The 115,343-nt window shown below is 66.6% G+C and carries 96 protein-coding genes, 6 tRNA genes and 2 pseudogenes; 69 read left to right on the plus strand and 35 right to left on the minus strand.

Translation table 11 applies throughout. The features are described from left to right. Positions 1–76: 76 nt before the first annotated feature. Positions 77–1,027: a DUF4380 domain-containing protein gene (locus tag H9L16_RS10750; protein ID WP_229796597.1), complete on the plus strand. Its 951-nt coding sequence runs from the start codon at positions 77–79 to the stop codon at positions 1,025–1,027. 60 nt (positions 1,028–1,087) lie between these two features. Here H9L16_RS10750 and H9L16_RS10755 read toward each other — a convergent pair whose 3' ends face one another. Further along, complete coding sequence (locus H9L16_RS10755) at positions 1,088–3,163, minus strand: 3-hydroxyacyl-CoA dehydrogenase NAD-binding domain-containing protein (protein ID WP_187551695.1); 2,076 nt, start codon at positions 3,161–3,163, stop codon at positions 1,088–1,090. 166 nt (positions 3,164–3,329) lie between these two features. Here H9L16_RS10755 and rpoE point away from each other — a divergent pair, with 166 nt between their 5' ends. The 9 genes from rpoE to recO all read left to right on the plus strand — a co-directional run bounded on the left by rpoE (position 3,330) and on the right by recO (position 12,064). Next, positions 3,330–3,944, plus strand: a complete 615-nt coding sequence (gene rpoE, locus H9L16_RS10760; protein WP_187551696.1) for an RNA polymerase sigma factor RpoE — start codon at positions 3,330–3,332, stop codon at positions 3,942–3,944. A gap of 10 nt (positions 3,945–3,954) precedes the next feature. After that, entirely contained in the window at positions 3,955–4,815 is an 861-nt protein-coding gene (locus H9L16_RS10765; RefSeq protein ID WP_187551697.1) for a sigma-E factor negative regulatory protein, read from the plus strand. A gap of 64 nt (positions 4,816–4,879) precedes the next feature. Continuing rightward, a complete protein-coding gene (locus tag H9L16_RS10770; protein WP_187551698.1) occupies positions 4,880–6,418 on the plus strand; it encodes a DegQ family serine endoprotease in 1,539 nt (512 codons plus the stop codon). A 134-nt stretch (positions 6,419–6,552) separates the two neighbouring features. Then, positions 6,553–8,346 (plus strand): translation elongation factor 4, encoded by a 1,794-nt coding sequence (gene lepA, locus H9L16_RS10775; RefSeq protein ID WP_187551699.1) that lies wholly within the window; start codon positions 6,553–6,555, stop codon positions 8,344–8,346. A 73-nt stretch (positions 8,347–8,419) separates the two neighbouring features. Beyond that, on the plus strand, positions 8,420–9,223 hold the full coding sequence (lepB, locus tag H9L16_RS10780; RefSeq protein ID WP_187554152.1) for a signal peptidase I: 804 nt from the start codon (positions 8,420–8,422) through the stop codon (positions 9,221–9,223). Positions 9,224–9,252: 29 nt separating this feature from the next. Continuing rightward, complete coding sequence (locus tag H9L16_RS10785) at positions 9,253–9,633, plus strand: DUF4845 domain-containing protein (protein ID WP_187551700.1); 381 nt, start codon at positions 9,253–9,255, stop codon at positions 9,631–9,633. Then, a complete protein-coding gene (gene rnc, locus H9L16_RS10790) occupies positions 9,593–10,297 on the plus strand; it encodes a ribonuclease III (RefSeq protein ID WP_187551701.1) in 705 nt (234 codons plus the stop codon). Before H9L16_RS10785 ends, rnc begins: the two co-directional genes overlap by 41 nt. Then, positions 10,294–11,214: a GTPase Era gene (gene era / locus H9L16_RS10795; protein ID WP_187551702.1), complete on the plus strand. Its 921-nt coding sequence runs from the start codon at positions 10,294–10,296 to the stop codon at positions 11,212–11,214. Before rnc ends, era begins: the two co-directional genes overlap by 4 nt. A gap of 118 nt (positions 11,215–11,332) precedes the next feature. Further along, positions 11,333–12,064: a DNA repair protein RecO gene (recO, locus tag H9L16_RS10800; RefSeq protein WP_187551703.1), complete on the plus strand. Its 732-nt coding sequence runs from the start codon at positions 11,333–11,335 to the stop codon at positions 12,062–12,064. On the opposite strand, the gene H9L16_RS10805 is transcribed toward recO, so the two are convergent. Continuing rightward, positions 12,061–12,756, minus strand: a complete 696-nt coding sequence (locus tag H9L16_RS10805) for a response regulator (RefSeq protein ID WP_187551704.1) — start codon at positions 12,754–12,756, stop codon at positions 12,061–12,063. The two genes, recO and H9L16_RS10805, sit on opposite strands and share 4 nt — an antisense overlap. Before the next feature lie 33 nt (positions 12,757–12,789). Between H9L16_RS10805 and H9L16_RS10810 the strand changes: the two genes are divergently transcribed. The 8 genes from H9L16_RS10810 to H9L16_RS10845 all read left to right on the plus strand — a co-directional run bounded on the left by H9L16_RS10810 (position 12,790) and on the right by H9L16_RS10845 (position 21,277). Further along, entirely contained in the window at positions 12,790–14,820 is a 2,031-nt protein-coding gene (locus H9L16_RS10810; RefSeq protein ID WP_187551705.1) for a hypothetical protein, read from the plus strand. 34 nt (positions 14,821–14,854) lie between these two features. Then, positions 14,855–15,475, plus strand: a complete 621-nt coding sequence (locus H9L16_RS10815) for a YdbL family probable chaperone protein (RefSeq protein WP_187551706.1) — start codon at positions 14,855–14,857, stop codon at positions 15,473–15,475. A 214-nt stretch (positions 15,476–15,689) separates the two neighbouring features. Next, a complete protein-coding gene (rlmD, locus tag H9L16_RS10820; RefSeq protein ID WP_187551707.1) occupies positions 15,690–17,033 on the plus strand; it encodes a 23S rRNA (uracil(1939)-C(5))-methyltransferase RlmD in 1,344 nt (447 codons plus the stop codon). Positions 17,034–17,046: 13 nt separating this feature from the next. After that, positions 17,047–17,574 (plus strand): CYTH domain-containing protein, encoded by a 528-nt coding sequence (locus H9L16_RS10825; RefSeq protein WP_187551708.1) that lies wholly within the window; start codon positions 17,047–17,049, stop codon positions 17,572–17,574. After that, positions 17,575–18,627 (plus strand): beta-N-acetylhexosaminidase, encoded by a 1,053-nt coding sequence (nagZ, locus tag H9L16_RS10830; RefSeq protein ID WP_187551709.1) that lies wholly within the window; start codon positions 17,575–17,577, stop codon positions 18,625–18,627. It begins immediately after the preceding gene. After that, positions 18,624–19,181, plus strand: coding sequence for a hypoxanthine-guanine phosphoribosyltransferase (locus H9L16_RS10835; RefSeq protein WP_187551710.1), 558 nt, complete (start codon positions 18,624–18,626; stop codon positions 19,179–19,181). The genes nagZ and H9L16_RS10835 overlap by 4 nt, the downstream gene beginning before the upstream one ends. Positions 19,182–19,262: 81 nt before the next feature. Beyond that, a complete protein-coding gene (locus H9L16_RS10840; RefSeq protein WP_187551711.1) occupies positions 19,263–20,012 on the plus strand; it encodes an S-methyl-5'-thioinosine phosphorylase in 750 nt (249 codons plus the stop codon). Positions 20,013–20,020: 8 nt separating this feature from the next. Continuing rightward, the gene (locus H9L16_RS10845; protein WP_187551712.1) at positions 20,021–21,277 is read left to right on the plus strand and encodes an FAD-dependent oxidoreductase; all 1,257 of its coding nucleotides are present in this window, start codon (positions 20,021–20,023) and stop codon (positions 21,275–21,277) included. Positions 21,278–21,287: 10 nt separating this feature from the next. Here the strand turns inward: H9L16_RS10845 and H9L16_RS10850 are convergent, their stop codons facing one another. Genes H9L16_RS10850 through H9L16_RS10860 form a run of 3 tightly spaced genes read right to left on the minus strand, consistent with a single transcriptional unit; the run spans position 21,288 to position 24,535 of the window. Then, positions 21,288–23,045, minus strand: coding sequence for an ABC transporter transmembrane domain-containing protein (locus tag H9L16_RS10850; protein WP_187551713.1), 1,758 nt, complete (start codon positions 23,043–23,045; stop codon positions 21,288–21,290). A gap of 36 nt (positions 23,046–23,081) precedes the next feature. Continuing rightward, on the minus strand, positions 23,082–24,020 hold the full coding sequence (locus tag H9L16_RS10855; protein ID WP_187551714.1) for a flagellar biosynthesis protein FlhF: 939 nt from the start codon (positions 24,018–24,020) through the stop codon (positions 23,082–23,084). After that, the gene (locus tag H9L16_RS10860) at positions 24,017–24,535 is read right to left on the minus strand and encodes an RNA polymerase sigma factor (RefSeq protein WP_425507267.1); all 519 of its coding nucleotides are present in this window, start codon (positions 24,533–24,535) and stop codon (positions 24,017–24,019) included. Before H9L16_RS10860 ends, H9L16_RS10855 begins: the two co-directional genes overlap by 4 nt. Before the next feature lie 191 nt (positions 24,536–24,726). On the opposite strand from H9L16_RS10860, the gene H9L16_RS10865 reads away from it, so the two are divergent. Then, complete coding sequence (locus H9L16_RS10865) at positions 24,727–27,375, plus strand: EAL domain-containing protein (protein WP_187551716.1); 2,649 nt, start codon at positions 24,727–24,729, stop codon at positions 27,373–27,375. 10 nt (positions 27,376–27,385) lie between these two features. On the opposite strand, the gene H9L16_RS10870 is transcribed toward H9L16_RS10865, so the two are convergent. Next, a complete protein-coding gene (locus H9L16_RS10870; RefSeq protein ID WP_187551717.1) occupies positions 27,386–28,810 on the minus strand; it encodes an aldehyde dehydrogenase family protein in 1,425 nt (474 codons plus the stop codon). Then, a complete protein-coding gene (gene xseA / locus H9L16_RS10875; RefSeq protein WP_187551718.1) occupies positions 28,807–30,147 on the minus strand; it encodes an exodeoxyribonuclease VII large subunit in 1,341 nt (446 codons plus the stop codon). Before xseA ends, H9L16_RS10870 begins: the two co-directional genes overlap by 4 nt. A gap of 176 nt (positions 30,148–30,323) precedes the next feature. On the opposite strand from xseA, the gene ispG reads away from it, so the two are divergent. The 3 genes from ispG to H9L16_RS10890 are packed head-to-tail and all read left to right on the plus strand — an operon-like array spanning position 30,324 to position 34,408. Continuing rightward, a complete protein-coding gene (gene ispG / locus H9L16_RS10880; RefSeq protein ID WP_187551719.1) occupies positions 30,324–31,577 on the plus strand; it encodes a flavodoxin-dependent (E)-4-hydroxy-3-methylbut-2-enyl-diphosphate synthase in 1,254 nt (417 codons plus the stop codon). Positions 31,578–31,637: 60 nt separating this feature from the next. Next, entirely contained in the window at positions 31,638–33,683 is a 2,046-nt protein-coding gene (locus H9L16_RS10885; RefSeq protein ID WP_187551720.1) for an HD domain-containing phosphohydrolase, read from the plus strand. Beyond that, a complete protein-coding gene (locus H9L16_RS10890; protein ID WP_187551721.1) occupies positions 33,680–34,408 on the plus strand; it encodes a phosphatase PAP2 family protein in 729 nt (242 codons plus the stop codon). Before H9L16_RS10885 ends, H9L16_RS10890 begins: the two co-directional genes overlap by 4 nt. A gap of 3 nt (positions 34,409–34,411) precedes the next feature. Here the strand turns inward: H9L16_RS10890 and H9L16_RS10895 are convergent, their stop codons facing one another. Beyond that, positions 34,412–35,311, minus strand: a complete 900-nt coding sequence (locus H9L16_RS10895) for a GGDEF domain-containing protein (protein WP_187551722.1) — start codon at positions 35,309–35,311, stop codon at positions 34,412–34,414. A 92-nt stretch (positions 35,312–35,403) separates the two neighbouring features. Here H9L16_RS10895 and H9L16_RS10900 point away from each other — a divergent pair, with 92 nt between their 5' ends. Further along, positions 35,404–38,142, plus strand: coding sequence for a serine/threonine-protein kinase (locus H9L16_RS10900; RefSeq protein WP_187551723.1), 2,739 nt, complete (start codon positions 35,404–35,406; stop codon positions 38,140–38,142). Between the two features lie 3 nt (positions 38,143–38,145). Here the strand turns inward: H9L16_RS10900 and H9L16_RS10905 are convergent, their stop codons facing one another. From H9L16_RS10905 to H9L16_RS10970, 14 genes and pseudogenes are all read right to left on the minus strand, one after another. Next, complete coding sequence (locus H9L16_RS10905) at positions 38,146–39,045, minus strand: DMT family transporter (RefSeq protein WP_187554153.1); 900 nt, start codon at positions 39,043–39,045, stop codon at positions 38,146–38,148. A gap of 41 nt (positions 39,046–39,086) precedes the next feature. Continuing rightward, positions 39,087–40,130: a UDP-N-acetylmuramate dehydrogenase gene (gene murB, locus H9L16_RS10910; protein ID WP_187551724.1), complete on the minus strand. Its 1,044-nt coding sequence runs from the start codon at positions 40,128–40,130 to the stop codon at positions 39,087–39,089. Further along, positions 40,127–41,182 (minus strand): quinone-dependent dihydroorotate dehydrogenase, encoded by a 1,056-nt coding sequence (locus tag H9L16_RS10915; RefSeq protein WP_187551725.1) that lies wholly within the window; start codon positions 41,180–41,182, stop codon positions 40,127–40,129. Before H9L16_RS10915 ends, murB begins: the two co-directional genes overlap by 4 nt. A 4-nt stretch (positions 41,183–41,186) precedes the next feature. Then, positions 41,187–41,480, minus strand: a complete 294-nt coding sequence (locus H9L16_RS10920) for a DUF4190 domain-containing protein (protein ID WP_187551726.1) — start codon at positions 41,478–41,480, stop codon at positions 41,187–41,189. Positions 41,481–41,489: 9 nt separating this feature from the next. Beyond that, the gene (gene amaB / locus H9L16_RS10925; protein WP_187551727.1) at positions 41,490–43,022 is read right to left on the minus strand and encodes an L-piperidine-6-carboxylate dehydrogenase; all 1,533 of its coding nucleotides are present in this window, start codon (positions 43,020–43,022) and stop codon (positions 41,490–41,492) included. Positions 43,023–43,083: 61 nt separating this feature from the next. Continuing rightward, positions 43,084–43,160 (minus strand) — tRNA-Arg (locus H9L16_RS10930). Positions 43,161–43,258: 98 nt separating this feature from the next. After that, a complete protein-coding gene (gene thrC, locus H9L16_RS10935; protein WP_187551728.1) occupies positions 43,259–44,554 on the minus strand; it encodes a threonine synthase in 1,296 nt (431 codons plus the stop codon). After that, positions 44,551–45,480 (minus strand): homoserine kinase, encoded by a 930-nt coding sequence (locus H9L16_RS10940; RefSeq protein ID WP_187551729.1) that lies wholly within the window; start codon positions 45,478–45,480, stop codon positions 44,551–44,553. Before H9L16_RS10940 ends, thrC begins: the two co-directional genes overlap by 4 nt. Continuing rightward, positions 45,477–47,959 (minus strand): annotated as a pseudogene (gene thrA / locus H9L16_RS10945) (bifunctional aspartate kinase/homoserine dehydrogenase I). Before thrA ends, H9L16_RS10940 begins: the two are co-directional and overlap by 4 nt. Before the next feature lie 195 nt (positions 47,960–48,154). Beyond that, the gene (locus tag H9L16_RS10950; protein WP_187551730.1) at positions 48,155–49,411 is read right to left on the minus strand and encodes a dicarboxylate/amino acid:cation symporter; all 1,257 of its coding nucleotides are present in this window, start codon (positions 49,409–49,411) and stop codon (positions 48,155–48,157) included. Further along, positions 49,408–50,175: a L,D-transpeptidase family protein gene (locus H9L16_RS10955; protein WP_229796596.1), complete on the minus strand. Its 768-nt coding sequence runs from the start codon at positions 50,173–50,175 to the stop codon at positions 49,408–49,410. Before H9L16_RS10955 ends, H9L16_RS10950 begins: the two co-directional genes overlap by 4 nt. Positions 50,176–50,248: 73 nt before the next feature. Further along, positions 50,249–51,097 (minus strand): MurR/RpiR family transcriptional regulator, encoded by an 849-nt coding sequence (locus tag H9L16_RS10960; RefSeq protein ID WP_187551731.1) that lies wholly within the window; start codon positions 51,095–51,097, stop codon positions 50,249–50,251. 10 nt (positions 51,098–51,107) lie between these two features. Next, positions 51,108–52,214, minus strand: coding sequence for a dipeptide epimerase (locus H9L16_RS10965; RefSeq protein WP_187551732.1), 1,107 nt, complete (start codon positions 52,212–52,214; stop codon positions 51,108–51,110). Continuing rightward, positions 52,211–53,650 (minus strand): SH3 domain-containing protein, encoded by a 1,440-nt coding sequence (locus H9L16_RS10970; RefSeq protein WP_229796595.1) that lies wholly within the window; start codon positions 53,648–53,650, stop codon positions 52,211–52,213. Before H9L16_RS10970 ends, H9L16_RS10965 begins: the two co-directional genes overlap by 4 nt. A 306-nt stretch (positions 53,651–53,956) precedes the next feature. On the opposite strand from H9L16_RS10970, the gene H9L16_RS10975 reads away from it, so the two are divergent. The 4 genes and pseudogenes from H9L16_RS10975 (at position 53,957) to H9L16_RS10985 (ending at position 60,438) form a co-directional block, all read left to right on the plus strand. Next, a complete protein-coding gene (locus tag H9L16_RS10975) occupies positions 53,957–56,941 on the plus strand; it encodes a TonB-dependent receptor (protein ID WP_187551733.1) in 2,985 nt (994 codons plus the stop codon). A 130-nt stretch (positions 56,942–57,071) separates the two neighbouring features. Further along, entirely contained in the window at positions 57,072–58,727 is a 1,656-nt protein-coding gene (locus tag H9L16_RS10980) for a serine hydrolase (RefSeq protein WP_233449386.1), read from the plus strand. Positions 58,728–58,746: 19 nt separating this feature from the next. After that, positions 58,747–59,430: pseudogene (locus H9L16_RS16225) on the plus strand (M15 family metallopeptidase); the annotation flags it as partial. Positions 59,431–59,448: 18 nt separating this feature from the next. Continuing rightward, on the plus strand, positions 59,449–60,438 hold the full coding sequence (locus H9L16_RS10985; RefSeq protein ID WP_229796651.1) for a serine hydrolase domain-containing protein: 990 nt from the start codon (positions 59,449–59,451) through the stop codon (positions 60,436–60,438). A 245-nt stretch (positions 60,439–60,683) separates the two neighbouring features. Here the strand turns inward: H9L16_RS10985 and H9L16_RS10990 are convergent, their stop codons facing one another. The 4 genes from H9L16_RS10990 to rnd form a co-directional block, all read right to left on the minus strand. Then, complete coding sequence (locus H9L16_RS10990; RefSeq protein ID WP_223158137.1) at positions 60,684–61,931, minus strand: EAL domain-containing response regulator; 1,248 nt, start codon at positions 61,929–61,931, stop codon at positions 60,684–60,686. Then, complete coding sequence (locus H9L16_RS10995; protein ID WP_187551734.1) at positions 61,900–64,437, minus strand: PAS domain-containing sensor histidine kinase; 2,538 nt, start codon at positions 64,435–64,437, stop codon at positions 61,900–61,902. The genes H9L16_RS10990 and H9L16_RS10995 overlap by 32 nt, the downstream gene beginning before the upstream one ends. A 272-nt stretch (positions 64,438–64,709) precedes the next feature. Next, positions 64,710–64,785, minus strand: a tRNA-Ala gene (locus H9L16_RS11000). A gap of 19 nt (positions 64,786–64,804) precedes the next feature. Further along, complete coding sequence (gene rnd, locus H9L16_RS11005) at positions 64,805–65,926, minus strand: ribonuclease D (RefSeq protein WP_187551735.1); 1,122 nt, start codon at positions 65,924–65,926, stop codon at positions 64,805–64,807. 92 nt (positions 65,927–66,018) lie between these two features. Between rnd and H9L16_RS11010 the strand changes: the two genes are divergently transcribed. Further along, complete coding sequence (locus tag H9L16_RS11010; protein ID WP_229796593.1) at positions 66,019–67,851, plus strand: formylglycine-generating enzyme family protein; 1,833 nt, start codon at positions 66,019–66,021, stop codon at positions 67,849–67,851. Between the two features lie 52 nt (positions 67,852–67,903). Further along, entirely contained in the window at positions 67,904–68,803 is a 900-nt protein-coding gene (locus tag H9L16_RS11015) for a M48 family metallopeptidase (protein ID WP_187551736.1), read from the plus strand. Positions 68,804–68,881: 78 nt separating this feature from the next. Here H9L16_RS11015 and phaR read toward each other — a convergent pair whose 3' ends face one another. Further along, positions 68,882–69,376, minus strand: coding sequence for a polyhydroxyalkanoate synthesis repressor PhaR (gene phaR, locus H9L16_RS11020; protein WP_187551737.1), 495 nt, complete (start codon positions 69,374–69,376; stop codon positions 68,882–68,884). A gap of 153 nt (positions 69,377–69,529) precedes the next feature. Between phaR and H9L16_RS11025 the strand changes: the two genes are divergently transcribed. Next, positions 69,530–70,324, plus strand: coding sequence for a tRNA threonylcarbamoyladenosine dehydratase (locus tag H9L16_RS11025; RefSeq protein WP_187551738.1), 795 nt, complete (start codon positions 69,530–69,532; stop codon positions 70,322–70,324). 132 nt (positions 70,325–70,456) lie between these two features. Here H9L16_RS11025 and H9L16_RS11030 read toward each other — a convergent pair whose 3' ends face one another. Beyond that, positions 70,457–71,224, minus strand: coding sequence for a TatD family hydrolase (locus H9L16_RS11030; RefSeq protein ID WP_187551739.1), 768 nt, complete (start codon positions 71,222–71,224; stop codon positions 70,457–70,459). Positions 71,225–71,228: 4 nt separating this feature from the next. Further along, positions 71,229–71,471 carry a DUF6116 family protein gene (locus H9L16_RS11035; protein WP_187551740.1) on the minus strand — a complete coding sequence of 81 codons (243 nt, stop codon included), beginning with the start codon at positions 71,469–71,471 and terminating at the stop codon, positions 71,229–71,231. A gap of 153 nt (positions 71,472–71,624) precedes the next feature. Here H9L16_RS11035 and H9L16_RS11040 point away from each other — a divergent pair, with 153 nt between their 5' ends. The 6 genes from H9L16_RS11040 (at position 71,625) to H9L16_RS11065 (ending at position 78,110) form a co-directional block, all read left to right on the plus strand. Beyond that, the gene (locus H9L16_RS11040; RefSeq protein ID WP_187554160.1) at positions 71,625–72,401 is read left to right on the plus strand and encodes a glycine zipper 2TM domain-containing protein; all 777 of its coding nucleotides are present in this window, start codon (positions 71,625–71,627) and stop codon (positions 72,399–72,401) included. A gap of 213 nt (positions 72,402–72,614) precedes the next feature. After that, positions 72,615–73,778 (plus strand): acyl-CoA dehydrogenase family protein, encoded by a 1,164-nt coding sequence (locus H9L16_RS11045; protein WP_187551741.1) that lies wholly within the window; start codon positions 72,615–72,617, stop codon positions 73,776–73,778. A 19-nt stretch (positions 73,779–73,797) separates the two neighbouring features. Further along, positions 73,798–74,556 carry a hypothetical protein gene (locus tag H9L16_RS11050; protein ID WP_187551742.1) on the plus strand — a complete coding sequence of 253 codons (759 nt, stop codon included), beginning with the start codon at positions 73,798–73,800 and terminating at the stop codon, positions 74,554–74,556. 33 nt (positions 74,557–74,589) lie between these two features. Beyond that, on the plus strand, positions 74,590–75,144 hold the full coding sequence (locus H9L16_RS11055) for a GNAT family N-acetyltransferase (RefSeq protein ID WP_187551743.1): 555 nt from the start codon (positions 74,590–74,592) through the stop codon (positions 75,142–75,144). Further along, positions 75,144–75,782, plus strand: coding sequence for a glutathione S-transferase family protein (locus H9L16_RS11060; RefSeq protein ID WP_187554161.1), 639 nt, complete (start codon positions 75,144–75,146; stop codon positions 75,780–75,782). The genes H9L16_RS11055 and H9L16_RS11060 overlap by 1 nt, the downstream gene beginning before the upstream one ends. Before the next feature lie 51 nt (positions 75,783–75,833). After that, entirely contained in the window at positions 75,834–78,110 is a 2,277-nt protein-coding gene (locus H9L16_RS11065; protein ID WP_187551744.1) for a thiamine pyrophosphate-dependent enzyme, read from the plus strand. Between the two features lie 7 nt (positions 78,111–78,117). On the opposite strand, the gene H9L16_RS11070 is transcribed toward H9L16_RS11065, so the two are convergent. From H9L16_RS11070 to ygfZ, 3 genes are read right to left on the minus strand one after another with little or no spacing between them, the layout of a single operon-like run. Beyond that, complete coding sequence (locus H9L16_RS11070; protein WP_187551745.1) at positions 78,118–80,502, minus strand: FdhF/YdeP family oxidoreductase; 2,385 nt, start codon at positions 80,500–80,502, stop codon at positions 78,118–78,120. Next, a complete protein-coding gene (gene fdhD / locus H9L16_RS11075; RefSeq protein ID WP_187551746.1) occupies positions 80,499–81,329 on the minus strand; it encodes a formate dehydrogenase accessory sulfurtransferase FdhD in 831 nt (276 codons plus the stop codon). Before fdhD ends, H9L16_RS11070 begins: the two co-directional genes overlap by 4 nt. Before the next feature lie 40 nt (positions 81,330–81,369). Further along, positions 81,370–82,248, minus strand: coding sequence for a CAF17-like 4Fe-4S cluster assembly/insertion protein YgfZ (gene ygfZ / locus H9L16_RS11080; protein WP_187551747.1), 879 nt, complete (start codon positions 82,246–82,248; stop codon positions 81,370–81,372). A gap of 27 nt (positions 82,249–82,275) precedes the next feature. On the opposite strand from ygfZ, the gene H9L16_RS11085 reads away from it, so the two are divergent. The 24 genes from H9L16_RS11085 (at position 82,276) to cysN (ending at position 103,826) form a co-directional block, all read left to right on the plus strand. Beyond that, positions 82,276–82,476, plus strand: a complete 201-nt coding sequence (locus H9L16_RS11085; protein WP_229796592.1) for a DUF1674 domain-containing protein — start codon at positions 82,276–82,278, stop codon at positions 82,474–82,476. A gap of 47 nt (positions 82,477–82,523) precedes the next feature. Continuing rightward, complete coding sequence (gene sdhC / locus H9L16_RS11090) at positions 82,524–82,934, plus strand: succinate dehydrogenase, cytochrome b556 subunit (protein ID WP_187551748.1); 411 nt, start codon at positions 82,524–82,526, stop codon at positions 82,932–82,934. Then, entirely contained in the window at positions 82,931–83,329 is a 399-nt protein-coding gene (gene sdhD / locus H9L16_RS11095) for a succinate dehydrogenase, hydrophobic membrane anchor protein (protein ID WP_187551749.1), read from the plus strand. The genes sdhC and sdhD overlap by 4 nt, the downstream gene beginning before the upstream one ends. A 3-nt stretch (positions 83,330–83,332) precedes the next feature. After that, on the plus strand, positions 83,333–85,120 hold the full coding sequence (gene sdhA, locus H9L16_RS11100; RefSeq protein WP_187551750.1) for a succinate dehydrogenase flavoprotein subunit: 1,788 nt from the start codon (positions 83,333–83,335) through the stop codon (positions 85,118–85,120). Between the two features lie 15 nt (positions 85,121–85,135). Then, the gene (locus H9L16_RS11105) at positions 85,136–85,927 is read left to right on the plus strand and encodes a succinate dehydrogenase iron-sulfur subunit (RefSeq protein WP_187551751.1); all 792 of its coding nucleotides are present in this window, start codon (positions 85,136–85,138) and stop codon (positions 85,925–85,927) included. Positions 85,928–85,958: 31 nt separating this feature from the next. Further along, positions 85,959–86,216, plus strand: a complete 258-nt coding sequence (locus H9L16_RS11110; protein WP_187551752.1) for an FAD assembly factor SdhE — start codon at positions 85,959–85,961, stop codon at positions 86,214–86,216. Positions 86,217–86,244: 28 nt separating this feature from the next. Beyond that, positions 86,245–86,619 carry a hypothetical protein gene (locus H9L16_RS11115; protein ID WP_229796591.1) on the plus strand — a complete coding sequence of 125 codons (375 nt, stop codon included), beginning with the start codon at positions 86,245–86,247 and terminating at the stop codon, positions 86,617–86,619. 22 nt (positions 86,620–86,641) lie between these two features. Further along, positions 86,642–87,886, plus strand: a complete 1,245-nt coding sequence (locus H9L16_RS11120) for a lipoprotein-releasing ABC transporter permease subunit (RefSeq protein ID WP_187551754.1) — start codon at positions 86,642–86,644, stop codon at positions 87,884–87,886. A 4-nt stretch (positions 87,887–87,890) separates the two neighbouring features. Beyond that, complete coding sequence (gene lolD / locus H9L16_RS11125) at positions 87,891–88,586, plus strand: lipoprotein-releasing ABC transporter ATP-binding protein LolD (RefSeq protein WP_425507195.1); 696 nt, start codon at positions 87,891–87,893, stop codon at positions 88,584–88,586. A 159-nt stretch (positions 88,587–88,745) separates the two neighbouring features. Beyond that, positions 88,746–91,115, plus strand: a complete 2,370-nt coding sequence (locus H9L16_RS11130) for a DNA internalization-related competence protein ComEC/Rec2 (RefSeq protein ID WP_425507196.1) — start codon at positions 88,746–88,748, stop codon at positions 91,113–91,115. An 18-nt stretch (positions 91,116–91,133) separates the two neighbouring features. Beyond that, on the plus strand, positions 91,134–91,796 hold the full coding sequence (locus H9L16_RS11135) for a MotA/TolQ/ExbB proton channel family protein (RefSeq protein WP_187551757.1): 663 nt from the start codon (positions 91,134–91,136) through the stop codon (positions 91,794–91,796). 9 nt (positions 91,797–91,805) lie between these two features. Then, entirely contained in the window at positions 91,806–92,252 is a 447-nt protein-coding gene (locus tag H9L16_RS11140) for an ExbD/TolR family protein (protein ID WP_187551758.1), read from the plus strand. Between the two features lie 62 nt (positions 92,253–92,314). After that, complete coding sequence (msbA, locus tag H9L16_RS11145) at positions 92,315–93,991, plus strand: lipid A export permease/ATP-binding protein MsbA (RefSeq protein WP_187554163.1); 1,677 nt, start codon at positions 92,315–92,317, stop codon at positions 93,989–93,991. Continuing rightward, entirely contained in the window at positions 93,988–95,007 is a 1,020-nt protein-coding gene (gene lpxK, locus H9L16_RS11150) for a tetraacyldisaccharide 4'-kinase (protein ID WP_187551759.1), read from the plus strand. The genes msbA and lpxK overlap by 4 nt, the downstream gene beginning before the upstream one ends. 157 nt (positions 95,008–95,164) lie before the next feature. After that, positions 95,165–95,953 (plus strand): 3-deoxy-manno-octulosonate cytidylyltransferase, encoded by a 789-nt coding sequence (kdsB, locus tag H9L16_RS11155; protein ID WP_189375898.1) that lies wholly within the window; start codon positions 95,165–95,167, stop codon positions 95,951–95,953. Between the two features lie 4 nt (positions 95,954–95,957). After that, positions 95,958–96,425 (plus strand): low molecular weight protein-tyrosine-phosphatase, encoded by a 468-nt coding sequence (locus H9L16_RS11160; protein WP_187554164.1) that lies wholly within the window; start codon positions 95,958–95,960, stop codon positions 96,423–96,425. 10 nt (positions 96,426–96,435) lie between these two features. Next, complete coding sequence (gene uvrC / locus H9L16_RS11165) at positions 96,436–98,304, plus strand: excinuclease ABC subunit UvrC (protein WP_187551761.1); 1,869 nt, start codon at positions 96,436–96,438, stop codon at positions 98,302–98,304. Between the two features lie 35 nt (positions 98,305–98,339). Next, complete coding sequence (gene pgsA / locus H9L16_RS11170) at positions 98,340–98,924, plus strand: CDP-diacylglycerol--glycerol-3-phosphate 3-phosphatidyltransferase (RefSeq protein WP_187551762.1); 585 nt, start codon at positions 98,340–98,342, stop codon at positions 98,922–98,924. A 23-nt stretch (positions 98,925–98,947) separates the two neighbouring features. Beyond that, positions 98,948–99,023: transfer RNA gene (locus H9L16_RS11175), tRNA-Gly, on the plus strand. Between the two features lie 88 nt (positions 99,024–99,111). Continuing rightward, positions 99,112–99,185, plus strand: a tRNA-Cys gene (locus H9L16_RS11180). Between the two features lie 66 nt (positions 99,186–99,251). Continuing rightward, positions 99,252–99,338: transfer RNA gene (locus H9L16_RS11185), tRNA-Leu, on the plus strand. A 35-nt stretch (positions 99,339–99,373) separates the two neighbouring features. Next, a complete protein-coding gene (locus H9L16_RS11190) occupies positions 99,374–100,999 on the plus strand; it encodes an FMN-binding glutamate synthase family protein (protein WP_425507197.1) in 1,626 nt (541 codons plus the stop codon). Between the two features lie 35 nt (positions 101,000–101,034). Beyond that, complete coding sequence (gene cysD, locus H9L16_RS11195) at positions 101,035–101,940, plus strand: sulfate adenylyltransferase subunit CysD (protein ID WP_229796590.1); 906 nt, start codon at positions 101,035–101,037, stop codon at positions 101,938–101,940. Then, positions 101,940–103,826 (plus strand): sulfate adenylyltransferase subunit CysN, encoded by a 1,887-nt coding sequence (gene cysN, locus H9L16_RS11200; RefSeq protein WP_187551763.1) that lies wholly within the window; start codon positions 101,940–101,942, stop codon positions 103,824–103,826. The genes cysD and cysN overlap by 1 nt, the downstream gene beginning before the upstream one ends. Before the next feature lie 35 nt (positions 103,827–103,861). Here cysN and H9L16_RS11205 read toward each other — a convergent pair whose 3' ends face one another. The 3 genes from H9L16_RS11205 to H9L16_RS11215 form a co-directional block, all read right to left on the minus strand. Then, positions 103,862–104,125, minus strand: coding sequence for a hypothetical protein (locus tag H9L16_RS11205; RefSeq protein WP_229796589.1), 264 nt, complete (start codon positions 104,123–104,125; stop codon positions 103,862–103,864). A gap of 11 nt (positions 104,126–104,136) precedes the next feature. Next, complete coding sequence (locus H9L16_RS11210; RefSeq protein ID WP_187551764.1) at positions 104,137–104,499, minus strand: YkgJ family cysteine cluster protein; 363 nt, start codon at positions 104,497–104,499, stop codon at positions 104,137–104,139. A 217-nt stretch (positions 104,500–104,716) separates the two neighbouring features. Then, positions 104,717–104,791, minus strand: a tRNA-Val gene (locus tag H9L16_RS11215). 134 nt (positions 104,792–104,925) lie between these two features. Between H9L16_RS11215 and H9L16_RS11220 the strand changes: the two genes are divergently transcribed. The 9 genes from H9L16_RS11220 (at position 104,926) to H9L16_RS11260 (ending at position 115,334) form a co-directional block, all read left to right on the plus strand. Next, positions 104,926–105,633 carry a polysaccharide biosynthesis/export family protein gene (locus H9L16_RS11220; RefSeq protein ID WP_187551765.1) on the plus strand — a complete coding sequence of 236 codons (708 nt, stop codon included), beginning with the start codon at positions 104,926–104,928 and terminating at the stop codon, positions 105,631–105,633. A 24-nt stretch (positions 105,634–105,657) separates the two neighbouring features. After that, a complete protein-coding gene (locus H9L16_RS11225) occupies positions 105,658–106,755 on the plus strand; it encodes a GumC family protein (RefSeq protein ID WP_187551766.1) in 1,098 nt (365 codons plus the stop codon). After that, positions 106,743–107,957, plus strand: coding sequence for a tyrosine-protein kinase (locus H9L16_RS11230; RefSeq protein WP_187551767.1), 1,215 nt, complete (start codon positions 106,743–106,745; stop codon positions 107,955–107,957). The genes H9L16_RS11225 and H9L16_RS11230 overlap by 13 nt, the downstream gene beginning before the upstream one ends. Positions 107,958–107,961: 4 nt before the next feature. Then, entirely contained in the window at positions 107,962–109,842 is a 1,881-nt protein-coding gene (locus H9L16_RS11235) for a J domain-containing protein (RefSeq protein WP_187551768.1), read from the plus strand. Between the two features lie 23 nt (positions 109,843–109,865). Then, positions 109,866–111,056 carry a tetratricopeptide repeat protein gene (locus H9L16_RS11240; RefSeq protein ID WP_187551769.1) on the plus strand — a complete coding sequence of 397 codons (1,191 nt, stop codon included), beginning with the start codon at positions 109,866–109,868 and terminating at the stop codon, positions 111,054–111,056. Positions 111,057–111,142: 86 nt separating this feature from the next. Then, positions 111,143–111,568 carry a hypothetical protein gene (locus H9L16_RS11245; RefSeq protein WP_187551770.1) on the plus strand — a complete coding sequence of 142 codons (426 nt, stop codon included), beginning with the start codon at positions 111,143–111,145 and terminating at the stop codon, positions 111,566–111,568. A gap of 106 nt (positions 111,569–111,674) precedes the next feature. Then, positions 111,675–113,078 carry an O-antigen ligase family protein gene (locus H9L16_RS11250; protein WP_187551771.1) on the plus strand — a complete coding sequence of 468 codons (1,404 nt, stop codon included), beginning with the start codon at positions 111,675–111,677 and terminating at the stop codon, positions 113,076–113,078. A gap of 19 nt (positions 113,079–113,097) precedes the next feature. Continuing rightward, the gene (gene tviB / locus H9L16_RS11255) at positions 113,098–114,366 is read left to right on the plus strand and encodes a Vi polysaccharide biosynthesis UDP-N-acetylglucosamine C-6 dehydrogenase TviB (protein WP_229796649.1); all 1,269 of its coding nucleotides are present in this window, start codon (positions 113,098–113,100) and stop codon (positions 114,364–114,366) included. Positions 114,367–114,368: 2 nt separating this feature from the next. Next, positions 114,369–115,334, plus strand: coding sequence for a UDP-glucuronic acid decarboxylase family protein (locus H9L16_RS11260; protein ID WP_187551773.1), 966 nt, complete (start codon positions 114,369–114,371; stop codon positions 115,332–115,334). Positions 115,335–115,343: the final 9 nt, after the last annotated feature.

The following is a 115,343-nucleotide window of genomic DNA, read 5'->3' on the forward strand; positions in this document are numbered from 1 at the left end:
GTTGCTGGCCCTGTGCTTGCCGACAGTGTTCGCAGGCGATGGCGATGCTGATGCCGCGTCATCGAGAGTGCGTCTGGTGGATGCGGGCCTCGTCGTCGAGGTCTCGCCACGGCTCGGCGGACGCATGCTGCATCTGTCCTTGCCCGGTGCGCCGAACCTGTTGAAGGTGGGCGATGCGGTCGCCACGCAACCCGATCCCCAAGTCGATGCGGAGGCAAGAGACATCGGCTACCTCGGCCATCAGGTCTGGCTGGGCCCGCAATCGCAATGGTGGATGCATCAGCAGTCCAATCCTGCGCGGCGCGAAGCGCAGGCACCCTGGCCGCCGGATCCCTGGCTGTCGTACGCCGCGACCGAGGTCGTCGGGCAGACCGCTGAGCACATCGCACTGCGCGGTACACCCAGCCCGGTCAGCGGCGTGCGCATGGTGTACCGCTACGCCTTGCCCGCAGGCACATCGGGAACGCTGCAAACCTCCGCGACGATGCGCAACATCCGCGACACGCCGGTGAGCTGGGATATCTGGTTCAACAGTCGGGCGCCGGCCGACACGCGCGTGTACGTGCCGGTCGCAAACGAAGCCGACGTGCGCCTGCGCCACGATGTCGATGGCGGATTCGACGGGCTGTCGGGCGCGACCGCAGGCGGGTTCTTCAGCCTCGATCTGGATGCGCCCGCCGCCGGCAAGCAGGGCAGGCGCGGCAAGGTATTCATCCAGCCACGCGCCGGATGGATGGCCGGCTTCCGCGCCGGCCAGGCCTTCGTGATCCGCTTCGAGCTGCAGCCGCGCGAACGCATTCATCCAGAACACGGCCAGGTCGAGTTGTACCTGAACTGGCTGCCTGACGATCAGGCCGGCAGCCTGCTGGAAATGGAAGTGCACGGGCCTTACACGACACTCGCGCCCGAGGCGGAGGCCAGCGCGAAGGAGACCTGGATCGTGCGCCGCTACGACGGTCCGGATCGCCGCGAGGCGCAACTCGCGTTCCTGGCGACGATGCTGGCCGAGGCCGGCATCGAGCCCTGACATCGCCGCACGAAAAAGGCGCCGAAGCGCCCTGTTCGTGCATCGCGATTCAAGCGGCCATTACTGCGGCGGTTCGCGCAGCGCCGGATTGTCCCAGCCCTGGCGTGGCGCGAAGCGCTCGCCGTATTTCGCCTGCAGGGCCTTGAGTCGTTCCAGCAAGGCATCGGCACCAGCGGTACGGATGTACTGGATCGGGCCGCCGCGGAACGGGGCGAAGCCGGTGCCGAAGATCGCGCCGGCATCCAGCAGGTCGGCATCGGCCACCACGCCGTCGTGCAGGCAGGCCACCGCTTCGTTGAGCAGGGGCAGGATCAGGCGATCTTCGAGGTCGTCGGGCGCCTTGTAGTCGGCCGGCAGTTCGGGCTTCCTGGCCTTGCCGTTCTCCCACGTGTACAGGCCTTGGCCGTCTTTCTTGCCGCGTTTGGTTGGATCGACCTGCGCCAGCGCCGCCGGTACTTCCAGACCCAGGAACGGCGCGAGTTCGCGGCCCACGCCGGCGGCCACGTCCAGGCCAACGGTGTCGATCAGTTCGATCGGACCCATCGGCATGCCGAACTTCACCGCCGCCTTGTCGATCGCCGGGCCGGGGATGCCTTCGGCGTAGGCGGTGCCGGCTTCCAGCATGTAAGGGAACAGCACGCGGTTGACCAGGAAGCCGGGCGTGCCCGCCACCGGCACCGGGAACTTGCCCAGCGCCTTGCAGAACGCGGCCAGCCGGCGCTCGGTCTCGGGCGCCATGCCGTCGTGGTGGATGATCTCGACCAGCGGCATCTGCGCGACCGGGTTGAAGTAGTGCAGGCCGGCGAATTGCGCCGGCCGCGCGATGTGCCCGCGCAGGTCGTCGAGCGGGATCGACGAGGTGTTGGTGGTCAGCAGCGCGTCGGGTTTCATCCGCGGCTCGAGGGTTTCATACAGCGCGCGCTTGGCTTCGGGATTCTCGATGATCGCCTCGATGACGAGATCAGCCTTTGCCACGCCATCGCCGGCAAGGTCGCCCTGCAGGCGCTGTGCAACGGCGGGACGCTTGGCGGGATCCTTGACCTTCTTGTCGAACAGCGCCTGCGCGCGGGTCATGGCGGCATCGATGAAACGCTGCTCGCGATCCTGCAGGGTGACCTCGAAGCCCTTGTAGGCGGCGAACGCAGCGATGTCGCCACCCATCACCCCGGCACCGACCACATGCACATGGCGGATGCCGGCATCGCCCTTGCCAAGGCCTTTCAGGCGTTCGGTCATGAAGAAGATGCGGATCAGGTTGCGTGCAGTGGTCGTGCCAGCCAGTTTCACCACCGCACGGCGCTCGCCATCCAGCCGCGCCTGCAGGCTCTTGCCGCCGAAACGCTGCCAGGTGGAAATCAGCGCATACGGCGCCGGGTAGTGATCCTTCTTGGCCTTGCGCGCCACCTGCTTGGCCATCTGCGGCGCCAGCAACTTGCGCGCGACGAAGGTGTTGGTGACCCAGCCGAGCGCGCGCTGCTTGAACGGGCGCGTCGTGCCACGCAGCGCCAGCGAGGCCGCGGCATCGATCAGCAATGCGGGTTCGACGACCTTGTCGACCAACCCGATCCCACGCGCGGCACTCGCCGACAACGCGCGACCGGTGAGCATCATGTCCATCGCCGCAGGCGCACCGACCAGGCGAGGCAGTCGCGCGCTGCCGCCCCAGCCCGGGAAAATGCCGAGTTGGGTTTCCGGCAGGCCGATGCGGGTGGAGGCATCGTTGCTGGCCACGCGATAGCGACATGCCAGTGCGATTTCGGTGCCGCCGCCCATGCAGAAACCGTGGATTGCGGCCACCGTCGGACAGGGCAGTTCGGCGAGTCGCTGGAACACGTCCTGGCCTCGACGGATGGCATCGTCCACGGTGCCCTTGCGGTCGAACTCCTGGAATTCCTTGAGGTCGGCGCCGGCGATGAAGCCGCTGGCCTTGGCCGAGGCGATCACCACGCCTTTGGGAGGGTCGATGGCGATCCGTTCCAGCACGTCGGCCAATTCGATCAGCACGTCCTGCGAGAACGCGTTGACCGCGGCGTCGGCGCGATCGAACTGCAGGACCAGCACGCCGTCCTCGCGGCGCTCGGGGCGCCAGTGGCGGAGGCGAAGCCCGTCGAAGCCTGCGGCGGGAGAATCGGCCATGCGCGTACCATCCATACCAGTCGAGTGGAAGGGCATCCTAGCCCGGCCCGTCTTGAATACCTGTCAAATCGCCTTCAGGTAAAAGCACTGGCGCGGAACTTCCGTTGATCATCGCTGTCACATGGCCCGGACGCGACCGGGCTCATCAACGAGGAACCGGCGCGCAATGGCCGAGGATGACGTGTCTCAAGCCCTGGACCAGGATCTGGTCGCCCGCGTGCAACGCGGCGACAGCGCCGCCTTCGACCTGCTGGTGCGCAAGTACCAGCACCGGACGGCTGCGCTGATTTCGCGCTACATCCACGACTGGTCGGAAGTCCAGGACGTGGCCCAGGACACCTTCATCCGAGCCTATCGCGCCATCGGCGGCTTCCGCGGCGACGCGCAGTTCTCCACGTGGCTGCACCGGATCGCGGTCAATACCGCGAAGAACCACCTGATGTCGAGCAACCGCAAGCCGCCGACCGACGATATCGAAATCGAGGATGCCGAGCAGTTCGAGTCCGGCCTGCGCCTGCGCGACAACGACACGCCCGAGCGCGAACTGATGCGCCAGCAACTGGAACAAACGGTGCTGCGCGCGGTCGAAGACCTGCCGCCCGAATTGCGCGACGCGATCACTTTCCGCGAAGTGGAAGGTATGAGCTACGAAGAGATTGCCGAGCGCATGGATTGCCCGATCGGCACGGTGCGTTCGCGCATCTTCCGTGCCCGCGAAGCGATCGACGAGCGCATGAAACCCCTGCTGGACCACGACGAACGCAAGCGTTCGCACGCCTGAGCCCGCCGCCATGACCCACGACACCACACTCCGCGCCAATTCCCTGACCCAACTCAGCAGCCGCGAGCAGTTGTCCGCCTTGATGGACGGCGCGCTGCCGGCGGACGAAACCCGTTTTCTGCTGCGTCGACTGCAGCACGATGCATCGCTGGCCGAATGCTGGGAACGATGGCGACTGGGTGGCGAAGTAATGCGCGGGCTTGCCCCGGCGCAGCGGCTGCCGGCGGATTTCGCCTCGCGCGTCGCGCTGGCGTTGCAGCAGGACGAACAGCCGTCGAAGACGGTCGCATCGCCCGGTCGCAAGCCGACGTGGTTGCGCTGGGGCGGTGGTGCGGCGATGGCGGCCTCGCTGGCGGTGGTGGTCGGTTTCGTCGCCAGGCAACCCGTTGCGGACACACCCGGCGTGGCACCACCACCGCTGGTCGCTGCAGCCTCGACCCAACTCGATCCTGCGCCGGTCCCGTCGTTGCCCGAGCCTGCTGCACCGTCGCTGCCTGCGGCCAGCGAGACCCTGGTCGCTGCGACCGCCATCGCCGCCGTGGCGCGACCGCAGCGCAGCCGCAACAGCGCCAGCAGCACGCAGGCCACACGCATTTCGACCGCACCACAGCGTGAGCGCCAGATCGAAGCGCTGGCTACCGCCAATCTGCCGATCGATGCGCCGCAACCCGACATCGTGACCCGGCCGTGGCCGCGCTCGGTACTGCCGCAATACGCCGGCAATCCGCTGGCTGCGAGCTTCGGCGGACAGGTTCGTGCCGAAGCGCCGTACAACCCGTTCGAGTCGCCCGCGCTGGCCGAAATCCCGCCGCCTGCCGCTTCGCAATCCGCACCCGAGTCTGCCCCTGCGGATGCCAGCAGCCGACCCTGAGCGGCGCGTGCACGACCCGATCCAACCGATCCGATCCATTCATGCGTACGAGGATTCGTCGACGATGACTGCTGCCAAGACTCCATTGCTTCGCCCGCTGGTCCTGTCCGTTGCCTTGGCCGTTGCCGGGCTGGGGGCTGGCACCTGGTACGGCGTGGCGACCGCGCAATCGGCGGTGCAAGCCCCGGCCCCCGAGCTGGTTGCCGGTTTGCCCGACTTCACCCGGCTGGTCGACCAGGTCGGTCCCGCGGTGGTCAGCGTGCAGGCGGAGATCGGCAACAAGTCGCAGGCGATGGCCCCCCAGCGAGGCCAGCAACAGATGCCCGATGACGAGGAAATCCCGGAGTTCTTCCGGCGCTTCTTTGGCCCCGGTATGAGCCCGATGCCCGGAATGCCCGGTGGCCCGGGCGGACCGAATGCGCGCCCGCGTGGCATGTCGCAGGGCACCGGCTTCATCATTTCCGCCGACGGCTACGTGCTGACCAACCACCACGTCGTCGATGGTGCTGACACGGTGCGGATCCGGATGACCGATCGCCGCGAGTTCGTCGCCAAGGTGGTCGGCAGCGACGAGCAGTCCGACGTCGCGTTGTTGAAGATCGACGGCAGCGGCCTGCCCAGCCTGCGCATCGGCGACTCGCGCACGCTCAAGTCCGGGCAGTGGGTGGTCGCGATCGGTTCGCCGTTCGGGCTGGATCATTCGGTGACCGCCGGCATCATCAGTGCGGTCGGTCGCGCCAACCCGTATGCGGGTCAGCGCTACGTGCCTTTCATCCAGACCGACGTGGCGATCAACCGCGGCAACTCGGGCGGTCCGTTGCTGGACACGCGCGGCCAGGTGGTCGGCATCAACTCGCAGATATTCAGCAATTCCGGCGGCTACATGGGCGTGAGCTTCGCCATCCCGATCGATGTGGCGATGAACGCGGTGCAGCAGCTCAAGGCCACCGGCAAGGTCACCCGCGGGCAGCTGGGCGTGCAGATCCAGGCGATCACCCGCGAAAATGCGAAGGCCTTGGGTCTGGCCGAGCCCAATGGCGCACTGGTCGCGCGGGTCGAGCCGGGCAGCCCGGCGGAACGCGCCGGCATCCTCCGCCAGGACGTGATCCGCAGCATCAATGGCCAGCCGGTGTACGACTCCAGCGACCTGCCGCCGATCGTTGGCGCGATGGCACCGGGCACCAAGGTGTCGATCGAAGTGATCCGCGACGGCAAGCCACGCACGGTCACTGCGACCCTCAATCAACTGACCGAAGCCACCGCCGGCCCCGCTGTCGGCGCGGATGGCGCACCGCGTCCGGCTGCCGCCGCCCAGGCGAACGCGCTCGGCATCGTCGGCGAAGACCTCGACCCGCAGCAGCGCAGTCGGCTCGGCCTGGAAGCGGGTGAGGGCGTGCTGGTCGCACGGGTGGAAGGCGTGGCGGCGCGTGAGGCCGGCCTGCGCCCCGGCGATGTCATCCTGGCCGTGGGACGCAATGACGTGTCCAGTGCCGCCACCCTCAATGCCCAGCTGCGCGCGTTCGGCACTGGCAAGCCGGTGATGCTGCTGGTGCGCCGGGGCGGTGGCACCCAGTACCTGACGATCAATCCGAGCGGGGACTGAGTTCGGCGGGTGGCGTCCGTCCGTGCCGGCTGGGCACGGACGGGGCTGTGCGATAATGATCAGCTAACCCCCAGACAGGCTGCGACCCGCTGCCGTCGCAGCCCCACAGCCGAGTCTCCATGCAGCACGATTCAATGCGGAACATCCGCAACTTCTCGATCATCGCCCACATCGACCACGGCAAGTCGACGCTGGCCGATCGCATCATCCAGCTCTGCGGCGGCCTGCAGGACCGCGAGATGGAAGCGCAGGTGCTCGATTCCAACCCGATCGAGCGCGAGCGCGGCATCACCATCAAGGCGCAGTCGGTCTCGCTGCCGTACACGGCGCTGGATGGCACGACGTACCAACTGAACTTCATCGATACCCCCGGCCACGTCGACTTCAGTTACGAAGTCAGCCGCTCGCTGGCCGCCTGCGAAGGCGCGTTGCTGGTCGTGGACGCGGCGCAGGGCGTCGAGGCGCAATCCGTCGCGAACTGCTACACCGCGGTCGAGCAGGGCCTGGAAGTGGTGCCGGTGCTCAACAAGATCGACCTGCCGACCGCCGACGTCGACAAGGTCAAGGAAGAAATCGAGGCGGTGATCGGCATCGATGCCGAGGACGCGGTGGCGATCAGCGCCAAGACCGGCCTCAACGTACGCGATGTGCTGGAGGCGATCGTCAAGCGCATCCCGCCACCGACGCCGCGCGACACCGACAAGCTGCAGGCGCTGATCATCGACTCGTGGTTCGACAACTATCTGGGCGTGGTCAGCCTGGTCCGGGTCATGCAGGGCGAGATCAAGCCGGGCGACAAGCTGCTGGTGATGTCGACCGGCCGCACCCATCAGGTCGACAAGGTCGGCGTGTTCACTCCCAAGCGCAAGGAGCTCACGAAGCTCGGTGCTGGCGAGGTGGGCTGGGTGCACGCCTCGATCAAGGACGTGCATGGCGCACCGGTCGGCGACACCCTGACGCTGGCGGGCGATCCCGCGCCGGGCCCGCTGCCCGGCTTCCAGGAAATGCAGCCGCGCGTATTCGCCGGCATGTTCCCGGTGGATGCCGAGGATTACCCGGACCTGCGCGAGGCGCTGGACAAGCTGCGCCTCAACGATGCCGCCCTGCGTTTCGAGCCGGAGAGTTCCGAGGCGATGGGCTTCGGCTTCCGTTGCGGCTTCCTGGGCATGCTGCACATGGAGATCGTGCAGGAGCGGCTGGAGCGCGAGTACGACCTGAACCTGATTTCCACCGCGCCCACGGTGATCTACGAGGTGCTGAAGACCGATGGCGGCATCGTGCCGATGGACAATCCCGCCAAGCTTCCGCCGATCAATCAGGTCCAGGAAATCCGCGAGCCGATCATCCGCGCCAACATCCTCACCCCGCCGGATTACATCGGCAACGTGATCAAGTTGTGCGAGGAGAAGCGTGGCGTGCAGGTCGGGATCACCTACATGGCCAGCCAGGTGCAGGTCAGCTATGAATTGCCGATGGCCGAAGTCGTGCTGGATTTCTTCGACAAGCTGAAATCGGTAAGCCGCGGCTATGCGTCGCTTGACTACCACTTCCTGCGTTTCGAGGCTGGCCCGTTCGTGCGCGTGGACACGTTGATCAATGGCGACAAGGTCGATGCGTTGAGCATCATCGTCCACCGCAGCCATGCCGACCGACGTGGCCGCGAGCTGACCGAAAAGATGAAGGAGTTGATTCCGCGGCAGATGTTCGACGTGGCGATCCAGGCTGCGATCGGCGCGCAGGTGATCGCCCGAACCACGGTCAAGGCGATGCGCAAGAACGTGCTGGCCAAGTGCTACGGTGGCGATGCCAGCCGCAAGAAGAAGTTGCTGGAGAAGCAGAAGGCCGGCAAGAAGCGGATGAAGCAGGTCGGCAGCGTGGAAATCCCGCAGGAAGCCTTCCTCGCGGTGCTGCAGATGGACAGCAAGTGATTTTCTTTTCCTTCTCCCCTTGCAGGCAGGTGGCCGCAGGGCGGAAGCGCGGCCATATGGAGACGTTCGCATGATGGTGTGGTTCGAGACGATCCTGGTCGCCCTGACCGCGTTGACCGGTTTCATCTGGTTGCTCGACAAGCTGTTCCTGGCCAAGCGCCGCGCCGCCGCCGCCGGTCCGCTGGACGAGGTCAAGGAACCGGTGGCCGTGGACTATTCCAAGGCCTTCTTCCCGATCCTGGTGCTGGTGCTGGGCCTGCGCAGCTTCGTCGCCGAACCATTCCGGATCCCGTCCAGTTCGATGATGCCCACCCTGCTGATCGGCGACTTCATCCTGGTCAACAAGTTCTCCTACGGCCTGCGCTGGCCGATCACCAACAAGAAGTTCCTGGCCAATGGCGCGCCTGAGCGAGGCGATGTGGTGGTGTTCCGGCCGCCGCACCACCCGCGCCAGGACTGGATCAAGCGGGTCATCGGCCTGCCCGGCGACACAGTCGGGTACCACGACAACAAGCTGACCGTGAACGGCCGCGAAGTGCCCTATCGCATGGAAGGCGTGTACCAGGGACTGGGCCAAGGTGCCGAGATGACCGGTGCCTCCAGACTTACCGAGGGCCTTCCCGGACGGCCGCATTTTGTCCTGCGCCGCGACGACACCCCGTTGCCTTACCAGGGGGAGGGTGACTGGACGGTGCCGGAGGGGCATTATTTCGTCATGGGCGACAATCGCAACAACAGCGAGGACAGCCGGTTCTGGGAGACGCACTTCCTGCCGGAGTCCAACCTGCGCGGCAAGGCGATGATCGTGTGGATGAATTTCGACCGCCAGGCCGACCACTGGGTGGACACTTCCCGGATCGGCAAGCGGATTCCTTGATGTATCGACCGTCGGAAAGGGGAGCACCAATGAAGCGCAAGCAAGGCGGCATGACCATGCTGGGGTTCCTGATCACCCTTTCCGTGGTGATCCTCTTCATTTTCTGCGGCATGAAGATCGTGCCGATGTACATCGAGTTCTATTCAGTGAAGAAAGCGCTCGCCAGCATCGCCAACGAGCAGAGCGCTGGCGCTACCTCCAAGGACGCGATCCGCGGGATGTTCGCAAGGCATCTGAAGATCGACTACGTGAAGATCATCAAGCCGGACATGCTCAAGATCGAGACCACCGACAGCGGCTTCAACCTCAGCGTCGACTACGAGCGCCGCGAAGAATTGATCGCCAACCTCGACGTGGTCGGCAAGTTCCATGCAGAGCAGGCCCTGGTGCGTGGCGCAGCCGCGCAATGACCTGGCGCCGCGCGCATTCGCCGGGCACGTCTATACGGACCCGGCTTTGCTCGATCAGGCGCTGACCCATCGCAGCGCCGGCAGTCCGCACAACGAACGTCTGGAATTCCTCGGCGATGCGCTGATCAATCAGTTCATCGCCGAGGCGCTTTACCGGTACTGGCCGAAGGCCGACGAAGGCGCGCTGACCCGCGGCCGCGCCGAGTTGGTCCGCGAGTCGGCCCTGGCGGGGATCGCTCGCACGCTGGATCTTGGCGCGAACCTGGTGCTCGGGCCTGGGGAGATGAAGACCGGCGGCCATCGCCGCGATTCGATCCTCGCCGATGCACTGGAGGCACTGGTCGCGTCGATCTACCTGGATGCCGGCTTCGATGCCTGCCGCGCGGTTGTGCTGCCGTGGTTCGACCCGCTGATTGCGGGGCTGCCGCCGGCGAACAAGGTCGGCAAGGACGCCAAGACCCGGCTGCAGGAATGGCTGCAGGCGCGCCAGCGCGGACTGCCCGTTTACACGCTGGTCGAGGAACACGGCGACGACCATGCCCGGATCTTCCGGGTCAGTTGCCGCCTGGCCGAACCGGCCATCACCACCGAAGGCGAGGGCAGTTCGCGCCGCGCCGCGGAACAACAGGCGGCCGAAGCTGCCATGCAGGTCATCGACGCATGAACAACCAGTCCCAACGCAGTGGCGCGATCGCGGTGATCGGGCGCCCGAACGTCGGTAAGTCGACCCTGGTCAACGCCCTGGTCGGCGCCAAGGTCAGCATCACCTCCAACCGGCCGCAGACCACGCGTCATCGGTTGCTGGGCATCGCCACGTTCCCGGGCGGGCAATTGCAGCTGGTGGACACGCCCGGCATCCATGGCGAGCAGGGCAAGCGCTCCGGCAAGGCGATGAACCGCATGATGAACCGCGCGGCGCGCGGCGCGCTGGAAGGCGTGGACGCGGCGGTGCTGGTGATCGAGGCCGGCCGCTGGGATGCGGAAGATGGTCTGGCCTTCGATGCCCTCCGCGAGGGCGGCTTGCCGGTGGTACTGGTGGTCAACCAGGTCGACAAGATCAAGGACAAGGGCGCGCTGCTGCCGTTCATCGCCAAGGTCAGCGATGGCCGCGAGTTTGCCGCCGTGCATCCGCTCTCCGCGCTCAAGCGCAAGGGACTGGAGGCGCTGGTCGACACCCTGCTGGGCCTGGTGCCGGAAGCCGCGCCGCAGTTCGGCGAGGACGAGATCACCGACAAGAGCCAGCGCTTCCTCGCCGGCGAGCTGGTGCGCGAGCAGTTGATGCGCCAGTTGGGCGAGGAACTGCCCTATGCCACCACGGTCGAGGTGGAAAAGTTCGAGGAAGACGTGACCGGCAGGCAGCTGGTGTACCGGATCGACGCGGTGGTCTGGGTGGAACGCGAAGGCCAGAAGGCGATCGTGATCGGCAAGGGCGGCGAGCGCCTGCGCGAGATCGGCACGCGCGCCCGTGGGCAGATGGAGCGCCTGTTCGATGCCAAGGTGTTCCTGCAGACTTGGGTGCGCGTGCGCGAAGGCTGGTCCGACGACGAAGCGGCATTGCGCTCGCTCGGTTACCACGACTGATGTGTGCTCCCTCCCTTGCGAAGCCGGGGAGGGCCGGGGAGGGGTTTCGCTTGGCGACGAGGGAAAAACACCCCCTCCCAACCTCCCCCTTCGCTTCGCGCAAGGGGAGGGGTTGAACATGCGCTTCGTCGGCGAGCCGGCGTTCGTGCTCCACGCGCGCGCCTGGCGCGAGACCAGCCTGCTGGTAGAAGTGCTGAGTGCCGAACATGGCCGCATCGGCCTGGTCGCGCGTGGCGTGCAGGGACCGAAAAAGCATGTCTTGCGTGCGGCGCTGCAACCGTTGCAATCGATCCGCTTTGACGGCGTGCAGCGGGGCGAACTGGCGCAGCTAACCTCGGCGGAAGCGGTCGATGCCGCGCCCCTGCTGCACGGCGATGCCTCGCTTGGCGCTTTCTATCTCAACGAACTGTGCATGCGGCTTGCGCCACGCCAGGCCCCGCAGCCCGATTTGCATGCGGCCTATGCGCAGGTGCGCGAACGCTTGCGCGTGGGCGAGCCCTTGGCGTGGATCCTGCGCCGCTTCGAGCGCGACCTGCTGGAGGCGCTCGGTAGCGGGTTCGAGTACGTCACCGATGGTGATGGCACCGCGATAGACCCCGCCGCGCGCTATCGGCTGGAGGCGGAACACGGACCGCGGCGCGTCCTCGGCGAACGCGTGGGCGAGCGTCGCGAGAGCGCGACCGGGCGCGCACTGCTGGCACTGGGCGATGACGCGATGCCGAATGCCGAAGATCTGGCCAGCCTGCGCCTGCCCTTGCGCGCGATGATCCTGCACGAGCTGGGCGGGCGCGGCCTGAAGTCGTGGGAGATGCTCGGTGAACTGGGGCGGCTGGCCACGCCGAAAGCCTAGGCCGCGATCAACGCATCCGCGGCCACCACGAATGCATGCATCGCGGCGGGGTCGGATGGGCTAGCCATCAACAGGCGAACCGCATCGCGCAAGCGATCCGCACCGACGAACCCGCAACTCGCCGACAACCTGTGCAACTCCGCATGCATCGCCGCAACATCGCCGGCTGCCGCGACGATCCGCGCGCGTCGTGCCGGCAATTCGCGCAGGAACAATTGGCGCAGCGCCTCGACATGGGAGACCTCGCCGAGTGCCGCCAGCGCGCCGGCATCGTTCCAGTCCGGCAAGGCCGCATCGTTCACACGATGCGATGGCAGCGGCAAATGCCGGCGCAACGCGGCATGCAGTGCGGCCACGCCGAGCGGCTTGCACAACACCTCGATGAAACCGGCGGCAAGCAATCGTTCGCGTGCGGCAGCGTCATTGGTGGCGGTATGCGCCAGCGCGGGCGTGTTTGCGCCACATGCGCCTGCATCCAGCAGGATCTCGCCGCGGCCATCGGGCAGGTTGGCATCGACCAGCCACAGGTCGAAGTACGTTTGAGCGATCGCCCGACCGGCCTCTGCCAGGCTGCCGGCGACCTGCACCTCGGCCGGCAACGCGCTGGCGGCATCGCGCAGGAACGCTGCGCTGACCGGATCGTCCTCGACCAGCAACAGGCGCGGCAAGGCGTTGGCGGTGGCGGGATTCATCGCGATGCGGCCTCGGCTTTGTATGCTGCGGACATGTGGCGTTCGATCTTAGCGACTTGTTCCCTGCTGGCGATGCTGGCGGCCGCGCCCGTGCACGCGCGCAGCGCGCAGGTGCGGATCGCCAAGATCGGCACCGCGGTGGCCACGCTGGAACAGGTGCGGGTGCGGCTGGACTGGCCGGAAGGCGCCACGACCGGTGAATTGCAGTTGTGGGCAGGAACGGTCGAGGCCGCGGACCTCGGCTACCGCTATCGCAACCTGCACTGGCGCTGCCCGCTGCAGCGCGTGGCCAACGACGGTTGGCAGTGCGATGGCGTGTTGCGCTCCGGCAACGCCGCGCCATTGCGGCTGGCCGTGCAGTTCGATGCCGCGACCACGCAGGCATCGTTGACGCAAGGCGGCGCGCGTTTCGCGCTGGATCGCAATGCCGCCACGCCGGACCTGACCTCACTTGATCTCACCCGCGTACCGATCACCTGGGCGCAGGCACTGCTGGCGCAGGCATGGCCGGAGGCGCGGCTGAAGAGCGGCTTGCTCGATGCGTCGTTGGTGATCGAAGCACCCGCCAACCGCCCGTTGCGGATCAGCGGGCCGCTGCGGCTGCGCGGCATCGGCCTGGAAACCGCGGACGCGACGATCGCCGGCGAGAACCTCGGCGGCGACCTGCGCATCGACTATCGGACCACGCCCGCGCAGTCGCTGATGGCGTTGGACGGCGAGCTGCGCGGCGGCGAATTCCTCGCCGGCAATACGTATGTCGCGTTGCCGGCAACGCCGGTTGGCCTGCGCATCGACGCGAGCAAACATGCCGGCGCGGGCTGGGAATTGCCGCGCGTCGAGTGGCGCGACGGCGATGCGCTGCAGGCCAGCGGGAAACTCGCATTCGCCGCCGATGGCGCGCTGGCCTCGATGGCAGTCGACGTGGGCAGCCGCGACATGTCGCCGCTGCGGCCGCGTTACTTGTCCGGCTGGATGGGATTGTTCGGCCTGGGCGATGTCGACCTGCTCGGGGCGATGGACTTGCATGTGGAAGCGCGGGGAGGGGCGCTGTCGCGGATCGATGCGATCCTGCACGGCGTGGACCTGCGCGACCCGGCGCGTCGTTTCGTGTTCGACGGACTCGATGGCGATCTGCGCTATTCGGCGTCCACGCCGGTGCGCAGCGAACTGCGCTGGCAAGGCGGCCAGTTGTACGGACTCGCATTCGGTGAAGCGCGGCTGCCGATGGCCAGTGCCGACGGCCTGCTGCGCTTCCGCGAAGACGTGCGCGTGCCATTGATGGGCGGCGCGATGACCCTGCGCGAGGTCGTGATTCGTCCGCCGGCCGACGCAACGGGCATGGAGATCCGCTTCGGCCTGGGGCTGGACGACATCGACTTCGGCAAGGTCTCGCAGGCGTTGGGCCTGCCGGCATTCCAGGGGCGCCTGAGCGGCAACATTCCGGACGCGCGCTACGCCGACGAGCGCATCGATTTCAATGGCGGCCTGTCGATGCAATTGTTCGACGGCCGGGTGGCGTTCTCGGCACTGTCGCTGGAGCGCCCGTTCGGCAGCGCGCCCAGTCTTAGCGCGAACATCGCGTTCGATGGCCTCGACCTGTTGCGGCTGACCGAAGTACTCGGCTTCGGCAGCATCACCGGACGCATCGACGGCCGCATCGAGGGATTGCGCCTGGTCGACTGGACGCCGGTCGCGTTCGACGCGCGTTTCATCACCGACGAAGCGCCGGGGGTCAAACAGCGGATCAGCCAGCGCGCCGTGCAGAACATCAGCAGCGTCGGCGATGCCTCCTTCGTCACCAGCTTGCAGGGCCAGCTGATCGGGTTGTTCGACGATTTCGGCTATCGTCGGATCGGCATCGGTTGTCGGCTTGCGAACGAGATTTGCGCGATGTCGGGCCTGGATTCACATCGCAGTCAGGCCGGCAACGCCTTTACTATCGTCGAGGGTGCCGGCCTGCCCCGGCTGGACGTGGTCGGTTTCAATCGCAACGTCGACTGGCCCACCCTGGTCGAGCGCCTGGTGGCGGTCGGCAAGGGCGAAGTGGCGCCGGTCGTGGAATGACGAATCGTCGAATGATGCATACAGGAGCAAGGTCATGAAGCAGTGGTTGGGCATGCCGGTCGCCGGCGCGCTGTTGTTGAGCGCATGCGTGACGATCAACGTCTATTTCCCGGCGGCGGAGGCGAAGGAAGCGGCACGCGAGTTCGTCGAGAAGGTCATCAACGAAGCCGACAAGGTCGAGATGAAGGATCCGTCCGCGCCCGCGGGTGGGATGGCGTCGCTGGGCATGCGGATCCGGTCCGACCTCTCCGGCTTCGACCCGTGGGTGCTGGTCGGCATCGGTAGCGCGCAGGCGCAGTCGGCGCCGGACATCAGCCTGAAGACGCCGGCGATCCAGGCGATCCAGTCGCGGATGGAATCGCGTTTCAACGCGACGTTGCGCGGCGGTTTCGACAGCGGCGCGCTGGGCTTCACCGCTGACGGCCTGGTCACCGTGCGCGATGCCGGCAAGCTGGAGCTGAAGGATCGGGTGGGCATGAATGCCGCGGTCGCCGATGACAACCGCGACCGCAAGGCGGTCTATCGCGAAGTCGCGGTGGCCAATGGCCATCCCGAATGGGAAACCCAGATCCGCGACGTGTTCGCCCGCCAGTGGATCGCCAGCGCTCGCCCGGGTTGGTGGTACCAGTCCGGCGGGAGCTGGAAGCAGAAGTGACGCTTCAACCCCTCTCCCTCCGGGAGAGGGGGTTGGGGTGAGGGTGCGACAGCAGCGATGAACGAACGGCTGCAGAACCCTCATCCGGCGCTTCGCGCCACCTTCTCCCGGAGAAGGGAAAGACAACGGCTCGCTTCGGCGGGTCGTCTGCTGTCAGGAACCCGGGGAATGCATATCTGCCAAAATAGCCGGCCACCCCGCAGCTAGCCGCCACGTGGCCCGACTCGATCACTCCCCGAAGTCCCTCGACATCGTCAACCTGACCCATGACGGTCGTGGCGTGGCCCGCTGGCCGGACGGCCAGCACGCCGGCAAGACCGTATTCGTGAGCGGCGCATTGCCGGGCGAAACCGTGCTGGTCCAGCAGACCACCCGCTCGCGCAATTTCGACGAAGCGAAGACGCTGGAGGTCGTGCAGGCATCGCCGGATCGTGTCGAGCCGCGTTGCCCGCATTTCGGTACCTGTGGCGGCTGCGTGCTGCAGCACCTCGCGGAAGAGAAGCAGATCGAGGCCAAGCAGGGCGTGCTGCTGGACAACCTGCAGCGCATCGGCCATGTGACGCCGCAGTCGCTGCTGCCGCCGTTGCGTGGCGACAGCTGGGGCTATCGCCGCAAGGGCCGGTTTTCGGTGCGCCGGGTCGAGAAGAAGGACAAGACCCTGGTCGGTTTCCGCGAGCAGGATCCGCGCTTCGTCGCCGACATCGGCGAGTGCCACGTGGTCGTGCCCCAGCTCGGCTTCAAGGTCGCCGCGCTCGGCGCGCTGGTCGATGGCCTGGATGCGCGGCGCGACATCCCGCAGATCGAATTCATCACCGGCGATGCGCATGTGGCGCTGGTGTTCCGCCACCTGCAGCCCTTGTCCGATGCCGACCAGGCCAGGCTTGCGGCGTTCGCTGCGGAGCACGGCTTCACGATCTTCCTGCAGCCCGGCGGCAACGACTCCGTGCATCCGCTGTCCGGCGATGCGCCGCAGCTGTCGTTCCGGTTGGCGCAATGGGATATCGAACTGCTGTTCCGCCCGCTGGACTTCATCCAGGTCAACGCGAAACTCAACGAAGCGATGATCGCGCGTGCGCTGGAGTTGCTGGACGTGCAACCCGGCGAGCGGGTGCTTGATCTGTTCTGCGGCCTCGGCAACTTCACCCTGCCGCTGGCACGTGCCTCGGGCGATGGCGATGTCGTCGGTGTGGAAGGCGAGGTCGGCCTGGTGCAGCGCGCCCGCGCGAATGCCGAGTACAACGGCCTCGCCAACGCGCAGTTCCATGCCGCCGATCTGGCGCAGGACTTGGCGGCGCAGCCGTGGCTCAAGGCCGGCTTCGACAAGCTGCTGCTGGATCCGGCGCGCTCCGGCGCGATCGAAGTGCTGAAGCAACTGCCGCTGAAAAGACTCAAGCGCATCGTCTACGTCAGTTGCCATCCGGGTTCGCTGGCCCGCGATGCCGCCTGGCTGGTCAACGAAGCCGGTTGGACCTTGCGCGAGGCCGGCGTGATGGACATGTTCCCGCATACCGCGCACGTCGAGTCGATCGCCGTGTTCGATCCGCCGAAGAAGGGCTGAGGAGGACAGCCCGATGGGCATCGAGATCGAACGCAAGTTCCTGCCCGTCGATGACGCCTGGCGCGCCGCCGCGCACAAGGTCGTGCCGATGGCGCAGGGCTACCTCAACGATCTCGCGATCGTCGATTCCGGCGCGATGCAGGCCTCGGTGCGGGTGCGCATCGAGGGCGAGGCCGCGTTCCTCAACATCAAGTCGCGCGAAGCAGGGCCCAGTCGCCAGGAATTCGAGTACGAAATCCCGTTGGCCGATGCGCGCGCGCTGCTCGCGCTGTGCGTGGGCGGCAGGATCGACAAGCACCGCCATTACGTGCAGCACGCCGGGCATCTGTGGGAAATCGACGAATTCCATGGCGACAACGCCGGCCTGGTGGTCGCCGAGATCGAACTGGGCCGCGTCGATGAAGCCTTCGCCAAGCCCGAGTGGCTCGGCGTGGAAGCCACTCACGCACAGCGCTACTACAATCTGGCATTGGCCTCGCGGCCGTACTCGCAGTGGCGCGAGGACGAGCGCCTGGCGCTTGATCTCACCGAAGGACACTAGATGCTGCAGATCGGCGTTTCCGGGCACGAACTCACCGCGCGGGAGCGCGACTGGCTGCAGCACGATGCCTGCGCCGGGGTGGTGCTGTTCGCGCGCAACTTCGCCAGCCGCGCGCAGGTGGCGGAGCTGACCCAGGCGATCCGCGAAGCAGCAAAGCGTCCGCAACTGGTGTGCGTGGACCAGGAAGGCGGTCGCGTCCAGCGGTTCCGCGAGGGGTACAGCAAACTGCCGCCGCTGTCCGGCTTCGACACGTTGTATCGCGCCGACGCCGCTGCGGCGCTTGCGCTGGCGCACGAGCATGCATGGCTGATGGCCAGCGAAATCCGCGCGACCGGCGTCGACATGAGTTTCGCGCCGGTGATCGACCTCGACCGCGGCAACCTGGCGATCGGCAACCGCGCGTTCTCGCCGGATCCCGACATCGTCGCCGCCTTCACGCGCGCCTATGTCGCCGGCATGCATGAAGCCGGCATGCCCGCGACCATCAAGCACTTCCCGGGCCACGGTTCGATCCGCGAGGACACCCACTTCGATGCTGCGGTGGACGACCGTTCGCTGGAAGCGATGCAGGCCACCGACCTGATCCCGTTCGTGGCCGGCATCGACGCCGGCGCGGACGCAGTGATGATGGCGCACGTGACCTATCCGCGAATCGCGCCGGAACCTGCCGGCTACGCGCCCCGCTGGATCGGCGGGATCCTGCGCGGGCAGATGGGCTTCCGCGGCGCGGTGTTCTCCGATGACATCGGCATGGCCGCGGCGCATTCCGCCGGTGGGGTGAAGGCGCGCATCGACGCGCACCTCGACGCCGGTTGCGATGTGGTGCTGGCCTGCAACATGAAGATGGTCGAGGAATCGCTGCGCGCGATCGAAGGGCGCACACTGAACACGATGGCCGTGGTTGGCCTGGTGGGTCGCGGTGCACGCGGATGGGACGGCCTGATGGCCGACCATCGCTACGAGGAGGCGAGGGCGAAGCTGGCCACGGTTCCGGTTGCGACGCAGGACGCCGGTGCGACCTCCGGCGCGATCAACGTGGGAGACGTGGCATGAGCGGACCGAAACTGGCGGATGCACTGGCGACGGCGCATGTCGTCTTCGACAAGGCCACCCTGGAAGCGGCGATCGCACGCATGGCCGACGAGATCCGCCCGGCGTACGCCGACGGCGACGTGCCGCTGTACATCACCGTGATGAATGGCGGGCTGCCGTTCGCCGCGCAGCTGGCGTTCGCGCTGGGCGAACTCGGGCTGGACCTGCAGTTCGATTACCTGCACGCCACCCGTTATCGTGGCCAGACCACGGGTTCCGGCCTGGCCTGGCTGCACCGGCCGGCCACGCCGATGCGCGGACGCAAGGTCCTGCTGGCCGACGACATCCTCGACGAGGGCCACACCCTGCTGGCGATCAAGCAGTGGTGCGAAGACCAGGGCGCGGCCGAAGTGCGCATCGCGGTGCTTGCCGAGAAAGTCCACGACCGTTGCGTGGACGGCATCTGCGCCGATCACGTGGGCGTGCAGGTGCCGGACGCGTACGTGTTCGGCTACGGGATGGATTTCCATGAGCAGGGGCGCAACCTGCCGGCGATTTATGCGCTTGGTGAATGAGCCGGCAACTGTGCGGGCACGCGGGCGCGCCGTCGGCGCGATCGTGTGCCCTCGACGGATCAAGGTGAGTCGGAACAGCCAATGACGATTGAACTCGCAGTGATCGGCGGCACCGGCGTCTACGCGCTGGGCGAACTGGCCGATATCGAAACCCACCAGCCGGTCACGCCGTACGGCGCGCCGTCGGGGCCGATCCGCGTGGGCATGTTCGCCGGCAAGCGCGTGGCGTTCCTGGCGCGTCATGGCGAGGGTCATTCGCTGCCGCCGCACAAGATCAACTACCGCGCCAACCTCGCGGCGCTGAAGGCGATCGGCGCGGCCCGCGTGCTGGCGATGAATACCGTCGGCGGCATCACCGCGCAGTGCGGGCCGCGCGTGCTGGCCTGTCCGGACCAGCTGATCGACTACACCTGGGGCCGCATCTCGACCTTGTGCGAAGAGCCCGGCACCGAGGTGCTGCACGTCGATTTCGGTGACCCGTACACCCCGTCGCTGCGCGCACAGATCATTGCCGCGGCGAAGCAGGCCGGCATAGCCCTGGTCGATGCCGGCTGCTACGGCGCGACCCAGGGCCCACGCCTGGAAACAAGGGCCGAGATCGCGCGCATGCGCCGCGATGGCTGCGATCTGGTCGGAATGACCGGCATGCCCGAGGCCGGCATCGCCCGCGAGCTTGGCCTGGACTATGCGTGCCTGGCGATCGTCGCCAACTGGGCGGCGGGCGCCGGCCCCGATGTCGACGAAGCGATCACCCTGCAGGACGTGCTGGACAACGTGGCCGCGGCGATGGACGACGCGGCCCGGCTGTTGCGGGCGATGTTGGCCGGCTGAGCCGCGCGATGACGCGTCGGCATGTCGCCATCGTCGGTTGCGGCACCGGCGGGCAGGCCGCGGCGCTGGCCTTGGCGCGCCAGGGGCATTCGATCGAAGTCTTCGAGCGGGTGCCGAATCCCGGACCGGTCGGCGCCGGCTTCCTGCTGCAACCCACCGGCTTGCAGGCGCTTTGGCAGTTAGGCCTGCTCGACCAAGCTTGCGCGTTGGGGGCACCGGTCGCGCGTCTCTACGGCGAGACGCCTGAAGGGCGCGCGGTGATGGACATGCGCTACGTCGGCCTCGACCCGCGCCTGTGTGGCCTCGGCATGCAGCGCGGCGCGTTGTTCGCCTTGCTGCACCAGGCGATCGGCCTTGAAGCCGACATCCAGTTGCATGCCGGTCACGCCATCGCCGAACTGGATTGCGAAGGCGGTCGCCTGCGCGATGCGAATGGACGATGGCATGGCCCGTTCGATGCGGTGGTGGTCGCCGATGGGTCGGCGTCGACGCTGCGCGCGGCGGTCACCGGCATGCGCATCGATGCACCGTATCCGTGGGGTGCGCTCTGGTGCCTGTTGCCGGAAGGCGACTGGCCGTGGCCGACGGAATTGCGCCAGCGCTATCACCGCGCACGACGGATGGCGGGCATGCTGCCGGTCGGGACGATGCCCGGCGATCCAGTGCGGCGATTGAGTTTCTTCTGGAGCCTGCCGGTCGCGCAGTTCGATGCCTGGCGCGAGGGTGGGCGCGATGCGTGGTTTGGCGAACTCCATGCGTTGTGGCCGCATGCACGCGAGCGGCTAGGCGATGATTTCCCGGTCGAATGCCTGGCACGTGCGGCGTATCGTGATGCCATTCCGAAACGCTGGTCGCGCGGTCGTGCCGTGCTGCTGGGCGATGCTGCGCATGCGATGAGTCCGCAACTCGGGCAGGGCGTGAACATGGCGCTGGTGGATGCGTTGGCGCTGACGCGTGCGCTGGATGCGCATGCCGATGTGCGCGCGGCATTCGACGGCTACGAACGCGAGCGGCGTGCGCATCTGGCGGCCTACCACCGTTTCAGCCGCTGGCTGACGCCGCTGTTCCAGTCGGATCGCGATGCGCTGGCCCGCGTGCGTGATCTTGCGTTCCTGCCGATGGGTCGACTGCCGGTTGCACGCGGGCAGATGTTGCGGGTCTTGGCCGGCACCCAGCGGGGCTGGTGGGGACGCCATCGGCTGGAAGATCCATTCGTCGACGGGTTGCAGCGTGCGCTCGCTCGCGCGAGTGCGACTCAGGCGTAGCGCGGCACACTCAGTCGAGGAATTGCAGCTTCGCCAGATCGGCGTAGAGGCCGCCCTGCGCGATCAATTCGGCATGGGTGCCTTCGGCGACGATACGGCCGGCATCGATCACCACGATTCGGTCGGCGCGCAGCACGGTGGCCAGGCGGTGCGCGACGACCAGCGTGGTTCGGCCTTCCATCAAATGTTCCAGTGCGGTCTGCACGGCGCGTTCGCTCTGCGCGTCGAGCGCCGAAGTCGCTTCGTCGAGCAGCAGCACCGGCGCGTCCTTGAGCAGCGCACGGGCGATGGCGACGCGCTGCTGCTGGCCGCCGGACAGCCGCGCGCCGCGTTCGCCGAGTTCGCTGGCGAAGCCGTCGGGCAATGCATCGAGGAACGTGTCGGCTTCGGCCGCTTCTGCAGCCTGGCGAACATCTTCGTCGCTGGCGTCGAGGCGTCCGTAGCGGATGTTGTCGGCGGCGCTGGCGGCGAACAGCGTGGGCGATTGCGGCACCAGGGCGATGGCTTCGCGCAGCGCGTCGAGATCGAGTTCGCGCAGGTCGATGCCATCCAGCCGGATGGTGCCGGCCTGCGGATCGTGGAAGCGCAGCAGCAGCGACAGCAAGGTGCTCTTGCCCGCTCCGGACGGGCCGACCAGCGCCACGGTTTCGCCGGGCTGCACGCGCAGGCTGAAATCGAGCAGCGCGGCGGTGTCCGGGCGTTGCGGATAATGGAAGGTCACCGCATCGAACACGATCTCGCCGCGCACACGCTCGGCGAACTTCGTTGGCGACGCCGGTGCGTTGACCTGCGGGGTTTCCTGCAGCAGTTCGTTGATCCGGCCCATGCCGCCGGCGGCGCGTTGCAGTTCGTTCCAGACCTCGGCCAGCGCGCCGACCGAGCCACCGCCGATCAGCGCGTACAGCACGAACTGGCCCAGGCTGCCGGCGCTCATGCGCCCGGCGATCACGTCGTGCGCGCCCGACCACAGCACCAGGATGATCGCGCCGAAGATCAGGCTCATCGCCACCGCGGTGACGATCGACTGCGCGGCGATGCGCTTGCGCGCGGTCGCCACCGCCGTTGCGATCGCCGTTGCGTAGCGCTGGCGCTCGTACGGTTCGCGCGCATGCGCCTGCACCGTACGCACGGCGCCGAGCGCTTCGGAGGCCAGCGCATTGGCGTCGGCCACCCGGTCCTGGCTGGCCCGCGAGACTTTCTGGATGCGCCGGCTACCGATCACGATCGGCAGCACCGCCAGCGGGATGCCCAGCACCGCCCATGCGGCAAGCTTCGGGCTGGTGACGAACAACATCGCCAGTGCGCCGATCACGGTCACGACGCTGCGCAAGGCGACCGACATGCTCGAACCGACCACGCTGCGCAGCAGTTCCGCGTCTGCAGTGAGCCGCGAAATCAGTTCGCCGCTGCGGCTGCGATCGAAGAAGCCCGCGTCGAGCCCGAGCAGGTGCGCATACAGCCGGCTGCGCAGGTCGGCGACCACGCGTTCGCCGAGCAGGGTCACGAAGAAATACCGGGCGGCGGTCGCCAGCGCCAGTGCCAGGATCACCAGCAGCACCAACCCGAAGGTGCGGTCGGTATTGGCCTCGCTGCTGAAACCGTGGTCGATCATCGAGCGGAACGCGACCGGCAAGCTGAGGGTCGCCGCGGAGGAACAGGCCAGCGCCAGCAGCCAGGCCATGAACAGGCCGGAGTGCCGACGAACGAATGGCCACAGCGCGCGGAGCGAGCCGATGGGCGCCTTGGGCACCGGAGTGGGGGAGGTCATGCGCACATGGTAGCGGCGTGCTGCCGCGGCCGGGCATCAGGGTTCGAGCTTGCGCAGCTCCGGCGGCAGCACCGCATCGGGATAGCGGCGGCGGAACTCGGCCAGGCTGGCCTTGGCCTCGTCGACCTTGCCCTGCTGCTGCAGCTCGCCGATCCGGCGCAGCCAGGCATCGCGCGCGGCCGGCGCATCCATCGTGGCCGGCGGCACGTCTTCCTCGTCGATGGCATTGGCGAACGTATCGAGGGTTGCTGCGTCGGCGGCAGCTTCCGCTTCATTCCCTTGATGAATGCGCTTCGCCTGCGGCTTGACCCTGGTACCGGAGACACTGATCGCCTCTTCGGTTGCCGCAACACGTCCCATCGCCGCTTGCGGAAGTGCAGGCGCGGGTGCGGCAGGTGCCGGCGGTGCGGGCGGTGCAGGGGGCGGTGCCATGACCTCGACCGACATCGCATCGGCCATCGCCGCTTCGGATGGCGGCGACGGGACGAAGACCGGCGCGTCGGCGCGGACTTCGGCCACGGATGTCGCCGGTGCGCTTTCGCGGGCGATTCGCGCGTTGTCTTCGACAGGGGCGGCTTGCGGGGGCGGCGAAACCCTCGGCATCGGTCGCGATTGCATGGCATCTGCGGTGCGGGCGGGTGCGGCTTCGATCGAACGCATGACCGCTTGTTCGCCATTGCCGGCCTGGTCGGCACTGGCGATCAGAGGGGGGGCTGCCGACACCGAAGGCGCGGTCGGTGGCTGCAATTGCCAGGCCAGGCCGACCGCCAGGCTGACCGACGCCGCCGCGGTCAGCGGGACGATCCAGCCGCGTCGACGCTTCGCAATCGGTCCCGGTCCCAGCGCGGCATGCGCGGCCGCCAGGATCCGTGCGTCCAGGCCTGCGTCGGGTTCATCACGGCCGTGCAGGCGCGGCAGGCGTGCGGCCAGCGCGCGCTCGTCGGCGTCCAGCGGTTCGCGTGGCAGGCGGGTCATGCCGGCAGCCCCGCGCGCAGCTTGTCCATGGCGTAGCGCAGGCGCGACTTCACCGTCTCCCGACCCACGCCGGTGATGGTGCCGATCTCTTCCAGCGTCAGTTCCTGTTCCAGCCGCAACAGCAGGACCTCGCGTTGTTCTTCGGGCAAGTCATCGAGCGCCAGCTGCAACTGGCGGCGACGCTCGAACTCCGACAATACCCGCTCGGGCGTGTCGGGATCGGCAACGCGGGCCAGCCGCTCGTCGGCATCGGACGGGGCGGCGGGGCGATGCTTGAGGCTGCGCCAGTGATCGCCGAGGCGGTGGTGGGCGATGGTGTACAGCCAGGTCGCGAAGCCGGCATCCGGCGTCCAGCCCGCACGGGCGGACACGACCCGCTGCCAGACATCCTGGAAGAATTCGTCGGCCAGGGCGTTGTCGCGCAGCTGTCGCAACAGATAGCGATACAGTTTGCCGCGATGGCGCGCATAGAGTTGCCCGAACGCCGCGGCATCGCCCGCCGCATAGGCAAGCATCAGTACTTCGTCGCTGGGTTCCGGGGCATCCACGGCCGCCAGCGTACGGACTGGCGTGGCTGGCGGGAAGGGCGGCCGGCAGGCAGCGGGGGCGGGCAGGGCATGGGGCACGCAAACGGGAACGGGCGAGGGCGTGCAACGGGGTTGCCCGGGTGCGGCGCCCGATCGCGTAGTTCAAGTATGCTCGCCGAATGAACGGGGTCCGGGTCGTGCCATTGCCGAATGGCGCCGATGAGGCGCAGCTGCCTCGCGGTGCCGCGCCCGCGCGCGATGCGCTAGGCCGCGACGAGTTGGCCCGCCTGCTGGAGTCGGCGGAGCAACGGATCGAGTCGCTGCATCGTTCGGAGCGGTTGCAGCAGGCGTTGTACGAGATCGCCGACCTCGCCGGCGGCAGCCTGGAACTGCAGGAGATGTTGCGCCGGATCCACGCCATCGTGGGCGAGTTGATGTATGCCGGCAACCTGTACATCGTGCTTTACGACGAGCACCGGCAGACCATGCGTTTCCTGTATTTCGTCGACCGCCTGGATCCATGGGTCAACGACCCCGGCGAGGAGATGGCGGTCACCGACGACGAAAACACCCTGACCATGCATCTGCTGCGCACCGGCGAGGCGCTGCGCGGCCCGTCGGCGGAACTGCGGATCAACAACGCTATCCCGTTCGGCGACAGCAACGGTCCAGACAGCGCCGACTGGCTGGGGGTGCCGATGCGCCGCGGCGCGCAAGTGGTCGGCGCGATCGTGGTGCAGAACTACGAGAAGCGCGATATCTACAGCGACGAAGACCGCGCGCTGCTGGCCTACGTGGCCCAGCACATTCTGACCGCGCTGGACCGCCACGAGGCGCGCGAGCAGCTCGAAAAGCGCGTGCAGGAGCGCACCGCGGAATTGCAGCAGGCCAACCGCGATCTGCAAGTTGAGGTGTCGGAGCGGCAGCGTGCGCAGGAACTGCAACGCGCGCTGTTCCGGATCGCCGAACTCTCGATGACCAGCGAGACGCTGGAGCGCTTCTACGCCGAGATCCACAAGGTCGTCGGTGGCCTGTTGTATGCGCGCAATTTCTACATCGCGATGCTGACCATCGACGGCAGCATGCTGGAGTTCCCCTATTCGGTGGACGACCGCGACCAGATGCGCAAGCCGCGCCGGGTCGCCAACGGCTTGACCGAATACGTGTTGCGCAACGGCAAGCCGCTGCTGGCCGACCGTGCGCGGATCCGCCGGCTGGAGTCGGAAGGCAAGGTCCGAAGCATCGGCACCTTGGCGCATTGCTGGCTGGGCGTGCCGTTGCTCTACGACGACAAGGTGGTCGGCGTGATCGCGGTGCAGAGTTATTCGCCGGATATCGCCTTCACTACCCGCGACCAGGAACTGCTGACCTTCGTCGCGTACCACATCGGCAGCAGCCTGGCCCGCAAGCAAGCGCAGGACCGCTTGATGCACGCACATGCGGGGCTGGAACAGCGGGTCAGCGAGCGCACCCGCGAACTGGCCGAGGCCAATGCAGAGCTGGTCGAACAGATCGGCGAGCGCATGCGCGCCGAACGCAAGCTGACCTACCAGGCCACCCATGACGCATTGACTGGCCTGCCGAACCGTACCCAGTTGCTGGAACGCCTGGGCAAGGCGATCGCGGTGGCGCGCGGCAACCCGCAGGCCTGTTTCGCGGTGCTGTTCCTCGACCTGGACCGTTTCAAGCTGGTCAACGACAGCGCCGGCCACGCGGTGGGCGACGAACTGCTGATCGAGGCCGCCCGCCGCATCGTCGGCAGCGTGCGCACGGGCGACGTGGTGTCGCGGCTCGGTGGCGACGAATTCGCGATCCTCGCGGAAAGCCTGGACGGCCCGGACATGGCCGCGGAACTCGGCCGCCGCGTGCTGGCCGCGCTGGGCGCGCCGGTCTGGCTGGCCGGGCGCGAACTGTTCCCGACCGCCAGCATCGGCATCGCCTTGTCGCATGCGCGCTACGACAGCGGCGAAGACATGCTGCGCGATGCCGATGCCGCGATGTATCGCGCCAAGGGCGATGGCCGCGACCGCTCGGTGATGTTCGACGAACACATGCGCGATGAAGCGACCCGCATCCTCGACATGGAATCGGACCTGCGCCGGGCGATCAACAGCGAAGCGTTCGAGCCGTTCTACCAACCGATCGTGCAACTGGTCAGCGGCGAGCGCGTGGGCCAGGAGGCGTTGCTGCGCTGGCGCCACGAACAGCGAGGCCTGCTCACGCCGGGCGATTTCCTCGACGTGGGCGAGGACAGCGGATTGATCGAGCAGGTGGACTGGCTGATGTATGCGCGGGTGGTCGCTGACATGGCCCGCTATCCGATGCCGGGCTACGTGGCGATCAACGTGTCACCGCGGCATTTCCGTGTACCCGATTTCGCCAGCCGACTGCTGGACCTGCTGGATGCGGCGCAGGTCGCGCCATCGCGGCTGCGCATCGAGATCACCGAGGTTGCCTTGCTCGACGACGCGCCGCGCACCAGCGAAAGCCTGAACATGCTGCGTTCGCACGGCGTGCTGGCGCAGCTGGATGACTTCGGCACCGGCTTCTCCGCGCTGTCGTACCTGCACCGTTTCCCGATCGCCAGCCTGAAGATCGACCGCAGCTTCGTCTCAGGCCTGGACGGCGATGTGCGCACCGAGAGCGTGGCGGTGATCCGCGCGATCGTCGCGCTGGCCAACAGCCTGAGCATCGAGATCATCGCCGAGGGTGTGGAAACCCAGCGCCAGCGCGAACGCCTGCACGACCTGGGTTGCATGTACGCGCAGGGCTACCTGTTCGGCCGGCCGGCGCCGCCGGTGCCGTACGTGCCGCCGCCGTCGAGCTGAGCCCCGGGCCTCAGTCGCGCAACACCAGCAGGCGCGGCTCGGTCATGTCCTCGATCGCATGGCGCACGCCCTCGCGCCCCAAGCCCGAGTGCTTGATCCCGCCGTAAGGCATGTTGTCGACGCGGAAACTCGGCACGTCGCCGACCACCACGCCACCCACCTCCAGTCGATCCCAGGCCCGCATCGCATGCTCGATGCGGGCGGTGAACACACCGGCCTGCAGGCCGAAGTCGCTGTCGTTGGCCCGCGCGATGGCCTCGTCGAAATCATCGAAGGCCTCGATGCAGGCGACCGGGCCGAACGCTTCCTTGCAGTAGAGATCGGCGTCGCGCGGCACATCCCGCAGCAGCGAAGCGCCCAGCAGGTTTCCGGTGCGCTTGCCGCGCACCAGCGCCTTCGCACCGCCGCGGATGGCGTCGGCGATCCAGCCGTCGATGCGCTTCGCCGACGCTTCGTCGATGACCGGGCCGATGAAGGTCGTTTCCTCGCGCGGATCGCCGGCTTTCAACTTCTTGACCGCCGCGACGAGCTTCTTCACCAGCGCATCGTGAAGATCGCGATGGACCAGGATGCGCTGCACGCTGATGCAACTCTGGCCGCTCTGGTAGTACGCGCCGAAGACGAGACGCTCGACCACTTCGTCCAGCGGCCGGCCCGGATCGGCATCGATGATGCAGGCGGCATTGCCGCCCAGTTCCAGGGTGACTTTCTTGCGCCCGGCGCGCGCTTTCATGTCCCAGCCGACCAGGCCGCCGGTAAAACTGAGCAGGGCGATGCGCTCGTCCTCCACCAGCGCCGATGCGTCCTGGTTGCTGCACGGCATGATCGAGAACGCGCCTGCGGGCAGGTCGGTTTCGGCCAGCACCTCGCCGATGATCAATGCGCCCAGCGGGGTTTTCGCCGCCGGCTTGAGCACGAACGGGCAGCCCGCGGCGATCGCCGGCGCGACCTTGTGGGCGACCAGGTTGAGCGGGAAATTGAACGGGGTGATGAAGCTGCAGGCGCCGATCGGCACCCGTTTGGTCATGCCGCGATAGCCGCGTGTGCGCGGCGACAGTTGCAGTTCCAGCACCTCGCCGCCGATGCGGGTCGCTTCGCCGGCGGCGATCCGGAAGGTGTCGATCAATCGGGTGACTTCGCCGCGGGCGTCGCGGATCGGCTTGCCGGCCTCGATGCACAGGACCAGCGCGAGTTCCTCGCTGCGGGCCTGGAAGCGCGCCACGCAATGTTCCAGTACGTCACGGCGGGCGTCGGGCGGAAACGCGGCCATCGGTTCGCGCGCGGCGTGGGCGGCGGCGATGGCGGCCTCGATGGCGTCGGCATCGGCGAATGCGGTGCGTGCCACGCGCTCGCCGCTGAACTTGTCGAATACCTCAAGTGCGGCGTTGGCCTGGACGGGTCGGTTGGCGAGGTAATACGGCCAGCGTTTTTTCATGTCGCGGACTCCGTTGCTTCCACGCGCAAGTGCAGGCGTCCGTCGTGCAGGCGCGCTTGCAGGGCATCGCCCGCTTGCGCGTCGGCGATGCCGCGGACCACATGGCCGTCTTCGCGCTGGAGGATGCTGTAACCGCGCGCGACGGTGGCCAGCGGGCTGATCGCATGCAACGACCGCGCCAGTCCGCGCAGGCGCAGGGCTTCGTGTTGCAAGTGGCGCGCAAGCAGCGATTGCGGGCGTCCGCGCAGCGACTGCAGGCGTTCGCGCAGGCGGTCGATGCGGCGGCGTGGATGCGCAGCGCGTAGCACTGCATCGGCATGTCGCAGCCGCGCGCGCTCCTGCTCCAGCCGCCGCTGCATGGCGTTGGTCAAACGCAGCCACGCTTGTTCGCCGCGCCGCGCCAGCGCATCGAGTCGCGCCTGCGGGCGCAGTGCATGCAGGCGCAAGAACGCGCGGTCGATGCGTTGCGCGCGCTGGCGCAGGAGATTGGCCTGTTGCGACTGCAACTGGCGATGCAGGCCATGCAGCTGCGCGAGCAGGTTGGTCCGATCGGGCACAAGCAATTCCGCCGCAGCCGAAGGGGTGGGCGCGCGCAGGTCGGCAGCGAAATCGGCCAGGGTGAAGTCGGTCTCGTGGCCGATCGCGGACACCACTGGCACCGGGCTGGCGGCGATCGCCCGCACCAGCGCTTCGTCGTTGAACGCCCACAGATCTTCCAGCGAACCGCCACCACGGGCGACCAACACCACGTCGTAGCGGCCGCTGGTGGTGGCGCGCTGGAGCATCGTGCGGATCTGCGCAGCCGCAGCGTCGCCCTGCACCGGGACCGGCAACAGGTCGACTTCGACCAGCGGGAAGCGCCTTCGCAGCACGCTGACGATGTCGCGGATCACCGCACCGCTCGGCGAGGTCAGCACCGCAAGCCGGCGCACATGCGCGGGCAGGGGACGCTTGCGGGCGGTATCGAACAGGCCTTCGGCCTGCAATCGTGCCTTCAGTTCCTCGAACGCGCGACGTAGCGCGCCTTCGCCGGCTTCCTCCATCGAATCGAGGATCAACTGGTAGTCGCCGCGCGCCTCGTACAGGGTCAGGCGGCCGCGCGCGAGCACGCGCAGGCCCTCACGCGGGGCGAAGTTCAGCCACTGGCTCTTCGGCTTGAACAACGCGCAGCGCACCTGCGCCCGCGCGTCCTTGAGGGTGAAGTACAGGTGTCCGGAACCGGGCCGCGACAGGTTGCCGATCTCGCCCTCGACCAGCACCAGCGGGAACGCGCCTTCCAGCAGGTCGCGGGCCAGGGTATTCAGCTGGCTGGGGGTGAGGATGTGCGCTTGGCTCATTTTCGCAGGATACGACGATGGCCGAGATGGTTGGGTCGGAGTCCTGCCTTGCCCCTCGAGTTCGAGCTCGCCATGGATGGCGCGCGGCCGCGCATCGGAACCGGATGCGGAGCCTAAGCGGCGAACTCGAGGGGCAAGGCAGAGCTTCGACGCGAGGAGGCCGCTAAAATGGCCGCATGACGCATTCCAGCCCGCACCAGTTCGGCCCCGCGCCGCGCCGCTCCACTCGCCAGGTCTCGATCGGCGGGATTCAGGTCGGTGGCTCTGCGCCGGTGGTCGTGCAGTCGATGACCAATACCGACACCGCCGATGTCGCTTCGACCACGAAACAGGTCGCCGAACTGTGGCGGGCGGGTTCGGAACTTGTGCGCATCACCGTGAACAACGCCGAGTCCGCCGCGGCGGTGCCGCGCATCGTCGACAAGCTGGCGATGATGGGGATCGCGGTTCCGCTGATCGGCGATTTCCACTACAACGGCCACACCCTGCTGGCCAACGAGCCGGCTTGCGCGGAAGCGCTGGCGAAGTACAGGATCAACCCGGGCAATGTCGGCTTCGGCAAGAAGCGCGATACCCAGTTCGCTCAGCTGATCGAGTTCGCGATCCAGTATTCGAAGCCGGTGCGCATCGGTGCCAACTGGGGCTCGCTGGACCAGTCGCTGGCGGCGATGCTGATGGACGAGAACGCCCTGCGCGCCGAGCCCTGGGATGCCGGTCGGGTCATGCGCGAGGCGCTGATCCGCTCGGCGCTCGATTCCGCGCATCGTGCCGTGGAAATCGGCTTGCCGGCGGATCGCATCGTGTTGAGCGCCAAGGTCAGCGGCGTGCAGGAACTGGTTGCGGTCTACCGGGACCTCGCCACGCGCAGCGATTTCGCGCTGCACCTGGGCCTGACCGAGGCCGGCATCGGCAGCAAGGGCATCGTGGCGTCCAGCGCGGCCTTGGCCGTGCTCATGCAGGAAGGCATCGGCGACACCATCCGCATCTCGCTGACCCCGGAGCCGGGCGCCTCGCGCACGCAGGAGGTGATCGTGGCGCAGGAACTGCTCCAGACCATGGGCCTGCGCGCGTTCACCCCGATGGTGACCGCTTGCCCCGGCTGCGGGCGCACCACCTCGGAGTTCTTCCAGGAACTCGCGGGCGTGGTCCAAAACCACGTGCGCGCAAAGATGCCGGAGTGGAAGATCAGCCATCCCGGCGCGGAGAACATGACCCTCGCGGTGATGGGCTGCATCGTCAACGGCCCCGGCGAATCGCGCCACGCCAACATCGGCATCTCGCTGCCGGGCACCGGCGAAACGCCGGCGGCACCCGTCTTCGTGGATGGCGAGAAAACCGTGACCCTGCGCGGCGACAACATCGCCCACGAGTTCGTGGCCTTGATCGACGAATACGTGGACCGCCGCTACCGCGCGGGCCGGCCGGACTGATCCGCGACAGCGCCGCGGCGCGCTAGACTCGGTCGCATCGCACGCGCCTTGGGGGGCGCCATGCACGGCAAGCGCACCAGCATCCCGCTCTACCTGCACATCACCTTGCTGTCGTTCGGCCTGGTGGTCGCGACTGCGCTCGTGCTGCGGCATTTTGGTGACGTGATTCCGGGGCTCGCCGAGTTCGGCTTGCTGCTCGGCGCGGTGGCGATCGTGGCCTTGCTGGCGTCGCGCAGGATCGCCGCGCCGCTGGAAGCGCTGGCGAAGGAAGCGGAGGCGGTCCGCCACTTCGACTTCAACGACCACCCGTTGATCCATTCGACGGTGCGGGAAATCGACCAGCTCGGCGGTGCCTTCGACCAGATGCGCGATGCGGTGCGCCGTTTTTTGCGAATCAACCGCCGTCTCGCCACCGAGACCGACCTGGAAGCCCTGCAGCCATGGTTGCTCGACAAGATGGTCGATATCGCCGGTGCGCGTGCCGGCGTGCTCTATCTGGTCGATGCCGCCGACGATGCGTTGCGCGCCACCGCGATGGACACCAGCGGTGGTCGCGCCAACGCGGTGCGCGACTTGCCACCGTTGGCGCAGGATGCGTTGCCGCGCCTGCTCGCCGATGCGCGCGCGACGATGCGGCCGGTGGGCGGTCATCTGTCCGGCGACGACTTGCAGGCGCTCGGCCTGGAACCCGAGTTCGCCGCGTTCGGCACGCTTGCGTTGCCCTTGCAGGATCGCCGCGAGCAGTTGCTGGGCATGCTGCTGCTGTTCAAGGACGGCGAGATCGACGAGGCCAGCGCGAGCTTCATCGCCGCGCTGGCGGCGAGTGCGGCGACCTCGCTGGAAACGCAGGAACTGCTGCGCGGACAGAAAGCGCTGATGGAGGCGAGCATCCGCATGGTCGCCGGTGCCATCGACGCACAGAGCCCCTACACCGGCGGCCATTGCGAGCGCGTGCCGGAGCTGACCTTCATGCTGGCGCGCGCGGCCTGCGCAACGCAGGCCGGCCCGTATGCCGGCTTCGACCTCGATACCGAGCAGTGGGAAGCCCTGCATATCGCGGCCTGGCTGCACGATTGCGGCAAGGTCACCACGCCCGAATACGTGGTCGACAAGGCGACCAAGCTGGAGACGGTGAACGACCGCATCCACGAGATCCGCACCCGCTTCGAGGTGCTCAAGCGCGATGCCGACATCGACTACTGGCGCGGCGTGGCGCAGGGCGGCGACGAGACTGCGTTGCGGCAGGCACGCGATGCACTGCAGGCCACGCTCGACAGCGAATTCGCCTTCGTCGCGCAATGCAATGTCGGCGGCGAATTCCTCTCGCCGGACAAGCAGGCGCGGCTGCGCGAGATCGGCTCACGCCGCTGGCAGCGCACCCTGGACGATCGCCTCGGCCTGTCGCGCGACGAACTGGCGCGCAAGCCACCGCAAGCTGCGGCACTTCCCGCGGATGAAACCCTGCTGGCCGACAAGCCGGAACACCGCATCGCCCGGCCGGAATCGGAACGCATCCCGGACGACAACCGCTGGGGCTTCCGCATGGACGTGCCGGAGCTGCTGTACAACCGCGGCGAGCTGCACAACCTGTCGATCAGCCGCGGCACGCTGACCGCGGAAGAGCGCTACAAGATCAACGAGCACATGGTGCAGACCATCGTGATGCTCGGGGAGTTGCCGTTCCCGCGCCACCTGCGCGAGGTGCCCGAGATCGCCGGCGGCCACCATGAAAAAATGGACGGCACCGGCTATCCCAAGCGACTGGATCGCAGCCAACTGAGCCCGCTGGCGCGGATGATGGCGATCGCCGACATCTTCGAGGCGCTGACCGCCGCGGACCGCCGTACAAGCCCGGCAAGACCCTGTCCGAGGCACTGTCGATCATGGCGAAGATGCGCCAGGACCAGCACATCGACCCGGAACTGTTCGAGCTGTTCCTGCGCAGCGGCGTGCACCAGGACTATGCGCAGCGCTTCATGCGCGCCGAGCAGGTCGATGCGGTGCGCATCGAGGACTATCTGTAGCGCACCGCGTCGTGAACCGGCCTCCACGCCGCGATGGCTATCATCCGCGCCTGCCATGACTGACCGATCGCCGCACGCATGACGCCTCCCACCGAACCGCATCTGCCGCACTCGGCCGACGAGGCGGTGGAGGTTGCGCGCGAAGACGCCCGTTTCGGCATCGCGTTCCTGCGGCAGCGCTGGCGGCGCTTGCTGCTGGCTTTCGCCGGCCTGTTGTTGCCGCTGTGGGGCTTCGGCGAACTGGCCGATGACGTCCGCGACGCCGAACCGTTCCCGTTCGACGCGCCGGTCCTGCAGTTCGCCCAGGGCATTGCCCGCGACGGCTTCGACCGCGCGTTCCTGTTGTTCTCGAAACTCGGCTACCAATGGGGCGTGGTGCCCGTCGATGTCGTGCTGGTGTTGGGCCTGGCCGCGATGCGCAAGCTGCGCGAGGGCCTGTTCGCCGGCATCGCGATCATCGGCTCGGCGCTGCTCAACCTGGGTGCCAAGCAGTTGTTCGCGCGCGAGCGGCCGACGCTGTGGGAATCGATCGCGCCGGAGAGCAGTTTCAGTTTTCCCAGCGGCCATGCGATGGGCTCGATCACCCTGGCGATGGTGCTGATCCTGCTGGCCTGGCACACGCGCTGGCGCTGGTGGGTGACTGTGCCGATGACCGCGTTCGTGTTGATGGTCGGGCTGTCGCGGGTGTACCTGGGCGTGCACTACCCGTCGGACATCCTCGCCGGCTGGGCATTCTCGATCGGCTGGGTGGTCGGTGCCTATCTGCTGGTGTTCCCGCACCGCCAGCGGCCGTGGCAGCCGCGCTGAGGCTCAGGCTTCCACGCAGACCCGATTGCGCCCTTCGCTCTTCGCGCGGTACAACGCGGTGTCGGCGGCGGCCATCAGCGCAGGGCGGGTATCGCGTTGCGGCGACAGCGCGGCAATGCCGATGCTGACGGTGATCCGCTGCGGTTCGCCGCCGGGTGCAAAGGGCGCGTCGGCGACCGCTTCGCGCAGGCGTTCGGCGAACACGCGCGCGGCTTCGGCATCGCATTCGGGCAGCAGCAACGCGAATTCCTCGCCGCCGATGCGCGCGGCGATGTCGTCGCTGCGCACGTGGCGGCGCAGGAGCAGGGCGATCTGGCGCAGCACTTCGTCGCCGGAAATGTGGCCGTAGCGGTCGTTGACCGGCTTGAACAGGTCGACATCGACGATGCACAGCGACAGCGGCCGCGCATGGCGGATCGAGCGTGCGATTTCCTTGTCGGCCATCTCGATGAAATGCCGGCGGTTGTACAACTCGGTCAGGGCGTCGTGGGTGGCGAGCTGGTAGATCTCCTCGTGGTAGCTCGCCTCCACGCTGTCCTGGCTGATGAACTTGAGGATGCTTTCGCCCACCGTGACCTGGTCGCCGTCGGCCAGCGCGGTGTCGCCGCTGATGCGCACGTCATTCACGCGGGTGGCATTGGTCGCGCCGAGGTCGCGGATGCGGTAGCCATTGCCATCGCGCCAGACCCGGCAGTGCTCGCGGGACACGCTCTTGTGGGCGATGACGAGGTCGGCTTCCTGCGAACGACCGACCAGCACGGCGGCATCGGTGATGTCGGCGCGTCGGCCCAGGCCCTCGCCATGGATCACCACCACGCAGGCCGAGCGTGGCGCGGACCGCAAGGGTCCGTGGCTCAACACGGTGCGCTGGGTGGTGTCGTGGAGCTCGGTGTCCGGTTCCATTCCGTCGGCGGCAGCGTCAACAGTCGCGCGCAGTGTAGCGCCTGCACAAGCGCAGTCGCGGTGTTCGCTAGAATCGGGCGAAAGGGGGAGCCATGGCACAGGGTCCGCACGACGATCCCGAGCGCACCGAGCTGCTGGCGACGCGCTCGCAGGCGGCGGATGCGAGGGTGGGCGAAGCGTCTGCGTTGCCGCCGGGCGCTAGGCTCGGTCGCTATCGCATCGAGTCGCTGCTCGGTCGCGGCGGCATGGGCGAGGTCTATCGCGCCGAACAACTGGAGCCGGTGCGGCGCACGGTCGCGCTGAAGCTGCTGCGCGCGCAGAAACTCGATGCCCGCCACCTGGCCTATTTCGAGGTGGAGCGGCAATTGCTGGCGCAGATGCGCCATCCCGCCATCGCCCAGGTCTTCGACGCCGATACCACCGCCGACGGGCACCCGTTCTTCGCGATGGAGTTCATCGCCGGCAGTCCCATCACCGCGTATTGCGATGCGCACGCGATGCCAACCGACGCGCGCATCGCGCTGTTCATCCGCGTCTGCGAAGGCGTGCAGCACGCGCACCAGAAAGGCGTGATCCATCGCGACCTCAAGCCGGGCAACCTGCTGGTGGACGAGGTCGACGGCCGCGCGCTGCCGAAGATCATCGACTTCGGTATCGCCACCGCCACCTCGCTGACCGAGGGCCGCGAGGTCGCCGGCACGCCCGACTACATGAGTCCCGAACAGGCCGGCGGCGACCAGGCCTTGGTCGATACGCGCAGCGATGTGTATGCGCTGGGCGTGGTGCTCAGCGAGCTGCTCACCGGCCGGCGTCCGTTGATCGCGGGCGAAACCGTCACCGATCGCGACCGCACCCTGCGCCTGCCATCCGCGCAGTTGTCCACGTTATCCCCGGCCGATGCCGAGCGGCTGGCGAAGGCGCATGGCGAACCGGTGTCGCGGATGCGCCGGGTGCTGCAAGGCGAGCTGGACTGGGTGGTGGCGAAGGCGATGCGCCACGACCGCAATGAACGCTATGCCAGCGCCGCGGCGATGGCCGACGACCTGCAGCGCTTCATCGATGCCCGTCCGGTGCAGGCGGTGCCGGCCTCGCGCGGGTATGCGATGCGCAAGTTCGCGCAGCGTCATCGCACCGGCATTGCCGCGGCATCGTTCGTCGCGCTGGCGCTGGTCGGCGGGCTTGCGTTGTCGGTCTACGGCCTGCTGCAGGCGCGTGCGCAGCGCGCCATCGCCGAACAGCGCACCGTCGAGCTGGAGAAGGTCGCGGCGTTCCAGCAATCGATGCTGCAGGGCATCGACATCGAGGCGATGGGCATCGGCCTGGCCGACGGCTTGCGCGGCCAGTTGGCGTCAGGCGATCCCGTGGACGCGCAGGCGCTGGATCGCGGGCTGGCGCAGGCCAGCACCGCCGACGTGGCACGGGGGTTGATCGACCAGCAGATCCTGGCGAATGCGGAGCGCGCGATCGACCGCGACTTCGCCCGCGAGCCTGCACTGGCCGCCGACCTGCGCGAATCCGTGGCGCGCGTGCGGATGGCACTCGGCCTGCCGCAAGACGCCGCGCGCGGTTTCGCGCAGGTCGCCGACTATCGCGTCGGCGCGCTCGGACGTTCAGCGCCGGAAACCCTGCGCGCGCGGCAAGCGCAGGTGAGCGCGATACTGGAAGCGGGCGAGGCCAAGCCGGCACTGGTCCTGATCGAAGCCGCGTTGGCCGATGCCGCCGCGTTGCTGCCCAGCGATGCGCTGCGGATCAAGTTGCGGCTCAACCAGGCGGAGGCGGTGGCCTCGCTCGGCGATCGACCGAAGGGGCGGGCGCTGCTGGAAGCGGTGCGCGCCGACAGCCTGGAACTGCGAGGCGAGCGCGACCCGACCACGATGGAGGTCACCAACAGCCTGGCGATCCTCACTGGCCGCATGGGCGAGGCAAAAGAAGGTCGCGCGTTGATGGAACGGCTGGTGCCGTTGCGTACCCAGGTGCTGGGCGTCGGCCATGCCGACACCCTGGCCTCGCTGCACAACCTCGCGGTGATGCGAATCATGACCGGCGACGAGGATGGTGCCGTCGCCTTGCAGCAAGGACTGGTGCAGACGCAGACGCGCCGGCTCGGTGCCGAGCACCCGCAGACGCTGGGCGAGCGCGGCAACCTGGCCAACATGCTCAACGACAGCGGCAAGCCCGCCGAAGCGCTGCCGGTCGCCGAAGCCGTGGTCGAGGCGCGCACCCGCGTGCTCGGCGCGGAAGACGCGCAGACCCTGCGTTCCAAGCTCAATCTGTCGACGATCTACGCGCGGCTGAAGCGCTTCGACGAGTCGATTGCTCTGCAGGAGCAGGTGGCAGAGGCGCGCACGCGCCGGCTCGGGCCGGAGCATCCGGACACGCTTTTCATCCAGCTCAATCGCGCCGCCACGCTGTATCAGGCCGGGCAGGCGAAGGCTGCGCTGGCGCAACTGGATCGCTACCTGCCGGTCGCGCGCACGCAACTCGGCGACAAGCATCCGCAGGTGCAGATGGGCTTCGACATCCGCGCGCAGTCGGCCGATGAACTCGGCGACAAGGCGCTGGCGATGGCTTCGTGGCGCACCCTGCTCGAAATCCGCGAAGACGCCTTGGGCGCGGACGACGCGCGCACCGTGGATGCTGCCTGGCAACTCGAAGGCATGCTGCGCAGCGCGGGCAACCGCGACGAAGCCGACGCCTTGCGCGCGCGCTACATCGCGCCGCTGCTGGAGGCGAAGGAGGACAGCCTCAGCGAAGAACAGGCGACCAAGCGCAAGGACATCATCGAGACCGAGCGCGAGGAAGCCCTCGCCGCGCGTACTGCGGCGAAGTGAGCGTCACTCGCCGGGAACCGCGGCCTCGCTCGGTGCCTGCGATGCGGCCCGGCGCGCCAGCACGGCCTCGCGATGGGCGATGTAGAACGTCGCCGACAGGATGATCGCGGCACCGAGGATCGTCATCGCATCCACGCGTTCGGCGAACAGCAGCCAGCCGGCAAGCGTCACGATCGGCAATTGCACGAAGCTGATCGGGGTGAGTGCGGATACTTCGCCGAGCTTGAGCGCGCGCGTCCACAGCAACTGGCCAAGCGTGCCGAGCACTCCGCACAAGACCAGCCACAACCAGGTGATGCCTTGCGGCGGGTGCCAGACGAACAGCGCGGGAATCAGCGACATCGGCACCCACAGGATGTAGGTCCAGAACACGATGGTGTCCGCCTTGTCCACGCGCGACAGCTGCTTGATCTGGATCGCGACCAGTGCGTTCATCATCGCCGCGGCCACCGCGACAAGAGAGCCGGTCGTGAACGCCTGCGACCACGGCCGCACGATCACCAGCACGCCGATGAAGCCCGCCGCGACCGCGAGCCAGCGCCGCAGGCGCACGTGTTCGCCCAGCCACAACGCGGCGGCGATGGTGATGAAGATCGGCGACGAATACGCCAGCGAGATCGCCTGCGCCAGCGGCAGGTTGCCGATTGCCCAGAACCCGCAATACATGCTGACGATGCCGATCGCGCAGCGAATGAAGTACCGCGGCAACTGATCGGTGCGCACGTTCGCGGTGAATTGGGCTAGTGGCCGCGGGCTGCGCAGCAGCGGCATCGCCAGCACCGGCAGCAAGGCGACGAAGCCGAAGGCGTTGCGGAAGAACGCCACTTCCCAGGTCGGCTCGGTCTGCGAGGCCAGGCGGATGCACAGCGCCATCAGCCCGAACGCGACCGTGCTGGCGAGCATCAACAACGCGGCGCGCAGGTGCGGCGTCCGTGCGGGCTTGCTCACCACGTCGCGCCGATGATGCGCGGCTCCGGTTCGATGGCGATGCCGAAGCGCGCCTGCACCGATGCCGCGATCCTGCGCGCAAGGTCGAGCAACTGCAGGCCGGTCGCCTGGCCATGGTTGACCAGCACCAGCGCATGTTCGGCGGAGACGCCGGCATCGCCGTCGCGATGCCCCTTCCAGCCGCACTGGTCAATCAGCCAGGCGGCGGAGAGCTTGCGGGTGTCATCGCTGCTGCCGCGGAACATCGGCATGCCCGGATGTTCGTACTGCAGCGTCTCCGCAATCCCTGCCGGCACGATCGGGTTCTTGAAGAAGCTGCCGGCATTGCCCAGCAGCGCCGGATCCGGCAGCTTGCGCTGGCGGATGCGGATGACAGCTTCGGCGACCTGCGAAGCGCGCGGCGTGCCATCGATGCCCATCGCCTGCAGTTCTTCGCCGATCCCGGCGTAGTCCAGGCGCAATTCCGGCGTGCGCGGCAGGGCGAACTCGACGTTGGTAACCACGTAGCGATCCGGGTCGTGCTTGAACAGGCTGTCGCGATAGGCGAACGCGCAGTCGCCGGCGTCGATGCGCACGAAGCCGCCATCGCGGCGGTCGAAGGCGTGCACCGCGCGGATGCGCTCGCGCACTTCCACGCCGTAGGCACCGATGTTCTGGATCGGCGCGGCACCCACCGTGCCCGGGATCAGCGCCAGGTTTTCCAGCCCGCACAGGCCTTGGCCCAGCGTCCACAGCACGAAATCGTGCCAGCCCACGCCGGCATCGGCGCGGACGATGCACACATCGGCATGCTCATTGAGGATCTCGATGCGTTGCGACGACAGCGCGAGCACCGCGCCTGCCGGATCGCCGGCGAACAGCAGGTTGCTGCCGCCGCCGAGGACCAACACCGGGCCGTCGCGCAGCATCGCGTAGCCGAACAGTTCCGGCAGCGCGGCGGTATCCGTCACTTCCACCAGCATCGGCGCGCGTGCGGCCACGCCAAAGGTATTGCGCGCGTCGAGCCGCGCGTTCTCAACGATGCGATAGCCGGCGGTCATGCCAGCGGCATGGGCGTGCTGCTGGGCGCTTCCTTGCGACGACGCAACGCATCCACGCATTCGCCGATCAGCGCCGGACCGCGATAGACCAGTCCGGTATAGACCTGCACCAGCAACGCGCCGGCGGCCTGCTTGGTCGCGGCGTCGGCACCATGCAGGATGCCGCCGACGCCGACCAGCGGGATCGATTCCGGCAGGCGCGTGCGCAACATCCGCAGCACCGCAGTGGACTTGCCCAGCAACGGCGCGCCGGACAGACCGCCCACTTCATCGGCGAAGCGTGCGCCTTCCACACCCTCGCGGGCGATGGTGGTATTGCTGGCGATGACGCCGTCCACGGCCAGATCGCCGAGCACGCGGCCTGCGGCATCGATGTCGCTTTCGGACAGGTCGGGCGCGATCTTCACCAGCATCGGCACGCGCTTGCCATGCTGGCCGGCGAGCTTTTCCTGCTCGTCGCGCAACACGCTGACCAAGCGACGCAGGGCCTGTTCTTCCTGCAGTTCGCGCAGGCCGGCGGTATTCGGCGAGGAAATGTTGACGGTCACGTAATCCGCCAGCGCATACACCTTGCGCAGGCAGTGCAGGTAATCGTCTTCCGCCGACTCGTTGGGCGTGTCCTTGTTCTTGCCGATGTTGATGCCGAGCAGTCCGCCGATGCGACGCGCGCGCTCGACATTGCGAACCAGTGCGTCCACGCCTTCGTTGTTGAAGCCGAGGCGATTGATCACCGCTTCCTGCCGGGGCAGGCGGAACATGCGCGGTTTCGGGTTGCCGGGCTGCGGGCGCGGGGTGACCGTGCCGACCTCGATGAAGCCGAAGCCCAGCGCCAGCAGTGCGTCGATATGCGCGCCGTTCTTGTCCAGCCCGGCCGCCAGTCCGACCGGGTTCGGGAAGGTCAGCCCGAACGCCTTGGTCGGCAGCGGTTTCGGCTGCTTCGCGATCAGCGGATTCAGGCCGCTGCGGTAGGCCGCCTCCAGCGACGCCAGCCCGAGGCCGTGCGCACGCTCGGCATCGAAGGCGAACAGGAACGGGCGGGACAGCGCGTACAAGGCGTCAGTTGGTGCTTGCGGCGAACGCGAGGAAGGTGGCCAGGCCGCCGAAGAACAGCAGGACAGCGATCACGGCCAGCACCGCCATTGCGATCGCCAGGTAGCCCAGCACCAGGCCGGCGACCGCCAGGCCGTCGCCTTCCAGACGGTCGGGTGCCAGGCGGATTTCCTTGCGCGCCATGTGCCCGCAGATCACCGCGGCCAGGCTGCCGAAGAACGGCACCACGGTCCAGCCGAGGATGCCGGCGACAAGGCTGACGATGGCGAGGGTACTGGTCTGGCGGGTCATGGCATTCATCGCGCGTCCTCAGAGGTCGAACTTGATGCCCTGCGCCAGCGGCAGGGAGTCGGAGTAGTTGATGGTATTGGTCTGCCGGCGCATGTACGCCTTCCATGCATCGCTGCCGGACTCGCGGCCACCGCCGGTTTCCTTCTCGCCGCCGAACGCGCCGCCGATTTCCGCACCGCTGGTGCCGATGTTGACGTTGGCGATGCCGCAATCCGAACCCCAGGCGGCGAGGAACTGCTCCGCGCGCTTGAGGTTGGTGGTGAAGATCGACGAGCTCAGGCCCTGCGGCACCGCGTTCTGCATGTCGATGGCGTCTTCGAGCTCGCGGTACTTCATCACGTACAGGATCGGCGCGAAGGTCTCGTGCTGGACGATCTCGGCTTCGTTGGTCAGGCCGGTGACGATGGCGGGCAGCACGAAGTTGCCCGGGCGGTCGATCGCTTCGCCACCGGTCTCGACGGTGCCGCCGGCGGCCTTGGCCTTGGCGATCGAGTCGAGGTAGGCATCCACGCCGTCCTTGCTGTTGAGCGGGCCCATCAGGTTGGCCGGGTCGGTCGGGTCGCCGATCTTCTTCTCGACCTGCTTGTAGGCGGCGATCAGCTTGGCCAGCACGTCGTCGTAGATCGATTCATGCACGATCAGGCGGCGCGTAGTGGTGCAGCGCTGTCCGGCGGTGCCGACCGCGCCGAACGCGATCGCCGGGATCGCCAGCTTCAGGTCGGCGGTCTCGTCGACGATGATCGCGTTGTTGCCGCCCAGTTCCAGCAGGCTGCGGCCCATGCGGCGGGCGACGCGCTCGCCGACCAGGCGGCCGACCTTGGTGCTGCCGGTGAAGCTGATCAGCGGCACGTGCTTGTCGTCCACGAACGCCTGCGCCAAGTCGCTGCCGGCGTCGTTGAACAGGAAGAAGATGTCCGGGAAGCCGGCCTTGGCCAGTGCCTCGTTGCAGATCTTCATCGACGCGATCGCCGACAGCGGTGTCTTCGGCGACGGCTTCCAGATGCTGATGTCGCCGCACACCGCCGCCACGAACGCATTCCACGCCCACACCGCGACCGGGAAATTGAACGCGCTGATGATCCCGACGATGCCGATCGGGTGCCACTGCTCGTACATGCGGTGGCCCGGACGCTCGCTGTGCATGGTCAGGCCGTACAGCTGCCGCGACAGGCCGACGGAGAACTCGCCGATGTCGATCATTTCCTGCACTTCGCCGTCGCCTTCCGGCTTCGACTTGCCCATCTCCAGCGCGACCAGCGACCCCAGTGCGTCCTTGTGCACGCGCAGCGCGTCGGCGCACAGGCGGATCGCCTCGCCGCGGCGCGGGGCGGGAGTGGTGCGCCAGACTTTGAAGGCAGCCTGGGCGCGCTCGACGATCAGGTCGTAGTCGGCCTTCGAGGACGCATGCACCCGGCCGAGCACGTCGCCGGTGGTCGGGTTGACCGGCTCGATCACGCCGGCGTCGTTGGTCTTCGACCATTCGCCATGGCCAAGGTAGGTGCCGGATTCGACGGCCTGCAGGCCGAGCGCGGTAAGGACGGGGTGGGACATGCGGAACTCCTGGAACCAATGCGGCCACGCCCACGGGAAGCCGGGGGCGCGGTAGGGAAGGTGGTGACCCCGGCGCGATTCGAACGCACGACCTGTCCCTTAGGAGGGGACCGCTCTATCCAGCTGAGCTACGGGGCCAAAGCGTGACGATTATCGCAGCCGGCCGCGGTTTCGGCCAATGCGACGGCTGCATTGGCGATTCGACCTGGCGATCTTTGCGGAATGCCCGAACCGCCTCAGCCATGCATGAGCAGATCGCGCAGGGCGTCGCCATCGTCAGCCAGCGGTTGCGCGTGGCTGGGCCGATCAAGCATGGCCTGCAGGGCCGGTGGCAGCGACACGGACTCGCCCAGCAGCGGCTCCACGACCTCCGGGAACTTGGCCGGATGCGCAGTCGCCACCACTGCCCAGTCGCCCGCTTGGCCGCGCGTGCGCAGGCGGTCGAGTACCTCGGCGGCGCAGGCGGTGTGCGGGCAGGCCACGTAGCCGCGCTGGTCGCGGGTGCGCAGGATGGCGGCGCGGATGGCGTCGTCGTCCACGGCCTCCGCGCGCAGCACGCCGCGCAGTTCGGCAGCATCGGGATACAGCCATTGCAGGCGCTCGAAGTTGCTGGGTGCGCCGACGTCCATCGCGTTGGCGAGGGTGGCGATGCTGGGGCCGGGCGCGTAGTCGCCACCGGCGAAGAAGGCCGGCAGCACCGCATTGGCATTGCTGGCCAGCACGATGTCGCCGATCGGCAGGCCCATGCGCCTGGCCAGCAGGCAGGCCAGCGCATTGCCCAGGTTGCCGGTGGGCACCACGAAATTCAGCGTGCGGCCGGTGCCGCGCCAATGTTGCAGCGCCGCGCGTGCGTAGTAGGCGGCCTGCGGGAACAATCGGCCCAGGCTGATGCTGTTGGCCGAACCCAGCGGCACCTCGGCGCGGAACGCGGCGTCGGACAGCACCGACTTGGCCATGCGTTGGCAGTCGTCGAAGCTGCCGTCGACGCGGAAGGCGCGGATGTTGTCGCCGAAGCATCCCAACTGGTGCGCCTGTCGCGGCGACACCCGGCCGTCCGGATACAAGATGGCCACGCGGATCCCGGCGCGGCCGTGGAATGCGCCGGCCACGGCAGCGCCGGTGTCGCCCGAAGTCGCGACCACGATGGTCAGCGGCGTGCCGCCGTCGCGCGGCAACGCCGACAGGCAGCCGGCCAGGAAGGCCGCGCCGTAATCCTTGAAGGCGGCGGTGGGGCCATGGAACAGCTCCAGCACGTAATCGCCGTCCTTGCCGAAGCCGCGCAGCGGTGGTTCGACGGCGAAGGCCTCGGCGCAGATCCGCGCCAGTTCCGGCGCCAGCACATCGCCCTCGAAGAACGGCACGAGCATCCGCGCGGCGACATCGGCCGTGCTGGTGGCACCTTCGAAATCGGCAGGCGTGAAGCTGGGCCACGCCTCCGGCATGTACAGGCCGCCATCGGGCGCGAGGCCGGCGGCGATGGCATCGGCGATGCCGACCGTGGGCGCGTTGCCGCGTGTACTCACGACCTTCATGCCAGCACCTCCGCGGCGGGTCCGCCGATCGGGGTGAGGTGCAGATCGCTGTCGAAGCCGGCGGCCGCGAACGCGGCTGACATCGCATCGCCAGCCACTTGCGCGGTCGCTACGTCCTCGCACCAGGCGAACACGCTCGGGCCTGCGCCGGAAATACTGGCGCCCATCGCACCGGCATCGAGCGCGGCGCGTTTCACGGCGGCGAAGCCTGCGATCAGCGGCGCGCGGCGTGGTTCCACCAACACATCGTCCAATCCGGCGCGGACCAGCGATGCATCGCCGCGCTCGCAACCCAACAGGACCTGCGCCAGCTGTGCACTCTGCGCCACGAACTCTTTCAGTGCGTAACTACCGGCGAGTGCAGCGCGCGCATGTCTCGTTTCCAGCACCGCATGCGGATGCACCACCACGGCATGCCACGCGGCCGGCACCGTGATCTTTACCAGTCTGTCGGCTGTCGCCAGCACCAGCCCGCCGAGCAGCATCGGGCCGACGTTATCGCCGTGCCGGCCGCCGCTGGCGATGGCTTCGCCGGCCATCGCGTGCGGGTAAAGCGCGTGCGCATCGAGTGGTGCGTCGAGCAGTGCATTCGCCGCGACCAGCGCAGCCACGCAGGACGCCGCCGAGCCGCCCAGCCCGGAGCCCAGCGGGATGCCCTTGTCGAGTTCGATCTCGAAGCCGAACGGCATTGCCAGCGCTTTTCGCAATGAGATCAGTGCGCCGCCAGCCGTGTTGCGCTCGGCCTCCAGTGGCAGGTCGGTGACCGTGCCGCGGATCGCGGCAATGCGCACGGTTGGTTCGTCGATGCGGCGCACGGTGGCGACATCGCCGATGCCGGCGATGCTGTGGCCCAGGATGTCGAAGCCGACGCCGACATTACCGACCGATCCGGGCGAGAACGCTCGTGCTTCGCTGCGTGCACTCACAGGCGCGCTCCCAGCGCGGCCGCGAGGCGCAGCAGGTCGGAGAACACGCCTGCGGCAGTGACCTCCGGGCCGGCCCCGGGCCTTGCACGACCAATGGATTTTCGCGATAGCGGCGAGTGGTGAATTGCACGCAGTTGTCCGTCAGGCGCAGGTGGGCGAAGGCATGGTCGGCGGGCAGTTCCTGCAGCGCAACCGACGCATTGCCATCACGCTGCAACCGCGCGACATAACGCAGCACGCAGCCCTTGGCGCGGGCGGCATCCAGCGCGGCCTGCATCGGTGCGTCGAGCGATTCCAGTCCGGCCATGAAGGCGTCGCGGTCGGCATTGCGCAGCGCGGTCGGGACAAGGCTTTCGACCTCGACATCGTCCAGCGACAGCGATACGCCGGCCTCGCGGCCGAGGATCACCAGCTTGCGCGCCACGTCCATGCCGGACAGGTCATCGCGCGGGTCGGGTTCGGTGTAGCCCAGCGCATGCGCTTCGCGCACGAGATCGGAGAACGCGGTGCTGCCATCGAATTTGTTGAACAGCCAGGCCAGCGTGCCGGAGAGGATGCCGTCCACCGCGACCAGTTCGTCGCCGGTGTCCAGCAGGTCGCGCAGGGTGGAGATCACCGGCAAGCCTGCGCCCACCGTGGCCTCGTAGCGGAAGCGCGCGCCGGATTGCGCGCGCGCCTCTCGGATGGCCGCATAGCGCGGCAGCGGACCCGCACCGGCGTGCTTGTTCGGGGTGATCACGTGGATGCCGGCCGCCAACCACGCCGGGTACTGCGCGGCCACGCTGTCGCTGGCGCTGCAGTCGATCACCACCGCATGCGGCAGGTGGCTGTCGAGCAAGTGGCGGGTGATTGCGTCGAGGTCGGCCTCGGTCGGCGGTTCCTCGATGCGCGCGCGCCAGTCGGCCGGATCGCCGTGGTCGCACAGCCACATGCGTCGGCTGGTCGCCAGTGCGCGCAGGCGCAGGTCGACGTTGGCTTCCACGCGCAAGCGCGGCAACGCCGCCTGCAACTGGTCGAGCAGGGCAGCGCCGACCTTGCCCGGCCCGATCACCGCCAATGCCAGGGTCTGCGGCGACAGCCAGAACGCGGCATGCGCGGCGCGCAATCCGCGGGTCGCGTCCTCGGCGGCGATCGCCACCGAGATATTGCGTTCGGACGCGCCCTGGGCGATCGCGCGGATGTTGACCCGTGCGCGCGCCAATGCAGCGAACAGTTGCGCGGCCACGCCGGGCTTGCCGGCCATGCCGTCGCCGACCGCGGCCAGCACGCTGATCCCGGGCACGACCTGCACGCCCTGCACTTGCCCCCCGTCCAGTTCGCGCGAGAACGCATCAAGCAGTGCGCGACGCGCGGCTTCGACATCGCGCTCGCGCACCACCGAGCAGATCGAATGCTCGGACGACCCTTGCGAAATCATCACCACCGATATTTTTGCCGCATGCAATGCAGCGAACACGCGCTCCGCAGTGCCGGGCACGCCGATCAGGCCCGCGCCTTCCAGGCTGACCAGGGCGAGGCCGGGATCCAGCGTCAGCCCTTTGACCGGCCCGCTGCTGCCACCGTCGCCGTCGGCATCGATGCGGGTGCCGGGAAATTCGGGCTTGAAGGTGTTGCGCATCAGGATCGGCAGACCGCGCGCGATTGCCGGGGTCATTGTCTGCGGATGGATCACCTTCGCGCCGAAGTAGGCCAACTCACAGGCCTCGCGATAGCTCATCGCCGCCAGCGAGACCGCTTCCGGCACCAGTCGCGGATCCGCCGAGAGCACGCCATCGACATCCGACCAGATGTGCAGTTCGGCGGCATCGAACAAGGCCGCAAAGATCGCGCCTGAAAAATCGCTGCCGTTGCGGCCGAGCACAGTGGGAAGGCCGTCCTCGCCGCTGGCGACGAAGCCGGTGGCGACCACGCGCGATTGCGGATTGGCTGCGCGCCACGCGTCCAGCCGGCGCGCGCTTTCTTCCCAATCCACCACCGCTCCGAGTTCGGCATGGCGGACCAGCAGCACGTCGCGCGCATCGAGCAGCGCGTAATCCGCGCCACGCGCGCGCAGGTGCGCCTCCAGCAGGGTGGCCGACAGCACTTCGCCCATGCCCTGGATGCGGTCCAGCGCCGCGCGTCCGGGCTGGCGCAGCAACGAGACTGCGCGCAGCAGGTCGCCGATATCGGCGAAACGCGCGTCGATCCAGGCATGCAAGTCGGCGGGTGCGTCGATCAGGGCGCTGGCGGCATCGACGTGCTGCGCGCGCAAGGCCGACCATGACGACTGCCAGTCCTCGCCGGCCGCGGCCGCTGCGGTCATCGCGATCAGCGCGTTGGTGGTGCCCTGCATCGCCGACACCACCACGACCTGGCGCGATTCGCCCGCATCGAGCATCAGCGAAGCGACATGGCGGATGCGGCCGGCGTCGGCCAGCGAACTGCCGCCGAACTTGTGCGCGCGACACGACGGGGATTGCGAAACCTGCGACGAAAGCATGAAACCTCCGGTGGAGGCCCGCGGCGTGCAGGGGAGGGGATCGTCGCCCCGCCGCTGTCGCTGCGGGGCCGTGATTGGATGGGGTTATCCAGGCATGACCGACCGCACCGAGCACGTAGTGCCGGTGGTAATGGTCGTGATGGTGGTCATGCGGCGGGACATGGGCTGGACTCTGCTGCAGCGCAGCGGAGCGTGTCAAGCGGTGGTTGCGGGTGGAACCGGTTCGTCCTTGCCATCGTCCTGCGACGCCACCAGCGCGGTCGCGGTCATGTCGGCGGTGACGTTGCCGACAGTGGCCAGCACGTCCGGGATCGCGTCCACCGCCATCAGCACCGGCAGCGGGGCGATCGGCAGGCCCATTGCCGAGGTGACCGGAAGGTTGGTGGCCAGGAAGATCGCCTGGCCGGGCAGGCCGACCGAGCCCATGCTGACCAGCACCGCCAGCGCCACGCCGGTGGCGAGTTGGGCGAAGGTGAGGTCGATGCCGAGCGCCCACGCGATGAAGCACGCCGTTGCGATGTACTGGATCGGCGAGGTGATGCGGAACAGCGAGACCGCCATCGGCAGCACCAGGCCGGCGATGCGGGCGGGGAAACCAAGCCTTGTCTGCGCGCTGTCGAGCATCGCCGGCAGGGTGGCCAGCGAGGACTGCGTGCTCGCCGCGACCGCCATGACGGGTGTGATGCCGGACAGGAAGTGGGCCGGGTTCTGCTTGCCGAAGACCACCGCGATCGTCACCAGCACCACCACTGCCAGCAGGTACAGCGCGCATTCCAGCACGATGTAGATGCCCAGCGCCTGCAGCATGCCGATCCCCGCGCGCGCGCACAGCGCCAGCACCAGCGCGAAGATGCCCAGCGGCGCGACCCACAGCACCCAGTGCACGATCACGATCATCGCGTCGCTGACCGCCTGGAAGAAACCGACGACCTGGGTGCGACGCGCGGGCTCGATGCGGGTCAGCGCGAAGCCGAAGAACAGGGCGAAGGTCACCAGCGGCAGCATCGCGCCGGCGGCCGCTGCAGCAACGGCATTGCTCGGCACGATCGAGGTCAGCGCACTGGCCCAGCCGCCGGTGGTGGCGGGCAATTCCGCGCTGCTTCCGCCCAGCGCGGCGGCGACCGCCGGATCCGGCGTGACCAGCGACAGCGCGAGGGGGGCAAGCAGCGCGGCCATCGCGCCGGCGGCGGTGAGCAATATGACGAAGATGATGATCGAGCGCCGCGCGACGCGACCGGACTGGGCGGCGTCACTGGCCTGGTTCACGCCGACGATCACCAGCGCCAGCACCAGCGGCACCACGGTCATCTGCAGGGCGTTGAGCCAGAGCTTGCCGAAGGGCTCGACGATGTCGGCCACCCGCAGCGCCAGCGACGCATCCAGCCACGCCAGCAGGATCCCGACGACGATACCGGCCGCGAGGCCGCTCAGGACACGCTTGGTCTGGCTCATCGCACGATCTCCGGCAGGTTCCAGTCATGTTTCAACACGGCGTACTGCGCCTGCGGCAGCAACACAAACACCGGCTTGCGCGTGCGATCCAGCCAGCCGAGCATCGCCTGCATCGTCTCCGGCGCCATCGCGGTGCAGCCGGCGGTGGCCTGGCCCGGCGAACCCCACAGGTGCGCGAAGATGCAACTGCCGCCGCGCGGGGTGGTGCCTCCAGCGTTGTGTTCGATCACGAAGCCCTGCCGGTAGCGCTGGTCGCCGTTCGCATGCAGGTCCAGGCGCATCGGTTCGCTCGACTTGTCCAGGCCCGGTGCCTTGGCGACGCTGCGGTCGACGATCTGGTTGTACATCGGCGACTCAGGGACATCGATGCACCAGTCGTTGAAGCCCATGCCCTTGTAGTCCAGCCCTGTCCTCGCGTCCGCGGCATAGCCGAAGGCGGTGCCGATCGCGAACACGCCGGCCGGTGCCTTGCCATCGCCTTCGCGCTTGACCGGGCCGTCGCTGCGGGCGTCATTGAGGCCGATCCCCCACGCCGTACCGGTGCGGCCCACGCTGATCGGCGCTGCATCGCCCACTTCACGCCAACCGGTGCCGTCGCGTTCGAAGCGACGCAGCTCGCCGGTGGTCGCGTCCCAGTCCGCGGTGGTGACCAGTACCAGCTGGCCGGCGTCGGACCATGCCGTCGCGTTGGTCGATGCCGGCGCATGCGCACACGCGGCCAACATCGTGGTCAGGAGCAGGGCAGCGACGCGGCGGATCGGCATGCAGGGTGTCTCGGCAATGAGGGAGGAAGGGACTCGGCGAAGCATGCACGACACGGCCGGCAGCGTCATCCGCTCACGCTCCTGCCATGGGCTGGATCCGTTCGAGGTTCGCCTGCAGGCGTGCGCGCCGCTTCGGGTCGGATTCGCACAGCACCGCAAACACCCGATCGAGCAGGTGCTGCAGCGCGGAGTGGTAGAGCAGCGGCGCGATATGAGGACGCTCATCGTGCGCGGAGACCAGCAGCGGCAGGTCGGCATGCGCGCGCAGCGGATTGGAACTGTGGCGAGTGACCGTGATCACCAGCGCGTGCTGCTCGCTTGCATAGCGGCACAGCTGGTACAGCGCCGGCTGCATGCCCTGTTCGGAAAACACCAGCAGCACGTCGCCGGCATTGGTCGCGGAGAGGCTGGTGCTCATGTGCGCCGGGTCGAAGTTGTGCACGGTGAGGATGCCGAGCAGCGACAGCCGCAGCGCCAACGTGCGCGCATGGATGTCGTCGTCGCCCAGTCCGATGATGAACACCTTGCCGGCAGCCGCGATGGCCGCTGCCGCTGCTTCGACCGCGTCCGGCGGATTGATCAGCCGAGTGGCTTCCTCTGCCTCGGTCTTGCGCAGCCACAGGTCGGCACCGATGGTTTCGGCATGGAGTTCGCCGTTCGCCATCGACGGCGCGCCGCCGTTGCCGTTGTCGGCGCGCACCACCGCCTCGCTGATCGACAGCTTGAGATCGGGATAGCCTTTGAACCCCAGCTTCTGGCAGAACTTGACCACGCTGGACTGGCTGATCCCCAGCGCATTCGCCAGTTGCTGCGAGGAGTAGTCGCGCATCAAGTGCGCGTTGTCCAGCACGAAGTCGGCGATGCGGCGCTCGATCGCCGACATGCGGTCGCGCTCGGAGCGTATCTTGACCAGCGCCGACATCGCGCGCGCCTCAGGCCAGCGGTTCGTCGACGGCGACCAGCCCCTCGATCGCGCGAATGCCCAGGCCGGGTGCGTCGGTGATGCTGATCTCGGATTCGTTGAAGAGTACGCCGCTGCTCACCGGGTCGAAGCGGCACAGCGAAGGTCCATCGAGGTCGACCTTGCTGATCACGTCGGACTTGGCCACCGCCAGGTGCACCGCCGCCGCCACGCCGATGCTGGATTCCAGCATGCAGCCGATCATGCAGTCCACGCCGTACAGGCCGCAGATGTCGGCGATCTTCACCGCGTTGGAGATGCCGCCGGTCTTCATCAGCTTGATGTTGACGATGTCGGCCGCGCGCATGCGGATCAGTTCGATCACTTCCATCGGCCCGAACACGCTTTCGTCGGCCATCACCGGCGTGTGCACGCGTTCGGTGACATAGCGCAGGCCTTCCAGGTCGTGCGCCTTGACCGGCTGCTCGACCAGTTCCAGGCGCACGCCTGCGTCCTCCAGCGTCTGCAACGCATACACCGCCTGCTTGGCGGTCCAGCCCTGGTTGGCGTCCAGCCGGAGCAGGGCACGGCCCTCGACCGCGGCATGGATCGCCTTGGTGCGTTCGATGTCCAAGCCGATGTCCTTGCCGACCTTGATCTTCAGCGACTCGAAGCCGCGGTCCACCGCCGCCAGCGAGTCCGCCACCATCTTGTCGATGTAGTCGACGGAGATCGTGATGTCGGTGGTGATCGCCGGCTCGCCGCCGCCCAGCAACTGGTAGAGCGGGGCACCGTACAACTGGCCCCACAGATCGTGCACCGCGATCTCCACCGCCGCCTTGGCGCTGGTGTTCTTTTCCATCGAGGCCTGCACCGCATGGGTGATGCGGTTGAGGTTGGCGATCTCCTGGCCGACCAGCCGCGGCGCGATGTAGTGGCGGATCGCATGCATGATCGATCCGTGGGTGTCGCCGGTGATCACCGCCGTGGCCGGCGCGCTGCCGTAGCCGACGTGACCGGTGTCGGTGTGGATCATCACCACCACGTCCTCGACCTGCTCGACGGTACGTAACGCGGTCTTGAACGCGGTCTTCAGCGGCACGCGCAGCATGCCGAAGCGGATGTCGGTGATTTTCATGGGTCGCGCGTCATCCTGACGATGTTGGTGATGCGGTCGATGTAGTCGTGGTCCTTGCCGAAGCGCAGCGGGACCAGCGGGGTCAGCGAGACGCCGTTGAGTTGCATGGCGCGCAGTGTGCCATCGGCGCCGAGGAAACTGCCGCCGTTGGTGTCGTGGATCACCCACGGCATGCCGTCGATGCGTCCGGCGAACATCATCACGTGGCCGGGGATATAGATCAGGTCGCCCACGTCGAGTGCATCGACCGCGGCCATGCGCGCGGCGCGGGTCGCATCGGCCTCGAAATGGATGCGGTCGAACGCCGGGCTGACAGATTGATCACTGGTGTTGCGCGGCAGCTCGACGCCCATGCTGCGATACACCTCGGACACGAAGCCGCTGCAGTCGCGGCCGTTGTACGAATGCCCCCAGCCGTAGCGCTCGCCGAGGAACTTGAACGATTGGCGGATCAGGTTGGCGCGGGTCAGCGGCAGGTAGTCGGCGGACGTATCGGCATTGCGCTGGAGCAGTGCGGGCGCGAAGCCGAGCCGGCCATCGGCACCACGCACCGGCAGCTCGAGGATCCACGACGCATACGGATGCTGGCCGTTCACCGGCTTGTCCTGCGGCACGCTGGCCAGCGGGATGCGCACGCCCATGTCCAGTTGCAGTTCGGACAGGCGCGGTTCCTCGCGGGTGAAGACCGTGCGCGGCTTGGCGCCGGTGACGATGCGATGCGGTGCACGCGTGGCGTAGCCGAGCGCACTGGCACGGTCGCCCTCGGCGATGGCATCGGCGGCAACCCACGCGGCGTAACGCGCACTGATCACGAACAACCATTTCGCATCGCGGCTGGCATGCACGATCGCCACCGGATCGCCGGGGAACAGCGCGCTTTCCTGGAAGCGGTCGATGTCGGTTTCGCCCTGGCGATTGAATACGCGCAAGTCGGTCGGGAACGCCCGCAGGGCAGTGCGCTGCACGGCGATGCCGAAGCGCGTCGGCTGGCTGGCGGGGATGGTGTCCATCGCGCGGCTTGCGACGATCGCGTCGAGGATCGCCTTGGCGACCGGTTTGCCGGCTTCGTCCCACAACGGTTTGGACGGTGGCGAGGCGAGGCCATCGATCCATCCGGCGACGCGCGCGCGATCCAGTGTGACCGGCAATGCCGCCAGGTCATGCATCGAATCGTCGAGCTGCAGCAGGCGCACATTGCGCGCCTGGATCGCGGCGGGCGTCATCAGCACCTGGTCTGGTGCCTGCGTGCGCGCGATCCAGAATTCCGGCGCGAAGTAGGCGTCCTGCATGCCGATGACGCCACTCAGCGGGACCGTCAACGGTGTGGATGCGATGCCGCGATCCAGCGCCATCGCCGGCGTGCAGGCCAGCGCCAGCGCGAGTGTCAGGGCGCGCCACGCAGGCGCTGGCATCCGGTGTTGCGGGCGTTCGGTCATCGCATTCCCTCCATGCGGATCCCGGCCGGATGCGCGTCGCCACAGTGTGGCGGCGATACGGCAAGGAATAGCTAATTCTGAAAGTTATACGGGAAGAATAAATTATTGACCAGCCCTGCGCTGCGTGCTACACAGCCAGTGAACCGCCGATCGTTGGGGAACGCTTCGGATGCACGCACGCCACGCCATTGCCTGCACGCCATCTCCTAGCGATGGCGGCCGCGCCGCGCGCCGCATCGATCGGCCAGTCGCACGCATCGCCCTCGTCCCGCTCCTTCCTTTCCAGCCATCGCCCGGAGAACGTCCATGAGCACCGCCCCACGCAGCCTGCGCAAGTCCGCCCTCAGCATCGCGATGGGGCTTTGCCTCGCGTCGCTGGTCGCCGCACCTGCATTCGCGCAGAGCGCCACCGGCGCGGTGGCGGGGCGGGCCAACAGTGGTGACCAGATCACCATCGTCAATACCGCCACCGGTGCCAGCCGCAGCGTCACCGTCAACAGCGATGGCAGCTATCGCATCGGTCAGTTGCCGCCCGGCGACTACACGCTGACGGCGGGGTCGGGGACGCCGGTGAACCTCAACGTATCTTTGGGCGGTACGACTACGGTCAACCTCGACAGTGCAGGTGGCGTCGCGAACCTCGCCGCGGTCGAGGTGGTCGGTTCGCGCGTGGTCAACCGCGTGGATGTCTACTCGACGGAAAGCGCCACCAACATCAATCGCGAGGAGTTGGCGCGGCTGCCGGTGGACCAAGGCCTGAATGCAGTGGCCCTGATTGCTCCCGGTGTGCAGTCGTCCTCGGTGTTCGGAGGGCTCAGTTTCGGCGGTTCAACGGTGGCGGAGAACGTTGTCTACATCAATGGCCTCAATGTCACCGACCCGTACCTGCGCCAAGGTTTTTCGTCGGTGCCGTTCAATTTCTATCAGGAATTCCAGGTCAAGACCGGTGGATACTCGGCCGAGTTCGGCCGCAGCACCGGTGGCGTCATCAATGCGGTTACGCGTTCCGGCGGCAACGATTTCAAAGGCGGACTCCAGGTGACGATCGAGCCTCCTGCATGGGTGGAGTCCCCGCGCGACCGGTACTACAGCGATGGAAAGTTGCTTGCCCGGGACCGCACCAGCCGCGACGACAGCGCGTTCTACAAGACCAATATCTGGGCGTCCGGTCCGATCCTGAAGGATCGATTGTTCTTCTTCGCGATGTACGAGCAGCGCGACAGCAATTCGAAGGACATCGATACCACCCAGGCGTGGATCACCCGCGGTGACAACGGCTTCTGGGGCGGCAAGATCGACTGGCGCCTCAATGACAACCACGTGCTGGAGTTCCTCGCGTTCTCGGACAAAGCGGAATCGACCACCACTACCCACGTTTACGATTGGGACACCTCCTTTCTCGACCAGGCAGACGGCGAGAGCACGGCCGGTTCGGGTGGCGACAACTGGTCGGTCACCTATACCGGCCATTTCACTGATTACTTCGTCGCTAAGGCGATGTATGGCGTCAACAAGCGCAGCTCCAGCGGCAGCAGTCCGACCGATCCGCTGTGCAGCATCGTGAGCCTGGCCACCAACTACACCAACAAGTTCGGTCGCCCGGCAACGCGCACGGGTTGCCACTCCGACAACACGAGCATCAATGGACGCGAAGACCAGCGCGAGGCGGCGCGCCTTGACTTCGAATGGACGCTCGGAAGCCACCTCCTGCGCTTCGGCCTGGACCACGAGCAAATGGATTCGGCAAGCTCCACGATCTACCCTGGAGACGGCCGCAGCTACTCGATCCAGGGATTGAGCGCCGGTGCACTGCTCCCGAACGACGCGACGGTGCCGGTTGGCGCGGTGGCCATCGTCGATGCCCGTTACTACGTCACCGGGGCACCGGTCGCGACCAGGGCGCAGGCGTTCTACCTCGAAGACAGTTGGAGCGTCACCGACAACCTGCTGTTGAACCTGGGCGTGCGCTTCGACAACTTCAAGAATACCCTGGCCTCGGGTGCGACCTTCGCCGAAGCGGGGTTCGGGGACATGATCTCGCCTCGCCTTGGGTTCAGTTGGGACATCAAGGGTGACGGCACCACCAAGTTGTTCGGCAACGCCGGTCGCTATTACCTGCCCCTGACCAACAAGCTGACAGACTACTTCGGCGGCGGAAGCACGGACGAGCATACCTACTACGTGTTCAACGGCTGGGAGACCAAACAACACCCGATCAGCGGCGCCCCCTATCTGTCCCCGATCCTCGGTGCGCAGATTGGTCCGGTCAACACGGAGGGCAACGTGCCGGCCCCGACGGACGTGCGGACGGCTGTGGCGAGGGATCTGAAGCAGGTCTTCCAGGACGAATTCATCATCGGCTTCCAGCAGGCGATCAACCAGGAATGGTCCTGGGGCGTGAATGCGACCTATCGCAAGATGACCCGGGCAGTGGAGGACGTCAGCATCCGCCACGTGGAAGGTTGCCCGTGGTATTCGGGGGACTGGCCGATCCTGAATCCCGGCGAGACCAATACCCTGTGGTGCCCGGACACCAACGACTGGGTGACCTTCGACAATTCCGAGGATGGATACATCACTTCGGGCAGCGGCATCGTGATGGGTTACAAGAAGCCCCGCCGCACCTACAAGGCCGTGGAATTCCAGATCGACCGGGCGTGGGACGACAGGTGGGCGTTCAATGCCTCGTATCTGTGGTCGAAGTCCGAAGGCAACCTGGAAGGCCCGGTGAACTCGGATACGGGATACGGCGACACCAACCTGGTGCAGTACTACGACCACCCGGCGGTGAACGAGCGCTTCGGCGTCACGTTCAATGACTTCACCCACCAGATCAAGCTGCGCGGCAGCTTCAAGCTCAACGAGATGTGGAGCTTCGGCGCGACCCTGTCGGCGCACTCGGGCGGCCCGATCACCGCATTCGGCGTGCGCTGGCCCAACGATAACCGGAGCGCGGGTGGCCCCAGCGAGGGCAGCGGCGGCGGTTCCGGCTGGCTCTGCGTGGCCAACTGCTCCAGCATCAATCGAGAACTTGTTTTCACCGAGAATGGCGCGTTTGGGCGGATGCCGTGGGTGACCAACCTCGGAGCCAACGTAACCTGGACGCTGCCGGTCGAAGGCATCGACTTGAAGGCGCGTTTCTCGGTGTACAACCTGCTGAACAGCGAGACGGCGACCCGCGTGCACTCCCGTTACGAGAGCGCGCCGGGCGTCACGATGCCGTATTTTGGGCAGGCGCGCGCTTGGCAGTCGCCGCGCTACATGAACCTGGTCCTGACTTGGGATTTCTGATGCGTCAGGATTCGATGAACCCCTAGTCCTCCTCCTCCGGGACTAACCTCCGGCGGCCCCGCACGGGCCGCCTATTTTTTGCACGGTGCGGGACGCGATGCCGGCAAGCATGCAGGCAGTGACCGGTGCGATGATCCTCCTCATCCAACGCATGGGAACGCAGATGCAACAGGCCTTCCGACGTTCATGGGCAACCCCGCGTAGCGGTCTGCGCGTGACCACGCTGATGACCGCATGCGTGCTGGTTTGCGCGATGCCGGTCGTGCACGCGGCCCAGCCCGCTGCGGGCCCCACGCCGCAAGCCATCGATGCCGCGGTGCGCGCCACCATCGAGCGCTACAAACTCCCCGGTATCGCGGTGGGCGTGATCGAGGACGGCAAGATCGTCTACGCGCGGGGCCATGGCGAAACCGTGGCCGGCAGTGGCGATCCGGTGACCACGAAGACGCTGTTCAAGATCGCCTCCAACAGCAAGGCGATGACCGGCGCGGTGCTGGCGCGGCTGGTCCAGCAGGGCAAGTTGCGCTGGGACGATCCGGTCATCAAGCACCTGCCGCAGTTCGCGATGCACGATCCCTGGGTCACCCAGCACATGACCGTGAGCGACCTGCTGGTCCACAACAGCGGCCTGCCCGAAGGCGGCGGCGACCTGATGCTGTGGCCGGAACCGAACCTGTTCAGCCGCGACGACATCGTCCGTGGCCTGCGTCACATCAAGCCGGCCTACGGCTTCCGCGCGGGTTATGCCTACGACAACCTGCTGTACGTGGTGGCCGGTGAAGTGGCCGCTGCTGCAGGTGGTGCATCGTTCGAGGAACTGGTGCGGCGCGAACTGTTCGAACCGCTGGGCTTGTCCGGATGCCGCGTCGGCGAGTTCTCGCTGGCCGATGCCGGCAGCGTGGCCCAGCCGCACACGCGTATCGGTGATCGCAATGAAGCGATGCGCCGCGATGGCGCGGTCGTGCCGATGATCGCGTCGGCACCCGCGGGTGGCATTCGCTGCGGCCTGGACGACATGCTGGCGTGGGCGAACAACTGGCTGGTGCCGACCGATGCGCAGAAGCAGTGGCTCGGCGAGGCCCAACGCGCGGAGATGTGGAAGGCGCGCACGCCGATGCCGATCTCCGGGCAACGCAAGCGCTGGGACAAAACCCACTACTACGCCTATGCCTACGGGTTTCGCGTGGCCGATGTGGATGGCGCGTGGACGGTCTCGCACACCGGCACGCTGGGCGGCATGTATTCGATGATGATGCTGGTGCCGGATCGCAAGTCGGGCTTCGTGTTCATGATCAACGGCGATGGCAGCAACGCGCGCACGGTGCTGGGGCAGGTGTTGCTGAAACTGTTCACGGCACCGGAAAAGTCACTTGGCGTGACCGGATACGCCGATGACATCGCGAAGCCGGCATCGCCCGATGCCACAGCCACGCGGAAGCCGCCATTGCCGGATGTGGCGAAGCGCACGCCGGTCGCACCCGCGCAACTGTCAGGCTGGCTGGGCACGTGGCGGGATCCGTGGTTCGGCGAGGTGCGCCTGTGCGATGTCGATGGCGCGGTCGAATGGCGCTCGGCGAAGTCGCCGAAGATGCATGGCCGCGTCGGCGAGCTCGATGGTCGTTACCTCGTGCACTGGGACGATCCGTCGGTGGACCTGGATGCATTCGTGGCGTTCTCGGCAGGCAGCAGCGGCCCGCGCATGCGCATGGCCAAGATCGACCCGGACGGCGACTTCAGCTCCGACTACGAGGACCTCGATTTCGTGCGTGTGGGCGGTTGTGACTGACGCGCGGCGCGCGCTGGCGATGCTGTTGCTGGCGGCCAGCCTGCAGGCGGTTGCCGCTGATCCGCCAACGCTGTCGCCGGCGACCACGATGGAGCAGGCGGGCATGGTCGACATCCGCGCCGTGGTACCCGGCATCGCCCAGGACATCAAGTATTTCGGCAGCGACAATTTCGTCGGTGCGCCGGTCGATGGCTATCTCGCACCGCGTTGCTGGCTTAAGCGCGAGGCCGCCGAGGCGCTGGCGAAGGTCGAAGCCACGTTGCGCACGCAGCACCAGCGCCTGCGCATCTTCGACTGCTACCGGCCGGCGCGTGCAGTCGCGCATTTCATGCGCTGGGTCAACGATCCGGCCGACCTCAAGACCAAGCCCGCGCATTACCCCGACTTCGAGAAGCCGCAATTGCTCGACGGCTACATCGCACCGATGTCAGGTCACAGCCGCGGTGCCACTATCGACCTGGCCCTGCTGCAATGCGATACCAACGGTGCCGCCTGCACACCGCTGGACATGGGCACCGAGTTCGATTTCTTCGGCACTCGCGCAAACACCGATTCGCCGGAAGCGAGCGAAACCCAGCGCGGCAATCGCCAGCGCCTGCGCGAGGCCATGCAGGCCGCCGGTTTCCGCAACTATCCGATGGAATGGTGGCATTACACCTTCCAGCCCGAACCCACCCCCGGCACGTATTACGACGTGCCCGTGACTGCCCCCGAGTCCCCGATGCCCGATGCCGCGATCGAACGCCTGATGCAACGCTACGAGGGCGATGTCCCCGGTGCGTCCCTGCTGGTCCTGCACGACGGCGAAGAGCGGGTCCATCGCGGTTATGGCCGCTCCGATCTGGAGCACGGCATCGAGGCTGGCGCGGCCACCAACTACCGGCTGGCCTCGGTCAGCAAGCAGTTCACCGCCGCGGCGATCCTGCTGCTGGCGCAGGACGGCACGCTCGCCATCGACGACCGCGTGCGCCGATGGCTGCCGTCGCTGCCGTCCGCAACAGATGCGATCACCCTGCGCCAGTTGCTGACCCACACCTCGGGCCTCCTCGATTACGAAGACTTGATGGCCGAAGCGTATGAAGGCCAGATCCGTGATGCCGGCGTGCTCGCACTGCTGGAACGGGAAAACCGGTTGGCCTTCCCGGCAGGTAGCGCATATCGCTACAGCAACAGCGGTTACGCGCTGCTGGCGCTCGTGGTGGAGCGCGCGTCCGGCATGACGTTCCCGGCGTTCCTGCACAGTCGCATCTTCCTGCCGCTGGGCATGCACGACACCGTGGCCTACGTGGCCGGTGGCGAAGAGGTATCGAACCGCGCCTGGGGTTACAGCGAGATCGATGGGCAGTGGCAACGCAGCGACCAGAGCTCGACCAGCGCGGTGCTGGGGGATGGCGGGATCTACTCGAACACCCACGATCTGGCGCGCTGGGATGCGGCGCTTTACGACGATCGCCTTTTAAGCGATGCCTCGCGCGCACTCGCGTTCGGCAAACAGGTCGAGGTGGCGGGCGAGGGCGCTGCGACGCATTACGGCTTCGGCTGGCGGATCAGCGGCGACACGCGCTGGCATTCCGGCGAGACCATCGGCTTCCGCAACGTGATCGTGCGCTGGCCGGCGCAGCGGCTGACCGTGATCCTGCTCAGCAACCGCAACGACCCCGCGCCGTACCAGACCGCACTCGACATCGGCCGACGGGTACTCGAGGATTGAGGGCAGCAACGCATCCGGCGCTGCTGCCACTCGCCTCATGGGGGACACGCTCGATCCTGCGGCATTGGCAGTGGCCATTCCTGGCGAATAGATTGAAGCGTCGGGACTCGGGGGGCGCTGTGCACCTCACCGTGGAAGGTGGCGCGGGGATGATCAAGGCCTGCAGCATGGGGCGTACGTGGCCAGGGGGCATCGGCAGCGTGATGGAGTAAAACGCACAAGCCACGCTATCTGGCGACAAAGGCTCAGGAATAATCCCGCACCCAGTCCGGCAGATCGGTGGAGGGCATGGGCCTCGCGATGAAGAAGCCCTGCGCCAAGTCGCAGCCGCACTCGCGCACGAGATTCAAGTCGTCACGGGTTTCCACGCCCTCGGCCACCGAGACGACTCCCAGCTTCCTCGCCATGTCCAAACTCGACTCAAGGATCATGCGGCTGGATTCCTGATGGGCCGCATGCATCACGAAGGACTGGTCGATCTTCAGCTCGGTGAAGGGGATGCGGGTCAACTGCTGCATCGACGAATAGCCGGTACCGTAGTCGTCGATCGACAGCCCGAAGCCCTTGATGCGCAGTCGCGTCAGATTCTCCAGGACGCGGCCGACATTGGTCATCGCCGCGGACTCGGTGATCTCCAGGGTCATGTGCCGGGGCTCCAGGCCCTGGTTGGTCACCTGCCAGGTGATCGCGTCGGAAATGCCCGGATCCGCGAGCTGCTTGACCGACAGGTTGACCGCAACGTCGAGGTCGAGACCCGCGTTGCGCCATTCCTGGCAATCGCGGGCGCTGCGGGCGAGCATGGTCCAGGTCAGCTCGCTGATCTCTGAATTCTCTTCCAGCAACCCGAGGAACGCGTACGGCATGACGATCCCGTCGCGTGGATGGCGCCAGCGGGCCAGCGCCTCGGCACCCTTGACCCGTCCGGTCTTGAGGTCGATCTTGGGCTGGTAGAACGGCTCGAACTGGTCGTTTTGCAGGCCCTCGATGATTTCGTCCAGGCTGAAGATCTCGCGCGCCGGCTTGAACCGCTCCGGATTGGGCTTGGCGCGCCAATACAGGCTGATCAGGTCCGCGAAGCGTTCCTGCGTTGGCGGCTTCTCCACCGTGCCGAGCAGGCGCATGCCATATGCCGCGCTCATGGTCTCGATGGTGTCGAGCAGGGATCGGTCCAGGCCGCTGGTGATGATCAGGGCGGCACCGCTGCTGGCTTCGCCCAGGCTGCGGATCAAGGACATCCCGTCCATGCCGGGCATGTCGATATCGGTGACGATGATGTCGAATGGATGGCCCAGTTCGCGGATGATCTCCAGCGCGGAGCGGCCGTCTTCCGCCTCGTGGATCGACTTGGCACCCAGGTTTTCGAGCATCTGGACCATCATTCCGCGCTGGAATTCATGATCCTCCGCGACCAGCAGATGCAGGCCCTTTGCGGGCGTTTCGCTGCCATCGCCCGAGCGTTGCTTAGCGGGGCTGTTCGGCATCGAGATAGGCATACAACCTCTCCAGTTTGCTGTCGAATTCTTCCATCAGATGCTCGATGGTACTGGCGTCGCCGGCACGCGCCGCCTGCTCCAGTGTGCCACTAGCGGTGGCGAGACCGATGGCACCAATGAAGCCACAGGCACCCTTGATACGGTGGGCGAGGTGGGTGACGGCGTCCAGGTCGCTGCTCTGCACGGCCTGCCGCAGCAGCAGCACGTCCGCGTCGTTGACCCGCCTGAAATGTTTGAGCACCTGAGGCGAGTCGACCGGGCTGCCGCCGGATACGGCCAGAGGGGCGGGGTCGTCGGGTGATGCGGGGAGCCTGCCGACCTCTTCCCGGGCACTCTGGGCGGAGGCTCCGAGGGAGGGCACCTTCTTCAGCGGCAGCCAGCGATCCATGACTTCCGCCAGCACCACCAGCTCCGTGGGTTTTGGGACGTAGTCGTCCATCCCTGCACTTCGGCACTCCTCGTAGACGCCACCGATCACGTTGGCGCTGCAGGCCACGATCGGCGTGCGGCGTCGGCCACAGTCGACCTCGGCCTCGCGGATGCGCTGACTGAGTTCGTAGCCACTCATGAACGGCATGTTGCAGTCCGTCAGTACCAGTCCGAACCGGCCGGTTTGCCACTGCTCCAGCGCCTCGGTGCCACTCTCGACTTCCTCTACCGCATATCCCAGCACGTTCAGCTGGCTGCGCATCACCATCCGGTTCACTGGGTGATCGTCCACCACGAGCACCAGGGTGCCATCGCTTGCCGCCTGGGTCGTGGTGGGGACTTTCCTGTCCTGCGGCAGCCGGGTCGCCGGGTTCTCCACTCCCTCGCGCTCGGGTGCCAGCAGGGCAGGGTCCGCGGCCGCAAGTGGCAGGTCCAGGGTCATGATCGTGCCCTCGCCGGGCGCGCTCGCCATCGACACCTCACCGCCCATGAGTTCGGCCAGGCGCCTGGAAATCGAGAGCCCCAGGCCAGTCCCGCCGAAGCGGGTGGCAGTATGGGCCTCGGCTTGCTCGAATGGCTGGAACAGTCGTTGCTGCTGCTCCGGGGAGATCCCGATGCCGGTGTCCTGCACCTGGAAGCGTACGAGTTCGCGAGCGCCCTCACGCCCCAGCAGCAGGGCGCGGATCTCCACATGGCCGCTATGCGTGAACTTGATCGCATTGCTGACGAAATTGCCCAGGATCTGGCGCAGGCGAAGCCCATCCACCATCACCGCGGGACGGATATCGGGGTCGACGCTGTGGCGGAGTTCCAGGCCCACGCCGCTCGCGTTTCCGGCATGGACCCGCTGCACGCCAGCCACCAGGTCCGCAATCGAGGTAGCCTCGGGGCGAATGTCCAGCTTGCCGGCTTCGACCTTGGAGAAATCCAGGATGTCGTCGATGATCTGCTGCAGCGATTTCCCGGACTCGCGCACACCCTCCAGTGCGCCCTGCAAGTCGGGGTTCAGCGGGGTCATGAAGATCACTTCAAGGATTCCCAGCATGCCGTTCAGGTGGGTGCGGATCTCGTGGCTCATGGTGGCCAGGAACACGGTCTTGGCATGGTTGGCGACGTCAGCGGCGTCCTTGGCCTTCGAAAGGCCTTCTTCCAGCGCCATTCGACCGCTGATGTCCTGAACCGTGCCGTGCATGCCGCAGACAACGCCGGACTGGTCCACCTTGGATACCGCGATGAATTGAAGCCTCGCCGCCTCGCCGTCTGGACGTACATAGGTCAGGTCGTAGGTCTGCGGCTCGCCTGTTTCCTGCGCCTTGAAGAATGCATCGGCCGTCAGTTCTGCACCATCCTCGAAGAGTGCAACCGCCTCGGCGAGGTCGAGCGGGCCGAGTGACGGGTCGAGGTGCAGCATCCGGTAAACCTGCGGCGACCACGTCAGCGCGCCGGTCGCGAGGTCGCATGTCCATTCGCCCAGCCCGGCGACGCTGAGAGCTTCGTCCAGGCGCTGCAGCGCATCCCGCAGGGCCTGTTCGGTGGCCTTGTTCTCGGTGATGTCCGACCAGTAGCCGTTCCACAGCACGTCGCCATTGGTTTGGGGCACGGGGATGCCGGACGATCGCATCCAATGCAGGTTGCCGTCGGGTTTGCGAATCCGGAAATCCACTTCCAAGCCTGTCAGATGTTCCGCCGAGTGGATTGCCGCCGCGATCAGCAGTTGTCGATCCTCCTCCACCAAGGCTTGTCGAGCCGCGTTGGCATCGCGCAGCACATGCTCCCGGTTGATCCCGAGCGTCTCCCCGGCATTCGCGCTCAGGAATTCGAAGCTGAATGCATTCTCGGGAGTGCGGCGCAGGACATAAACCGTTCCCGGCAGGCTGTCCGCGATTGCCTGCAAGCGGTCTTCTGCGGCATGGCGTCCACGCGACTGGCTCACGACCCCCCACAGCACCACCAGCATCAGCGCCACCATCGCCAGGCCGGCGACGGGCAGCATCCAATCGGCCCTGGATGCATCCCAGAGGCTCCAGCCCAGCAGCATGATGGCGACCACGGCGAGTCCACACGCTGCCAGGATCATGTCCGGCATGCGACCTGAGCGCGTGGTCGTGGTGCTCCGCATCCGTTCCTTCCCCCGCGGTCGCCGCCCGCTCACTGAACCTTATCCTATCGCCAGACAAGACATTCGGATTGCATGGGTGCGTCCAGGCGAGTCGGTGCAGGAGCCGGCTTGCCTTGAAAATATCGAGAGGACACACAGGGCCACCGGATTCCTTCATTCGCACCGACGCGCATTCCCGGCAAATGCGAAGGGCGAAAAAAAAGGCCGGCATTAGGCCGGCCTTGAAATCGTGGTGGAGCGGAGGGGGATCGAACCCCTGACCTCCACGATGCGAACGTGGCGCTCTCCCAGCTGAGCTACCGCCCCACGATGAACACACCGCCGATTATACGGAGGCCTTGCTGGTCTCGCCAGAGGCGAGCAGGGGAGCAATCCGGGCTTGCAGCACCTCACGTCGCCAGCCTGCCAGCGCGCCGGTCCAGCCGCCGCCGTCCTGCAACGCCTCCAGCAACTTGCGTGAGGCCAGCACGCCTTCCGGCACGCCGAGTTCGCCGGCGGTGGCCAGCACCGCGTCCTGCATCGCGCGCAATTGTTTCTTGTCGCGGTCTTCGCCACGTGCGAGTGGCGCATCGTCTTCGTCCGCCAGCGGCATGGTGAGCGCCTGCCAGATCGGGTCGCGCAGGCTCTTCGGTGCCTTCGGCGTGGCATCCAGTTGCGCCTGCAGCGCGGCCGGGTCGGCCGGATTTGCGCGGGCCAGGGTCACCGCCAGCTCGTTGTCCAGGATCCAGCTGCGCGGGCGATCGCTGCGGCGCGCGTGCGCCTCGCGCCAGCGCAGCAGTCGCAGCAGCCGGCGCTGTGCCGCCGGGTCCAGGAACTGCGCGCTGCGCATCGACAGGTGCGGCCAGCGTTCGCCCTGGTCGTTGGCCGCATTCGCGAGTTGGCGGGCGCCGTCCTCGGCCAGCCAGCCGCTGCGGCCCAGGGTGTCCAGTTGCTGTTGCAGCGACGCGTGCATGGCATGCAGATGGCGCACGTCATCCGCGGCGTAGTCGAGTTGCGATGCCGACAGCGGCCGGCGCAGCCAGTCCGAGCGGGTCTCGCCCTTTTCCAGGGCAACGCCGGTGACTGCCAGCACAAGCTTCTGGTAACTCATGCCCGCACCGATTCCGCACAGCGCGGCCGCGGCCTGGGTATCGAACAGCGGCGCGGGCAAGACGCCGCAGGTGTGCTGGAAGGCGACCAAGTCTTCGCTCGGGCTGTGCATCAGCTTGAGCACGTCGGGGTCGACCAGCAGCGGCACCAGCGCCTCGGCCATGCCGGGCACCAGCGGGTCGACCAGCAGCACGTCGCCGCCATCGCCCAGCGCGATCTGCACCAGCGCCAGTTGCGGCCAGTAGGTGCGTTCGCGGATGAATTCGGTATCCAGCCCGATGCTCGCGGGTCGGCTCCGGGAGGAAAAGGCGGCGAGGTGCGCGCGCAGCGCGTCGGGGGTGTCGATCCATTGGCTCATGCCGCCATTATGCGGTTGCCGGGGTGGACGACTTGGCCTAAGTTCGCCCGAACCCTCATCGCGGCCCTGTTGCCGGCGTCCCGGAGTGTCGTTTGCGCGCAGGTTGGACCGTCATCGCCCTGTTCGTCCCGCTGGTGCTGGCCGCCTGCAGGCCGGAGACGCCCGTGGTGCCGGTGCCGCAGCCTGTGCAGCCGGAACGGTCGGCCGGCAGCGTGAGCATCAGCGGTGACGACACGCTGGCCGGCGTGCTCAGCTGGAGCCTGCCGGCAGTACAGGTCGATGATCCGGCGGTCGCGCGCAAGGCCGCGCAACGCGCGCTGGCGCAGGGCGATCTGTTCGAGACCGGCGCGTCGGCGATCCCGATCCTGATCGCCCTGCAACGCCAGCATCCCGGCGACGAGGGCGATGCGAAGCTGCTGGATCGCGCGCAGGCTGCTTTGATCGGCCAGGCCAAGGCGGCCCTGGATGCCGCCGACGAAGACTTGGCCGCGCTGCGCTTCGCCCAACGCCACGCGACCGTGCTGCGTACCCTGTGGCCGGAGGCGGCGCGGGTCCAGGCCTACCTGCAGGCCGTCGATGCCGCGGAACAGGCGCGCGAACGCAGCCTGGCCGGCATGCGCGCGCTGGTGGCCGGCCAGCTGGACACGCCGGGCGGTGCGCTGGATGCGTTCCACGAGGCCATTCGCCTGCGGCCCGGGCAGATGCGTGCGCACCTGGGCATCGGCGCGGTGGAGTCCGCGTTGATCCGCAGTGCGGAAGCCGCCGCGATGCAGGGCGATTTCGCCGCTGCCGGCGTGGAGCTCGGGCGCGCGCAACGCGTGCGCCAGCACCCGCAGACGATCGCCGCCGCGGCTGCCCGCATCGAGGTCATGCGTGCCGAACGCGTGCGCCGCTTGCGCGACGAAGGGCTGATCGCGCTGGGCGAACCTGACGGCCTGCGGGTCGCGCGCGAACGCCTGGCGGACATGCTGTTGATCGCGCGTGCCGGCGATCCGGCCAGCGTGGAATTGCGCCAGCGGATCGACCTGGTCGGTCATTACGGCTTGTTCCGACCGGGGCAGGTGTTCACCGATGGCCTCGACGATGGCACCCGCGGCCCGGGTCTGGTGGTGGTTCCGCACGGTGCCTTCCACATGGGTGCCCCCGACGACGAGGCCGACGCCAGCAAGGACGAACAGCCACGCCACCTGGTGCGACTGGAGCGCGGTTTCGCGATGACCCGCCACGAGATCACCGTCGGCGAGTTCGGTCGTTTCGTCGAGGCCAGCGGTTATGAAGGACGGGCCACCGAGCGCGGGCATTCGCTTGCCTACGATGTGCGCAGCGGCAATTTCGTGCGCGGCAGCGGCATCGACTGGCGCTCCGGCTACGACGGCCGCCCGGCCGCTGCGGACATGCCGGTGATCCATGTCACTGCGCGCGATGCCGAGGCCTACGCGGCATGGTTGTCTGAGCAGGCCGGGGCGCATTACCGGCTGCCCAGCGAAGCCGAGTTCGAATACGCGTTGCGCGCAGGCAGCACGACGCGTTTTCCGTGGGGCAGCGGCGCGCCACCTGAAGGCGTCGAAAACCTCACCGGCGGGCTGGATGTGTCGCCACAGGGGCGGCGCTGGAGCAATGCTTTCCCGGGGTATGGCGATGGCTGGTGGGGGCCGGCGCCCGCGGGCAGTTTCGCCGCGAATGCATTCCGTCTTCACGACATGGCGGGCAATGTCTCCGAGTGGGTGGCAGATTGCTGGCATCAAGGGTATCGACGGGCACCGGCCACCGGCGCGGCGTGGATCAATCCCGGGTGCCGCAACCGCATGTATCGCGGAGGCTCGTGGGCCAGTGCGCCAACGCAGGTGCGCTCGGCGTGGCGCGCGTCCGGGGGCACCGATGCAACCAATGCACGCGTCGGGTTCCGATTGGTGAGGCAGCTTTGAGGGTCGCCGGGCAGTCGCCCGGTGCGGCAATTCCAACGCAGGGAGTGGCGCGATGAACCAGAATCCGATGGGCAATGGCGGCAACCGACAATCGCGCCGGGGCTTCGGTGGCCTGCGCCTGTTGGTGGTCGGGGCGATGCTTGCCTACGGCGCTTACTACTATTTTTCCAATCGCACGGTGGATCCGTACACCGGCGAGCAGGTGCTGATCGACAAGACCCTGGATGCCGAACAGGAAAGCGCGATGGGCCTGCAGGCGTATCGCGAGATCCTCAGCCAGGAGCGTCCGGTCGATCCGAATTCGGAGATCGCGCGGCAGATCAGCGGCATCGCCACCCGGCTGATCGACAAGGTCGATGAGGTCGAGCGCGACCTGGCCGCCGAGCGCGGCATGGAGGCACGCAATTTCGCTGCCGGCTTCGATTGGACGGTCAGCGTGATCCAGTCGGACCAGGCCAATGCGTTCGCCCTGCCGGGCGGCAAGATGGCGGTCTACACCGGCCTGGTGCCGGTGGCGAAGAACCAGGACGGCATGGCCGCTGTGATGGGCCATGAAATCGCCCATGCGCTGATGCGCCATGGCGCGCAGCGGATGGCGCGCGGCAAGCTGGAGCAGATCGGGCAGATGGCGGGCGCTGCGGGCGGGATGGACGCCGGCACCATGCAGACGGTGATGTCGGCCTATGGCGTGACCTCGGCGCTGCCGTATGCGCGTGGCCATGAAACCCAGGCGGACGAAGTGGGCTTGATGCTGGCCGCGGCGGCGTGCTTCGACCCGCGTGAGGCCGTGCCGTTGTGGGAGCGGATGGCGCAGGCCAGCGGCGGCCAGGGCCAGCCGGAATTCGCGTCGACCCATCCCAGTCCGGAAACCCGCATCCAGCATCTGCAATCGCTGATGCCGAAGGCGCTGGCGTTCCGCGAGAAGTATTGCGGTGCTGGCGGCGCACGCTGAACCTGCGACGTCACTGATCGCCAGATGCGAAAACGGGCCGTGAGGCCCGTTTTTCGTTGCTGCGGCTTGCCGCGCGGGTCAGCGCGGCTTGCGCGGATCCCGCTCCCGCTGTTGCGCGCTTCCGGTCGGGCTGCCCATGCCGCCGACCAGGTTTTTCTGGAAGTCCTTCCACACTTCCATGTTGCGCTCGGTCAACTGGTTGAGCATGGTCCATGGGGTCTGCCCCATCAGCCCGCCCATCTGGCTGCGGAATTGTTGCTGCTGGTCAAGGAACACCTGCATCGAGCGTTCCAGGTAGTTGCCCATGAAGCCCTGCAGCGAATCGCCGTAGAAGCGGATCAGGTGACTGAGCAACTGGGTGGACAGCATCGGTTGCCCGTCCTGTTCGTGCTCGGCGATGATCTGCAGCAATACCTGTCTGGTCAGGTCGTCGCCGGTCTTGGCATCGCGAACCTCGAAGGTCTCGCCGTCGATGATCAGCTGGCGCACGTCCTCGATCGTGATGTAGCTCGAGATCTCGGTGTCGTACAGGCGGCGGTTCGGATACTTCTTGATGATGCGGGTCGCGGTCATGGAGCAAACACTCTAAGCGGCGCTGGAGGCAGCATGGCGCACCGCAACACGCCTTGCAACTGCTGCAGCAAAGGTGCAGCAAAACTCTCGCCATCGGCACCGGTGAAGGTGCTCAACCCACCGGTTCCAGACCCGACCGTTAAACTGGATCGCATGGACGACGCATTGCGAGAACGCTTCGGTGGCATCGACCGCCTGTATGGCACCGGCGCGCTGGTGCGCCTCAACGCCTGCCACGTCACCGTCATCGGCATCGGCGGGGTCGGCTCGTGGGCGGTCGAGGCGCTGGCACGCAGCGGCATCGGCAAGCTCACCCTGGTCGATGCCGACGACCTGTGCGTGTCGAATACCAACCGCCAGTTGCCGGCGCTGGACGGCCAATACGGACGTGCCAAGGTCGAGGCGATGGGCGAGCGCCTGCGCGCGATCAACCCCGGCATCGAACTGGACCTCAGGCAGCAGTTCCTGACGCCTTCCAACCTCAGCGAGCTGCTGGACGCACCTGGCGACCTGGTGCTGGATGCCTGCGACAGTTTCCGCAGCAAGGTCGAGGCGATCGCGCATTGTCGCCGGCGCAAGCAGCCGATCGTCACCGTCGGTTCCGCCGGCGGCCGCAGTGATGTCACCCAGGTGCGTGTGCGTGACCTCTCGCGCACCGAGCACGACGCGATGCTCTCGCTGATCCGCAAGAAGCTGCGCGGCGAGTTCAACTTTCCGAAGAACCACGACCGCTACTTCGGCGTACCGGCGATCTATTCGCTGGAGAACGTGCGATACCCGCAGGCCGACGGCAGCGTCTGCGGCATCCGCCCGCAGCTGGGCAAGGACGACGCGTTGAAGCTGGACTGCGGTGCCGGCCTCGGCGCGGCCACCCACGTGACCGGTGCGTTCGCATTTGCGGCGGTAGGGAAGGTGCTGGAGATGTTGCTGAAGCCGAAGCAGGCTTGATCGCTGCCGCGAGTCGCCCGGGCAGGCAGGTATCGCCAGCCGCTTAGTTGGCACATCCCGTGCCGATGCGCGGCCGCAGGCCATCCTTGGCCTGCTCTGGTCGATACCCCCCCCCAACCCTCGCCAACTCGCTCATCCTGCCGCGATGTTGAACAGGCGGTTGGCATTCGCTGTGGTCGCCGACGCCAGTTCCTCGCGCGGGATACCGCGAAGGGTGGCCACGACATCGAGCACTTCGACAAGATGCGCCGGCTCATTGCGCTCGCCGCGATGTGCGACACCGGGTTGGTCAGGACTGTCGGTTTCCAGCAACAGTTGTTCCAGCGGCATGCTCGCGACAATGCCGCGCAGCCGCTTCGCGCGTTCGTGAGTCACCGGTCCGCCGATGCCCAGCAGGAAGCCGAGCCTGTGCAACTGCGCGGCTTGTTCCGCGCTGCCGGAAAAACTGTGGATCACCCCGCGCAGGCCGCCGAGCTTGCGGATCGACGCGATCACCCCATCCACCGCGCGCCGTGCGTGCACGATGACGGGCAGATCAAACTCGCGCGCCAGGTGCAACTGGCCGACGAAGTAGACCTGCTGTGCATCGACATCCAAGCCATCGACGAAATAGTCCAGACCGCATTCGCCGACCGCGACCGGACGCTCGCGCTCGATCCAGTCGCGTAGGTCATCGAGGTGCGCGGGCCGGTGCGCGTCCAGGTACATCGGGTGCAGGCCATACGCCGCATGCAATCCCGAGAATTCCGCGCAGACCGCCTTGAGTTTCGGCCAGGTGGCGGCTTCGACCGCGGGCACGATCTGGATGTCGACGCGGGCGGCGAGCGCACGTGAATGCGCGGCAGCGCGATCGGCATCGAACTCCGGTGCGTCGAAATGGCTGTGACTGTCGACCAGCATGGGTTCAACGATGGACTTCGCCGTCGATGGGTGGCTTCTCGCCGACGGCTGGTGGCTTGCGCGTCTTCCAGTTGGCGAGCAGCAGGGTGCCGAGGCCGAACACGATTTCGTCGAGGAACGGAATCGGATCGATCCCCGGCGGCAGCAGGACGCTGAACGCGAACAGCGCCGCGGTCAGCTTGAACAGCACCGGATAGCGCAGTTTGCGCGCCCAGTTGAGCAGTGGCAGGAGCAGGGGATTTGGCATGAGGGTGATCCGTGGAGGATGCGCGGAACGCTAGCATGCACGCGCCCTGCACATGCGTGAACGGTCGCCGTTGCGCCGCCGACAAACTCCGCGGGTATTCATGTTTCGCGTGCTGCAATCGCCCCGTCACATGACGCAGGAGGCGACACCATGATGAAAGGCAATACGCTTGCGATCGCGCTCGGCGCACTGCTGGTGGGAGGCGTGGCCACTGCCGGGTTCATCAACAACAGCGTCCGCGGTTCGTCAAACCCGACGGCAGTCGATGGTGCCTATCGGGCCGCCGAGGCTGGCACGAATGGCTTGGCCTATGCCGATGTCGTCGGCGTCGAACCCGTCATCGAACGCGAAGAGCGCTATGCCACCGTCATCGGCACCGATCCGGTTCGCGAATCCAGCACGACCAGCACGCCGCAGCAGGTGTGCGAGGACGTGGCCGTGCAGGAACGCCTGCCGGAGCGCGACGGCAATGTTGGCGGCACCGTGGCCGGTGCATTGATCGGCGGACTGGTCGGCAATCAGGTCGGCGGCGGCAATGGCCGCAAGGCGGCAACCGCTGCCGGTGCGGTTGCCGGCGGGATGATCGGCAACCGGGTCGACCGCAACCACGTGGGTGGCCGGGTGGTCAGCCGGGTGGATCGGCGCTGCCGCATGGTCAACAACACGTCGACCTCGTCGCGCACGGTTGCGTGGAACGTGACCTATCGCAATCCTGATGGCACGGTCGGGACGATGCAGGCCGAGCAGAAGCCCGGCAGCCGGATCGCGCTGGGCACCGATGACCGCACTGTGGCCTACGACGTGCGCTACATGCTGGATGGCGACATCCACAGCGTGCGCATGGCGCAGCCGCCGGGCGAGCGCCTGCCGCTGCTTGACGGCCAAGTTGTGACGCAGGTGGCGTCGCTGGCCGGTACACCTAACGGCTGATCGCGGGACTGTACCAACCGTGTGAGGCCCAGGCGGGGCCGGAGCGATCCGGCCCCGTCAACTTTTGCGGGCGCGATTGCGGCATGGCTGGCGAATCGCATGGCTTTGGCTGAAACCGGGGCGTTTTGGCGGTGTCGGCTGATCACATCGCAGGTGCCGGTTGTGCGGCCTGCACGACTACAATGGCGGTTTGACAGCCCCGACGCGACCGCCATGGCCCTGCCTCCCTACGATCTGTTCGATGTCCGTTCCCTGTTGACCGAAGAAGAACGCGCGGTGCAGGACGCCGTGGCGCGCTTCACCGACGAACGGGTGATCCCGATCATCGGCGACGCCTTCGATCAGGCACGCTTTCCGAAGGAGCTCGTTTCCGAGATCGCCGAGATGGGCCTGCTCGGCTCCTCGCTGCCGGAAAAGTACGGCTGCGCCGGACTCAATGCGGTCAGCTACGGCCTGATTTGCCAGGAACTGGAACGTGGCGACAGCGGCATCCGCAGCTTCGTCTCGGTGCAGAGCTCCCTGTGCATGTATCCGATTTACGCCTACGGCACCGAGGAACAGCGCATGCGCTGGCTGCCTGACATGGCCGCAGGCAAGGTCATCGGCTGCTTCGGCCTGACCGAACCGCAGGGCGGTTCCGACCCGGCCAACATGAAGACCCGCGCCGTGCGCGACGGCGACGACTGGATCCTCAACGGTTCCAAGATGTGGATCACCAACGGCAACCTGGCCGACATCGCGATCGTCTGGGCGCAGACCGAAGACGGCATCCAGGGCTTCCTGGTGGAAAAGGGCTTCGCCGGTTTCACCGCGCAGGAAATCCACAAGAAGATGAGCCTGCGTGCGTCGGTGACCAGCGCGCTGTTCTTCGACAACGTGCGCGTGCCGGAGGCCAACCGCCTGCCGAACGTGAAGGGCCTGAAGGGTCCGCTGGGCTGCCTGACCCAGGCGCGCTACGGCATCACCTGGGGTCCGATCGGCGCGGCCATCGCCTGCCTCGATGAAGTGCTGAAGTACACCAAGGAACGCATCCTGTTCGACCGCCCCGTCGCGGCGACACAGAGCGCGCAGATCAAGATGGCCGAGATGGCTCGCCGGATTACCCTGGCGCAACTGCTGGTGCTGCAACTGGGTCGGCTGAAGGATGCCGGCACCATGCAGCCCGCGCAGGTGTCGCTGGCGAAGTGGAACAACTGCCGCATGGCGATCGACATCGCCCGCGAATGCCGCGACCTGCTCGGCGGCGCCGGCATCACCACCGAACACGCCGCGATCCGGCATGCGCTGAACCTGGAATCGGTCATCACCTATGAAGGCACGGAAACCGTGCACCAGTTGGTGATCGGCCGCGAGCTGACCGGCATCAACGCGTTCTAGAACGCAGGCGGGAAGAGAAATGGCGAGGATCCTGGCAGTGGTCGCGTTGCTGTTCGCATCGTGGGTGGTGTCCGCCCAGCCCGCGCCGCAGGCGGTTGGCGACGACAAGACCGTGTTGTTGCTCAACGTCATCGAATCCGACGTCACCAACTCCCATCTTGGCGTCACGATCTTCTCGAACTACGAGAAGAAGCTGGCCAACGATTGGGACATCCCGGGCTGGGCAAGCCAGCAAGTCACCGAACTGTTCCGGCAGGGCGGATACCGGGTAGTCGCATTGGCGGTGCCGGAAGATCGGGTCGCCGCCATCCGCAGCTACAAGCACACCAGGACCGGCTGGAGCAAATTCAAGCTTGAGCCGGGCTTCGCCAGCTGGCTATGGGCCGAGATGGACAAGGCTGGCGCGGGCCACGCGTTCATCCTGCAGGATTTCGCCAAACAGTACGCGTTCGATGTCCCGGTGAAGTACTCGGGGTATGGCGTGGTCTCGTTGCACGGAAAACAGCCCAGGCAGGCATTTCTTTACGCAAACATCGGATCCCACTTCGTCACCCGCGGCCAGGTGGAATTGCCCAACGGGGTCAGGAATGGGGACGCCGATTGCCGGATCAAATTCGACCCGTCCGAAATCGCAGTCGACGATTACGAGCGACTGGCAGTTTCCGATCTGGTGCCCTATCGCGAGAAAATCGAATCCATCATCTTGCGTCGGATTCGTCAGGATCTGACCTTCGCCAAGCTGATTCCGGGTGCTTTCGAGAAATGCGATGGCTTTTGACGTGGGTCGCTGCCAGGAAACGCCTGGCTCGCAATGAACCCCGGAAACACACCCGTCCTCGAAACCGGACGCCTGATCCTGCGCGTGTCGCAGGCGTGCGACTTCGAACGCTTCGCCGAAGTGCTGGGCAGCGAGGAGGCTGCACGCTACATCGGTGGTGCCCAGTCCCGTTCCGCGGCGTGGCGGCGGTTCCTGCAGATGCCCGGCGCCTGGGTGGTGCAGGGCTTCGGCATGTTCTCGGTGATCGAGAAATCCAGCGGTCGCTGGCTGGGACAGGCGGGCCCATGGAAGCCGGATGGCTGGCCCGGCAACGAGATCGGTTGGACCTTCCATCCTGATAGCTGGGGCAGGGGCTATGCGAGCGAGGCGGCTGCCGCTGCCATGGACTGGGCGTTCGCCAACCTGGGCTGGGACGACGTCATCCATTGCATCGATCCCGCCAATGCCGCATCCCAGGCCTTGGCGCAGCGCCTGGGTTCACGAAACCTGGGGGCGGTGAAGCTGCCTGCGCCATACGAGGACGCACCCTCCGATGCCTGGGGCCAGACCCGTGCCGAGTGGAGCGAGAACCGGAAGCGATTCGCGTGATCACGGTCTACGGCTTCTCGCCTTCGGGCAATTGCCACAAGGTCAGGCTGCTGCTCGAGCAGTTGGGTCATGCGTATCGCTGGGTCGAGACCGACAGCAGCCGGGGCGCGACCCGCGCGCCGGCTTACCTGGCGAAGAATCCGAACGGCAAGGTGCCGATGATCGAGCTCGATGACGGCCGCGTGCTGGTCGAGTCGAACGCGATCCTGTGCTGGCTGGCCGATGGCACGTCGTTCCTGCCGTCCGATCCGTGGGCGCAGGCGCAGGCATTGAGCTGGATGTTCTTCGAGCAGTACAGCCACGAACCGTATATCGCCGTTGCCCGTTTCATCTGCGGCTGGACGCCGGCGGATTCGCCGCGTCGCGCCGGCTTGCCGGTACTGCGTCAATGCGGGCATGCGGCGTTGCGCGTCATGGAGCGTCATCTGGCATCGCAGTCCTGGTTTACCGGCAGCGAGTACGGCATTGCCGATATCGCGCTGCATGCCTACACCTGTGTGGCCCCGCATGGCGGCATCGTGCTCGACGCTTATCCGGCGCTGCGCGACTGGCTGGCACGCGTTGAAGCGACGCCGGGCTTCGTGCCGTTGCCTGCACCGGATGCGGCTGCGCAGGCGTTGATCGATCAATCGACCTGAAACACCCTCACCCCAACCCTCTGCCGCACCGCGGGAGAGGGGGAGAAGCCCATGTTCGCCACCATCCCGAATCCGATCCCCGCGCGCATGAAAGGCGTCAACCGCGCCGAGGTCTGCGACGTCAATTTCAGTGAATTCGTGAAGGCATGGGCTGGCACGCCGGATGCCAAGCCCGCGCCGGACGAGGCCATCCTCGATGGCAGCGCGCTGGACGCGCAGGGCTTCCGCGACCTGTTCGAGTCGCAATTGATCAGCCGGCACCTCGACCTGATGGCGCGCGTGCTGCGCGTGCAGAACAAGGTTTTCTACACGATCGGTTCCAGCGGCCACGAAGGCAATGCGATGGTCGCGCGGGCCGCGCGGCATACCGACCCCGCGTTCCTTCACTACCGCAGCGGCGGTTTCATGGCCGAACGGTTCCGCAAGCTGCCGGGCATGGATCCGATCATGGATTCGGCGTTGAGCTTTGCTGCCAGTGCCGGCGATCCCGCCAGCGGCGGCCGCCACAAGGTCTGGGGATCGAAGCCGCTGTGGGTGCTGCCGCAGACCTCGACGATCGCCTCGCATCTGCCGAAGGCCTTGGGCACCGCGGTCGCCATCGAAGCTGCACGACGCATTGGCCACCAGTTGCCGATCCCCGAGGACAGCATCGCGATCTGCTCGTTCGGCGATGCCTCGGCCAACCATGCCACCGCGCAGACCGCGTTCAACGCCGCCAGCTGGACTGCGTACCAGAAGCTGCCGGCGCCGGTGCTGTACGTCTGCGAGGACAACGGCATCGGCATCTCGGTGAAGACGCCGACCGGCTGGATCGGCGAGAGTTTCCGCAATCGCCCGGACCTCGATTATTTCTTCGCCGACGGCCTCGACCTGGCCAGCGGCTATGCCGACGTGCAGCGCGCCGTCGAGCATTGCCGGCGCACCCGTCGACCGACCTTCCTGCACCTGCGCACCACCCGGATCATGGGCCACGCCGGCACCGACTTCGAGATCGAATGGCGCAGCTTCGATGAACTGTGCGCGGTGGAGGCGGGCGATCCGCTGCTGCGCTCCGCGCAGATCGCGCTGGAATCCGGCCTGATGTCGAAGGACGAGATCATTGCGTTCTACGAAGACACCAGGAAGAAGTGCTTCGCCGCGGCGGAAGATGCCGACCAGCGCCCGCGCATCGAAACCCTTGAACACGTGATGCGTCCGCTCGCGCCGTACACGCCGGACAAGGTGATGGCGGAAGCGACACGCATGCCGACACAGGATGTCAGGATCAAGGCCTTCGGCAGCGAGGACAAGCTGCCGGAGAAGCAGGTGCCCAGGCACCTTGCCATCCAGATCAACCAGGCCTTGCACGACCTGTTCGCCAAATATCCGGAAACCATGCTGTTCGGCGAGGACGTGGCGCAGAAGGGCGGTGTTTACACGGTGACCAAGGGCCTGCACAAGGCCTTCGGCAACAAGCGCGTGTTCAACACGCTGCTCGACGAGACGATGATCCTGGGCATGGCCCAAGGCTTCGCCAACATGGGCATGCTGCCGATTCCGGAAATCCAGTACCTGGCCTACCTGCACAACGCGATCGACCAACTCCGCGGCGAGGCGGCCAGCCTGCAGTTCTTCAGCAACGACCAGTTCCGCAACCCGATGGTCGTGCGCATCGCCGGATTGGGCTACCAGCGCGGCTTTGGCGGGCATTTCCACAACGACAATTCGATCACCCCGCTGCGCGATATTCCCGGTCTGGTCGTCGGTTGCGCCTCACGCGGCGATGATGCCGCGATGATGCTGCGCACCTTGACCGCTCTTGCGAAAGTGGACGGCCGAGTCAGCGTGTTCCTGGAACCGATCGCGCTGTACATGACCAAGGACCTGTACGAAGCCGGCGATGGCCAGTGGCTCACCGAATACCCCGCGCCGGACCAGGCGCTGGTGCTCGGCGAGGAGCGCGTCTACAACGAGGACGCGACCGATTGCGTGATCTTCAGCTACGGCAACGGCATGCCGATGAGCCTGCGCGCTGCCCGCCTGATCGAGGCGAAGCACGGCTGGAAGGTGCGCGTGGTCGACCTGCGCTGGCTGGTGCCGCTCAACCACGTGGCCATCGCGAAGCATGCGCGCGAGTGCAAGCGCATCCTGGTTGTCGATGAAGGCCGCTTCAGCGCCGGCGTCGGCGAGGGCGTGATCACCGCGATCACCGAAGCGGGGCTCGGCGGCAAGCCCGGTCGTCGCGTCTGCGGCGCGGACACGTACACGCCGCTGGCGGGTGCCGCGTTCCTGGTGATTCCGAAGGACGAGGACATCGTCGCCGCGGCGGACGTGTTGGCTGCCGGCTGACGCCGTTCTACTTCGGCTCTTTGCGCGCAGATAGCGTGGGTTTCTCGCGCTTCTTGCCGATCAGCGTGGCGGCGATGTCGCGTGGTTGCGCACTTGCCGCAGCCGCATCGTGCGCGTGCAGGATCACCGGGATCGCCTTGCTGGTCGGCGTGCGCGCCTCGATGGCGAAACTGTCCAGCGGCACCAGCGCGTTGGTCTCCGGGTAGTACGCCGCCAGGCAGCCACGCGGGATGTCGTAGGCCGCCAGCAGGAAACCACGCACCATGCGGCGCACGCCATCGTGATGCAGGCTCTCGATATCGACGCGCTCACCAGTCTCGAAACCCAGGCTTGCGATGTCTTCGGCATTCGCGAACAGCACCCTGCGCTCGCCGTGCACGCCGCGATAGCGATCCTGCAGGCCGTAGATCGTGGTGTTGTACTGGTCGTGCGAGCGCACCGTGGTCAGGGTGAACACCCGCGTGTCCGGCAGCGTCGGCAAGGGATCGTCTTCGGCCAGGCCGTGCGCGAAGAAATTCGCCTTGCCGGTCGCTGTCTTCCACTGCCGAAGCGCCGCGGTGTTGGTCAGGCGGAAGCCGCCGGGCACGCGCACGCGCTGGTTGAAGTCGTGGAAGTCCTCGAACACGCGGGCGATCTGGTCGCGAATGCGGTCGTAGTCCTCGACCAGCCAGCGCCACGGCGTGTCGCTGCGCTTGCCGAGCGTGGCCTGCGCCAGCCGCGCGACGATCGCCGGTTCCGACAGCAATTCGGGCGATGCCGGCGCGTTGATGCCCGCGGAGAGGTGGACCATGCTCATCGAATCCTCGACCGTCACCGCCTGCGGTCCGCCGGCTTGCACGTCGATTTCGGTGCGACCCAGGCAGGGCAGGATCAGCGCGTCCTTGCCATGCACCAGGTGGCTGCGATTGAGCTTGGTCGCCACGTGCACGGTCAGCTCGCAGTTGCGCAACGCGGCGTGGGTGGCGTCGGTATCGGGCGTGGCGGTGGCGAAGTTGCCGCCCATCGCGAAGAACACCTTGCCGGTGCCGTCGCGCATCGCCTCGATCGCGCCGACCACGTCCACGCCGGGCTCGCGCGGCGGCTCGAAGCCGAACACATCGCGCAGGCGGTCGAGCAGGGCGGTCGCGGGCTTCTCGTAAATGCCCATGGTGCGGTCGCCCTGCACGTTGCTGTGCCCGCGCACCGGGCAGATCCCCGCGCCATGCCGGCCGATGTGGCCGCGCAGCAGCATCAGGTTGACCAGCATCTGGATGGCCGCGACGGATCGCTTGTGCTGGGTGATGCCCATGCCCCAGCAGACGATGGCGCGTTCGGATCGCAGGAAACGTTCGCCGGCATCGCGCAAGCGGGCCTCGGACAGGCCGGATTCTTTCTCGATATCGCGCCAGTCGGCCGCCTCGATGCTTGCAAGCAGCGCGTCGAAGCCGTCGGTATGCGTTTCGATGAACACTTCATCGAGCAGCGGCGGCTTTCCCTCCGCATGCGCCCGAGCGCCGCGTTCCAGCACATGCTTGATCATGCCGGTGACCGCGGCGAGGTCGCCGCCGATCCGCAACTGGTAATAGTCCGAGGCGATCTTCGTCGAACCGCCGTGGAGCATTTCCAGCGCGTCCTGCGGATCGGCGAAGCGCTCCAACCCGCGCTCGCGCAGCGGATTGAATGCCAGCACGCTGGCCCCGCGGTTCACTGCGCGGCGCAGTTCGCCAAGCATGCGTGGATGGTTGGTGCCGGGGTTCTGCCCGAACACCAGGATCAGGTCGGCTTCCTCGAAATCCTGCAGGGACACGGTGCCCTTGCCGACGCCGATCTGCTGCCCCAGCGCCACGCCGGACGGCTCGTGGCACATGTTCGAGCAGTCGGGGAAATTATTGGTGCCGAACTGGCGCACGAACAGCTGGTACAGGAACGCCGCCTCGTTGCTGGTGCGGCCGGAGGTGTAGAAGATCGCCTCGTCCGGTGAGGCCAACGCGTTGAGCCTCGTTGCGATGAATTTGAACGCCGCGTCCCATGAAACCGCTTCGTAGCGGTTCGTCGCCGGGTTATAGCGCAGCGGGTGGGTGAGCCGGCCCTGGTCCTCCAGCCAGTGATCGCTGTAGCGGGCGAGATCGCTCACGCTGTGCTGCGCGAAGAAGTCCGGGCCGACACGGCGGGTGGTGGCTTCGAACGCAACGGCTTTCGCGCCGTTCTCGCAGAACTCGAAGGTCGAGGTGTGTTCGCGATCCGGCCAGGCGCAGCCGGGGCAGTCGAAGCCGTCCGGCTGGTTCGCGGAAAGCAAGGTCTTCGCACCCAGCACCGGGATGTCCTGTTGCAACAGATGCTGGGTCACCGATTTCAATGCACGCCAACCACCGGCGGGTCCGTCGTACTGCGTGATCTTCCGGTCGTCGCTCATCGTGCGGGCACCAAACGTTGCGGATGCGCATACACCGCGCAATGCCCGTTGCGGGCGAAGCCGATCAGGCAGAGATTGGCGGATTCGGCCAGCGCGATCGCCAGCGTGGTCGGCGCGGAGATCGCCGCGAGCATGGGAATGCCGACCTGCGCGGCCTTCACCGCGAGTTCGTAGCTGGCGCGGCTGGTGACGATGGCGAATCCGTTGCCGGCGACGATGCCAGCAGATGCCATTGCGCCGATCAGCTTGTCCAGCGCGTTGTGACGGCCCACGTCCTCGCGCACCAGCAGCAACTGACCATCGCGATCCGCGAACCCGGCCGCATGGGTCGCGCCGGTCGCGGCGTTCAATGGCTGTCGTTCATGCAGGGCGGCGAGGGCGCGATGCAGCGAAGCTCCATCGATCCGCGTAACGACGGTAACGCACGGCGGTGCGCGCAATACCGCATCGATATCGGCGCTCCCGCAGACTCCGCAACCGCCGTAGCCGGGCAGGTTGCGCTGGCGGTTGGCGAGCGCGGGATGACGTGCGTCCGGGATGCGCATGCGGATGCAGATGCCGTCGACGGACTCGTCGACGGCGTCGATCCGCAGTTCGCCGGCATCGGCAATCAGTGCCTCGCTCAGCGAGAAGCCGAGGGCGAGGTCGGCCAGGTCGCAGGGCGTGGCCATCAGCACAGCGAACGGCGAGTCGTTGTAATGCAGCGCGACCGGGACTTCGCAGGCGATGTCGTCGCGCAGGTTGTGCACGCCATGCGCATCGCGCCGTTGCACGCTGCGCGGGGCGGCGCCATCGATTGTTGCGTGGTCGCGGATACAGGCGTTCATCGATGCAGGATAACGCCGCACCCTTGGCGCGGCAGGCGGTTCAGCGGGCAAGGCCGTCGAGCAGTGGGAGTCGCGTGCAGGGCTGATCGCCGGTGGAGAATGGGCCATCGCCTGCATCGATGGGCATCACCGCAAGGCCCTCGTCGCCTTCGGCGCAGATCAACTGGCCAATGGGTCTGACGGTGGCAAAGCGACCCATTGGTGGCTCGCCTTCCATCACTTCGTCCAGTTCACCGACGCCAGCACCTTGCAAGCGCACCAACTCGCGTTTGACCTTGCCCAGGAAATGCGTGCGCGCCACGATTTCCTGGCCGGGATAGCAGCCCTTCTTCACGCTGAAAGCGCGCAGGCGATCCAGCGAAAGCTGTTGCGGGGTCCAGGCTTCGGACTGGTCGGCAGCCAGGCGGGGCAGGCCATGGGCGATGTCGAAGGCGCGCCAGCGGGCGGCCAAGGCTTCGTCCGGAGTTGCCTCGATGCTGCTGATGCGCAGGCAGCGAGGCCCGCCATCCACGCCAAGATCCAGCTCAATGCCGCCATCGATCGGTGCCGCGGCCGAGCCCGATGCAGCCGTCGGCGCTGCGAACTGTCCACTGATGTGAAGGTCGTCGCGCGGCTCAAGCTTCACCTTGCTGCGAAAAACGAAACGTTGCAGCTGTGTCGCCAATCCCGCCGCGTCCACATCCGGCAGCAGCAGCCAAAGGGTTTCGGCGTCGAGCCGCAGCAGGGCAAACAGGGCGATGAGGCGGCCTTTCGGGGTCAGCCAGCCGTTCCAGTGCCACTGTCCGTCGCCCAACGCGGCCACGTCGTTCATGAATTGCGCCTGCGCAAAGGCCATGGCATCGCGGCCAGAGATGGCCAGGACATCGTGGCCGGGCAGGCGGAATTCCTTGGTCGAGGCGGCTTGCGGGTTGTGGGACATGGGGGTGGGACTTAAACTCGCGGGGTTGTGAATCCGTCGATCATAGGCCAATCCCCTTCCAGCCCCGAGCCCGCCGAGGCCGTGGTTCCGAGCCAGGAACCCTCGCCAACGGTTGCCTCCAAGCCTGATGCCGCCACCGACCTTGCGGTCGAGGTCGGCGGGCGCGACGGCCCCGAGCCGACGCGCTACGGCGACTGGGAAAAGAATGGCCGCTGCATCGATTTCTGAGACATCGCCACGCGGCGTGAGCCGCCCAGCCCGGAGAGCGCACGCCCATGGCTGCTCCTGATCCGAACGGTCGCACGCGCCCGTTGTCGCCCCACTTGGATGTCTACAAGTGGCAAGTCCAGATGCTCACCTCGATCCTGCATCGCGCCACCGGCATCGCCCTGGTCGCCGGCATGCTCGGGCTGGTATGGGGCCTGGTCGCGCTGGCGGGTGGCGACAAGTCATGGGCGACCTTCGCCGAATGCGCGACGTCGTTGCTCGGCAAGCTGGTGCTGCTCGGCTTCAGCTGGGCCCTGGCCTACCACCTGATCAACGGCGTCCGCCACCTGGTCCAGGACGCCGGCCACGGCTACGCGATCCCGGACTTCGTCCGCAGCAGCTGGATCTCGATCATCGGCAGCGTGGTGCTGGTCGCGGTGGTCTGGGCAATCGTGCTGATGCGCGGAGGTACCGCATGAGCACGCACGGCAAGGACCTGCGCACCCCGCTCAAGCGCGCCGTGGGCTTGGGCTCGGCGAAGGACGGTACCGGCCATTTCATGCTGCAGCGGATCACCGCGATCGCGCTGGTGCTCGCCGGTGCGTGGCTGATCGGCCTGCTGCTCTCGCTCAACAACACCGACTATGTCTTCGTCCGCGCGACGGTTGCCGACCCGCTCAACGCGACGGTGCTGGTCACCTTCCTCATCGCTGCGTGCTGGCACGCCAAGCTCGGCCTGCAGGTGGTCATCGAAGACTATGTGCATGCGCCGTTGCTGGCCGGTCTGGCGCATCTCGCCAACATTTTCACCTGCGCGCTGCTGGCCATTGCCGGCGTGCTCGCGGTGCTGCGCATCGCCGCGCTGGGAGTCTGATTCGTGTCCGCATACAAGATCCAGGAACACACGTTCGACATGATCGTGGTCGGTGCCGGCGGTGCCGGCCTGCGCGCCACCTTCGGCCTGGCCCAGAAGGGCCTGCAGACCGCCTGCATCACCAAGGTGTTCCCGACGCGTTCGCACACGGTAGCGGCGCAGGGTGGCATCTCCGCCGCGCTCGGCAACATGGGCGAGGACGATTGGCGCTTCCACTTCTACGACACCATCAAGGGCAGCGATTGGCTGGGCGACCAGGACGCGATCGAGTACATGTGCCGCGAGGCCATCCCGGCGATCATCGAACTCGAACACCAGGGCGTGCCGTTCAGCCGCACCGAAGACGGCAAGATCTACCAGCGTCCGTTCGGCGGCATGACCACGCATTACGGCAAGGGCACCGCGCAGCGCACCTGTGCCGCCGCCGACCGCACCGGCCACGCGATCCTGCACACGCTGTACCAGCAGTCGCTGGCGCATGACGCGCGCTTCTTCATCGAATACTTCGCGCTCGACCTGATCATGGATGCCGATGGTGCCTGCCGCGGCGTGCTCGCGCTGGACATGGCCGAGGGCACACTGCACCTGTTCCGCGCGCAAGGCGTGGTGCTGGCGACGGGTGGTTACGGCCGCGCGTACTTCAGCGCGACCTCCGCGCACACCTGCACGGGCGACGGCGGCGGCATGGCCTTGCGCGCGGGCCTGGGCCTGCAGGACATGGAATTCGTGCAGTTCCACCCGACCGGCATCTACGGCGCGGGTTGCCTGATCACCGAAGGCGTGCGCGGCGAAGGCGGCATCCTGCGCAACAGCAACGGCGAGCGCTTCATGGAGCGCTACGCGCCGAACGCCAAGGATCTTGCGTCGCGCGACGTGGTGTCGCGCTCGATGACCATCGAGATCCGCGAGGGTCGCGGCGTCGGCGAGCACAAGGATCACATCCACCTCGACCTGACCCACCTCGATCCGAAGGACATCCACGAGAAGCTGCCCGGCATCGCCGAGAGTGCGCGGATCTTCGCCGGCGTCGACGTCGAGAAGCAGCCGATCCCGGTGATCCCGACCGTGCACTACAACATGGGCGGCATCCCGACCAACTACCACGGCGAAGTCGTGCAGCTGAAGAATGGCGATCCCGATGCGGTGGTGCCGGGCTTGTATGCGATCGGCGAGGCCGCCTGCGTGTCCGTGCATGGCGCGAATCGCCTCGGGTCCAACTCGCTGCTCGACCTCGTCGTGTTCGGTCGCGCGGTCGCCAACCGTTGCGCCGAAACGATCAAGCCGGGCGCGGCGCACAAGCCGCTGGCCGGCGATGCCTGCGACCAGGCGCTGGCCAACCTCGACAAGCTGCGCAACGCGCATGGCGGCACCCCGACTGCGGTGATCCGCAACGACATGCAGCGGGCGATGCAGAACGATGCCGCGGTGTTCCGCACCGGCGAGACCCTGGCCAACGGCGTCAAGGCGATCCGCGAGATCAATGCCAGCTTCGCCGACGTCAAGGTGTCCGACCGTTCGCTGGTGTGGAACTCGGACCTGATCGAGACGATGGAACTGCAGAACCTGCTGGGCCAGGCCCTGACCACGATTGTTTCGGCCGAGAACCGCACCGAATCGCGCGGCGCGCATGCCCGCGAGGATTTCCCGGATCGCGACGACGCCAACTGGCACAAACACAGCGTGTGCTGGGTCGACGATGCCGGCAACACCCGCATCGACTACCGCCCGGTGCACATGTACACGCTCAGCAGCGATGTCGACGTGGTTCCGCCGAAGCCGCGCGTCTACTGACCGGGAGCACACACCATGGCTGAATTCACCCTCCCGAAAAACTCCAAGATCCAGAAGGGCAAGCACTTCCCGGCGCCCGCCGGCGCGAAGAGTCCGCGCACCTTCAAGGTCTATCGCTGGAATCCCGACGACGGGCTCAACCCGCGCGTGGATACCTACGATGTCGACCTGGCCGCGTGCGGGCCGATGGTTCTCGACGCGCTGATCAAGATCAAGAACGAGATCGATCCCACGCTGACCTTCCGCCGGTCCTGTCGCGAAGGCATCTGCGGTTCCTGCGCGATGAACATCGACGGCACCAACACCTTGGCGTGCACCAAGGCGATCGAGGATTGCGGCAAGGCAAATGCCGCGGTTCCGATCTACCCGCTGCCGCACATGGACGTGGTCAAGGATCTGGTGCCGGACCTTACCCATTTCTACGCACAGTACGCATCGATCAAGCCGTGGTTGCGCACGCAGACGCCGGCACCGTCGGGTCGCGAACGCCTGCAGTCCAAGGAAGACCGGGCGAAGCTCGACGGGCTGTACGAATGCATCCTCTGCGCCTGCTGCAGCACCAGCTGCCCGAGCTACTGGTGGAATGGCGAGCGTTACCTCGGCCCGGCCGTGCTGCTGCAGGCCTACCGCTGGATCATCGACAGCCGCGACGAAGACACCGGCGCGCGCCTGGACGACCTCGAGGATCCGTTCAAGCTGTATCGCTGCCACACGATCATGAATTGCGCACGCACCTGTCCGAAGGGCCTGAACCCGGCCAAGGCGATCAGCGAGATCAAGCAGCTGATGATGGCGCGGAAGGTCTGAGCTACGCCGTTCGTGGTGAGCCTGTCGAACCATGAACGTCGCTGACGACGACACCGAACTCCGCAAACTCCGCTGGCGCTGCCGGCGCGGGATGCGCGAACTCGACCAGCTGCTGGAACGCTGGCTGGACCGCGAGTGGCGGCAAAGTCCTACCGCGCAGCGGGACGTGTTCCTGCGCCTGCTGGACAGCGAAGACGACAGACTCTGGCGCTGGTTCCTTGGCCATGAGGTGTCGGAAGATGTCGAAATCGCGGCGCTCGTCGATTCCATCCGCACCCTGCCGCCTTGAGTGGCGGCCGTCGCGCCAGGTCGGTGCGATGTTGGTGCTGCTCGCGTTGCTGGCCAGCTTCAGCCTGATCGGGTCCGACCTGCCTCGCGCGTGGGCCTGGCCGCTCGCCGCCGGCGTCTTGCTGTTCGGTGTACGCGACGCACGCAGCTACCTGCGCGAACAAGCCCTGCAACTGCTGGTGCCGGCCGGACTCGGCGTCGTGCAATGCGATGGCGTCGCGGTCCAAGACCTGCGCGTGGCATGGCGCGGGCCGCTCGCGTTCCTGCGCTGGCGCGGCGCGGACCGGCGGATCCGCCGCATCGTGCTCTGGCCTGACCTGCTGGATGCCGGCGCACGGCGTGAACTGAAGCTGGCGATGCAACGCCGCGAGGCTGCCGCCGGATCGCCATCGATGGCAGGATAGGCGGTCACCCAAAGGGCTGCCGATGTTCAAACCTGTCCCCGTCGCCATCGGCCTGCGCTACCTGCGCGCCAAACGCCGCAACGGCTTCATCTCCTTCATTTCACTGGCCTCGATCCTCGGCATCGCGCTGGGCGTGACCGCATTGATCACCACGCTGGCGGTGATGAGCGGCTTCCAGCGCGAGATCCGCGACCGCATGCTGCAGATGGCCGCGCACGCCACCGTCAGCGGCTATGGCGAACCGCTGCAGGACTGGCAACGCGCGGTCGATATCGCGTTGAAGGACGCGCGTGTTGCCGGCGCGGCACCCTACATCGAAAAGGAAGCGCTGATCCTCGGCAGCAACAACCAGCCGGCGATGCTGCGCGGCGTGGAACCGGCGCAGGAAGACACGGTGTCGGTCATCGGTGCCAAGCTGGTGCAGGGCAAGCTCACCGAACTCATGCCCGGCAGTTTCAACATCGTGCTCGGGCGTGAACTGGCGGTGTGGCTGGGAGTGAGCGTCGGCGACGACGTGATCGTGATGCTCGCCGACTACCGCAACACGCCGATGGGCGGGATCCAGACGCAGAAGCGCTTCGTGGTCAGCGGCATTTTCGAAGCCGGCTACAACGAATTCGACAAGGGGCTGGCAGTCGTCAATCTGTCCGATTTGCAACGCTTGCTGCGGATGGGCGAAGGCGTCACTGGTGTGCGCCTGAAATTGCGTGACATGGACCTGGCGTTCGACGTGGGACGTGAACTCGCGCTCAAGCTGAAGGGGCCGTACCGGGTCAGCGACTGGACCCAGGACAACGCCAACCTGTTCCGCGCGCTGAAGATGGAGAAGACGGTGATGGCGATCCTGCTATCGCTGATCATCGCGATGGGCGCGTTCAATCTGGTCAGCTCGCAGGTGATGCTGGTCACCGACAAGCAGGCCGACATCGCGATCCTGCGCACCCTCGGCCTGACTCCGCGCCAGGTGATGCAGGTCTTCATGGTCCAGGGCAGCCTGATCGGCATCATCGGAACGGTGTCGGGCGTGATCGGCGGCATTCTGCTGACGCTCAACCTGGACCGCATCCTGCAAGGCATCGAGAAGGTCTTCGGCGTGCAATTGCTGCCGGAGGACGTCTATTACATCACCGGCCTGCCGACCGATCTGCAAACCGGCGATGTCATCACGATCGCCTGCGTGGCGCTGGCGATGGCCTTCGTCGCCACCCTGTATCCGGCCTGGCGCGCGGCGCGTACCGCACCGGCGGAGGCGCTCAGATATGAGTGATTCGATGAGCAACGACGTGATCCGAGCAGAAGGCCTGGGCAAGACCTACGCCGAAGGCAGCCTGCATACGCAGGTGTTCGATGGGCTCGATATCGCGGTGGCCAAGGGCGAAACCGTGGCCATCCTCGGTGCTTCCGGTGCTGGCAAGAGCACACTGTTGCATTTGCTGGGCGGGCTGGATGTCCCCAGCGCCGGCGAGGTCTACGTGGCTGGCCAGAAGATGAGCGCCTTGTCCGATGCCGCGCGTGGAAGACTGCGCAACACGTCGCTCGGCTTCGTCTACCAGTTCCATCACCTGCTGCCGGAATTCACCGCGCTGGAAAACGTGATGATGCCGGTGCTGCTTGCAGGTCGGCCCACTGCCGAGGCGATGCAGCGTGCGCAGACCTTGCTGGAGAACGTCGGACTTGGCCATCGCCTGCAGCACAAGCCGGGCGAGTTGTCCGGTGGCGAGCGCCAGCGTGCCGCGGTGGCACGCGCGCTGGTCAACACGCCGGCCTGCGTGCTCGGCGACGAACCCACCGGCAACCTCGACGAGAACACCGCGGCGCACGTCTTCGCGCAGATGCTCGAACTCAATCGTGCACAGGGCACCAGCCTGGTGCTGGTCACCCACGATCGCCGCCTCGCGCGCCGGTTGGATCGCGTGCTGGAGTTGCAGCAGGGCAAGTTGCGCACGCTCGCAACCAGCGAGATCTGAGCTAACGGGTCGGGATTTCCCGACCCCGATGCCCATGATTGACTGATCGGCAGGGCTCGCCGCCTTGGCCATGCTTCCGGCATGGCAACGATCCACGTCCCCATGCCGCGATCGCCCGACCCGTCATGGGCGAGGGCTTGGGCCGCTTACCGTGGACCCGTGGTCGCCCACCGCATTGCGCTGTTCGGCCCGATCTCTGCCGCGACCCTGCTCGCGGGCGTGACTGGCGGTCTGCTGTTGCCGGCCTTGCCCGGGACGGGATGGCTGGTCGTTTTGCTGCTGTTGGCGCTCGCTCTCCTGCTGCGCGGCGGTGGCTGGCGCTTGGCCGGCGTATTGCTGTTCGGGATCGGATTCGCCGGCTTGCATGCCGATCACGTACTGGGTGGGCAATTGCCGGCATCGCTGGAACGCCGCGCGCTGGAAATCCAGGGCCGCATCGCCGAACTGCCGGTGCACGAACCGCGCCGTACCCGCTTCGAGTTCGTGGTCGATGACGACACGTCGCAACCCGAAGCGCTACGCGGCAAGCGCATCCGCCTGGGTTGGTTCGATGAGGACATCCAGGCGCGTGCGCGTTTGCAAGCAGGCAGCCGGTGGGCATTTCCGGTCGAACTGCGTACGCCGATGGGGCTGCGCAATCCCGGTGCAAGCGATGGCGAGAAGCACGCGCTGGCGGCACGGATCGCCGCCACCGGCCACGTGATGGAACCGGTACTGGCGCGCAGGCTGGCATCGCCAACCGGGATCGCCGCCTGGCGCGAGCGCATGAGCGCTCGCATCGCCGCATCGGTGCCGTCGGAATCATCGCGCTACGTACGTGCGCTTGCGCTGGGCGACACCCGCGCCCTCGACGAAACCGACTGGTCGCGGCTGCGTGCGGCGGGACTCACGCACCTCATCGCGATCTCCGGCTTCCATGTCGGCCTGGTCGCCGGCTTCTTCGCAATGCTCGCTGCCGCGGTCTGGTGGCTGTTTCCCGGCCTGTGTCGTTGGCTGCCGCGGCCGTTCGCCGCCGGTATGGGCGCGATCCTGGGTGCCTGCCTGTATGCAGCGCTGACCGGCTTCGCGGTACCCACGTTGCGTACCGCGGTGATGATCGCCGCGCTGGTGACGGCGCGTTGCCTGCGGCGTCGGCAACGGCTGGCGGACACGCTGTCGCTGGGCTGCATCGTGCTGTTGCTGCTGGATCCGTTGGCGGTGCTGGGGGCCGGTTTCTGGTTGAGTTTCGCCGGCGTGGCCTGGCTGCTGTGGTGCCTGCCCGCTGATCAGGGGCCGCGGCGCTGGGCGATGCTGCATGGGTTCGTGGCGGCACAGGCAGTGGCCACGCTGGGCCTGTTGCCGTTGACCGTGCTGCTGTTCGGCCAGGCCTCGTTCGCTGGCCCGGTCGCCAACCTCGCGGCGGTGCCGTGGTGGAGCCTGGTGGTGGTGCCACTCGCGTTGCTCGGTGTGCTCGCGGAAACCGTGCATGCCGGCCTTGGGCAATGGCCGTGGCAAGCGGCGGCGTGGTGCTTCGACCTGCTATGGCCGATGCTGGCGCGGGTCGCCGACAGTCCGCTGGCAATGGCCTGGCTGCCGGAGCCGCGCTGGCATGCCTGGCCGTTGGCGATGCTGTCCGCGTTCTGGTTGCTGCTGCCGCGCGGCCTGCCGGGCAAGCCGCTGGCCCTGCTGCTGTGGCTGCCGCTGCTGTGCCCGCCGCGCGACCTGCCCGCACATGGCGAAGCCGAACTGACCGTCATCGACGTAGGCCAGGGCTTGTCGGTGCTGGTGCGCACGACCAACCACAGTCTGCTCTATGACATGGGCCCGGCGACGATCGATGGCTTCGATGCCGGCGCGCGGGCCGTGGTCCCGGCGCTGCATGGGTTGGGCGTGCGCCGCCTGGATGCAGCCGTGGTCAGCCATGGCGACAACGATCATGCCGGCGGTTGGAACAAGGTGTCGCGCGCGTTCCCGGTCGCATCCCTGCTGGCGCCCGAGGGCAGTCCCGTGCCCGGCATCGTGCCGTGTCGCGCAGGCCAGTCGTGGCAATGGGACGGGGTGCGCATCCGTGTGCTGCATCCATCGGCGTGGTTCCCGTACCTGGGCAACGAGGCGAGCTGCGTGCTGCGCATCGAAACCGCACATGGCAATGCCTTGTTGACCGGCGACATCGGTCACTTCGTGGAGACGAAACTGCTGCGTGACGATCCCGAATCGGTTCGCAACGATGTCGTGCTGGTGCCGCACCACGGCAGTGCGGGCTCGTCGGATGAGGTCTTCGTCGCCGCCACGGGCGCGCGGCTGGCGTTGGTCTCATCCGGTGCCGGCAACCGCTTCGGCCATCCGAGGAAGGATGTCGTGCAACGCTGGTGCCATGCCGGTGTGGAAGTCGTCGACACCGCGCAGGCCGGGGCGATCCGCGTCTGGCTGGGCGAGAAGGGTCTGCAAGTGCAGGAGCGCCGCGCCGCGCATCCCCGGTTGTGGGACGCAGCGCGAAGGCGCAACGGGACGGCTGGGCTATGCTACGCACCGGAGATGCAGCGGCCATGAGGGTCGGAGGATTCACGCGTGCTGGAACTGATCCGCGCCGGCGGTTGGCCGATGATCCCGCTGTTGCTGATGTCGGCGGTTGCGTTGGGGATCATCGTCGAGCGTTTCTGGAGCCTGCGGCCCGCGCGGATCCTGCCGCCCGGGCTGGGCGACGAGGTGCGTGCCTGGGTCGCCCGCGGCAAGCCGCTGGAGGCCGCGCACATCGATTCCCTGCGTTCGACCTCGCCGCTCGGAGCCTTGCTGGCGGCCGCGCTGGATGTCCGCCAGCGCAGCCGCGAGGAAATCCGCGAGCGCGTGGAGGATGTCGGCCGCCACCTTGTTCACCGGATGGAGCGGTTCCTGAACACGCTGGGCACGATCTCTTCGGCTGGCCCGCTGCTGGGCCTGTTCGGCACCGTGGTCGGCATGATCGAGATGTTCCTGGGCATCCTCGACCACGGCATCGGCGACGCCAGCCAGTTAGCGGGCGGTATCGGCAAGGCCCTTGTGTGCACCGCCGCCGGGATGCTGGTGGCGATCCCGGCACTGGCCTTCCATCGCTATTTCCGCGGCCGCATCGCCGGCTACATCGTCGACATGGAACACGAGGCGATCCGGCTGATGGACGTGCTCGATGCGCCGGCGGGTTCGCCCGCGCCTGCAGCCGCACCGGCACGCGCCGCCACGCCGAAGAAGCGCTGAGCGCCGCGCATGCGCATCCAGGACCACCGTGCCGACGACACCCCGGAGATCAACCTGATCCCGTTGATCGACGTGTTGTTGTGCCTGCTCATCTTCTTCGTGGTCACCACCACCTTCGATGCGCGTTCCGTGCTGAAACTGGAACTGCCGCGCGCCGATGGCCAACCCGCCGATCCGCAGGCGCGCCCATTGAGCATCCTGATCAACGCCGAGGGTCGCTATTTCGTCGGCGACCGCGAAGTGCTGCGTACCGACGTCGAATCGCTGAAGCAGAGCCTGCGCGACGTGGCCGGCGACGACCGCGAACGCACCGTATTGATCCGCGCCGACGCTCGCACGCCGTGGCAGGCGGTGATCACCGCCTATGAAGCGCTGGGCCAGCTCGGCTTCAAGCGGGTCGCCAACGCCACGGCCTCGCAGGCGGGCGGCACGCAGGCCGGAACCGCGACGCAGTGAGCGAGCTCGATACGTCGGTGACCTATCGACGCCTGCGCCGGTACGCCAGGCCGTATTGGGGAATGATCGCCGTCGGCATCCTGGCGATGGCGCTGGAGGCGACCGCCAGCGGCGCGACCCTGTGGCTGCTCGGGCCGATCGTCGACGACATTTTCGTCGAGCACGACTTCAGTTACTGGTTGCCGACCGGGCTGGTGCTGCTCCTGATGGCGCGGGGACTGTTCGGGTTGGTCTCGGATTACACGATCGCCCGCGCTGGCCGCAACGTCGCCCGCGACCTGCGCATGCAATTGATGGCGAAGTACCTGGCCTTGCCCGGGTCGCGCTTCGATGCCGAACCGGTGCCGTCGATGCTGACCCGGCTCGGCGCGGACAGCGAGCAGGTGGCGCAGGCTGCGGTGGATTCGCTGAAAGTGATGATCAGCAATGTGCTGGGCATCATCGCCACCCTGGTGGTGATGCTGTGGACCAGCTGGCGGGTGTCGCTGGTGCTGCTGCTGCTGGCACCGGCCATGGCGTGGATGATGGGCAAGGTCGGCAAGCGCTATCGCCGGCTCAACCATGCGATCCAGGAATCCTCCGCGCAGATGCTGCAGACTGCGGACCAGGCCCTGCACGCACAGCAGGACGTGAAGGCCTACGGCGGGCAGCCGGCGGAACTGGCGCGTTACGGCCAACAGACCCGCGACAACGTGACGCTTGCGCTGAAGATCGAGGTCACCCGCGGCACGTTGTCGATGTTCGTGCAGGTGCTGGGCGCGATCGGGATGGCGGTGATGCTGGTCGCGGCCGGCTTCGAGGCCGCGCAGGGGCGGCTGACGGCCGGCGATTTCATGACCCTGATGACGGCGATGGTCAACCTGGTACCGTCACTGCGCCAGCTCACCAATGTGCAGAGCATGCTCCAGCGCGGCATCAGTTCCGCCGAACGTCTGTTCTCGGTGATGGACGCCGCCAGCGAGCGCGACGAGGGTCGTCGCCCACTCGAACGCGCGCGCGGTCTGCTGGAATTCCGCGAGGTCGAAGCCCGCTACGAAGGTCGCGGCGAACCGGTCCTGCACGGCATCAGCTTCGTCGCCAAACCGGGCACGGTGACCGCCATCGTCGGTCGTTCCGGCAGCGGCAAGTCCAGCCTGGTCAAGCTGATCCCGCGATTCTACGAGGCCAGCGCTGGCAGCATCCTGCTGGATGGCCATCCGCTCGACGACTATCCGCTGGCCGACCTGCGCCGGCAGATCGCGCTGGTGGGCCAGCAGGTGATGCTGTTCGACGGCAGCGTCGCCGGCAACGTCGCCTACGGCGAATTGCAGGCGCTCGGGCCGGACCGGATCGAAGCCGCGGTGCGCGATGCCAATGCGCTGGAGTTCGTCGCACGGATGCCGGACGGGCTGGAAAGCCAGATCGGTGCCGGTGGCGGCAAGTTGTCGGGTGGCCAGCGACAACGCCTCGCCATCGCGCGGGCGATGCTCAAGGACGCGCCGATCCTGATCCTCGATGAAGCCACCGCCGCGCTCGACAACGCTTCCGAGCGGCTGGTGCAGGACGCGCTGGCCAAGCTGATCCCGGACCGCACCACGCTGGTGATCGCGCATCGGCTGTCGACCATCGAACACGCCGACCAGGTGCTGGTGCTCGACGATGGCCGGTTGGTGGAGCAGGGCACGCATGCCGAGTTGCTCGCCCGCGGCGGTGTCTACGCGCACCTGCACGCCATGCAGTTCCGCGAGGGCGCGGCTTGAGCCGCAAACCGTTGCCGCAAACCCCCGCGTGGTGGCACGACGGCAGCACGCCCCCGCTGCATGCACGCCTGCTGGCCACGCTGTACGGCAACCTCGCGGCTCTGCGGCGCACTGCGTATCGGCGTGACTGGTTGCGCAAGCACAAGGCTGGCGTGCCGGTGCTCGTGGTCGGCAACATCGTCGCAGGCGGCACCGGCAAGACGCCATTGGTGATCGCCCTGGTCGCGCGCCTGCGCGCAGAGGGCTGGACACCAGGCGTCGCCAGCCGCGGACATGGTCGCGAGGACGAAGCCACGCCGCGCTGGGTCGGTGCGGGCAGCAATGCATCTCAAGTCGGCGACGAGCCGCTGCTGATTGCGCGCGCCACTGGCGTGAAGGTCCGCGTCGATCGCGATCGCGTGGCCGCCGCGAAGGCACTGGCCGCCGCCGGTTGCGACATCGTGGTCTGCGACGATGGCCTGCAGCACTACCGGCTGGCCCGCGACATCGAAATCGAAGTGCAGGACGCGCGCCGACGCTACGGCAACGGCCGCCTGCTGCCGGCCGGCCCGCTGCGTGAACCGGTGGAGCGCGCGGCCGATTGCGACTTCCGCGTGCTCAACCTCGGAGTCGCCAGTGAGCATGAAGTACAGCGAGATTCCGGTCTCGGCGAATGGCCGATGCGGCTGCGGGTGGGGGTCGCGCAACCCTTGCATGGCGGCCGTGCGCAGCCGCTGTCCGCGTTCGCCGGCCAGCGCGTGCATGCGGTGGCCGGGATCGGCGATCCGGAACGCTTCTTCGCGATGCTGCGCGACGCCGGCATAGCGGTGGTGCCGCACGCTTTCCCCGATCACCATGCGTACGTAGCGGGTGATTTCGAGTTCGGCAGCAGGTTGCCGGTGTTGATGACGGTGAAGGACGCGGTGAAGTGCGCCGACCTGGCGGACGCACCGGCGTTCATGGTGCCGGTCGATGCAGTGTTGCCCCAGGCGTTCTGGGTCGGCTTGCTGGAGCGGTTACCGCCACGCGTTGTTTGATGCCGCTTGTCTCAAGTCGCGATGAAGGTTGTGGTGATTGGTGTGCGGGGGTGTGCTTCGAGCAGGCCATGGATGGCCTGCGGCCGCGCATCGGAGCAGGATGCGAAGCCTGAGCGGCGAAGTCCCCCGCACACCAATGACCAGCGATAATGCCCGCATGCAGCCACAAGACTTCGTCGTCGCGATCCCCGCGCGGTACGCAGCCTCGCGCTTGCCCGGCAAGCCGCTGAGGCTGATCGGTGGCGAGCCGATGGTGCTGCATGTCGCCCGTCGTGCATTGGCCGCCGGCGCGCGCGAGGCCTGGGTCGCCACTGACGATGTCCGCATCGCGGACGCCTTGCAGGTCAGCGGCGTGCAGGTGGCGATGACGTCGCCCGATCACGCCTCGGGCACCGACCGCCTGGCCGAATGCTCGCGCATCGCCGGTTGGGCTGACGACACCATCGTGGTCAACCTGCAGGGCGACGAGCCTTTCGCGCCTGCCGACGGCATTGCCTGCGTGGCGCGCACGGTAGCGGACAGCGGTGCCGGTATCGCCACCCTCGCAGCGCCGATCGACGACATCGACACCCTGCTCGATCCGAATGCCGTGAAGGTCGTGCGCGCAGTGAACGGCGATGCGCTGATCTTCAGCCGCGCGCCGCTGCCTTGGCCGCGCGACGCATTCGCGAATGCGCTCGATGCGATGCCGCCGGGTGGCCACTGGCTGCGCCACATCGGTATCTACGGCTATCGAGTGTCCGCCTTGCGCGCCTTCGCAGCGCTGCCGGCAGGCAGGCTGGAACGGATCGAATCGCTGGAACAATTGCGCGCGCTGGAAGCCGGCTGGCGGATCGCGGTGGCGCTGGCACCGTCGCCGTTCCCGCCAGGCGTGGATACGCCGGACGACCTGGCGCGCGCGGAACGAACTTGGCAGGACATGGAGCGCACGCGACGCAATGGCTAGATCGATCGGAATCCTGATGGTGTGCCTGGGCAACATCTGCCGCTCGCCGATGGCGGAGGGCGTGCTGCGCGCGCGGCTGGAACAGGCGGGGCTTGGCACGATGGCGCACGTGGATTCGGCCGCGACCGGGACTTCGCACATCGACCATCCGCCCGACGAGCGCGCGATCGCCTGCGCGGCGAAACACGGCATCGATATTTCCGCGCAGCGCGCGCGGCGGCTGATGCTGGAGGATTACGACCGGTTCGACGTGATCCTCTGCGCTGATCGCTCCATCCTCCACGATGCACGCATCCGCAAGCCGCGCATCTCGCATGGGCAAGTCGAGTTGCTGCTGGAATGGAGCGGGGTGGGCAAGAAGGATGTGCCTGATCCGTACTACGGCAACGCGCGCGATTTCGAGCAGGCATTCAAGCTGGTCGATGCGGCGGCGTCCGGCGTGGTGGAGCGCATCCGCCAGGGACGACTCTGAGCGCGCGCAGATGAGCAAGCGCAAGGCTGATGCTCCGGCCTTCGATGGCCGCGAGGCCGCCGCGGCCTTGCCGCTGGCACCGGGCGTGTACCGCATGTTCAACGCCGATGGTGGCGTGCTCTACGTCGGCAAGGCACGTGCGTTGCGCAACCGCGTGGGCAGCTATTTCAATGCCACTCCCAAGCCCACCCGGATCATGGCGATGCTGGCGCAGGTGGCGCGCATCGAGGTCACCGTCACCCGCAGCGAAGCCGACGCCCTGCTGCTGGAAAACCAGCTGATCAAATCGCTGGCACCGCGCTACAACGTGATGCTGCGCGACGACAAGAGCTACCCGTTCGTGCTGGTGACCAAGGAAGACTGGCCACGCATCGCCTTCCATCGCGGGCCGCGCGCGATGCCCGGGCGTTATTTCGGGCCGTACCCCAGCGCGGCCTCGGTGCGCGAGACGCTCAACCTCATGCACAAGCTGTTCCGCCTGCGCAGTTGCGAGGACAGCGTGTTCCGCAACCGCTCGCGGCCGTGCCTGCAGCACCAGATCGGTCGATGCAGCGCGCCCTGCGTCGGCCTGGTCGAGGTCGATGACTACGCCAACGCGGTGCGCCGCGCCGGCATGTTCCTGGATGGACGCAGCGGCGAACTGGGTGACGAACTCACTGCGTCGATGCAGGCCGCCAGCGAAGCGCTGGAATTCGAGCAGGCCGCGCGCCTGCGCGACCTCATCACCACCATCCGCAAACTGCAGGCCCGGCAGTATGTGGATGGCCGCAGCGCAGATCTCGATGTACTCGCGGTGGCGATGCAGGGGGCGTCGGCCTGCGTCCTGCTGCTGGCCTTCCGCGATGGGCGCAACCTCGGCACCCGCGCGTTCTTCCCCAAGACCAATGGCGAGGACAGCTCCGCCGAAGTCATGGCCGCGTTCGTCTCGCAGTACTACGCCGAGCAACCGCCGCCCTCCGAGATCGTGCTCGACCGCGATATCCCCGAACGCGAACTGATCGAGCAGGCACTGGCAGAACATGCTGGCCGCAAGATCGAACTGCGCAGCAACGTGCGCGGCGAACGCGCGGCGCACCTGGACCTGGTGACCCGCAACGCCGCGCTCGCGCTGGCCACCGAACTGTCCAGCAGCAGTGCGCAGCAAGCACGGGTGGAGGCCTTGCGTGAATTGCTGGGGCTGGCCGAAGCGCCGTCGCGGATCGAATGTTTCGATATCAGCCACACCATGGGCGAGGCGACGGTGGCGTCCTGCGTGGTGTTCGACGCGGCGGGGCCGTTGCGCAACCAGTACCGGCGCTACAACATCGCGGTCGGCGGCAGCAGCGGCATCGAACCCGGCGACGATTACGCCGCCATGCACCAGGCGTTGCAGCGGCGTTTCCGGCCCGCGGCCGAAGGCGAGCCAGACATCGTCCTGCCAGATATCTTGCTGATCGATGGCGGGGCCGGGCAACTGGCGCAGGCGCAGGCCGTGCTGCAGGATGCCGGCCTGCAGGGCGTGACCCTGATCGGAGTGGCCAAGGGACCGGAGCGCAAGGCCGGTGCCGAAACCCTGCTGCTGCCCGACGGCCGCGAGGTGCAGCCTGGGGCGGCATCGCCGGCCTTGCAGATGGTCCAGCAAGTGCGCGACGAAGCCCATCGCTTCGCCATCACCGGCCATCGTGGCAAGCGCCAGAAGGCGCGCAGTACAAGTCGGCTGGAGGACATCGCCGGGATCGGTCCGCGTCGGCGTGGCGCGCTGTTGCGACATTTCGGCGGATTGACCGGGCTCAAGGCCGCAGCGGTCGACGATATCGCCCGGGTCGAAGGCATCAACCGTCCGTTGGCCGAGCGGATCTGGGCCAGCCTGCACGGGTTGGAGGCGGGGACAGGCCATTGACGGCGCGAAGCAGGCACGCAACGTAGAATCGCCGCATGAAGCTCACCATTCCCACTTGGCTGACGTTGGCGCGGATCGCGTTGATCCCGGTGCTGGTGGTCGTCTATTACCTCGACTACCGCTGGACCAATGTCGCCGCCACCGCGATCTTCGTGTTCGCCTCGCTGACCGACTGGCTGGATGGCTGGATCGCGCGACGCTACAACCAGTACTCGGCTTTCGGCGCGTTCCTGGATCCGGTCGCCGACAAACTCATGGTCGCCGTCGCGCTGGTGATCACCGTGCAGTACCACCACACCATCTGGATGGCGTTGTGGGCCAGCGTCATCATCGGCCGCGAGATCGCGGTGTCCGCGCTGCGCGAGTGGATGGCGGAACTGGGCCAGCGCGCCAAGGTTGCAGTGGCCAACGTGGGCAAGATCAAGACCATCGTGCAGATGGTGGCGCTGGGTTTCCTGCTGTATCGCGAACCGCTGTTGGGATTGCCCATTTTCCTCATCGGCGAATGGCTGCTGGCCGCCGCGGCGATCCTCACGTTGTGGTCGGGATTCGAGTACGCACGCGCCGCATGGCCTGCATTGCGCGCTGAAGAAGCAAAAGGTGTTGACAGGTGGAACTGAGGCCCTAAAATGACGGGCTCAACGCGGGAATAGCTCAGTTGGTAGAGCACGACCTTGCCAAGGTCGGGGTCGAGGGTTCGAGTCCCTTTTCCCGCTCCAGATTTGGATGCAAGCGTTCAGACGAAGCCCCGTACGCGGGGCTTCGTTGTTTTCGGACCATGTGCCAGTAAGATGCAACACGTCATCCGGCCGGGTGGCAGAGTGGTTATGCAGCGGACTGCAAATCCGCGTACGCCGGTTCAATTCCGACCTCGGCCTCCAAATTGAAAGCCCCGCTTCGGCGGGGCTTTTTTTTCGCCCGCGCGCATCGCGTAAGCTTCGATGCAAGCCTGGGTGGCGAAACCGGTAGACGCATCGGACTTAAAATCCGCCGGCCGCGAGGCCATGAGGGTTCGAGTCCCTCCCCAGGCACCAGTCGCAAGCGGATCATTGCCAGCAGAGGAGTCGCCGTGTCCCGCTACGCCGCCTATGCCGCCAGCCTGCTGATGTTCGTGATCTCGCTGCTGTTGGCGCTGCGCATGCCGGGCTGGTGGTGGGGCGTGGCGGTGTTCGGCGCGCTGGCGGTGCTGGGCACGATCGACCTGTTGCAGGCGCGCAGCACCTTGCGTCGCAACTATCCGATCCTGGCGCACTTCCGCTATGGGCTGGAATCGATCGGGCCGGAGCTGCGCCAGTATTTCTTCGAATCCGACCTGGCCGAAGTCCCGTTCTCACGCCAGCAGCGCACCCTTGTCTATCAACGCGCGAAGCGCCTCAACGACGTACGCCCGTTCGGCACCCAGCAGAATGTCTACGGCGTGGATTACGAATGGATCAACCATTCGATGGCGCCCGCCGCGATCCCGTCATCCGATTTCCGCATCGTCATCGGTGCCGGTTCCGCGCAGCCGTATTCGGCGAGTGTGTTCAACATCTCGGCGATGAGCTTCGGTTCGTTGTCGGCGGCGGCGATCCGCGCCTTGAATGCCGGGGCGAAGCAGGGCGGTTTCTACCATGACACCGGCGAAGGTTCGATCTCGCCCTACCACCGCGAGGCCGGTGGTGACCTGGTCTGGGAAATCGGATCGGGCTATTTCGGTTGCCGAAACGATGACGGCAGCTTCAGCGAGGAACGCTTCACCGCGAATGCGCGCGATCCGCAGGTGAAGATGATTGAGGTGAAGCTGTCGCAGGGCGCGAAGCCCGGCCACGGTGGCGTATTGCCGGCACCGAAGGTCAGCGCGGAAATCTCGGCGACGCGCGGCGTGCCGATGGGCCAGGACTGCGTTTCACCGGCACGACATTCCGCGTTTTCCACGCCAGTGGAACTGCTGCAATTCGTTGCCCGCCTGCGCGAACTGTCGGGCGGCAAGCCGACCGGTTTCAAGCTGGCCATCGGCCATCCATGGGAATGGTTCGGCATCGCCAAGGCGATGCAAGACAGCGGGATGACGCCCGATTTCATCGTGGTCGACGGTGCCGAAGGCGGCACCGGCGCGGCCCCGGCGGAGTTCATCGACCACGTGGGCGTTCCGATGCACGAAGCGTTGATGCTGGTCCACAACACGTTGGTGGGGCTGGATCTGCGCGACCGAATCCGCATCGGCGCGGCGGGCAAGATCGTCAGCGCGTTCGACATGGCGCGCACGCTGGCGATGGGCGCGGACTGGTGCAACGCGGGTCGTGGTTACATGTTCGCGCTGGGCTGCATCCAGTCGATGAGCTGCCACACCGACCGCTGCCCGACCGGCATCGCTACCCAGGATCCCGGCCGCTGGCGCAAGCTCGACGTGCCCGACAAGGCCACCCGCGTCGCCGAATTCCATGGCAACACCCTGCATGCATTGCGCGACCTGCTATGCGCGGCCGGCCTGGATCATCCGGACCAACTCGGCCCGGAGCACATCCTGCGGCGGGTCTCGCCGACCGAGGTGCGCTCGCTCGCGGCCCTGTACCGCTTCCTGCGTCCCGGCGAATTGCTGGGCGGGCGCATCCCCGAGCACGCGGTGTTCCAGGACTTCTGGCAAGCCTCGCGCAGCGATGCCTTCATGCCGCCCGAGCATGTCATGCGGCTGCGGAGCGGGAAGTCCAACTGATACCCTGTGCGCCTCGCTGCAGCCTGCGCCCGCACTTGAATACCGGACTGTCCCACCTCGATCGGCTCGAAGCCGAAAGCATCCACATCCTGCGCGAGGTCGCGGCCGAGTTCCGCAACCCGGTGATGCTGTATTCCGTCGGCAAGGACAGTTCGGTGCTGCTGCACCTGCTGCTCAAGGCATTTTATCCCGCGCGCCCGCCGATCCCGCTGCTGCACGTGGACACGGGCTGGAAGTTCCGCGAGATGATCGCGTTCCGCGACCAGCGCGCCGCGGAAACCGGCATCGAACTGCGCGTGCATACCAATCCTGATGGCGTGGCCCAGGGCATCGGCCCGATCACCCATGGCGCCACCGTGCACACCGACGTGATGAAGACCCAGGCGCTGAAGCAGGCGCTTGATGCCGGCGGTTTCGATGCCGCGATCGGTGGTGCGCGCCGCGACGAGGAGAAGTCGCGCGCAAAGGAACGCATCTTCAGTTTCCGCAGCGCGCAACATCGCTGGGATCCGAAGAACCAGCGCCCGGAATTGTGGAGTCTTTACAACACGCGCATCCACAAGGGCGAATCGGTGCGCGTGTTCCCGATCAGCAACTGGACCGAGCTCGACATCTGGCTGTACATCTACCGCGAGAAGATCGCGGTGCCGTCGCTGTATCTGGCGCGCGAACGATCGGTGGTGGAGCGCGATGGTGCGCTGATCCTTGTGGATGATGAGCGCCTGCCGCTGCACGCGGGAGAAGTGCCGGCAATGAAGCAGGTGCGCTTCCGGACGCTGGGGTGCTACCCGCTGACCGGCGCGATCGAATCCGATGCGGACACGCTGGAAAAAATCATCGCCGAGATGCTGGTGTCGACCACCTCCGAACGGCAGGGGCGGGTGATCGACCAGGATCCTTCGGCCTCGATGGAAAAGAAAAAGCAGGAGGGATATTTCTGATGTCTCTTCATGAGAACGCCAGCGCGCAAGTCGCCGCCTACCTGCAGCAACACGAAACCAAGGGCTTGCTGCGCTTCATTACCTGCGGCAGCGTGGACGACGGCAAGAGCACCTTGATCGGCCGCCTGCTGCATGACACCAAGTTGTTGCTGGACGACCAGGTGAGCGCGCTCGAAGCCGACAGCCGCAAGCACGGTACCCAGAACGGCGAGATCGATTTCGCGCTGTTGGTCGACGGGCTGGCCGCCGAGCGCGAGCAGGGCATCACCATCGATGTCGCGTATCGCTTCTTCGGCACCGAGAAGCGCAAGTTCATCGTCGCCGATTGCCCCGGCCATGAGCAGTACACTCGCAACATGGCGACCGGTGCATCCACCGCCGACCTCGCGGTGGTGCTGGTGGATGCGCGCAAGGGCCTGCTGACGCAGACCCGCCGGCACAGTTACATCGTCTCGCTGCTCGGCATCCGCCGGGTGTTGCTGGCGGTTAACAAGATGGATCTGGTCGATTTCGACCAAGGCGTGTTCGATGCCATCGTCGCCGACTACCGCGAGCTCGCGACGCAACTCGGCATCGACCAGGTCGAATGCATCCCGTTGTCCGCGCTGCGCGGCGACAACATGATCGAGCGTTCGCCGGCGATGCCGTGGTACCGCGGCCCGGCCTTGCTCGAACACCTCGAAACGGTCGACATCGTGAGGGTCGCGGGTGATGTCGACTTCCGCATGCCGGTGCAGTGGGTGTGCCGGCCGAACCAGGATTTCCGTGGCTTCGCCGGCACGGTCGTGGCGGGTGCCGTTGCGCCGGGCGACGAAGTCGTCGTGTTGCCTGCCGGGCGTCGCTCGCGCATCGCGCGGGTGGTGACGGCGGACGGCGATATGCCTGCGGCATCGGCGGGGCAGGCGGTTACGCTCACTCTGGCCGATGAAGTCGATGCCAGTCGCGGCGATGTGATCGCCAGCGTGTCCAATCCGCCGGAAGTCGCCGACCAGTTCGCCGCGCACCTGCTGTGGATGGGCGATGAGCGCCTGCTGCCTGGGCGGCCGTATCTGTTGAAAATCGGCGCACGCACCGTGGGCGCGTCGGTCACCGAGATCAAGCACAAGATCGACGTGAACACGCAGGAGCCGCTGGCCGCCAAGCACCTCGACTTGAACGAGGTCGCGTACTGCAACCTGCACCTGGACCAGCCGGTGGCCTTCGCGTCCTACGCGGAGAATCGCGCGCTCGGCGGTTTCATCCTGATCGACCGCCAGACCAATGCCACGGTCGCTGCCGGTACCCTGGATTTTGCCCTGCGCCGTGCCGGCAACATCCATTGGCAACACCTGGACGTGGACAAGGCCACGCGCGCTGCAATCAAGCATCAGCACCCGCGTTGCCTGTGGTTCACCGGCCTGTCCGGTGCCGGCAAGTCGACGATCGCCAACCTGGTCGAGAAGAAGTTGCTGGCGATGGGTCGGCACACCTACCTGCTGGATGGCGACAACGTCCGCCATGGCCTCAACAAGGACCTTGGTTTCACCGACGAGGATCGCGTCGAGAACATCCGCCGCGTGGCCGAAGTCGCACGGTTGATGACCGATGCCGGCCTGGTGGTGCTGGTCAGCTTCATCAGCCCCTTCCGCGCCGAACGCGAAATGGCGCGCGCGCTGTTCCCGGCCGGCGAGTTCCTGGAAGTGCACGTCGACACATCGCTGGCCGAGGCCGAGCGGCGCGACGTAAAGGGTCTCTATGCGAAGGCCCGCCGCGGCGAGTTGCGCAACTTCACCGGCATCGATTCGCCGTACGAAGCCCCGGAATCGCCGGAGCTGCACCTGGACACCGCCATCGCCGACCCGGCCGCGCTAGCCGACCAGGTCGTGCGCGCGCTCGGCCTGGAATAAGGCAGCCAGCGCCGGTTCGCGACCGGCGCAGTCGCTCAGCGGCTGCGCGACGGGGTGGGTTTGGCTGGCGCCGCCGGCGCTGGCGCATCGCCATCGATGCGATGCAGTGAGCGGGTCGTGCCGAGTACCTCGATCTTGCCTCCGGCTTGCTGGAACGCTTCCATGTCCGCCTCGATCGCCTCGCGGGTCACCGGCGTGCGGTCGTTGGCCTTGCGTGGGGCAAACAGGTGGCTGGTCTTGGACGGCGCGATCGCGGGCGGCGCGGCACCGGCGGGGTGGGGCTTCTTCGGGCTCGGCATCAAGCCTCTCCTCAGTAAAGTTGCAGCGGGATGCCACGGGCCATGCGGTCGCTGTAGTCGGCGCGCACTTCCTGGCAATACGGACCGGCCATCACGAAGCGACGGCAGATCTGCGGGCGTATTTCGTAGATCGAGCATTGCATGCGTGCGGCATCGATCGCCAAGCACCAGCCTTCCTCATCGCGATCCATCACATGCAAGCCCTCGGGCGTGTAAGCGGTGAAGCGCGGTGGAATGCGATCCTCCGATTGCAGGACCACGGTCAACCGGCAGCACACTGCGTCACAACGCGTGCAGTCGACGTCGCCGGAGCGCAGTGCCTGCGCACTGCCGTCCACTATGTGTTCAATCTCGCGTGCCCCGTAACCCGGCATTGGCGCTCCCGGAAGGGCGTCTGACCCCCTGACGGGGCATTCGACGCGTGGAGGAAAGCGCAGCGGACGACGGTAAACCGGTCGGGCGGGACGCAGGTGGAAAAACGGACAGCAGCGCCATCGTACGCCAGTGCAGGGCTGCCGGCCCGCATTCAGCGCAGCCCTAACCCGTCAGGATGGCAAAAAAATGCCGGCAGGCAGCCGGCATCCCGAAAACTGGTGGGCGGTGCAGGGTTCGAACCTGCGACCCTTGCCGTGTGAAGGCAATGCTCTACCGCTGAGCTAACCGCCCGGTGGGCCGCGAATTCTACATGAACCCGGCGCCGAGACAATGGGTTCATGGCGGACTGCTGTAAATCCCGCGAAACTCTGGGATAGTGGGAGGTGGGCTTGCGGAAACGAGCCAAGCGATTTCAAGGAGTGGACATGATGGCAACGACATGGATGCGTTCAATGTGTGGGCTGCTGTTGGTCCTTTTCCTCGCCTCTTGTGCAAGCGGCGGGCGGGTGGCAAGCGCCGCCGGTGGCGACATGCCGATGCCGGACACCACCACCACGACCGGCGCATATGAGGGGGCCACTGACTACCGGATTGGAGGTCAGGACCTGCTCAATGTCAGCGTATTCGGCGTGGCGGAGCTGAGCAAGGACGTTCGGGTGAATGCGAAGGGCCAGATTTCCCTCCCATTGATCGGCACGATCCTCGCCGGTGGCCGGACCGTCCAGGAACTGGAAAAGGAGCTGGCGCAGAAGTACTCAGCCACTTACCTGCAGAATCCGCAGGTGAGCGTCTTCGTGAAGGAGTTTTCAAGCCAGCGCATCACCCTGGAAGGTGCGATCAAAAAGCCCGGGATTTATCCGATCACCGGCAAGATCACGCTGTTGCAGGTCATCGCCTTGGCCGGGGGCGTCGACGAGAGAATCGCGGATCTTGGCGGCATCGTGGTGATGCGCCAGGTCGACGGCAAGCGGATGGCAGCGGCGTTCGACCTGCGGCAGATTCGCAAGGGCACGTTGGTGGATCCCCAGTTGTACGGGGACGACATCGTTGTCGTCCAGGAGTCCGGCAGCAAGACCGCGATGCGCCGCTTCCTGGAGTCGATGCCGATCCTCGGCATCTTCAGTTTTCTTTGATTCTTTCGCCGAGTTTGTACCCGAATGACTGACGAACACCTGCCGGCAGACCCGGCGGACAGCAACGACCGCCTGCCGGCGCGACAGGATCCCGATCTCAAACGTGCCTTGCTCAGATCCGATGGTCGGGGCGGTGCTATTGGCCTGGGTTTGGTCGACGAACGGGATGAGGACGACAGCGACGAGATCGACCTGCGCAAATACTGGCTGGTGCTCCTCAAGCACCGCTGGCTTGTTCTCAGCATCGTTGCGGCGATCACGGCGCTGGCCTTGCTGTCGACCCTGATGACAACCCCGATCTATCGTGCGTCGGCGCTGGTCCAGGTCGACCGGGCGACCGCGAGTGTTGTCCAGACGCAGGAAGCCCAGCAGTTGGGCGGGTATTGGAATGATGAGTACCTGCAGACCCAGCTTGAACTGCTGAAGAGCCGATCACTTGCCGATCGCGTTGCAGCGAGCCTGAACCTCGACAAGTCGGCCCTTGTGCGTCTCGAAAATCCGGGGTGGCTCGCGCGCGTGAAAGGCATGGTCGGGTCGCCGCCCAAGGCTGCCCGGGAACAAGGGAGTGTCGCCACAACCCCTGCCGAGGCGGCCCAGCTCAGCAAGGAGCTTTCGGGTGCCATCAGCGGAGGCTTGAGCGTGGCACGGGTGCCGGAAGCCTCGCTGGTGTGGATCAGCTACGACAGTCCATCGCCAGATTTCTCCGTGCGCGTCGTCAATGCGATCGCCGAGGGATTCGCGGAGTCCAACCTGGACCGGCGTTCGTCGGCGACGACGAATGCGAAAATGTTCCTCGAAGAGCAACTCAAGCTGACCAAAGGCAAGCTTGAGGAATCGGAACGCAAGCTCATCGAATACGCGCGGACCCAAGGTCTGGTCATCACCGATGAAAAAGGGCGGACGCTGGCTGCGCAGAACCTGACGCAGTTGAGTGCCGCCCTGGCGACTGCACAGCAGGAGCGTATTCGTGCCGAATCGCGCTGGCGACAGAGCGCGACCTCGACGGAAATGCTGACCGCCTCGGCGGTCGGGCCGCTGCAGCAGCAGCGCGCAGTGCTGATGGGGAATATCAGCAGAAACTGGGGCTGTTCAAGCCGGATTATCCGGAGATGCAGCAGTTGAAGCGGCAGATCGACGAAATCGACAAACAGATTGGCCAGGAAATGGGCCGCCTGCGATCTTCGGTGAAGGCTGAGTATGCGGCCGCGCAAGGAGAAGAGTCAGCGCTGAGGCAAGCGGTGGCCGAACTTCGGGGGCAGGCATTCGATGCCGAGGGCAGCAATATCGAATACAGCATTCTCAAGAGGGATGTCGACACCAACCGCCAGCTTTACGACGGCCTGCTGCAGCGCTACAAGGAGGTCGGGGCTGCCACCGACACGCGTGCCAACAACATCACGATCGTGGATCCCGCCCAGTCGGCCAATCGCACGAAGCCAAACCTGCGGCAGAATCTCATTCGAGGTTTGTTGCTTGGCGCGCTGCTCGGCGTGCTGGCGGCGTTCCTGCTCGATTTCCTGGACGACAGGTTGAAGTCGCCTCAGGATGTCGAGCAGAAGCTGCGCTTGCCGGTGCTTGGCGTGATCCCCAAGCTTGGTGCGAAGGAACGCATTGCGGATGTCGCCGGTGATCCGCGTTCGAGTTTTTCCGAGGCGTATCGATCGGTGCGAGCAACGCTCCAGTTCTCGACGGATCATGGCGTCCCCAGAACGCTGCTGGTTACCAGCAGTGGTCCGGGCGAGGGCAAGTCGACCGCGGCGCTGACACTCGCCCGAAATTTCGCGCAACTGGGCAAGTCCGTGCTCCTGATCGAGGCTGACCTGCGCAATCCTTCGCTGCACAGGGCGCTGGGCTTGGAAGATCGTAGTGTCGGTCTCAGTAACCTGCTTTCCGGGGCAAGCACGTTGACGGAAACCCTGAGAGCCACCGAATACGAAAGATTGTCGGTGATCCTGGCCGGTCCGCTCCCGCCGAATCCGGCGGAACTCCTGTCCGGGAGCAAGCTGGTCTCGCTGCTGACGGTGTCGATCGAACGTTTCGACCAGATCATCATCGATGGCCCCCCGGTGCTTGGATTGGCGGATGCACCTATCCTGGCGAACGTCACCGACGGCACCTTGCTGATGGTCGATGCGGCCAAGACCCGGATCCGGCCGGCACAAGCTGCGTTGAAGCGATTGCTGGCAGCCAGGGCGCGCGTGGTCGGTGCATTGCTGTCGAAGTATGATGCGCATACCGCTGGCTACGGCTACGGCTACGGGTATGGCTACCAGTACGGCACATACAAGACCAATGAGGACAAGCCGCGATTGGGCAGGAGCTGATTGAATGAGCGGCGCGCCGGGGACCGCGCTGGAATGGGCCCTCGCGCTATTGCGGGCGCCTGGCGAGCGTCATGCACTTCGACAGAGTCCGCTTCCGTCGGGAATTGAACGCCTGCTCGCGATTGCGGCACGGGTCGAGCCCGAGGAAGCGACTATCGAGACCGCGCGACTCCTCGGGGAGCCGGCAGAAAGGCTTCGCGAAGCAGCCAAATTCTATGCCCGGGAGGTCCTGTTCCATCCGCAAGCAGACGCATATCGCGCCCTGGGGGTCAGCGCGGACGCCAGCACGGAGCAGATCAAGGCCAACCATCGGTTGCTGCAATTGTGGTTGCATCCCGACCGGCAACAGAATGAAGACGATTCTATATTTGCCTCGCGCGTAAACATCGCGTGGAACCGGCTGCGTAACGATGAACGCCGTCGCAGATACGATCAGGATCTCGCGGCTGCGGAGCGGGAGCCGGAGTTCGCCATCGCGGTAACGCAACGCCAAGTGCCAGCGTGGCTGTCCCACGTGCCTCAAGAAGGTGTCGCCAATCCATGGCAACAGCGAATGCCGGTCATTGCACTGGTGGGCGTGTGTCTGTTGCTGGGTTGGCTTGCCGTGCGCAACAACGAGCGTGCACCAGACGCATGGGGAACGGATGTCGTTTCTCCAACGGCAGACTACGCCTCCGCTACCGACCGAGCCGTGGCGGGAAGCGGGGAGCGCGTATCGCCGGAGCCGGAAGCCGCGCGTACGGCAAAGGTAGCAGCAGCCCAGTTGGCAGCCGCGAGGGTTGCAGCAGATAGACGTGCAGCTGCCAAGATCGCGGCTGACAAGGCCGCTGCAGAGAACGTTGCAGCCAAAAAGATCGCAGCCGCCAAGATCGAAGCCGTCAGAATCAAAGAAGCCAAGGTGGCGGCAGACAAGGCCGCTGCGGCCAAGGCAGAAGCCGCCAGGATCGCAGCCGCGAAGGTGGCCGCTGACAAGGCGGCGGCCGACAGAGTTGCTGCCGCCAAGGTCACGGCCGCCAGGAACGCAGCCGACAAGCTCGCTGCACAGAAAGCCGCTGCAGCCAAGGCTGCTGCGGCCAAGGCAGAAGCCGCCAGGATCGCAGCCGCGAAGGTGGCCGCTGACAAGGCGGCCGACAGAGTTGCTGCCGCCAAGGTCACGGCCGCCAGGAACGCAGCCGGCAAGCTCGCTGCACAGAAAGCCGCTGCAGCCAAGGCTGCTGCGGCCAAGGCAGAAGCCGCCAGGATCGCAGCCGCGAAGGTGGCCGCTGACAAGGCCAAGGCCGACAAAGTCGTTGCCGCCAAGGCTGCAGCAGACAAGCTTGCAGCAGCCAAGGTCGTGGCAGACAAGGCAGCGTTGGCCAAGGCCGCCGCTGCAAAGGCAGAAGCCGCCAGGATCGCAGCAGCGAAGGTGGCAGCGGATAAAACCGCAAGGTCAAAGGCCATTGCGGTGGCACCGGCAACCACTGAGGATGCGCCTGCCAAAGCGCCGCCATCGTCGTCGTCGGCGTCCCCCGCCCCCGTCGCTTCGCTGGCACCTGTCTCAACAGCGGCTGTTGCGCCGAACGTTGTGCGCGTCCAGCAGGCTCGGCGCGTCGGCGACACGTTTCTCCAGTACATGGCAACGCTGAAGCGCGCGCCGCCACCGATCTGGAACAGCCCGGCCATCATGTCCAGCGCCGATGGTTTGCGTCTCCAGTTACATCAGCTCGGACGTGCACGGTTGGGGCCGCCGGAGTGGCGCATTGGCAGCGAAAACGCTGTGCTGACCTCGGCGTATCAAGTCGATGGCGTTGCCGGGGCGGGGGGGCGGGGGAGAGTGAAAGCGGACCTGGTCTGGCGCGCGGATCGCTGGATGGTGGTCGGATTGAGCGTGGAACGCGGGAAATGAGACCAGGGGTTCGTAGCCTGGTCATGGCGGTCGTCATCGCGTTGAGCTTGTTCGCGGGATGGCGCGTGTTCGGTTCCATGCAGGCGCAGCGCCATGCGTTGGCTGATCCGGAGCGGGCATTGGGCTGGCGCGCATGTGATCCGCAAGCCCTGTTGGGGCTTGCTCTGCGCCAACTCGACCAGGATGACTTGGCCGGGGCCAAGGGGAGCGCCAACAGGTTGCTGGCATGCGAGCCGGTGGAAGGGCGGGCGTTCCGGGTGCTGGGCGAGGTCGCGCATCGACAACGCCAGCCTGCCCTGGCACTGCAGATGCATTTACTCGCTGCGCGCCGAGCTCCCCGCGATATCCCGGCGCGTGCATGGCTCGCCCAGCACTACCTGCAGAAGCGCGATTTCGCCACGGCGTTGATGCATATCGACTTCGTCCTGCGCACCACGCCCGAGCGCACCAGGGGTATCAACCGGATCCTCAAGCAACTGGCGCCCTTGGTGCAGGACGACGCGTTTGCGGATGCGCTGGCGGAAGTCCTGCTAGGCGATCCGCCCTGGCGCAGCCAGATGCTGAGACTCGCCGGCGGATTTCCCGACGCAAACAGCCGAATCATGCAAACCCTGCGGCTGCGCGGTGATCTGAGCCAGGAAGAGTATGCGATGTGGCTGGACGGCCTGATCGCGCAAGGCAGGTGGGGCGAAGCCTATGCGCGCTGGGCCAGCGACGCCGTTGCGCCTGGGGCAGGGCTCCCGTTGCTTTACAACGGCGATTTTCGCCATCCGCCATCCGATGCAGGTTTCGACTGGCGCTTCAAGGTTGTGCAGGGGGTGTCGCTGCAGTTCAGCTCCGACACCAATGCCCAGGACGGCATGGCGCAATTCCAGTTCCTGGGTCGGCCGATCCAGGACGTCGGGTTGCACCACCCGTTGTTCCTGTTCCCGGGGCGCTATCGGCTCGGGATGCGGATACGGGCCCGGAACCTGCATAGCGGTATGGGGCTGCAATGGCGGATTGAATGCCAGGGCAGGGCAGGCGTGCTGGCCGATGGCGAGCCACTGGATGGAAGTTTCGAATGGCGGGAATCTTCGGTGGAGTTCACGGTGCCTCCGGCCAAATGTCCTGGACAAGTGTTGCGACTGATCAAGCCTGCCGACAGGACGCAGCGCGTCGAGGGGATGCTGTGGGTCGATGACGTTTCGATCCGCCAGTTCGAGCTGTCATGACGGCTCCCTGCCTTGCATTTGAGGGGCAGGGCCAGTATGGTTTGGTCTGGTTCAATTTCTCTCGACACTGGCAAAAGGATTTCCTAATGAGCAAGCTAGCTGCTGCACTGATCGCAGTCACGGTGGCCTTTGCTGCGCCAGCGTTCGCACAGGATCAGATTCAGGCCATCACGCTGCGCATCGATGCCGGCACGGCACTGACCAGCACCGGCGGCGATTTCACTTCCGCTACGACCGGCCAGCCGCTGGCGGTTGGTGAAAAAGTGATGATCAACGAGAAGTCCGCGTCTACGGCGATCTACGATAGCGGTTGCGAAGTCAAGTTCGACAAGCCAGGTGTCTACGAAGTGCCAAGCGATTGCAAGCCGGGTGCTTGGGTAGCCACAGAGGGTTCGCGTGTGAAAACTTGGGTGATCGTCGGGGGCGCGCTGGTTGCTGCGGCAATCATCGGCAATAGCGGTAGCGACCCGGAAGACCCGCCGCCGCCGCCGCTCAGCACCGGCGCACGCTGAATGGCATCGCATCCCGGGAACTCCGGGATGGCTTGTTTGACGGACAGGGCAGGCGCATCGCCTGCCCTGCTTCGTTGAAGCCCCGCTCCGTCTCCTGAATCCGGCCATGGGCTCCCGCCAGGCTGCCTTTGCGGGTCGCGATATCCTGCGCTGGTCGCTGGTGGCCACGCTGCTGGCCTTGTTGTTGGCCGCTTGGCTGGGCGGTGGAGTCACCGAGGACAGCACGTCGGTTGATGAATGGCTGCAGATGCTGGCCCTTCCGGTCCTTGTGCTTGCCACCGCAATGCTCCTGCAGGATCCACCCCGTGACCGCCTGGTGCAGGCAGGCCTGGTCGTCGCGGGACTGATTGTCCTGGTTCCGTTGATCCAGCTGTTGCCACTACCAGCCGCCGCCGGGTCTGATGCGCGCAATTCGCTGATCAGCGACCTTGGGCAGGCCGGTGTTGCCGGCACGACGCTCCGCTGGAGCCTGGCGCCGTTCGCGACCGAGCAGGGGCTCTTGTTCCTGGTCCCGGGCTTCGCCGCATTCCTTGCCGGATTGGCGTTGCCTGCCCGATTCCGGCGCTGGCTGATGCTGGCACTGGTGATGCTGATCCTGCTCAACATCCCCTTTGCCTTTTTTCAGGCCGGATTGCCTGCGGACAGCGCCGAACGGCTCTACCAATATCCCGATGGCAGCGCAGCGTTCGGCGGCCTGTTCATCAACCACAATCACCACGCGACAGCACTTGTCGTGGGCATGGCCCTATGCATCGGGCTTGGCGTGGACAGCTGGCGTCGCAGGGGTGGGTCGTCATCGTTCGGTCCGCATTTGTTGTATGCCGCTGCCGCGCTGGTATGTGTGATGACCATGCCCCTCACCGGTTCGCGCGCGGGGGCGTTGCTGGTCGTACCTATCTTTGTGGTGACGCTGATCTTTGTAGGCGTGTTGCCGATCGTTCGTTTCCTCCGTACCCGGCCAGGCAAGGGGCTGGCGCTTGGAAGCATGGTGGTTGCGTTGATCTGCCTCTGGCTGGGGTTCGACAGTTTGGCGGCGGTGTTGGTGCAAGACCCTCGCTTCCCGGTTGCTGCAGCCACGTTTAGGATGGGTGTCGACTACGCGCCATGGGGCAGTGGCGTTGGCAGTTTCGTGCAGGCGTTTGCCCAGAATGAGCCGAACCTGCTGCTGATCCCGGCCTACGCCAATCACGCTCACAATGAATATGCCGAGTGGTGGCTGACAGGCGGCATCCCTGCGATGGTCGCTCTGCTGGCGGGGTTGGCGTTGTTTGCCGTTGCCGCGTGGCGCATCTACACGATGCAGGGGCGCAGCGGGAGCGCAGTCTTTGCCGCGGCTTGCTGGACCGCTATCCTTGCTGCGCTTGTTCATTCCCTTGTGGATTTCCCCTTGCGCACCACCAGCTTGATGACTGTCGAATCCCTGTTGGCTGGAATGATGCTGGCGAGCATCGCCGATGGAATGCGCGGCGCGCGCCGACGCTCGCGCGCGGCTGACCCGAAGGTGGGTTGACCTGGTGGCCCCCGCCAGCCTGGACAGTGTGCGAATCGGAATCGTTGGGCTCGGCTATGTCGGGCTGCCGCTTGCGGTGGAGTTCGGTAAGCATCACGAAACGCTCGGCTTCGACATCAACGTCGAGCGCATCGGCGAGCTCGCGCGCGGAATCGACCGAACACTTGAAGTGGATCGCGAAGAGCTCGGATCCGCCGCACAGCTGCGTTTCACGCATGACGCGGCCGACTTGCGCGGTTGCAATGTCTATATCGTCACCGTGCCGACGCCGATCGACGCGGCCAAACGGCCCGATCTGGCCCCCTTGGATGCAGCGAGCCGGATGCTGGGGAGTGTCCTCGCTGCTGGCGACACGGTGATCTACGAATCCACGGTGTATCCGGGCTGCACCGAAGAAATCTGCGTGCCGATCCTGGAGCGGGTCTCCGGCCTGCGCTTCAACACGGATTTCTTCGTCGGCTATTCGCCCGAGCGGATCAATCCCGGCGACAAGGCGCATCGGGTCGCGGACATCCTCAAGGTGACATCGGGCTCCACCGCGGACGCCGCGGATTTCGTCGACAAGCTTTATGCGGGCATCATCACCGCGGGTACCCACAAGGCGCCCAGCATCAAGGTCGCGGAAGCGGCGAAGGTCATCGAGAACACCCAGCGCGACCTGAATATCGCCCTGGTCAACGACCTTGCGGTCCTGTTCAACAAGCTCGGCATCGACACCCTGGACGTGCTGGAAGCGGCCGGGACGAAGTGGAATTTCCTGCCGTTCCGCCCCGGTCTGGTCGGCGGCCATTGCATCGGGGTGGATCCGTATTACCTGACCCACAAGGCGCAGGAAGTGGGCCACCATCCGCAGGTGATCCTGGCCGGGCGACGGACCAATGACGGCATGGGCGGCTACATCGCCGACCAGGTCCTGAGACTCATGGTAAGCAGACGCATCAACCCGGTGGCGGCCCGCGTGCTGGTGCTAGGGCTGGCGTTCAAGGAAAACTGCCCGGACCTTCGCAACACGCGCGTGGTCGACATCGTGCATGCGTTCCAGGGCTACGGAATGCAGGTGGACGTGCACGATCCCTGGGTCGATGCGGTGCAGGCGCAACACGAATACGGGCTGATGCCTGTCGAACGACCCGAAGCCGGAAATTACGACGCCATCGTCGTGGCGGTGGCCCATCGCGAGTTCGTCGAGCTCGGGGCAAGCGGGGTGCGCGCGTTCGGAAAGTCCGATTGCGTGGTCTATGACGTCAAATATGTCCTGCCGCGCGATGCGGTGGACGGGAGATTGTAGGGATGCGGAACTACGAAGCGCGAAAGCGCGTGCTGGTCACCGGTGGTGCGGGATTCCTCGGCTCGCACCTGATCGATCGCCTGCTGGAGCGGGGCGACGAAGTGGTGTGCGCGGACAACCTGTTCACCGGCAGCAAGCGCAACATCGAACACCTGCATGGCCATCCGCGCTTCGAATTCGTGCGCCACGACGTCACCTTTCCGCTGTACATGGAAGTCGACGAGATCTACAACCTCGCATGCCCGGCCTCGCCGATCCATTACCAGCATGATCCGGTGCAGACCACCAAGACCTCGGTGCATGGCGCCATCAACATGCTCGGGCTTGCCAAGCGGTTGCGCTGCCGGATATTCCAGGCGTCGACCAGCGAGGTCTACGGCGACCCCAGCGTGCATCCGCAGACCGAGGGCTATTGGGGCAATGTGAACCCCATCGGCATCCGATCCTGTTACGACGAAGGCAAGCGCTGCGCGGAGACGCTGTTCTTCGATTACCACCGGCAGCACGGGCTGGAGATCAAGGTCGCCCGCATCTTCAATACCTACGGCCCGCGCATGCACCCGAACGACGGCAGGGTAGTGTCCAATTTCATCATGCAGGCGCTGCGCGGCGAGTCCATCACGATCTATGGCGAGGGCCAGCAGACGCGTTCGTTCTGCTATGTGGACGACTTGGTCGAAGGCTTCCTGCGGCTGATGAATACGGAACCGGGGGTCACTGGCCCGGTCAACCTTGGCAATCCCGGCGAATTCACCATCCGGCAACTTGCGGAGAAGGTCATCGACCTGACCGGGTCGAAGTCCACGCTCGTGTTCAAGCCGCTGCCTTCCGACGATCCGCTGCAGCGGCAACCCGACATCGCGCTGGCGCGCGCGCGCTTGGGCTGGGAACCCGTGGTGCAGCTGGAAGAAGGCTTGACGCGTACGATCGCGTACTTCGACAAATTGCTGGGCAACGGACACGCCTGAAGCCTCCCG

This window comes from Thermomonas carbonis, from assembly GCF_014396975.1.
In the GTDB taxonomy this organism is placed as follows: Bacteria; Pseudomonadota; Gammaproteobacteria; order Xanthomonadales; family Xanthomonadaceae; genus Thermomonas; species Thermomonas carbonis.

Bases quoted from the DNA above. Each gene is read 5' to 3' on its own strand.
- H9L16_RS10755 (WP_187551695.1), bottom strand. From the start codon at position 3,163: ATGGCCGATTCTCCCGCCGCAGGCTTCGACGGGCTTCGCCTCCGCCAC.
- rpoE (WP_187551696.1), top strand. From the start codon at position 3,330: ATGGCCGAGGATGACGTGTCTCAAGCCCTGGACCAGGATCTGGTCGCC.
- H9L16_RS10765 (WP_187551697.1), top strand. From the start codon at position 3,955: ATGACCCACGACACCACACTCCGCGCCAATTCCCTGACCCAACTCAGC.
- H9L16_RS10770 (WP_187551698.1), top strand. From the start codon at position 4,880: ATGACTGCTGCCAAGACTCCATTGCTTCGCCCGCTGGTCCTGTCCGTT.
- lepA (WP_187551699.1), top strand. From the start codon at position 6,553: ATGCGGAACATCCGCAACTTCTCGATCATCGCCCACATCGACCACGGC.
- lepB (WP_187554152.1), top strand. From the start codon at position 8,420: ATGGTGTGGTTCGAGACGATCCTGGTCGCCCTGACCGCGTTGACCGGT.
- H9L16_RS10785 (WP_187551700.1), top strand. From the start codon at position 9,253: ATGAAGCGCAAGCAAGGCGGCATGACCATGCTGGGGTTCCTGATCACC.
- rnc (WP_187551701.1), top strand. From the start codon at position 9,593: ATGCAGAGCAGGCCCTGGTGCGTGGCGCAGCCGCGCAATGACCTGGCG.
- era (WP_187551702.1), top strand. From the start codon at position 10,294: ATGAACAACCAGTCCCAACGCAGTGGCGCGATCGCGGTGATCGGGCGC.
- recO (WP_187551703.1), top strand. From the start codon at position 11,333: ATGCGCTTCGTCGGCGAGCCGGCGTTCGTGCTCCACGCGCGCGCCTGG.
- H9L16_RS10805 (WP_187551704.1), bottom strand. From the start codon at position 12,756: ATGAATCCCGCCACCGCCAACGCCTTGCCGCGCCTGTTGCTGGTCGAG.
- H9L16_RS10810 (WP_187551705.1), top strand. From the start codon at position 12,790: ATGTGGCGTTCGATCTTAGCGACTTGTTCCCTGCTGGCGATGCTGGCG.
- H9L16_RS10815 (WP_187551706.1), top strand. From the start codon at position 14,855: ATGAAGCAGTGGTTGGGCATGCCGGTCGCCGGCGCGCTGTTGTTGAGC.
- H9L16_RS10825 (WP_187551708.1), top strand. From the start codon at position 17,047: ATGGGCATCGAGATCGAACGCAAGTTCCTGCCCGTCGATGACGCCTGG.
- nagZ (WP_187551709.1), top strand. From the start codon at position 17,575: ATGCTGCAGATCGGCGTTTCCGGGCACGAACTCACCGCGCGGGAGCGC.
- H9L16_RS10835 (WP_187551710.1), top strand. From the start codon at position 18,624: ATGAGCGGACCGAAACTGGCGGATGCACTGGCGACGGCGCATGTCGTC.
- H9L16_RS10840 (WP_187551711.1), top strand. From the start codon at position 19,263: ATGACGATTGAACTCGCAGTGATCGGCGGCACCGGCGTCTACGCGCTG.
- H9L16_RS10845 (WP_187551712.1), top strand. From the start codon at position 20,021: ATGACGCGTCGGCATGTCGCCATCGTCGGTTGCGGCACCGGCGGGCAG.
- H9L16_RS10850 (WP_187551713.1), bottom strand. From the start codon at position 23,045: ATGACCTCCCCCACTCCGGTGCCCAAGGCGCCCATCGGCTCGCTCCGC.
- H9L16_RS10855 (WP_187551714.1), bottom strand. From the start codon at position 24,020: ATGACCCGCCTGCCACGCGAACCGCTGGACGCCGACGAGCGCGCGCTG.
- H9L16_RS10860 (WP_425507267.1), bottom strand. From the start codon at position 24,535: ATGCTTGCCTATGCGGCGGGCGATGCCGCGGCGTTCGGGCAACTCTAT.
- H9L16_RS10865 (WP_187551716.1), top strand. From the start codon at position 24,727: ATGAACGGGGTCCGGGTCGTGCCATTGCCGAATGGCGCCGATGAGGCG.
- H9L16_RS10870 (WP_187551717.1), bottom strand. From the start codon at position 28,810: ATGAAAAAACGCTGGCCGTATTACCTCGCCAACCGACCCGTCCAGGCC.
- xseA (WP_187551718.1), bottom strand. From the start codon at position 30,147: ATGAGCCAAGCGCACATCCTCACCCCCAGCCAGCTGAATACCCTGGCC.
- ispG (WP_187551719.1), top strand. From the start codon at position 30,324: ATGACGCATTCCAGCCCGCACCAGTTCGGCCCCGCGCCGCGCCGCTCC.
- H9L16_RS10885 (WP_187551720.1), top strand. From the start codon at position 31,638: ATGCACGGCAAGCGCACCAGCATCCCGCTCTACCTGCACATCACCTTG.
- H9L16_RS10890 (WP_187551721.1), top strand. From the start codon at position 33,680: ATGACGCCTCCCACCGAACCGCATCTGCCGCACTCGGCCGACGAGGCG.
- H9L16_RS10895 (WP_187551722.1), bottom strand. From the start codon at position 35,311: ATGGAACCGGACACCGAGCTCCACGACACCACCCAGCGCACCGTGTTG.
- H9L16_RS10900 (WP_187551723.1), top strand. From the start codon at position 35,404: ATGGCACAGGGTCCGCACGACGATCCCGAGCGCACCGAGCTGCTGGCG.
- H9L16_RS10905 (WP_187554153.1), bottom strand. From the start codon at position 39,045: ATGCTCGCCAGCACGGTCGCGTTCGGGCTGATGGCGCTGTGCATCCGC.
- murB (WP_187551724.1), bottom strand. From the start codon at position 40,130: ATGACCGCCGGCTATCGCATCGTTGAGAACGCGCGGCTCGACGCGCGC.
- H9L16_RS10920 (WP_187551726.1), bottom strand. From the start codon at position 41,480: ATGAATGCCATGACCCGCCAGACCAGTACCCTCGCCATCGTCAGCCTT.
- amaB (WP_187551727.1), bottom strand. From the start codon at position 43,022: ATGTCCCACCCCGTCCTTACCGCGCTCGGCCTGCAGGCCGTCGAATCC.
- thrC (WP_187551728.1), bottom strand. From the start codon at position 44,554: ATGAAGGTCGTGAGTACACGCGGCAACGCGCCCACGGTCGGCATCGCC.
- H9L16_RS10950 (WP_187551730.1), bottom strand. From the start codon at position 49,411: ATGAGCCAGACCAAGCGTGTCCTGAGCGGCCTCGCGGCCGGTATCGTC.
- H9L16_RS10955 (WP_229796596.1), bottom strand. From the start codon at position 50,175: ATGCCGATCCGCCGCGTCGCTGCCCTGCTCCTGACCACGATGTTGGCC.
- H9L16_RS10960 (WP_187551731.1), bottom strand. From the start codon at position 51,097: ATGTCGGCGCTGGTCAAGATACGCTCCGAGCGCGACCGCATGTCGGCG.
- H9L16_RS10965 (WP_187551732.1), bottom strand. From the start codon at position 52,214: ATGAAAATCACCGACATCCGCTTCGGCATGCTGCGCGTGCCGCTGAAG.
- H9L16_RS10970 (WP_229796595.1), bottom strand. From the start codon at position 53,650: ATGACCGAACGCCCGCAACACCGGATGCCAGCGCCTGCGTGGCGCGCC.
- H9L16_RS10975 (WP_187551733.1), top strand. From the start codon at position 53,957: ATGAGCACCGCCCCACGCAGCCTGCGCAAGTCCGCCCTCAGCATCGCG.
- H9L16_RS10980 (WP_233449386.1), top strand. From the start codon at position 57,072: ATGATCCTCCTCATCCAACGCATGGGAACGCAGATGCAACAGGCCTTC.
- H9L16_RS10985 (WP_229796651.1), top strand. From the start codon at position 59,449: ATGCCCGATGCCGCGATCGAACGCCTGATGCAACGCTACGAGGGCGAT.
- H9L16_RS10990 (WP_223158137.1), bottom strand. From the start codon at position 61,931: ATGCCTATCTCGATGCCGAACAGCCCCGCTAAGCAACGCTCGGGCGAT.
- H9L16_RS10995 (WP_187551734.1), bottom strand. From the start codon at position 64,437: ATGATCCTGGCAGCGTGTGGACTCGCCGTGGTCGCCATCATGCTGCTG.
- rnd (WP_187551735.1), bottom strand. From the start codon at position 65,926: ATGAGCCAATGGATCGACACCCCCGACGCGCTGCGCGCGCACCTCGCC.
- H9L16_RS11015 (WP_187551736.1), top strand. From the start codon at position 67,904: ATGAACCAGAATCCGATGGGCAATGGCGGCAACCGACAATCGCGCCGG.
- phaR (WP_187551737.1), bottom strand. From the start codon at position 69,376: ATGACCGCGACCCGCATCATCAAGAAGTATCCGAACCGCCGCCTGTAC.
- H9L16_RS11025 (WP_187551738.1), top strand. From the start codon at position 69,530: ATGGACGACGCATTGCGAGAACGCTTCGGTGGCATCGACCGCCTGTAT.
- H9L16_RS11030 (WP_187551739.1), bottom strand. From the start codon at position 71,224: ATGCTGGTCGACAGTCACAGCCATTTCGACGCACCGGAGTTCGATGCC.
- H9L16_RS11035 (WP_187551740.1), bottom strand. From the start codon at position 71,471: ATGCCAAATCCCCTGCTCCTGCCACTGCTCAACTGGGCGCGCAAACTG.
- H9L16_RS11040 (WP_187554160.1), top strand. From the start codon at position 71,625: ATGAAAGGCAATACGCTTGCGATCGCGCTCGGCGCACTGCTGGTGGGA.
- H9L16_RS11045 (WP_187551741.1), top strand. From the start codon at position 72,615: ATGGCCCTGCCTCCCTACGATCTGTTCGATGTCCGTTCCCTGTTGACC.
- H9L16_RS11050 (WP_187551742.1), top strand. From the start codon at position 73,798: ATGGCGAGGATCCTGGCAGTGGTCGCGTTGCTGTTCGCATCGTGGGTG.
- H9L16_RS11055 (WP_187551743.1), top strand. From the start codon at position 74,590: ATGAACCCCGGAAACACACCCGTCCTCGAAACCGGACGCCTGATCCTG.
- H9L16_RS11065 (WP_187551744.1), top strand. From the start codon at position 75,834: ATGTTCGCCACCATCCCGAATCCGATCCCCGCGCGCATGAAAGGCGTC.
- H9L16_RS11070 (WP_187551745.1), bottom strand. From the start codon at position 80,502: ATGAGCGACGACCGGAAGATCACGCAGTACGACGGACCCGCCGGTGGT.
- fdhD (WP_187551746.1), bottom strand. From the start codon at position 81,329: ATGAACGCCTGTATCCGCGACCACGCAACAATCGATGGCGCCGCCCCG.
- ygfZ (WP_187551747.1), bottom strand. From the start codon at position 82,248: ATGTCCCACAACCCGCAAGCCGCCTCGACCAAGGAATTCCGCCTGCCC.
- sdhC (WP_187551748.1), top strand. From the start codon at position 82,524: ATGGCTGCTCCTGATCCGAACGGTCGCACGCGCCCGTTGTCGCCCCAC.
- sdhD (WP_187551749.1), top strand. From the start codon at position 82,931: ATGAGCACGCACGGCAAGGACCTGCGCACCCCGCTCAAGCGCGCCGTG.
- H9L16_RS11105 (WP_187551751.1), top strand. From the start codon at position 85,136: ATGGCTGAATTCACCCTCCCGAAAAACTCCAAGATCCAGAAGGGCAAG.
- H9L16_RS11110 (WP_187551752.1), top strand. From the start codon at position 85,959: ATGAACGTCGCTGACGACGACACCGAACTCCGCAAACTCCGCTGGCGC.
- H9L16_RS11115 (WP_229796591.1), top strand. From the start codon at position 86,245: ATGTTGGTGCTGCTCGCGTTGCTGGCCAGCTTCAGCCTGATCGGGTCC.
- H9L16_RS11120 (WP_187551754.1), top strand. From the start codon at position 86,642: ATGTTCAAACCTGTCCCCGTCGCCATCGGCCTGCGCTACCTGCGCGCC.
- lolD (WP_425507195.1), top strand. From the start codon at position 87,891: ATGAGCAACGACGTGATCCGAGCAGAAGGCCTGGGCAAGACCTACGCC.
- H9L16_RS11140 (WP_187551758.1), top strand. From the start codon at position 91,806: ATGCGCATCCAGGACCACCGTGCCGACGACACCCCGGAGATCAACCTG.
- msbA (WP_187554163.1), top strand. From the start codon at position 92,315: ATGATCGCCGTCGGCATCCTGGCGATGGCGCTGGAGGCGACCGCCAGC.
- kdsB (WP_189375898.1), top strand. From the start codon at position 95,165: ATGCAGCCACAAGACTTCGTCGTCGCGATCCCCGCGCGGTACGCAGCC.
- uvrC (WP_187551761.1), top strand. From the start codon at position 96,436: ATGAGCAAGCGCAAGGCTGATGCTCCGGCCTTCGATGGCCGCGAGGCC.
- pgsA (WP_187551762.1), top strand. From the start codon at position 98,340: ATGAAGCTCACCATTCCCACTTGGCTGACGTTGGCGCGGATCGCGTTG.
- cysN (WP_187551763.1), top strand. From the start codon at position 101,940: ATGTCTCTTCATGAGAACGCCAGCGCGCAAGTCGCCGCCTACCTGCAG.
- H9L16_RS11205 (WP_229796589.1), bottom strand. From the start codon at position 104,125: ATGCCGAGCCCGAAGAAGCCCCACCCCGCCGGTGCCGCGCCGCCCGCG.
- H9L16_RS11210 (WP_187551764.1), bottom strand. From the start codon at position 104,499: ATGCCGGGTTACGGGGCACGCGAGATTGAACACATAGTGGACGGCAGT.
- H9L16_RS11220 (WP_187551765.1), top strand. From the start codon at position 104,926: ATGATGGCAACGACATGGATGCGTTCAATGTGTGGGCTGCTGTTGGTC.
- H9L16_RS11225 (WP_187551766.1), top strand. From the start codon at position 105,658: ATGACTGACGAACACCTGCCGGCAGACCCGGCGGACAGCAACGACCGC.
- H9L16_RS11230 (WP_187551767.1), top strand. From the start codon at position 106,743: ATGCAGCAGTTGAAGCGGCAGATCGACGAAATCGACAAACAGATTGGC.
- H9L16_RS11235 (WP_187551768.1), top strand. From the start codon at position 107,962: ATGAGCGGCGCGCCGGGGACCGCGCTGGAATGGGCCCTCGCGCTATTG.
- H9L16_RS11240 (WP_187551769.1), top strand. From the start codon at position 109,866: ATGGCGGTCGTCATCGCGTTGAGCTTGTTCGCGGGATGGCGCGTGTTC.
- H9L16_RS11245 (WP_187551770.1), top strand. From the start codon at position 111,143: ATGAGCAAGCTAGCTGCTGCACTGATCGCAGTCACGGTGGCCTTTGCT.
- H9L16_RS11250 (WP_187551771.1), top strand. From the start codon at position 111,675: ATGGGCTCCCGCCAGGCTGCCTTTGCGGGTCGCGATATCCTGCGCTGG.
- H9L16_RS11260 (WP_187551773.1), top strand. From the start codon at position 114,369: ATGCGGAACTACGAAGCGCGAAAGCGCGTGCTGGTCACCGGTGGTGCG.